108 protein-coding genes and 3 tRNA genes (1 of these 111 running past the window's edge) are annotated in these 114,995 nt (G+C 71.3%); 54 read left to right on the top strand and 57 right to left on the bottom strand.

Going from position 1 to position 114,995, the window contains the following annotated elements; genetic code table 11:
- The 7 genes from AC1DZC_RS09850 to AC1DZC_RS09820 form a co-directional block, all read right to left on the bottom strand.
- On the bottom strand, window positions 1–368 hold the 5' end (the start) of the coding sequence (locus AC1DZC_RS09850) for a DNA/RNA non-specific endonuclease (protein WP_477043119.1). Its footprint begins 1,645 nt before the window's first position; the window shows 368 of its 2,013 coding nt (coding positions 1–368); it begins with the start codon at window positions 366–368; the stop codon falls past the left edge of the window.
- Window positions 365–658, bottom strand: a complete 294-nt coding sequence (locus AC1DZC_RS09845; RefSeq protein ID WP_477037628.1) for a hypothetical protein — start codon at window positions 656–658, stop codon at window positions 365–367. The genes AC1DZC_RS09850 and AC1DZC_RS09845 overlap by 4 nt, the downstream gene beginning before the upstream one ends.
- A 9-nt stretch (window positions 659–667) precedes the next feature.
- Window positions 668–1,165 carry a hypothetical protein gene (locus tag AC1DZC_RS09840; protein WP_477043118.1) on the bottom strand — a complete coding sequence of 166 codons (498 nt, stop codon included), beginning with the start codon at window positions 1,163–1,165 and terminating at the stop codon, window positions 668–670.
- A 15-nt stretch (window positions 1,166–1,180) separates the two neighbouring features.
- The gene (locus AC1DZC_RS09835; protein WP_477037630.1) at window positions 1,181–1,783 is read right to left on the bottom strand and encodes an FMN-binding negative transcriptional regulator; all 603 of its coding nucleotides are present in this window, start codon (window positions 1,781–1,783) and stop codon (window positions 1,181–1,183) included.
- Window positions 1,783–2,256: a GNAT family N-acetyltransferase gene (locus AC1DZC_RS09830; protein ID WP_477043117.1), complete on the bottom strand. Its 474-nt coding sequence runs from the start codon at window positions 2,254–2,256 to the stop codon at window positions 1,783–1,785. The genes AC1DZC_RS09835 and AC1DZC_RS09830 overlap by 1 nt, the downstream gene beginning before the upstream one ends.
- Window positions 2,257–2,293: 37 nt before the next feature.
- Window positions 2,294–2,692, bottom strand: coding sequence for an SRPBCC family protein (locus AC1DZC_RS09825; protein ID WP_477043116.1), 399 nt, complete (start codon window positions 2,690–2,692; stop codon window positions 2,294–2,296).
- A 154-nt stretch (window positions 2,693–2,846) separates the two neighbouring features.
- Window positions 2,847–4,451, bottom strand: coding sequence for a glycoside hydrolase family 6 protein (locus AC1DZC_RS09820; RefSeq protein WP_477043115.1), 1,605 nt, complete (start codon window positions 4,449–4,451; stop codon window positions 2,847–2,849).
- A gap of 153 nt (window positions 4,452–4,604) precedes the next feature.
- On the opposite strand from AC1DZC_RS09820, the gene AC1DZC_RS09815 reads away from it, so the two are divergent.
- Together AC1DZC_RS09815 and AC1DZC_RS09810 are read left to right on the top strand one after the other, a co-directional pair.
- Window positions 4,605–5,687, top strand: a complete 1,083-nt coding sequence (locus AC1DZC_RS09815) for a LacI family DNA-binding transcriptional regulator (protein WP_477043114.1) — start codon at window positions 4,605–4,607, stop codon at window positions 5,685–5,687.
- 40 nt (window positions 5,688–5,727) lie between these two features.
- A complete protein-coding gene (locus tag AC1DZC_RS09810) occupies window positions 5,728–6,123 on the top strand; it encodes a VOC family protein (RefSeq protein WP_477037635.1) in 396 nt (131 codons plus the stop codon).
- 1 nt (window position 6,124) lies between these two features.
- Here AC1DZC_RS09810 and AC1DZC_RS09805 read toward each other — a convergent pair whose 3' ends face one another.
- On the bottom strand, window positions 6,125–6,805 hold the full coding sequence (locus AC1DZC_RS09805; RefSeq protein ID WP_477043113.1) for a pyridoxine/pyridoxamine 5'-phosphate oxidase: 681 nt from the start codon (window positions 6,803–6,805) through the stop codon (window positions 6,125–6,127).
- A 73-nt stretch (window positions 6,806–6,878) separates the two neighbouring features.
- Here AC1DZC_RS09805 and AC1DZC_RS09800 point away from each other — a divergent pair, with 73 nt between their 5' ends.
- Complete coding sequence (locus tag AC1DZC_RS09800) at window positions 6,879–7,535, top strand: TOPRIM nucleotidyl transferase/hydrolase domain-containing protein (protein ID WP_477037637.1); 657 nt, start codon at window positions 6,879–6,881, stop codon at window positions 7,533–7,535.
- Here AC1DZC_RS09800 and AC1DZC_RS09795 read toward each other — a convergent pair.
- The 5 genes from AC1DZC_RS09795 to AC1DZC_RS09775 all read right to left on the bottom strand — a co-directional run bounded on the left by AC1DZC_RS09795 (window position 7,510) and on the right by AC1DZC_RS09775 (window position 11,957).
- Complete coding sequence (locus tag AC1DZC_RS09795; protein ID WP_477043112.1) at window positions 7,510–7,962, bottom strand: GNAT family N-acetyltransferase; 453 nt, start codon at window positions 7,960–7,962, stop codon at window positions 7,510–7,512. The two genes, AC1DZC_RS09800 and AC1DZC_RS09795, sit on opposite strands and share 26 nt — an antisense overlap.
- A 91-nt stretch (window positions 7,963–8,053) precedes the next feature.
- Window positions 8,054–8,725 (bottom strand): DUF998 domain-containing protein, encoded by a 672-nt coding sequence (locus AC1DZC_RS09790; protein WP_477043111.1) that lies wholly within the window; start codon window positions 8,723–8,725, stop codon window positions 8,054–8,056.
- Window positions 8,726–8,786: 61 nt separating this feature from the next.
- A complete protein-coding gene (locus AC1DZC_RS09785) occupies window positions 8,787–9,728 on the bottom strand; it encodes a carbon-nitrogen hydrolase family protein (RefSeq protein ID WP_477043110.1) in 942 nt (313 codons plus the stop codon).
- Between the two features lie 52 nt (window positions 9,729–9,780).
- Window positions 9,781–11,382 (bottom strand): FAD-dependent oxidoreductase, encoded by a 1,602-nt coding sequence (locus AC1DZC_RS09780; protein ID WP_477037640.1) that lies wholly within the window; start codon window positions 11,380–11,382, stop codon window positions 9,781–9,783.
- A gap of 62 nt (window positions 11,383–11,444) precedes the next feature.
- The gene (locus tag AC1DZC_RS09775; RefSeq protein WP_477043109.1) at window positions 11,445–11,957 is read right to left on the bottom strand and encodes an N-acetyltransferase family protein; all 513 of its coding nucleotides are present in this window, start codon (window positions 11,955–11,957) and stop codon (window positions 11,445–11,447) included.
- Window positions 11,958–12,177: 220 nt separating this feature from the next.
- Here AC1DZC_RS09775 and AC1DZC_RS09770 point away from each other — a divergent pair, with 220 nt between their 5' ends.
- Entirely contained in the window at window positions 12,178–12,966 is a 789-nt protein-coding gene (locus AC1DZC_RS09770; protein WP_477043108.1) for an alpha/beta hydrolase, read from the top strand.
- A 25-nt stretch (window positions 12,967–12,991) separates the two neighbouring features.
- Here the strand turns inward: AC1DZC_RS09770 and AC1DZC_RS09765 are convergent, their stop codons facing one another.
- The 6 genes from AC1DZC_RS09765 to AC1DZC_RS09740 form a co-directional block, all read right to left on the bottom strand.
- Window positions 12,992–13,945 (bottom strand): threonine ammonia-lyase, encoded by a 954-nt coding sequence (locus tag AC1DZC_RS09765; protein WP_477043107.1) that lies wholly within the window; start codon window positions 13,943–13,945, stop codon window positions 12,992–12,994.
- A 131-nt stretch (window positions 13,946–14,076) separates the two neighbouring features.
- Window positions 14,077–14,538, bottom strand: a complete 462-nt coding sequence (locus AC1DZC_RS09760) for a Rieske (2Fe-2S) protein (RefSeq protein ID WP_477043106.1) — start codon at window positions 14,536–14,538, stop codon at window positions 14,077–14,079.
- 1 nt (window position 14,539) lies between these two features.
- Complete coding sequence (locus AC1DZC_RS09755; RefSeq protein ID WP_477043105.1) at window positions 14,540–15,106, bottom strand: DUF6529 family protein; 567 nt, start codon at window positions 15,104–15,106, stop codon at window positions 14,540–14,542.
- A gap of 63 nt (window positions 15,107–15,169) precedes the next feature.
- Window positions 15,170–15,829 (bottom strand): Type 1 glutamine amidotransferase-like domain-containing protein, encoded by a 660-nt coding sequence (locus AC1DZC_RS09750; RefSeq protein WP_477037647.1) that lies wholly within the window; start codon window positions 15,827–15,829, stop codon window positions 15,170–15,172.
- A gap of 111 nt (window positions 15,830–15,940) precedes the next feature.
- Window positions 15,941–16,510, bottom strand: coding sequence for a hypothetical protein (locus tag AC1DZC_RS09745; protein ID WP_477043104.1), 570 nt, complete (start codon window positions 16,508–16,510; stop codon window positions 15,941–15,943).
- Window positions 16,511–16,569: 59 nt separating this feature from the next.
- On the bottom strand, window positions 16,570–18,330 hold the full coding sequence (locus AC1DZC_RS09740; protein WP_477043103.1) for an MFS transporter: 1,761 nt from the start codon (window positions 18,328–18,330) through the stop codon (window positions 16,570–16,572).
- 105 nt (window positions 18,331–18,435) lie between these two features.
- Here AC1DZC_RS09740 and AC1DZC_RS09735 point away from each other — a divergent pair, with 105 nt between their 5' ends.
- The 3 genes from AC1DZC_RS09735 (at window position 18,436) to AC1DZC_RS09725 (ending at window position 22,871) form a co-directional block, all read left to right on the top strand.
- Window positions 18,436–18,948 carry an Lrp/AsnC family transcriptional regulator gene (locus AC1DZC_RS09735; RefSeq protein WP_477037650.1) on the top strand — a complete coding sequence of 171 codons (513 nt, stop codon included), beginning with the start codon at window positions 18,436–18,438 and terminating at the stop codon, window positions 18,946–18,948.
- Window positions 18,949–19,173: 225 nt separating this feature from the next.
- Window positions 19,174–21,093, top strand: a complete 1,920-nt coding sequence (locus AC1DZC_RS09730; RefSeq protein WP_477043102.1) for an ATP-binding cassette domain-containing protein — start codon at window positions 19,174–19,176, stop codon at window positions 21,091–21,093.
- Window positions 21,090–22,871 carry an ABC transporter ATP-binding protein gene (locus AC1DZC_RS09725; protein WP_477043101.1) on the top strand — a complete coding sequence of 594 codons (1,782 nt, stop codon included), beginning with the start codon at window positions 21,090–21,092 and terminating at the stop codon, window positions 22,869–22,871. Before AC1DZC_RS09730 ends, AC1DZC_RS09725 begins: the two co-directional genes overlap by 4 nt.
- Before the next feature lie 41 nt (window positions 22,872–22,912).
- Here the strand turns inward: AC1DZC_RS09725 and AC1DZC_RS09720 are convergent, their stop codons facing one another.
- The 8 genes from AC1DZC_RS09720 to AC1DZC_RS09685 all read right to left on the bottom strand — a co-directional run bounded on the left by AC1DZC_RS09720 (window position 22,913) and on the right by AC1DZC_RS09685 (window position 33,600).
- The gene (locus AC1DZC_RS09720; protein WP_477043100.1) at window positions 22,913–25,645 is read right to left on the bottom strand and encodes an FtsX-like permease family protein; all 2,733 of its coding nucleotides are present in this window, start codon (window positions 25,643–25,645) and stop codon (window positions 22,913–22,915) included.
- Entirely contained in the window at window positions 25,642–28,815 is a 3,174-nt protein-coding gene (locus AC1DZC_RS09715; RefSeq protein ID WP_477043099.1) for an FtsX-like permease family protein, read from the bottom strand. Before AC1DZC_RS09715 ends, AC1DZC_RS09720 begins: the two co-directional genes overlap by 4 nt.
- Window positions 28,808–29,470 carry an ABC transporter ATP-binding protein gene (locus AC1DZC_RS09710; protein ID WP_477043098.1) on the bottom strand — a complete coding sequence of 221 codons (663 nt, stop codon included), beginning with the start codon at window positions 29,468–29,470 and terminating at the stop codon, window positions 28,808–28,810. Before AC1DZC_RS09710 ends, AC1DZC_RS09715 begins: the two co-directional genes overlap by 8 nt.
- Before the next feature lie 35 nt (window positions 29,471–29,505).
- A complete protein-coding gene (locus AC1DZC_RS09705; RefSeq protein WP_477043333.1) occupies window positions 29,506–30,393 on the bottom strand; it encodes an ATP-binding cassette domain-containing protein in 888 nt (295 codons plus the stop codon).
- 309 nt (window positions 30,394–30,702) lie between these two features.
- Window positions 30,703–31,407, bottom strand: a complete 705-nt coding sequence (locus tag AC1DZC_RS09700) for an alpha/beta fold hydrolase (RefSeq protein WP_477043097.1) — start codon at window positions 31,405–31,407, stop codon at window positions 30,703–30,705.
- A gap of 33 nt (window positions 31,408–31,440) precedes the next feature.
- Window positions 31,441–31,821 carry a cupin domain-containing protein gene (locus AC1DZC_RS09695; RefSeq protein WP_477043096.1) on the bottom strand — a complete coding sequence of 127 codons (381 nt, stop codon included), beginning with the start codon at window positions 31,819–31,821 and terminating at the stop codon, window positions 31,441–31,443.
- Window positions 31,822–31,845: 24 nt separating this feature from the next.
- Window positions 31,846–32,736 carry an alpha/beta fold hydrolase gene (locus AC1DZC_RS09690; RefSeq protein WP_477043095.1) on the bottom strand — a complete coding sequence of 297 codons (891 nt, stop codon included), beginning with the start codon at window positions 32,734–32,736 and terminating at the stop codon, window positions 31,846–31,848.
- Between the two features lie 24 nt (window positions 32,737–32,760).
- Entirely contained in the window at window positions 32,761–33,600 is an 840-nt protein-coding gene (locus tag AC1DZC_RS09685; protein ID WP_477043094.1) for an alpha/beta fold hydrolase, read from the bottom strand.
- 138 nt (window positions 33,601–33,738) lie between these two features.
- Here AC1DZC_RS09685 and AC1DZC_RS09680 point away from each other — a divergent pair, with 138 nt between their 5' ends.
- The 4 genes from AC1DZC_RS09680 to AC1DZC_RS09665 all read left to right on the top strand — a co-directional run bounded on the left by AC1DZC_RS09680 (window position 33,739) and on the right by AC1DZC_RS09665 (window position 37,041).
- Entirely contained in the window at window positions 33,739–34,098 is a 360-nt protein-coding gene (locus AC1DZC_RS09680) for a response regulator (protein ID WP_477037660.1), read from the top strand.
- Between the two features lie 21 nt (window positions 34,099–34,119).
- A complete protein-coding gene (locus AC1DZC_RS09675; protein WP_477043093.1) occupies window positions 34,120–34,785 on the top strand; it encodes a response regulator transcription factor in 666 nt (221 codons plus the stop codon).
- 80 nt (window positions 34,786–34,865) lie between these two features.
- Window positions 34,866–36,350 (top strand): GAF domain-containing sensor histidine kinase, encoded by a 1,485-nt coding sequence (locus AC1DZC_RS09670; protein ID WP_477043092.1) that lies wholly within the window; start codon window positions 34,866–34,868, stop codon window positions 36,348–36,350.
- A gap of 61 nt (window positions 36,351–36,411) precedes the next feature.
- Entirely contained in the window at window positions 36,412–37,041 is a 630-nt protein-coding gene (locus AC1DZC_RS09665) for a pyridoxamine 5'-phosphate oxidase family protein (protein WP_477043091.1), read from the top strand.
- Between the two features lie 26 nt (window positions 37,042–37,067).
- On the opposite strand, the gene AC1DZC_RS09660 is transcribed toward AC1DZC_RS09665, so the two are convergent.
- Window positions 37,068–38,318 (bottom strand): epoxide hydrolase family protein, encoded by a 1,251-nt coding sequence (locus AC1DZC_RS09660; protein WP_477043090.1) that lies wholly within the window; start codon window positions 38,316–38,318, stop codon window positions 37,068–37,070.
- A gap of 9 nt (window positions 38,319–38,327) precedes the next feature.
- Here AC1DZC_RS09660 and AC1DZC_RS09655 point away from each other — a divergent pair, with 9 nt between their 5' ends.
- From AC1DZC_RS09655 to AC1DZC_RS09645, 3 genes are all read left to right on the top strand, one after another.
- Window positions 38,328–38,930 (top strand): TetR/AcrR family transcriptional regulator, encoded by a 603-nt coding sequence (locus tag AC1DZC_RS09655; protein WP_477043089.1) that lies wholly within the window; start codon window positions 38,328–38,330, stop codon window positions 38,928–38,930.
- Window positions 38,931–39,000: 70 nt separating this feature from the next.
- Window positions 39,001–39,429, top strand: coding sequence for a MarR family winged helix-turn-helix transcriptional regulator (locus AC1DZC_RS09650; RefSeq protein ID WP_477043088.1), 429 nt, complete (start codon window positions 39,001–39,003; stop codon window positions 39,427–39,429).
- A gap of 270 nt (window positions 39,430–39,699) precedes the next feature.
- Entirely contained in the window at window positions 39,700–40,554 is an 855-nt protein-coding gene (locus AC1DZC_RS09645) for an SDR family oxidoreductase (protein WP_477037667.1), read from the top strand.
- Window positions 40,555–40,671: 117 nt separating this feature from the next.
- On the opposite strand, the gene dnaB is transcribed toward AC1DZC_RS09645, so the two are convergent.
- Window positions 40,672–42,048, bottom strand: coding sequence for a replicative DNA helicase (gene dnaB / locus AC1DZC_RS09640; protein ID WP_477037668.1), 1,377 nt, complete (start codon window positions 42,046–42,048; stop codon window positions 40,672–40,674).
- A 294-nt stretch (window positions 42,049–42,342) separates the two neighbouring features.
- Between dnaB and AC1DZC_RS09635 the strand changes: the two genes are divergently transcribed.
- On the top strand, window positions 42,343–43,707 hold the full coding sequence (locus tag AC1DZC_RS09635; protein WP_477043332.1) for an MATE family efflux transporter: 1,365 nt from the start codon (window positions 42,343–42,345) through the stop codon (window positions 43,705–43,707).
- 64 nt (window positions 43,708–43,771) lie between these two features.
- On the opposite strand, the gene rplI is transcribed toward AC1DZC_RS09635, so the two are convergent.
- The 5 genes from rplI to AC1DZC_RS09610 all read right to left on the bottom strand — a co-directional run bounded on the left by rplI (window position 43,772) and on the right by AC1DZC_RS09610 (window position 48,056).
- A complete protein-coding gene (gene rplI, locus AC1DZC_RS09630) occupies window positions 43,772–44,221 on the bottom strand; it encodes a 50S ribosomal protein L9 (RefSeq protein WP_477037669.1) in 450 nt (149 codons plus the stop codon).
- Window positions 44,222–44,235: 14 nt separating this feature from the next.
- The gene (gene rpsR / locus AC1DZC_RS09625; protein ID WP_028051084.1) at window positions 44,236–44,472 is read right to left on the bottom strand and encodes a 30S ribosomal protein S18; all 237 of its coding nucleotides are present in this window, start codon (window positions 44,470–44,472) and stop codon (window positions 44,236–44,238) included.
- 80 nt (window positions 44,473–44,552) lie between these two features.
- Window positions 44,553–45,074, bottom strand: a complete 522-nt coding sequence (locus AC1DZC_RS09620; RefSeq protein ID WP_477037670.1) for a single-stranded DNA-binding protein — start codon at window positions 45,072–45,074, stop codon at window positions 44,553–44,555.
- Window positions 45,075–45,151: 77 nt separating this feature from the next.
- Window positions 45,152–45,445, bottom strand: coding sequence for a 30S ribosomal protein S6 (gene rpsF / locus AC1DZC_RS09615; protein WP_034611334.1), 294 nt, complete (start codon window positions 45,443–45,445; stop codon window positions 45,152–45,154).
- 205 nt (window positions 45,446–45,650) lie between these two features.
- Window positions 45,651–48,056: a transglycosylase domain-containing protein gene (locus AC1DZC_RS09610; protein WP_477043087.1), complete on the bottom strand. Its 2,406-nt coding sequence runs from the start codon at window positions 48,054–48,056 to the stop codon at window positions 45,651–45,653.
- A gap of 307 nt (window positions 48,057–48,363) precedes the next feature.
- On the opposite strand from AC1DZC_RS09610, the gene AC1DZC_RS09605 reads away from it, so the two are divergent.
- From AC1DZC_RS09605 to AC1DZC_RS09595, 3 genes are all read left to right on the top strand, one after another.
- Window positions 48,364–49,014, top strand: a complete 651-nt coding sequence (locus tag AC1DZC_RS09605; RefSeq protein WP_477037672.1) for a PadR family transcriptional regulator — start codon at window positions 48,364–48,366, stop codon at window positions 49,012–49,014.
- Complete coding sequence (locus AC1DZC_RS09600) at window positions 49,011–50,102, top strand: inositol-3-phosphate synthase (protein WP_477037673.1); 1,092 nt, start codon at window positions 49,011–49,013, stop codon at window positions 50,100–50,102. The genes AC1DZC_RS09605 and AC1DZC_RS09600 overlap by 4 nt, the downstream gene beginning before the upstream one ends.
- Before the next feature lie 137 nt (window positions 50,103–50,239).
- Complete coding sequence (locus tag AC1DZC_RS09595) at window positions 50,240–52,714, top strand: DUF7024 domain-containing protein (RefSeq protein WP_477043086.1); 2,475 nt, start codon at window positions 50,240–50,242, stop codon at window positions 52,712–52,714.
- On the opposite strand, the gene AC1DZC_RS09590 is transcribed toward AC1DZC_RS09595, so the two are convergent.
- Window positions 52,629–53,132: a hypothetical protein gene (locus AC1DZC_RS09590; RefSeq protein WP_477043085.1), complete on the bottom strand. Its 504-nt coding sequence runs from the start codon at window positions 53,130–53,132 to the stop codon at window positions 52,629–52,631. The two genes, AC1DZC_RS09595 and AC1DZC_RS09590, sit on opposite strands and share 86 nt — an antisense overlap.
- Window positions 53,133–53,913: 781 nt before the next feature.
- On the opposite strand from AC1DZC_RS09590, the gene AC1DZC_RS09585 reads away from it, so the two are divergent.
- Window positions 53,914–55,224 carry an MFS transporter gene (locus AC1DZC_RS09585; protein WP_477037674.1) on the top strand — a complete coding sequence of 437 codons (1,311 nt, stop codon included), beginning with the start codon at window positions 53,914–53,916 and terminating at the stop codon, window positions 55,222–55,224.
- Window positions 55,221–56,873 (top strand): PP2C family protein-serine/threonine phosphatase, encoded by a 1,653-nt coding sequence (locus tag AC1DZC_RS09580; protein ID WP_477043084.1) that lies wholly within the window; start codon window positions 55,221–55,223, stop codon window positions 56,871–56,873. Before AC1DZC_RS09585 ends, AC1DZC_RS09580 begins: the two co-directional genes overlap by 4 nt.
- On the opposite strand, the gene AC1DZC_RS09575 is transcribed toward AC1DZC_RS09580, so the two are convergent.
- Entirely contained in the window at window positions 56,860–58,365 is a 1,506-nt protein-coding gene (locus AC1DZC_RS09575) for a CCA tRNA nucleotidyltransferase (protein WP_477043083.1), read from the bottom strand. The genes AC1DZC_RS09580 and AC1DZC_RS09575 overlap by 14 nt on opposite strands.
- A gap of 86 nt (window positions 58,366–58,451) precedes the next feature.
- Here AC1DZC_RS09575 and AC1DZC_RS09570 point away from each other — a divergent pair, with 86 nt between their 5' ends.
- From AC1DZC_RS09570 to AC1DZC_RS09535, 8 genes are all read left to right on the top strand, one after another.
- Window positions 58,452–59,006: an NUDIX hydrolase gene (locus AC1DZC_RS09570; protein ID WP_477037677.1), complete on the top strand. Its 555-nt coding sequence runs from the start codon at window positions 58,452–58,454 to the stop codon at window positions 59,004–59,006.
- Window positions 59,003–61,117 carry a DUF6049 family protein gene (locus tag AC1DZC_RS09565; protein WP_477043082.1) on the top strand — a complete coding sequence of 705 codons (2,115 nt, stop codon included), beginning with the start codon at window positions 59,003–59,005 and terminating at the stop codon, window positions 61,115–61,117. Before AC1DZC_RS09570 ends, AC1DZC_RS09565 begins: the two co-directional genes overlap by 4 nt.
- On the top strand, window positions 61,114–62,760 hold the full coding sequence (gene murJ, locus AC1DZC_RS09560) for a murein biosynthesis integral membrane protein MurJ (RefSeq protein ID WP_477043081.1): 1,647 nt from the start codon (window positions 61,114–61,116) through the stop codon (window positions 62,758–62,760). Before AC1DZC_RS09565 ends, murJ begins: the two co-directional genes overlap by 4 nt.
- Window positions 62,761–62,814: 54 nt before the next feature.
- Complete coding sequence (locus tag AC1DZC_RS09555) at window positions 62,815–64,704, top strand: protein kinase family protein (protein WP_477043080.1); 1,890 nt, start codon at window positions 62,815–62,817, stop codon at window positions 64,702–64,704.
- Between the two features lie 117 nt (window positions 64,705–64,821).
- A complete protein-coding gene (gene trxB / locus AC1DZC_RS09550) occupies window positions 64,822–65,829 on the top strand; it encodes a thioredoxin-disulfide reductase (RefSeq protein WP_477043079.1) in 1,008 nt (335 codons plus the stop codon).
- A complete protein-coding gene (gene trxA / locus AC1DZC_RS09545) occupies window positions 65,826–66,155 on the top strand; it encodes a thioredoxin (RefSeq protein WP_477037682.1) in 330 nt (109 codons plus the stop codon). The genes trxB and trxA overlap by 4 nt, the downstream gene beginning before the upstream one ends.
- A 117-nt stretch (window positions 66,156–66,272) precedes the next feature.
- On the top strand, window positions 66,273–67,622 hold the full coding sequence (locus AC1DZC_RS09540) for an aminotransferase-like domain-containing protein (RefSeq protein ID WP_477043078.1): 1,350 nt from the start codon (window positions 66,273–66,275) through the stop codon (window positions 67,620–67,622).
- Window positions 67,623–67,685: 63 nt separating this feature from the next.
- A complete protein-coding gene (locus AC1DZC_RS09535) occupies window positions 67,686–68,636 on the top strand; it encodes a D-alanine--D-alanine ligase family protein (protein WP_477043077.1) in 951 nt (316 codons plus the stop codon).
- 91 nt (window positions 68,637–68,727) lie between these two features.
- Here the strand turns inward: AC1DZC_RS09535 and AC1DZC_RS09530 are convergent, their stop codons facing one another.
- The 8 genes from AC1DZC_RS09530 to rpmH form a co-directional block, all read right to left on the bottom strand.
- On the bottom strand, window positions 68,728–69,981 hold the full coding sequence (locus AC1DZC_RS09530; RefSeq protein ID WP_477043076.1) for a ParB/RepB/Spo0J family partition protein: 1,254 nt from the start codon (window positions 69,979–69,981) through the stop codon (window positions 68,728–68,730).
- Entirely contained in the window at window positions 69,978–71,072 is a 1,095-nt protein-coding gene (locus AC1DZC_RS09525; protein WP_477043075.1) for a ParA family protein, read from the bottom strand. Before AC1DZC_RS09525 ends, AC1DZC_RS09530 begins: the two co-directional genes overlap by 4 nt.
- A gap of 946 nt (window positions 71,073–72,018) precedes the next feature.
- On the bottom strand, window positions 72,019–72,696 hold the full coding sequence (rsmG, locus tag AC1DZC_RS09520) for a 16S rRNA (guanine(527)-N(7))-methyltransferase RsmG (protein ID WP_477043074.1): 678 nt from the start codon (window positions 72,694–72,696) through the stop codon (window positions 72,019–72,021).
- Window positions 72,697–74,770: 2,074 nt separating this feature from the next.
- Window positions 74,771–75,283 (bottom strand): Jag family protein, encoded by a 513-nt coding sequence (locus AC1DZC_RS09515; RefSeq protein ID WP_477037688.1) that lies wholly within the window; start codon window positions 75,281–75,283, stop codon window positions 74,771–74,773.
- Window positions 75,284–75,304: 21 nt separating this feature from the next.
- Entirely contained in the window at window positions 75,305–76,354 is a 1,050-nt protein-coding gene (gene yidC, locus AC1DZC_RS09510; protein WP_477043073.1) for a membrane protein insertase YidC, read from the bottom strand.
- 24 nt (window positions 76,355–76,378) lie between these two features.
- Window positions 76,379–76,666, bottom strand: a complete 288-nt coding sequence (gene yidD / locus AC1DZC_RS09505; RefSeq protein WP_477043072.1) for a membrane protein insertion efficiency factor YidD — start codon at window positions 76,664–76,666, stop codon at window positions 76,379–76,381.
- Window positions 76,667–76,673: 7 nt separating this feature from the next.
- A complete protein-coding gene (gene rnpA / locus AC1DZC_RS09500) occupies window positions 76,674–77,039 on the bottom strand; it encodes a ribonuclease P protein component (protein ID WP_477043071.1) in 366 nt (121 codons plus the stop codon).
- A gap of 11 nt (window positions 77,040–77,050) precedes the next feature.
- Window positions 77,051–77,188 (bottom strand): 50S ribosomal protein L34, encoded by a 138-nt coding sequence (gene rpmH / locus AC1DZC_RS09495; RefSeq protein WP_034620737.1) that lies wholly within the window; start codon window positions 77,186–77,188, stop codon window positions 77,051–77,053.
- Between the two features lie 504 nt (window positions 77,189–77,692).
- Here rpmH and dnaA point away from each other — a divergent pair.
- The 12 genes from dnaA to AC1DZC_RS09435 all read left to right on the top strand — a co-directional run bounded on the left by dnaA (window position 77,693) and on the right by AC1DZC_RS09435 (window position 90,749).
- Complete coding sequence (gene dnaA / locus AC1DZC_RS09490) at window positions 77,693–79,216, top strand: chromosomal replication initiator protein DnaA (protein ID WP_477037692.1); 1,524 nt, start codon at window positions 77,693–77,695, stop codon at window positions 79,214–79,216.
- 799 nt (window positions 79,217–80,015) lie between these two features.
- Entirely contained in the window at window positions 80,016–81,146 is a 1,131-nt protein-coding gene (gene dnaN / locus AC1DZC_RS09485) for a DNA polymerase III subunit beta (RefSeq protein WP_477037693.1), read from the top strand.
- Between the two features lie 141 nt (window positions 81,147–81,287).
- Window positions 81,288–82,178 carry a phosphogluconate dehydrogenase (NAD(+)-dependent, decarboxylating) gene (gene gnd, locus AC1DZC_RS09480; RefSeq protein WP_477037694.1) on the top strand — a complete coding sequence of 297 codons (891 nt, stop codon included), beginning with the start codon at window positions 81,288–81,290 and terminating at the stop codon, window positions 82,176–82,178.
- Window positions 82,179–82,188: 10 nt separating this feature from the next.
- Complete coding sequence (gene recF / locus AC1DZC_RS09475) at window positions 82,189–83,391, top strand: DNA replication/repair protein RecF (protein ID WP_477037695.1); 1,203 nt, start codon at window positions 82,189–82,191, stop codon at window positions 83,389–83,391.
- The gene (locus tag AC1DZC_RS09470; protein ID WP_477043070.1) at window positions 83,381–83,920 is read left to right on the top strand and encodes a DciA family protein; all 540 of its coding nucleotides are present in this window, start codon (window positions 83,381–83,383) and stop codon (window positions 83,918–83,920) included. The genes recF and AC1DZC_RS09470 overlap by 11 nt, the downstream gene beginning before the upstream one ends.
- 185 nt (window positions 83,921–84,105) lie before the next feature.
- The gene (gyrB, locus tag AC1DZC_RS09465; protein ID WP_477043069.1) at window positions 84,106–86,169 is read left to right on the top strand and encodes a DNA topoisomerase (ATP-hydrolyzing) subunit B; all 2,064 of its coding nucleotides are present in this window, start codon (window positions 84,106–84,108) and stop codon (window positions 86,167–86,169) included.
- 49 nt (window positions 86,170–86,218) lie between these two features.
- Window positions 86,219–88,822, top strand: coding sequence for a DNA gyrase subunit A (gene gyrA, locus AC1DZC_RS09460; protein ID WP_477037697.1), 2,604 nt, complete (start codon window positions 86,219–86,221; stop codon window positions 88,820–88,822).
- A gap of 146 nt (window positions 88,823–88,968) precedes the next feature.
- Window positions 88,969–89,811, top strand: coding sequence for a DUF3566 domain-containing protein (locus AC1DZC_RS09455; RefSeq protein ID WP_477037698.1), 843 nt, complete (start codon window positions 88,969–88,971; stop codon window positions 89,809–89,811).
- Between the two features lie 72 nt (window positions 89,812–89,883).
- A tRNA-Ile gene (locus tag AC1DZC_RS09450) sits at window positions 89,884–89,957 on the top strand.
- Between the two features lie 23 nt (window positions 89,958–89,980).
- Window positions 89,981–90,100: a DLW-39 family protein gene (locus tag AC1DZC_RS09445; protein ID WP_231505181.1), complete on the top strand. Its 120-nt coding sequence runs from the start codon at window positions 89,981–89,983 to the stop codon at window positions 90,098–90,100.
- 35 nt (window positions 90,101–90,135) lie between these two features.
- Window positions 90,136–90,211 (top strand) — tRNA-Ala (locus AC1DZC_RS09440).
- A 19-nt stretch (window positions 90,212–90,230) separates the two neighbouring features.
- Window positions 90,231–90,749, top strand: a complete 519-nt coding sequence (locus AC1DZC_RS09435; protein ID WP_477037699.1) for a DUF1990 family protein — start codon at window positions 90,231–90,233, stop codon at window positions 90,747–90,749.
- On the opposite strand, the gene AC1DZC_RS09430 is transcribed toward AC1DZC_RS09435, so the two are convergent.
- Complete coding sequence (locus AC1DZC_RS09430) at window positions 90,728–93,550, bottom strand: helix-turn-helix transcriptional regulator (RefSeq protein WP_477043068.1); 2,823 nt, start codon at window positions 93,548–93,550, stop codon at window positions 90,728–90,730. The two genes, AC1DZC_RS09435 and AC1DZC_RS09430, sit on opposite strands and share 22 nt — an antisense overlap.
- A gap of 113 nt (window positions 93,551–93,663) precedes the next feature.
- Here AC1DZC_RS09430 and AC1DZC_RS09425 point away from each other — a divergent pair, with 113 nt between their 5' ends.
- Window positions 93,664–93,912, top strand: coding sequence for an SCO4226 family nickel-binding protein (locus AC1DZC_RS09425; RefSeq protein ID WP_477037701.1), 249 nt, complete (start codon window positions 93,664–93,666; stop codon window positions 93,910–93,912).
- Here AC1DZC_RS09425 and AC1DZC_RS09420 read toward each other — a convergent pair.
- Window positions 93,909–94,556, bottom strand: coding sequence for a GNAT family N-acetyltransferase (locus AC1DZC_RS09420; protein WP_477043067.1), 648 nt, complete (start codon window positions 94,554–94,556; stop codon window positions 93,909–93,911). The genes AC1DZC_RS09425 and AC1DZC_RS09420 overlap by 4 nt on opposite strands.
- Before the next feature lie 97 nt (window positions 94,557–94,653).
- Here AC1DZC_RS09420 and AC1DZC_RS09415 point away from each other — a divergent pair, with 97 nt between their 5' ends.
- Genes AC1DZC_RS09415 through hisF form a run of 5 tightly spaced genes read left to right on the top strand, consistent with a single transcriptional unit; the run spans window position 94,654 to window position 98,673 of the window.
- Window positions 94,654–95,580 (top strand): ABC transporter ATP-binding protein, encoded by a 927-nt coding sequence (locus AC1DZC_RS09415; RefSeq protein ID WP_477037703.1) that lies wholly within the window; start codon window positions 94,654–94,656, stop codon window positions 95,578–95,580.
- Window positions 95,577–96,404, top strand: coding sequence for an ABC transporter permease (locus AC1DZC_RS09410; RefSeq protein WP_477037704.1), 828 nt, complete (start codon window positions 95,577–95,579; stop codon window positions 96,402–96,404). The genes AC1DZC_RS09415 and AC1DZC_RS09410 overlap by 4 nt, the downstream gene beginning before the upstream one ends.
- The gene (locus AC1DZC_RS09405) at window positions 96,404–97,222 is read left to right on the top strand and encodes an ABC transporter permease (protein ID WP_477037705.1); all 819 of its coding nucleotides are present in this window, start codon (window positions 96,404–96,406) and stop codon (window positions 97,220–97,222) included. The genes AC1DZC_RS09410 and AC1DZC_RS09405 overlap by 1 nt, the downstream gene beginning before the upstream one ends.
- A gap of 46 nt (window positions 97,223–97,268) precedes the next feature.
- On the top strand, window positions 97,269–97,889 hold the full coding sequence (gene hisH, locus AC1DZC_RS09400) for an imidazole glycerol phosphate synthase subunit HisH (RefSeq protein WP_477037706.1): 621 nt from the start codon (window positions 97,269–97,271) through the stop codon (window positions 97,887–97,889).
- Window positions 97,879–98,673: an imidazole glycerol phosphate synthase subunit HisF gene (gene hisF, locus AC1DZC_RS09395; protein ID WP_477037707.1), complete on the top strand. Its 795-nt coding sequence runs from the start codon at window positions 97,879–97,881 to the stop codon at window positions 98,671–98,673. Before hisH ends, hisF begins: the two co-directional genes overlap by 11 nt.
- Window positions 98,674–98,747: 74 nt before the next feature.
- Here hisF and AC1DZC_RS09390 read toward each other — a convergent pair whose 3' ends face one another.
- Entirely contained in the window at window positions 98,748–99,593 is an 846-nt protein-coding gene (locus AC1DZC_RS09390) for a hypothetical protein (protein WP_477037708.1), read from the bottom strand.
- Window positions 99,594–99,724: 131 nt separating this feature from the next.
- On the opposite strand from AC1DZC_RS09390, the gene AC1DZC_RS09385 reads away from it, so the two are divergent.
- Both AC1DZC_RS09385 and AC1DZC_RS09380 read left to right on the top strand, forming a co-directional pair.
- Window positions 99,725–100,264 carry a peptidylprolyl isomerase gene (locus AC1DZC_RS09385; protein WP_477037709.1) on the top strand — a complete coding sequence of 180 codons (540 nt, stop codon included), beginning with the start codon at window positions 99,725–99,727 and terminating at the stop codon, window positions 100,262–100,264.
- A gap of 73 nt (window positions 100,265–100,337) precedes the next feature.
- Entirely contained in the window at window positions 100,338–101,132 is a 795-nt protein-coding gene (locus AC1DZC_RS09380) for a rhomboid family intramembrane serine protease (RefSeq protein WP_477043066.1), read from the top strand.
- A gap of 127 nt (window positions 101,133–101,259) precedes the next feature.
- Here AC1DZC_RS09380 and AC1DZC_RS09375 read toward each other — a convergent pair whose 3' ends face one another.
- Window positions 101,260–101,508, bottom strand: a complete 249-nt coding sequence (locus AC1DZC_RS09375; RefSeq protein WP_477037711.1) for a cell division protein CrgA — start codon at window positions 101,506–101,508, stop codon at window positions 101,260–101,262.
- A 203-nt stretch (window positions 101,509–101,711) separates the two neighbouring features.
- Between AC1DZC_RS09375 and AC1DZC_RS09370 the strand changes: the two genes are divergently transcribed.
- The 4 genes from AC1DZC_RS09370 to AC1DZC_RS09355 are packed head-to-tail and all read left to right on the top strand — an operon-like array spanning window position 101,712 to window position 104,112.
- Window positions 101,712–102,548, top strand: coding sequence for a DUF881 domain-containing protein (locus AC1DZC_RS09370; RefSeq protein ID WP_477037712.1), 837 nt, complete (start codon window positions 101,712–101,714; stop codon window positions 102,546–102,548).
- Window positions 102,545–103,306 (top strand): class E sortase, encoded by a 762-nt coding sequence (locus AC1DZC_RS09365; protein ID WP_477037713.1) that lies wholly within the window; start codon window positions 102,545–102,547, stop codon window positions 103,304–103,306. Before AC1DZC_RS09370 ends, AC1DZC_RS09365 begins: the two co-directional genes overlap by 4 nt.
- 10 nt (window positions 103,307–103,316) lie before the next feature.
- Entirely contained in the window at window positions 103,317–103,478 is a 162-nt protein-coding gene (locus AC1DZC_RS09360; protein ID WP_477037714.1) for a hypothetical protein, read from the top strand.
- Window position 103,479: 1 nt separating this feature from the next.
- On the top strand, window positions 103,480–104,112 hold the full coding sequence (locus AC1DZC_RS09355; RefSeq protein ID WP_477043065.1) for an aminodeoxychorismate/anthranilate synthase component II: 633 nt from the start codon (window positions 103,480–103,482) through the stop codon (window positions 104,110–104,112).
- A 71-nt stretch (window positions 104,113–104,183) separates the two neighbouring features.
- Here the strand turns inward: AC1DZC_RS09355 and pknB are convergent, their stop codons facing one another.
- From pknB to AC1DZC_RS09320, 7 genes are read right to left on the bottom strand one after another with little or no spacing between them, the layout of a single operon-like run.
- Window positions 104,184–106,193: a Stk1 family PASTA domain-containing Ser/Thr kinase gene (gene pknB / locus AC1DZC_RS09350; RefSeq protein WP_477043064.1), complete on the bottom strand. Its 2,010-nt coding sequence runs from the start codon at window positions 106,191–106,193 to the stop codon at window positions 104,184–104,186.
- Window positions 106,193–107,506: a serine/threonine-protein kinase gene (locus tag AC1DZC_RS09345; protein ID WP_477043063.1), complete on the bottom strand. Its 1,314-nt coding sequence runs from the start codon at window positions 107,504–107,506 to the stop codon at window positions 106,193–106,195. Before AC1DZC_RS09345 ends, pknB begins: the two co-directional genes overlap by 1 nt.
- Entirely contained in the window at window positions 107,503–108,954 is a 1,452-nt protein-coding gene (locus tag AC1DZC_RS09340) for a peptidoglycan D,D-transpeptidase FtsI family protein (RefSeq protein WP_477043062.1), read from the bottom strand. The genes AC1DZC_RS09345 and AC1DZC_RS09340 overlap by 4 nt, the downstream gene beginning before the upstream one ends.
- Entirely contained in the window at window positions 108,951–110,396 is a 1,446-nt protein-coding gene (locus AC1DZC_RS09335; RefSeq protein WP_477043061.1) for an FtsW/RodA/SpoVE family cell cycle protein, read from the bottom strand. Before AC1DZC_RS09335 ends, AC1DZC_RS09340 begins: the two co-directional genes overlap by 4 nt.
- Before the next feature lie 22 nt (window positions 110,397–110,418).
- Window positions 110,419–111,642 (bottom strand): Stp1/IreP family PP2C-type Ser/Thr phosphatase, encoded by a 1,224-nt coding sequence (locus tag AC1DZC_RS09330; protein WP_477043060.1) that lies wholly within the window; start codon window positions 111,640–111,642, stop codon window positions 110,419–110,421.
- A gap of 3 nt (window positions 111,643–111,645) precedes the next feature.
- A complete protein-coding gene (locus AC1DZC_RS09325; RefSeq protein ID WP_477037721.1) occupies window positions 111,646–112,140 on the bottom strand; it encodes an FHA domain-containing protein FhaB/FipA in 495 nt (164 codons plus the stop codon).
- 9 nt (window positions 112,141–112,149) lie between these two features.
- Window positions 112,150–112,860 (bottom strand): FhaA domain-containing protein, encoded by a 711-nt coding sequence (locus AC1DZC_RS09320; protein WP_477037722.1) that lies wholly within the window; start codon window positions 112,858–112,860, stop codon window positions 112,150–112,152.
- Window positions 112,861–113,158: 298 nt separating this feature from the next.
- Between AC1DZC_RS09320 and AC1DZC_RS09315 the strand changes: the two genes are divergently transcribed.
- Window positions 113,159–113,241, top strand: a tRNA-Leu gene (locus AC1DZC_RS09315).
- A 105-nt stretch (window positions 113,242–113,346) separates the two neighbouring features.
- Here the strand turns inward: AC1DZC_RS09315 and AC1DZC_RS09310 are convergent.
- Complete coding sequence (locus tag AC1DZC_RS09310) at window positions 113,347–113,652, bottom strand: sunset domain-containing protein (protein ID WP_477043059.1); 306 nt, start codon at window positions 113,650–113,652, stop codon at window positions 113,347–113,349.
- 168 nt (window positions 113,653–113,820) lie between these two features.
- Here AC1DZC_RS09310 and AC1DZC_RS09305 point away from each other — a divergent pair, with 168 nt between their 5' ends.
- On the top strand, window positions 113,821–114,300 hold the full coding sequence (locus tag AC1DZC_RS09305; RefSeq protein ID WP_477043058.1) for a hypothetical protein: 480 nt from the start codon (window positions 113,821–113,823) through the stop codon (window positions 114,298–114,300).
- Here the strand turns inward: AC1DZC_RS09305 and AC1DZC_RS09300 are convergent.
- Window positions 114,297–114,686, bottom strand: coding sequence for an HNH endonuclease (locus AC1DZC_RS09300; protein WP_477037725.1), 390 nt, complete (start codon window positions 114,684–114,686; stop codon window positions 114,297–114,299). The two genes, AC1DZC_RS09305 and AC1DZC_RS09300, sit on opposite strands and share 4 nt — an antisense overlap.
- Between the last annotated feature and the right edge of the window lie 309 nt (window positions 114,687–114,995).

Raw genomic sequence — 114,995 nt, 5'->3', positions numbered from 1 at the left:
ACGAGCTCCTGCGGCAGGTCCCCGTCGTCGTAGTCGTCGATGAGGTCCGCCGCCCGGTCGGCCCGGGCCTCCGCCTCCTGGGGCGTGGCCGTCGGCAGCTTCGCCTCGTCGAGCTGCACGAAGTTCTGGAACCCCGGCACCTGCGACTCGATGAACCGCGCGAGCGCGAGCCGGCGACGCAGCCCGGGCAGCTGCCCGTCGACCCAGGACTGCACCCCGTCGAGCCGGTTCAGCTCCTCGGCGTAGAGCATCACGTTCTCGAGGCCGTACTTCAGCGACGAGCGGTGCGACGACACGTCGGACGACGCGGTCTCCATCGCGCGCACCAGCGCGTCGAGTTGCCGCAGGTCGATCGACGCGATGCTCACCGCAGGTTCCTCCAGCGGGTCTGCCAGGCGCCCAGCTCGACCTGCTCGGGTTCCGACGAGATCGCGTGGTCGAGGGTCGTCATCGCGCCGTCCGCCGCCGTCGTCAGCGCGCGGCGGTGTCCGGTCAGGTCGGTGTAGAAGTCGTCGGCGACCGGGCTGACCCACGCCCCCGCGTCCATCGCGCGGACCACCGCGTCGAGGTCGTCGCGCAGGTCGTCGGAGACCGGCTTGGCCCGGGCGCGCGCGCTGCGCAGCGCAGCCAGGTACGGGTTCGGGATCTCGCCGGTCACGGGGCCGCCTCAGGTCGCCGGGGCCGCCGGGACACGCCCGTGCTCCGCGACCCAGACGTCCAGGTAGGTCTCGAACCGGCCCAGGGACTCCTCGTCGTAGATGCCGTTCGTGCGCTTCGGGGTCTCGTAGCCGAAGTCCAGCTTCACGGAGCCGTCCGGGTCGAGCAGCAGGTCGAGGGTGGTCCAGCGGCGGTCGGGGCCCTCCTGCGCGGAGAGCTCGTTCAGCTCGGCGACGGCGTCGTAGAGCGGCTCGTCGTAGGGGACCTGACCGTAGAGCCACCGGTCGCCGCCGTTGACCACCGCGGTCGTGATCCAGTTCAGCGACACCTCGCCCGGGGCGACCGGGCTCGCCTCCCAGTTGCCGACGAGCCGCGCCCAGCCGGCGGGCGCGATCTCGGCGAACCGGCGCGCCACGACACCCAGCTGCTCCTGCTGCTCGGCGAGTCCCATCCGGCGGCCCCCTTCGTCGTCGATGTCCGGGTCCATGATGCCGGTCGGGACGGACACCCGGCATCCCGAGTCTCAGGCGCCGGCGTGCCGTCGCATCTCGTCGGCGAGCTCGGGGTTGCTCGGCTCGAGGTGCTCGATGACGTTGCGGACCACCTCGGGCTGCTTGTTCTGGCTGAGCTTGGCGCGGGCCTCGAACCGGGTCACCCGCATGCGCAGGCCGACGGTCCCCTTCGCGATCCGACGGGTGCCCTCCTCGTCCTCGGCGAGGCTGCGACCGCCCGGGCGGTGCCCCTCGAAGTGGTCGGTGAGCCGGCCGAGCATCGCGTAGTTCTCGTCGTCGGACAGGACGTCCGGGGTGCCGTACAGGTGGGCCGTGACGTGGTTCCACGTGGGGACGAGGTCTCCCGGCGCGTACCAGCTGGGCGACACGTAGTCGTGCGGGCCCTGCACGATCACGAGGATCTCGTGCTGCCCGAGCTCGTGCTCCACCTCGTCGGGCCGCCCGAAGTGGCTGATGATCGTGAGCTCGTCCGCCTCGTCGTCCACGAGCGCGGGGTAGTGCGACGCGACGAGCCCGCCGGACGCCGGTGAGACGAACGTGGCCCAGGGGTGGTTGCGGATCAGCCGTCGGACCTCGTCGGGGTCGGTCATCAGGTACCGCGGGGTGTGGCGCATCAGCGTCCTTCCGTCCGGGTGAGGTCGATCCGGTAGAACGCGCTGTTCGGGTCGAGCCGGTAGTCGGCGAACGGCGGGCACGCGACGAACCCGGCACGCTCGTACAGCCGGCGCGCGGCGGCGAAGTAGTCCTGCGTCCCCGTCTCCAGGTGCACGGTCCGGTAGCCGCGGTCGGTCGCGTGCGACAGCACGTGCGCGAGCAGGGCGGTGCCGACGCCGCGTCCGCGCGCCTGCTCCGTCGTGCGCATCGACTTGAGCTCGGCGTCCGCCGGGGCCAGCTGCTTGAGCGCGGCGCAGCCGAGCAGGTCGCCGGACTCGTCGCGGGCCGACCAGAACGTGATGCCCGGTGCCGACAGGGCCGTGGGGTCGAGGGCGTGCACCGACTCGGCGGGGGACGTGGCGAACATGTCCGTGAGGTGCTCCCCGAGCAGGGCGAGGACGTCGGGGCGCTGGGGGTCGTCGACGGCGATCATGGGCAGCATGCTCGCCTGCCCGGGCGGCCGTGCCAACTCAGCCGTGCTCGAGCACCTGCTTGAGCTGGGCGAGGTCGCCGGTCACCTGGGCCGCATCCCGTTCGAGCTCGTCGTCGCTCATCCCGGGCGCCCGGCGCAGCGTGAAGACGACCTCGCAGCCGTCGCCGTCGGCGAGCGCGCGCAGCGGGACGTGCACCGTCTGACCGAGCGGCGTGCGGACCTCGTGGTCGAGCACCCCGAACGGGTTCTGGGCGGCGAACTCGACGCGCGCCCGTCCGTCGGGCGTCTCGACGAACCACCCCTCGTCGGTCCGGACGACGTCGCCGCCGAGGCCGCGCGCCCACCGTGGCAGGTTGTCCGGGTCGGAGACGAACGCGTAGACGTCGTCGACAGACCGCTCGATGTACACGCTGAGGTGCCGCGACTCGGTGCTCACCCGGCGATCGTGGCACGTCTGGTCGGCTCCGGCGGCCGGACCGGCACGTTCGCGACGACGACCAGCGGCCACCGGCTCGACGGTCGCGAGCGCCCGCCAGGGACGCAGCGAGGGGCCGGATGCACGCATCCGGCCCCTCGCTGTGTCGTGCCGGCTAGGACGTGCAGGCCTGGCCGTCGAGCCGGAACTGCAGGGGCGCCTGAGCCTCGCCGGTACCGGTCACCAGCAGGGTGGCCTTCTTGCCCGGCGCCAGCGTCGGCAGTGACCGGGGTGCCGTGACGGTGACCGCGTTGCCGGACTGGACGAACGAGCCGCCCACGACCGCCCGCACCCGCTGGTTGCCCTCGAACTCCCAGGACAGGTGCCACGGGCTCAGTCGCTGCGTCCCGCGGTTCTCCACCGTGAGGGCCGCGACGAAGCCGCGGTTCTTCGGGCCGCCGACGCTGGTTCCGACCACCTTGACGTTGCAGGTGAGCGGTGCCAGCTGAGGAGCGGCGAGGGCGATGAGCTCGCGAGCCTGCTGCGTGAACCACTGCCCGGCGGCGGGGTCCGCGATGCCACGCTCAGGGTCGAGCGGTCCGGCCGTGCCACGGAAGCACTGGCCGTCGGACTCGCCCGGCACCTTGATCCACAGGTAGGCGTCGACGAGCGCGGAACCGGTCGAGGTCGTCGGGCGCGCGCCGAGCCCGCGGTCGGGCGGGTTGCACCAGTCCTCGTGCGCCGGGTAGACGTTCGGCGGGTACTGCCACGGCCCCAGCGCGTTCCGGCTCGTGTCGATCACGAACGTGGCGGTCGGTTCGACCCCGCCGAGGATCGAGGCGTAGCGCGAGTCGATCCCCGCCGTGCTCAGCGCGGGATCGGTCGCGTCCGGCGTCCACCGGCCGTACTGCGACATCGCGGTGCCCTGCCAGCCGTTGGCCGGACCGCCGTTCCAGTACTGGTTGCCGCAGCCGGCGTAGTCGCCGGGGACCACCTGGGTGGCGTAGGCGATGCACGACGAGACCCAGGTGCCGTAGGCCGTCCCGTTCTCGGTGAACTGGTAGTTCGAGGCGTTGAGGAAGAAGCCGGTGGCCTTCTGCACGCCGGCCTTGACCAGGCGGTCGCTGATCTCGCCGACGTTCAACCAGGCCGACGACGTGCCGTCGAGGTAGACCTTCACGTCGGGCAGAGCCGAGAGCACGTCCACGGCGTGGTTGAGCTGGGCGAACCGGGCCGCGGTGGCCGTCGCTGCGTCGACCTCGGCCGGCTGGCACCAGTCCATCGAACCGTCGAGGTTCGTGTAGTGGGGGATGATCCCGAGCCCGTCGGGTTCGAGGATCACCGTCGCCGAGCGGTTGCCGATCCCGGCCGCGAACCCGTCGATCCAGGCGGCGTATGCCGCGGTGTCCGCGGCTCCTCCGGCGGAGTACTGCGCGCAGTCGCGGAACGGCAGGTTGTACGCGACGAGGACCGGCAGCTGGTGGACGGCCGACGCGGCGGAGACGAGCCGGTCGACGTCGGCGCCCACGTCCTGAGGCGTACCTCCGGTGAACCAGGTCGCCGACGGGACGCTGCCGAGCAGCTGGGCGTCGGCCCGTGCCTGCCCGCTGAGGGTCTGCGCGGCTTCCAGGGTCGTGCTGTGCGGGTCGGCGTAGAACGTCGTGCCCGTCGGGGGGGCGGGCTCGGCCGCATGGGCGGGGGCGAGCATCGTGAGCGAGACCGCGAGTGTCGCGGTCGCCGCCAGGGCCGTGCGGCGCATCGGGGCGCGAGTGCGGGGCATGTCTCTCCTGAGTCGTCGTTGACCAGATGGAACTGGAAGCGCTCCCATTTATTTCCACGCCATTCTGCGCACATCGGGCACGGAACGTCAACGCCGCGGGCGCCAGCCGGCTCCAGCCTCGGAACCGACGCGTGCGCCGGTAAGGTTCGGGGCATGGCAGACCCCACGACGGCTGGTCCCGGGGACCAGGGTCGCGAGGGGTCGCCCGAACCCGGCCCGGTGCCTGCGTTCCGGGTGGCGACGCTCGACGAGGTCGCCCAGAGGGCCGGGGTCTCGCGTTCTGTGGCGTCGCGGGCGATGAACAACGCCCGCAACGTCAGTGCGCCGAAGCGGGAGGCAGTCGCGCGGGCGGCGAGCGAGCTGGGCTACGTCCCCAACGCGACGGCCCGTGCCCTGGCGACGAGCACCGTCGGGTCGGTGGTCCTCGCGGTCTCCAACGACGACCCTTCGCTGTTCGGGGATCCGTTCTTCTCCCAGGTTCTCGTGGGTGTGGCTGCGGCGCTCGACAGGTCGGAGCTGGACCTCACGCTGATGCTGGCGTCCTCGGAGCGGGGCCAGGCACGGCTCGAGCGGCTGCTGCGGTCCCGCCGGTCGGACGGGGTGATGCTGATGGCCCTGCGCAGGGATGACCCGCTGAACCGGGTGGCTGCCGCGACCGACCTGCCGGTGGTCCTCGGGGGCCGCCCGTTCGATGCGGCCGCCCGGTGGTACGTCGACGTCGACAACCGCGGGGGCGCGCGCCTCGCCGCGGAGCACCTGCTGAGGTCGGGGCGTCGCCGCCTCGCCACGATCGCCGGGCCGGCAGATCTGCAGGCATCGGTGGCCCGGTACCAGGGGTTCGCCGACGCCCTGGCGGTCGAGCACCTCCCCTCGGACTGGGTCGAGCACGCAGACTTCACGTTCGAGGGCGGCTCCGCGGCGATGGCGCGACTGCTGGCAGCGCACCCCGAGATCGACGGTGTGTTCGCCGCGTCCGACAACATGGCGGCCGGTGCCCTGCGCGCACTGCGGTCCGCCGGCCGCCGCGTCCCCGAGGACGTCGCCGTCGTCGGTTTCGACGACCTGGAGATCGCGCGCCACACCGAGCCGGCGCTCACGACCATCAGCCAGCCGATCCGCGGGCTCGGCCACGAGATGGCCACCATGCTGGTGCGGCTGATCGACGGGGACTCACCGACGCCGATCATCCTGCCCACCCGCCTGGTCGTCCGCGGCTCGGCGCCCGGCGCGACCTGACCGTCGCGCCGGTGAGCCGTCGGTGGTGGAGCATGGGGTCGTGGAGATCCAGCTCAGCATGCTCGGCGTGATCGTCAGCGACATGCCGACCGCACTGCGCTTCTACCGGCTGCTCGGGCTCGACATCCCGGCGACCGAGGACGAGAAGCCGTTCGTCCTGCACCGCATGGGCAGCGGCGTGACCCTCTTCTTCGACACCGTCTTCGCCCGCCGCTACGACCCGGCGCACACCCGCCCCGCCCCGGGCGGCTACCAGGCGCTCCTCGAGTTCTACCTCGGCGACGACCGGGCGGTGGACGCGAAGTACGCCGAGCTGACCGACGCCGGGTACCACGGTCGGATGGCGCCCGAGCAGACGTCAGGCCCGTACGCGGCGATGGTCGACGACCCCGACGGCAACGTCGTCCTGCTCACCTCGGACGACGCCCTCGGCTGACTCACGGCTGGCGGCGGACGACGACCCACGCGGACCCGTCGTCCAGACCGCCCGGACCCGTGCGGACGAACACCAGCCGGTCGTGCAGCCGGTCGCGTCGGCCGGCCCAGAGCTCGACCTCGGAGCAGTCGATCCGCCAGCCGCCCCACCCGTCGGGCACGGGCACGTCGTCGGGCGAGCCGGTGTCCGGAAATCGTCGTGCGCAGTCGTCGTAGGCGGCGACGAGCGTCGAGCGGTCCGCGACCGGCCGGGACTGGTCGGACGCCCAGGCGCTGATCCGCGACCCCCACGGCCGCGCCCGGAAGTACTCGGTGACCTCGTCGCGAGGAAGCGGGACCGCCTGCCCGCGGAACCGGACGGCCCGGAACATCGACGGCCAGGTCAGCGCGGCCGCGATGCCGCCGGTGGCCGCGATCTCGGTGCCCTTGGCCGAACCGAGGTCGGTGACGAACCCGGGGCCGGCGTCGTCGAGGAACCGCAGGAGGACCGTGCGGACGTTCGGCATGCCGGCGGCGTCGACGGTGGCGACCGCGAACGCCGTCGGGAACGGGACGTCCCCGAGCCGCGCGTCGCGCTCCTCCGCCTGGGCCAGCCAGTCCCGCACCTGCTGCAGCGGGGTCGGCGCGAGGTCGGTCTCGCTCAACCCCTCGCCCGGGTAGTCCTGGTGCACGACGTGGCTCATGGCCGAAACCCTAAGCCGGACGACGGCGCATAAGGAGTTGTCAGCGCACACCGCTCGGACGACCATGCGAGCCATGGCTGGGCAGGGCACCGCGGGACGCAGCGAGCTCGCGCGCCGGGCGCTCGACGGGTACGAGCACGGTCCCGACGCTCCGCAGCGCGCGACCGCGGAGGCCTGGGCGAGAGCCGACGGCGCCGACGTCGTGGTGGTCGTCGAGGGCATCAGCGACCAGATCGCGGTGGAGACGGCCGCGGCGAGTCGCGGTCGGAGCCTCGCCGCGGACGGGGTGGTCGTCGTCCCGATCGGCGGGGCCCACGCCGTCCACGGGTTCCTGGGCCGGCTCCGCACCCCGGCGCGGCTGGCCTGCCTGTGCGACGAGCGCGAGCAGGGCATCTTCCGGGACGCGCTGACCGCCGTCGAGCACCTCGGGCTGTTCGTCTGCGTCGAGGACCTGGAGGACGAGCTGATCCGGGCCGTCGGGGTCGGCGGCGTCGAGGCGTTGCTGGAGTCGCAGGGCGACCTCGGGTCGTTCCGCTCGCTGCAGCACCAGCCGGCCTGGCGGGACCGGGAGGTCGACGCCCAGCTGCGGCGGTTCCTCGGCAGCGCCGCACGCCGCAAGCTCCGCTACGCGCGGCTGCTGACGCAGGAGGCTGTGCGCCGGGACACCCTGCCGCGCCCTCTCGACGCGCTGCTCTCCGTCGCGCTCAGACCGGCCCCGAGCCCCAGCTGAAGAACGAGGTGGGTGACTCGCTGGCGCCGAGCGAGCGGTAGAACTCCAGGGCGTGGGTGTCCTCCTCGTCGGCCGGGACGAAGACCTCCGTGATCCCCGCCTCGGCCGCCAGCCCACGCAGCGCCACGACGAGCGAGCGACCGACGCCGTGCCGGCGGAAGTCCTCGTGCACGGCCAGGTCGTAGACGAACAGCTCCGCCGACGGCGAGCGGGTCATCGGGATCGTGTGCGCGGTGATCCCGCCGACCACGCGTCCACCCTCGAACGCCGCCACCGCCCAGAACGCGCCCGAGGCCAGCAGCCCGTCCAGGTACTCGTCGCCCAGCGGCTCGGCGCCCTCCTCGAACGCCGCCGCCATCAGGGCGAACATCTCCCGGGCGTGCTCCTCGTCCCCGGGGCCGAGGCGCTTCGTCCAGGAGATCGTCATGACCTCATCGTCCTGCGCTACGGCTCACGCCCGCACGTGCTCCACCGCCGCCATCTCCAGCTCCCTCCCCAGGTGCCGTCAGCCTCGCAGATCAGCCGTGCCCGGGACCATCCGTCCGCGGCGGGTGGGCCGCGAGCAGGCCGAGGCACAGGATCCAGCCGCTGATGCAGGCGATGTGCACCCGCTGGCTCGCGCCCACCGCCCACGCGGGGTCCTCGGTGCTGTGGAACCAGGCGAACACGAGAGTCGACGCGAGACCGCCGATCCACACGAACCACCAGGCCACCCGCTTGAACCACGCCGGCCCGAGCACCCGGACCGACAGCCACGCCGCGGCCGCACCGACGTACAGCGCCGTGTCCGAGACGATGCTGCTGGCCTCGTGCACGCCCTTCACCAGCTCCTCGCCCGACCCGTCGCACGGGATGCCCGACCCGCAGGAGGTCGCCACGACCGCGGCCAGCGCCGCACCGAGCGCGAAGACGAGCGTCCCGCCGACGAACACCTCCCGCCAGACACCCGACGGCAGTCGCCGCCGCACGGCCGGCAGCAGGCTCACGACGAGCACGGCGCAGATCACGTCGGTCACGCGCAGGAGCGTCGCGTTCGGCTGTCCGGGCGCCTCCAGGAGGCTGACCACCTCGCCCATCCCCGTGAAGCCGCGCAGCACCCAGTCGAGCAGGAAGTTGCTGTAGAGGAGCGCCGCGCAGACGCCGACGACGATCGGCGCGGCGCGCAGCGGTCGCTCGTCGGGCAGAGGCACAGGGGCATCCTCCCCGAGCGCGGGCCTGTCGGCTCGCGCGGCCCACCGGCCGACCCGGGTGCTAGTCGCCGCCGGTCGTGAAGGCCGGTCGGGGGCGGGTGTCGACGGTGAGCCTGAAGACGTCGGGTCGGTTGTAGTGCCCCGCCGGGTCGAACAGCCGGCGGGCGGCGCGCACCTGGGCGAGGTCGATGTCCGCCGTGAGGATGGCCTCCTCGTGCCTGACGGGACCGGCGAGCAGCTCGCCGTTCGGGCCGACGATGACGCTGTTCCCGGGTTCGACCCAGCCGCCGTCCCCGTCCTTGACGGTCCAGACCTGGTCGCGGTGCGGGAAGTCGGACGGGATCTGGTCGACGTGCGTGCACGGGTTGACGCCGATGACGTAGCAGCGGCCCTCGCGCGCGATGTGGCGCAGGGTCGCCACCCAGCCGTCACCACCGGCGAGCGTCGGAGCCGTCCAGATGTCGACGCCCTGCGCGTAGAGGTAGAAGCGCGCCAACGGCATGTAGTTCTCCCAGCACGTCAGGCCGCTGAGCCGGCCGAACGGTGTGTCGACGACCGGCAGCGTCGAGCCGTCGCCCATCCCCCAGACGGTGCGCTCCGACCCGGTCGGCACGAGCTTGCGGTGCTTGCCGAGCAGGCTCCCGTCGGGACCGAGGTAGAGGGTCGTGTTGTAGATCGTCGACCCGTGCTGCTCACGCTCCTCGACGTTGATGACGACGTACGCGTCCGCGGCCTTCGCAGCGGCGCCGAGCGCGTCGGTCACCGGGCCGGGAACGACGACCGCCTGGTCGACGAGGAGGGCGAACCAGTCCTCGTCGCCGTCCCAGATGGGTCTCGAGTCCATCCAGATGGGGGTGCCCGGGATGAAGACCTCGGGGAACACCACGATGCGGGCGCCCTCGGACGCTGCCCGCTCGATCAGCAGCACCGCCTTCTCCAGGCAGGCCTGCTGGTTCATCAGCACGGACGCGGCCTGGACCGCCGCCACTCGCGTGAGAGCCATGGTCGGCACCTCCTCGGACCCTGTCCGACCAACGTACTCGCGGGTGCGTCGGCTACGTGAGGGCCAGGTACTGGTGGACGAACGCGATCACCATGCCGCCCTCGCCGACCCCGGCGGCCACCCGCTTCACCGAGCCCGACCGCACGTCGCCGGCCGCGAAGATGCCCGGCACGGTCGTCTCCAGCGCGAACGGGTCCCGTGCCAGCGCCCAGCGGCCGCCGGCACGGGCGTCCGCACCCGTCAGCACGTAGCCGTTCTCGTCGCGCGCGACCTCGTCGGGAAGCCAGGACGTGACGGCGTCCGCGCCGATCATCACGAACAGGACCTCGATCTCCCGCTCGTCCACGGCGCCCGTGCGCCGGTCGGCGACGTCGATCCGCTCCAGCCCGTCGGCACCGCGCAGCGCGACCACCTCCGACCGCGTCTCGACCGTGATGCGCCGGTGGGACGCGATCTGCTCGATCAGGTAGGTCGACATGCTCGCCTCGAGCGACTCGCCCCGCACCACGAGCGTCACGGACCGCGCGTACCGCGAGAAGAACAGCGCCGCCTGCCCCGCGGAGTTGCCCGCCCCGATGATCACGACGTCCTTGCCGTGCGCGAGCCCGGAGTCGCTGCGCGCCGCCCCGTAGTACACGCCCTTGCCGACGAAGCGGTCGATCTCGTCGATCGCGACGTGCCGCCACTCGACGCCCGACGTCAGGACGACGACCTTCGCGCCGACCCGCGTGCCCCCGTCGAGGGTGAGGATGTGCCCATCGGGCTCGATCCCCTCGATCGACCGGGTCACGACGATCTCGGCGCCCAGCCGCTGCGCCTGCCGCAGCGCCTTGCTCGCGAGCTCGTCGCCCGAGACGCCGAACGGGAAGCCGGTGTAGTTCTCGATGCGCGTCGAGGTGCCGGCCTGGCCGCCCGGCGCGAACTTCTCGACGACGAGGGTGCGCAGCCCTTCGGCCGCGCCGTTGACCGCCGCGGTGAGCCCGGTCGGCCCGCCGCCGACGATCACCACGTCGTACTCGTCGGTCGTCGGGACCACCGACAGCCCGCCCGCGAGCGCGATCTCGCGCATCGTCGGGTTCGCCAGGACGCGACCGTCGGGAAGCTCGACGACGGGCCCGGCCTCGGCGCTCTCCACCGTGTCCGACGAGATGCGGTTGCGGTGCAGGAACGTACGGATGTCGTGCACGCGCGGGTCGGACAACCGTCCCCGGACCACCATGTCGGGGGTCGGCTTCTCTGCCGCGATCTCCTTGAGCCCCTCCATGCGGCCCTGGGCCAGCGCACCCACCGTCGCGACGACCTGCGGGGCGCTCGCCGCCAGCGTGAAGAACGTGCCGACGTCCAGCCGCAGGATCCGCGACGGCTCGACGGCCGCACAGCTCGCGGGCATGTTCATGCTGAGCATCACCGGCACCTCGCCGTACAGCTCGCCCGGCCCGCGCGGCCCGATCACGCGCTCGACGCCGTTCACGTTCTTGGTGAGCTCGACCAGTCCCTCGACGACGACGAACAGCGCCCGCTCGTCGCCCTCGTGCACCGCGAACTCGCCCGGCAGCAGCGCGATGTCCTCCACCGACCGGGCCAACAGGTCGAGCTGCTCGGGCGTCAGGTCGGCGAACAGCGGGATCGCGGTGAGCTCGTCGGGGCGGATCACGGGACCTCTTCGTGGTGCGGCGCGGGACGTCGACATCGTCGCAGATCCGGTCTCGCACGCCGCTAGCCCGCGCCCGGCCCGCGCAGGTCCCGCGCGCGCCAGACCACGGCCCGGGCCGGATCGCCCGTCGTGCCGGCGTCGACGCGTTCCACGACGAAGCCCTCGCGCTCGTAGAACGCCGCCGCGCGCTCGTTGGCCGCGAAGTGCTCGACGTACAACCTGTCGATGCCGGCCGGGAGCTGCCTGACCAGGGCGTCCACGAGCTGCGGGCCTACGCCTCGACCTCGCAGGCGCGGCGCGACGTAGAGCTTGTAGACGACGTGGTCGGAGCCGTCGCGCCCGCGCTGCGCGACGCCGACGATCCCCTCCTCCGACACGGCGACGACCACCAGCCCCGCGCCGACCGCGGCCGCGACCTGCTCCTCGCTCCACCACAGCCGGACCTGCGCGTCCGCTGCCTCGGCGCCGATCAGCGGCGCGTAGTGCGGCCGCACGTGCGCCTCGCCGAAGCCGCAGATGCCCGCGACGTCCTCGGGCCGGGCGTCGCGCACGACCACGTGTTCTCCCGCTGTCATCTGGCCCCTTCCTGCCGGTCCGGTCCGCCCGCCGCCGATGTCGGAGGCTCCTAGCCTGCCGGGATGCACGTCACCTCGCGCGGCACCGGAACGGCCCTCGTCCTGCTCCACGGCTTCCAGGTGGACCACTGCCTCCTGCTGCCGCTCGACCCCGCGACTGACCGCGGCCCTCCTGACGGACTGGCTCGCGCGGATGCGCGGGTCCGTCGCAGACTGAGGCGTGCTGGTCGATGTCGCACGCCTCCGGAGCGAGGCCCACGAGCGCGCGGTCGCTCGACCGAGACGCCCGTTCGCGGGCTCGGTGGAGGACCTGTCGCCGGACGGGCTGTCGATGCGCCGCTACACGCCCGACGTCGCGCGCAGCGGGCTGGCAGTCGTGTTCCTGCACGGCGGGTACGGGCTGTTCGGTGACGTGGAGCTGCAGGACGGGTACTGCCGGCTGCTCGCCGGGACGCTCGGCGCGGTCGTCGTCTCGGTCGACTACCGGCTCGCACCGGAGGGCACCCTCGACGACGCCGTGACCGACGCCCTCGCCGGAGTTCGTCTCCTGGAACGCGACGGGGCGACCGACGTGTACCTGTGCGGAGACTCCGCAGGCGGTGCCGTGGCGACTCTCGCCGCCGCGCGGCTCGACCAGGGGCTCGCGGGTCTCCTGCTCACGAACCCCAACCTGGACCTCTCGCTGGCGTCCTTCGACACCGAGCGGCCGGGCGGCCCCGACCGGGAGCTGTCCGCGTGGTCCTTCCGAGCCTGGGCGCGGGTGACCGATCTCGCCGATGCCCCGCGCCTGTCCCGGCTCGCCGCGGCTCTGCCACCCACCGTGGTGGTCGTCGGGACGCGGGACTCGCTCCTGCCCGAGGCACGTGCGCTGGCCGAGGCGTGCGAGCGTGCGGGCGTGGAGTGCCGCCTCCTCGAGCTGGAGGCAGCCGAGCACGGATTCGTCGGGGCCGGCCGTGCCGACGAGGCGCTCGCGGCGTTCCGAGAGCTGACGGCTCGCCCAGGCGCGTGAGGTGCGACGACCGGTCCCGTCCTCCTCATCGGGTCCAGCGATCGAAGTCGGCGGGCGCGACGTTGCTGCCGCAGAGGATCGTCGCCACGGTCCTGCCGTCGAACCGTCCGGCGCCCTCGAGGATCGCCGCGACGCCCAGGGCCGCAGCCGGCTCGACCACCAGGCCCGCGTGGCCGAGGAGGAGGCGCATCGCCTCGACGATGCTCGCCTCGGAGACCAGGACGGCGTCGTCGACGACCTCCTGGAGGTCGGCGAGCACCTCAGGGATGACGTACCGGCCGGCGACACCGTCGGCGATCGTGTCGGGCCGCCCCACCTCGACCGGTGTCCCGGCGCGCAGGGCGAGCGTCATGGCGGGCGCGTTCTCCGGCTGGACGCAGACCACCTCGGTGCCCGTGCTCAGGCACTTCAGTGCGAGGCCGACCCCCGACGCCATCGCGCCTGCTCCCAGCGAGACCAGGACCGCGGCGAGGGGATCCGGGTGCTCCGCGAGCTCGAGCCCGATCGTCCCCGCGCCCTCGCACGTGTCGACGTCCTTGCTGTCCTCCACCACGTAGGCGCCGGTCTCGTCGGCCAGCCCTGCGGCCACCTCCAGGGCGCGCTCGATCTCGCCGTCGACGAGCACCACGGTCGCGCCGAGGGCCTCCATCCGCCGCAGCTTCAGCGGGTTGGCGGCCGACGAGGCGACGACCGTGACGCCGATCCCGCGCGCCCGACCGCCGAACGCGAGCGCCTGACCGAGGTTGCCGGCGCTCGCGCACACGACGGCGTCCGCCGACCCGCGCTCGAGGAGTCGGGCGAGCACCGTCTCCGTCCCGCGGCCCTTGAACGAGCGGACCGGGTTCAGGGTCTCGACCTTGAGGACCAGACGGCAGCCCAGCACCGAGCTCAGCGGCTCGCACTCGTACTGCGGGGTGTCGAGGAACAGCGGGCTGATCTGGCTGCGGGCACGAACGATCCGGTCAAGCTCGAGCCGCACGGGAACCTCCCGCGCGCTCGACCACGACTCCTCGGCAGCTTCTCAACCGCGCAGCCCTGCCAGCAGCGCGCCGGCGGTCGCGGCGGCGGCGGCGATCCACACCAGGGTCGGCAACCGTTGCCAGAACGGCTTCACGCGCGCACCACCTCCCCCTGGTCCGTGACCTCGACGTCGACCGCCTCGAGCGGCTCGGTCGCCGGCCCCTGGACGACCTGGCCCGTGGTGGCGTCGAAGCCGCTGCCGTGGCAGGGGCACCGGATCACGCCGCCGCTCACGCCGCCGACGAGGCATCCCTGGTGGGTGCACACCGCGTCGAAGCAGCGGACGGTCGTGCCGTCGCGGGTCAGCACCAGCTTCTCGTCGGGGAGCACGAGGCCGCCGCCGTCGGGCACGTCGTCGATCGATGCCAGCGGGCCGGAGCCCTTGCCCTTCCCCGAGCTGTCCTCGGTGCCCGGGTAGTCGTCGCTGCCGGAGTCGTCGCTCGTGGGTGCCGGCCCGAGCGCCACGAAGCCGAGGTAGCCCGCCGCTCCGGCCGCGAGCGCGACGCCGGTCCCCTCGAGGACCGAGCGGCGACTGACCTCAGACCCGGTCATGTCAGTAGCTCGCATACCCGGACTGCCCGAAGAACCAGAAGGCGGAGCTGAACCAGACGACCACCAGCACGCCGGCGAGCAGCCCGCCCAGCACCGGCACCGTGGCCGACGGGAGCCCGCGCAGTCGCAGCGCCAGCATCTTCGCCGCGAAGACGCCGTAGAAGACGCAGCCCGCGACGGAGTGCAGCAGCACCCGCGTCGAGCCGTCCTCGAACCCGAGCGACCACACGCAGTGGAAGACCACGGGCATCGTCAACAGGAACGCGGCGACGCCGGTCCAGCGATGCAGGCCCACCACCCAGCCGGGTGCGACGCTGACGCCGGGCAGCTTCCCCCACATCGCCAGGGCGGAGAGCACCTGGACGACGACGAGCGCGGTGGCCGCCGTGGTCAGCCACGCCTTCATCTGCAGCATCCCGCTGAACCCGAACGTGGTCAGCGCGGCTCCGTCGCCCGGGTGCACCTTCGCGTACGCCGCGAGCGCAGCCGCGACCGCCAGGGCGAGCGCGCCGAGCGCGGCCAGCCCCCACTGCGACGGCTGTCCGGCCGCATCCACCTCTGTGCCCACCCGTCGATCGTGCTCTCCGTGCAGGGTCGGGCGATAGCCCCAGCCCGTGCGAGGAGACGGCGCCTACCCGAACCTCGTCCACTGGCCTTCGGAGATCACCTCGACGGTCCCGTCGACGACCTGGATCGCCGTCTGCTCGTCGATGGCGTAGGCCGGGCCGTCGATGTCCGCGGCCCACCGCTCGGCGTGCGCCAGGGTGTTCGTCGGGAACGCCTCGAGGTGCGGGAAGATCGAGAAGTCGACCACCCCCAGCGTCCGGTCGTCGGGCGCAGACGCCCACTCGACGAAGTAGTCCCCGATCCGGGGCGTCATCACCATGCTCCCCGCGCTCACTCCCACCCACACCGTGTCGGGCAGCGTCGGCAGCAGGTCGGCCAGCCCGGACTCCCGCATCCAGTGGCTGAGGTACGTCGCGTCACCGCCGTCGACCAGGAGCACGTCGGCTTCCTTGACCCAGGGCACCCACCGGTCCGCACCGATCGTGGGCAGCGCGGTGAGCTCGAGCACTCCGAGCGACGCCCAGCCCAGGCCGGAGAAGTACCGGAAGTCGGGATCCGCGGCCACCAGGCCCCGCACCGACTCCGGCCCGCACATCGGGTGACCCCACTGGGCGGTCGGGACGACCAGTGCACGGCACGCGTCGATCGGCTTGCCGAGAAGCTGCACGAGCGCCGAGCGGATGCTCGGGTTCGTGACGCCACCGGACGTGAGCAAGAGCTTCACGGTGCCTCCAGGTCCGGGCGTGACAGGGATGCTGGATCCTCCCGCAGGACGAGCCCGGACACGAGCCGGAAACCAGCGGTGCGCTCGATCCGCGGCGGGCACAGGCCGCCGTCACGACCCCGGGAGTCCGCCGAGCCGACCGGCGACGTCCACGGCCAGGGCGATCTGGTGCTCCAGCGCGGGCGCGCTTCCCCACCACGAGACCGAGGTGACGACGAGGCCCTCGCGGGTCACCTGCATCGACCACAGCTCGGCGGGCCGCACGCGTCCGTCGCCGTGGGCGGCGTCCGGCCAGTGCTCGACCCGGTGCCGGAGCTCGGCGTCCAGGATCCCGTGCGGATCCGTGTAGGCGTACCGACCCTCGGCGAGCGTCGACGAGGGGCGTCCTGCGAGGCGGCCGAACCACGCGCCGACCTTGCCCAGGTCGGACTGTGGGCCGACCCGGTGCACGTCCAGGGTCGGCGACGCCGACGAGTGCACCGTCCGCAGCCCCGGGGCGACCCACCTGACGAACGACGCGGGGTCGTTCTCGCCTGTCGGCGTGCCGTCGTCGAGATCGCAGTACCAGCCCGGAGGCTCACCTGCGGGCTGGAGACGGGCCGTGTGGGCGCCCGTCCGGGTGACCAGCAGGCCGCGGGAGTGCGCCACGTCATCGATGAAGCCGTTCGCGGAGGCCGCCACCACGGCATCGTAGGTCGCGCCTCCCGAACGCTCGTCAGAGCACTTCGTTCCGGCGGCGCTCAGTGGCCCCCGGCGTCGAACGCCGGTGCGAACCGCAGCTCGCCCCGCGGCGGAGGGCCGGAGAAGGTGATGTGCTGGACGACGGCCCGGTCCAGCTCGTGGTGCGACAGCTGGCCGTCGCCCGTGAAGCCCATCCGGCCGTAGATGTTCGGGTCACCGATCAGCGCGCAGCCGCGCGCCTCGCGATCCCGCAGCCGGCGCAGACCCTCGGCCACGAGCGCCCGACCGATCCCCCGCCGTTGCCGGTCGAGCCGGACGGAGATCGGCCCGAGCCCGAACCAACCGTCGTGCGCCCCGTCGATCGTCACGGGCGAGAACGCGACGTGACCGATGACGTCGCCGTCATCCTCCGCCACCAGCGAGAGCGTCAGGTCCCCGGTCGCCCGCAGGGCCCGGATGATCGGCGCCTCGGAACCGTCGCTGAACCACTGCGGCTCGAAGGCCTCGATGGTCAGCCGATCGATGGCGTCGACATCGGCGGGACGTTCGGGTCGGATCAGCACCGTCGCCTCCGGCTCGCGGGACGCGCCCAGCTCAGGCGCGCCTCGCAGCGTAGGGCCGGGTGGCGCGGAGCCGAAGCGGATATGCGCCGGCCCACTGAGCAGCAGGAGCGCCGGCACGAGGACGATGGAGCCGGCCGCGAGAGTCACCACGGACCACCCACCGACCACGAGGAGCATGGTCGAGGTCAGGGTGCCCACGGCGGCCGAGATCCACACGACGGCCTCCGCCATACCCTCGACGCCCGCGCGCTGCTCCTCGGGCAGCCCGACGGCCAGCGACGCACTCCCGCCGACGAAGCACAGGTTCCAGCCGTACCCGAGCACGAACAGACCCATCGCCTGGGGGACGAGGTCGCCGGATGCGGCAACGAGGGTCGAGGCGAGCAGCGTGGCGAGGCCGAGCGCCATCACGGGTCCGGGGCCCAGGCGGTCGACCAGGCGCCCCGTGACCGGCGACAGGACGAACATGCCGAGCGTGTGAGCCGCGAGGACGAGCCCGACGACGTCCAGACCGTGATGGTGCAGGTGCAGCTGGACCGGCACCGACGTCATCACGACGGCCATCACGACCTGCCCGGTGACCATCACGGCGAGGCCGTCGCGCCCCGCCCGGGACACCCAGATCGCCCGAAAGGACGCTCCGGACCTGCTCCCGGGTCGTCGGGCCGTGCGCAGCCTGCTCACGGCCAGCGCGGCAAGCAGGCCCGCCGGCACGCTGAGCAGGAACGCACCGGAGAGTGCCGGCTGTCCGAGGGTGTGCGCGAAGCGCGCGGTCGGGAGCAGGAGCAGGGGGCCGCCCACGGCGCCGACGGTGCCGGCCCAGACGATCAGACCGATGGCGAACCCTCGGCGTCGCGTGGGCACGAGCTCGGCGGCCACGTACCGGGACAGCTGCGCGGCAGCGTTCCCCAGGCCGATCAGGAGCATGGCGACGACGAGCAGTCCGACGTGGCCGAGGGGCACGGCCACGGCTCCGGCCGCAGCGCCGAGCGCAGTCGCCAGATACCCGAGCCGCAGGGCCGTCGGAGTTCCGGAGCGGCGGGTGAGCGACGTGACCAGGAGTGCGCCGACCCCGGTTCCGACGACCGCCGCGGTGCCGGGCACCCCGCCCCAGGCCCGCCCCAGGACGTCGACCGCGACCAGTGCGGCGACCGTGCTGGTGGTCGCGATGACCGCGCTGCTCAGGGCGGCGCCGACGAACAGCGCCGACGTCGCCGGGGCGATGCGGGTGTGGAGGCCTGTCGTGCTCTGCACCATGCGATCGACGCTACGAAGGCCCAGCGGCCCGGTGAATGGCCGATTGCAGGTGTTGATGGTCCTTCGCCTGTCGATCACGAGGTGTTCCGGCGCTACGGTTTGTGGATGAGCAAACCGCTCGACGGCACCGACTGGCGCATCCTCTCCGAGCTCCAGGACGACGGCCGCTTGTCGTTCAACCAGCTCGGCCGGAAGGTCAACCTCTCGGCGCCCGCAGTCGCTGACCGGGTGCGTCGGCTGGAGGATGCCGGCGTGATCGCTGGCTACGAGGCCCGGATCGACCCGGCTCGCGCGGGCCTCCCGCTGACCGCGTTCATCAAGCTGCGGTGCTCACCCGGGCGCTGCCTGCTCAAGACGACCGCATCCGACGAGTTCCCCGAGGTCGTCGAGATCCACAAGCTCAGCGGCAGCTCGTGCACCCTCCTGCGGGTCCGCGCCGCATCGATGCCGCACCTGGAGGAGATCTTCGAGCGGATCGGGAGGCACGGCGAGATCGACACCCAGATCGTGCTCTCCACCCAGTACGAGGGCCGACCCGTCACCGAGCCGCCCGCGCACACCCGGTCCGCACAGCCGTCGCCGGGATGGAGCCGTGGGCTGCAGGCGGACGACGCCTGAGTCCGATGTCGGGCTCTGACCTGCGGGCCCGTGCGGCTGGCCCCGGTCAGGCAGCGAAGCCGCTCGGTCAAGGGCGAAGCACGTCGGCGGCGTGTCTCGCCCTCGGAAGGACTAATCGCGGGCGACCGTGGGAACGCTTCCGCTAGCGTGTGGCGCGGCACTCGACGCGGCCCGCGGTCTTCGGGCCGGCAGCCATTGGGGGCAACGGTGACGGACGCGGCCAGCGTGACGGACGTCGAGCAGATCGGTGCGGACGCCGCCCGCCCGACGTTGCGGGGTCTCGGCCGTCGCCTGACGCAGCGTCGGACGGCCGGCAGGCAGCTCCGGCGGCTGACTCGATACGCAGGTACGCCGTTGGTCGTCGGGACCATGGCGGTCCACGTCCTCGCGGGGATGGCGCCGGTCGTGTTCATGATCGGCACCGGCCTCGCACTGCAGCACCTCGATGACGGCGGCGCCATGCCGTGGCTGGCGCTGGCGATCGGGGCGTTCCTCGGTCAGCAGCTGCTCGCGCCCGTGCAGCTGGTGCTCTCCAAGGCGGTCGCCCGGCGGGTCGACGCCGCGTGCCTCACCCGCTTCACCGGCTTCGCGTTGGAACGCGCGGAGCTCGCGACCCTGGAGCGGCCCGAGGTCGCCGACCGGCTGAACCAGGCCGACGAGGCGTTCGAGCAGTGGACTCTGACCCCGGGGACGGCCGTCGAGGGCGCCCTCGCGCTCACCGCCAGATACACACAGCTCGTCGGAGCCGTCGTCCTGCTCGCCGTCGCGGCAGGCCCCTGGGCGGCGCTCGCCGGGGCCGTCGTCGCGCTGGTCGCTCGGGCCGGCCAGACGGAGGCGTTCTTCCGCTGGGGCCAGCTGATCCGCGGCTTCCAGCCGCTGCGCCGCCGCGCTACGTATGTCCGCGAGCTTGCGACGAGCACCCGCGCGGCGAAGGAGATCCGCACGCTCGGCCTGGTCGACTGGCTCGACGAGCGCTACACGGCCGAGAACCAGGCCGTGCTCCGACCGTTGTGGCGCTGGCGGCGACGGGTCTACGGCGTCCCGTTCGTCACGTACACCGTGATCGCGTTGGTCGGGTCCGTCGTCGCGTTCGTCGTCATGGCGCAGTCGACGTCCAGTGGGCGCGTCGGCGCGGCGGCGGTCGCGGTGCAGGCCCTCGTGCTGTGCGCGCGGTTCGGCGTGATGTTCCCCGAGTCCGACGTCAAGCTCGTCTACGGCCGCAGTGCGTGGGAGGCCCTGCTCGAGTTCGAGGCGCTCGCGGAGCAGGACGCCGGACCTGACCTGGCGGCACCCTCCGTAGCCCGCACCACCCCCGCGAACACGATCAGCATCCGGCAGGTCCGGTTCGGCTACCGACCCGACCGCCCCGTGCTCGACGGCCTCGACCTCGAGCTTCCCGTCGGGACGTCGACGGCTCTGGTGGGGGTGAACGGCGCCGGCAAGACGACGCTGGTGAAGCTCCTGACCGGCCTGTACCGGCCAGAGGCCGGGACGGTCAGCGTGGACGGCGTCGACCTGCGCCGCCTCGACGTCCACGCCTGGCAGCGAGCGTTCGCGATCACGTTCCAGGACTTCCTGCGCTACGAGATGCCGCTGCGCGAGAACGTCGCCATGGGTGCGATCGAGCACCGGAACGACGACGCGGGCCTCGAGGCCGAGGTGCGCCGGGTCGGGCTCGGCGACCTGCTGGACGGCCTGCCCCTCGGCCTGGAAACTCCCCTGACGCGCGGGCTGCCCGGCGGTCGGGACCTGTCCGGGGGGCAATGGCAGCGGCTCGCTCTCGCCCGATCGTTGTTCGCTGTCCGCCACGGTGCGTCCGTGCTGGTGCTGGACGAGCCGACCGCGCAGCTCGACGCTCGCGGCGAGGCCGAGTTCTACGACCAGTTCCTCGACCTGACCCGCGGCGTCACGAGTCTCGTCATCTCGCATCGATTCTCCTCGGTGCGGAGGGCCGACCGCATCGTCGTGCTCGACGGCGGGCGGATCACCGAGGCGGGCAACCACGACGAGCTCGTCGGCCTCGGCGGCACGTACGCGGGGATGTTCGAGGTGCAGGCACGGCGCTTCGGAGAGGCACGGAGCCGACGGGTCGACGGCGCCACCGTGAACGTCGAGCAGGACGAGCGGGGGAGGGCGCAGTCATGAGGGACGTGATGTTCTGCCTCGGGCGACTCTTCGCGATCGGCTGGCGGCTCGACCGGCGCCGCCTGCTCGTCGGCGGCGGCCTCCTGCTCCTCGGCGCACTGGCCACGCCCCTCGTGGCCGTCGGCGCGGGCCGATTCGTCGACGCCGTCACGCTCGGCGCGGTCGGGGACGCCACGACCTGGGGAGTCGTCGTCGCCGTCGCGCTGACCGGCGAGCTCATGCTCGGGCACTTCGCGCACCTGTACTACTTCGAGCTCGCGGAGCTCACCGAGGAGCGGTTCAACCGCGAGCTGCTCCGACTGGTCAACGGCCCCGAGGAGCTCAGTCACGCGGACGACCCGGCGTTCGCCGACCGCGTCGACCTGCTCCGCCAGGACGTCATGCAGCTGCGCTCGACCGTGCAGTTCGGGCTCCAGCTCGGTGCGGTGGCCGTGCAGCTGCTGCTCACCGCCCTCGTGCTCGGGGCAGTCTCGCCGTGGCTGCTGGCGTTGCCGGCCGCTGCAGTGGCGCCCGTGGTCCTCGGCCGCCGCGCCGAGGCGGGTCTGCAGGCGGCCCGCGAGCAGCAGGCACCGACGACGCGCGGCATCCGCTACCTGCGCCGGTTGGCCGCCGACCCGGCCTCCCAGAAGGAGGTGCGACTCGCCGGAGGCGCCGACTTCCTGCTCGCGCGGCAGTCGGCGCTGCTCGACGAGTACGGCTCGGCGATGGCGAGGGCGGACCGCCGCCACGCACTGCTGCGCGCGGCAGGGCAGCTGGTGTTCGGTCTGGGCTACGTCGCTGCGGTGCTCTGGGTGTACGAGCTCGCTCGCACCGGCCGGGTCTCCGCCGGCGCCGTGGTCGTCACCGTCACGCTCGCCACGCAGCTCGGATCGCAGGTGTCGTCGGGGATCGAGCTCCTGGGTTCCGTGCACCGCGCCGTGGCCGGCCTACGCCGCTTCGTCGCGTTCGACGAGGAGGTCGCGCGAACCACCGCCCCCGTGCGCTCCGGTCAGATCCCGGCTCACACAGTCGACGGAATCCGGCTCGAGGGGGTGGTGTTCCGGTACCCCGGGTCCGACGAGGACGCGCTGCGCACCCTCGACCTGCACCTGCCTGCGGGGGTCTCGGTGGCACTCGTCGGTGAGAACGGCGCCGGCAAGAGCACGCTGCTCAAGCTGCTCACCGGCCTCTACCGGCCCTCGGCCGGTCGCATCCTCGTCGAGGGCGTCGACCTGCAGGAGGTCGCCCCGGCAGCCTGGCGTGCTCGCACGGCAGCGCTGTTCCAGGACTTCGCCCGGGTCGAGCTGTCGCTGCAGCACAGCGTCGGCATCGGCCGGCTGACGCAGGTGGACTCCCCCGACGCCGTCACCACGGCGGCGAGCCGCGCCGGCGCGGGGGCGACCGTCGAACGCGTCGGCCTCGACGGAGTGCTCGGGCTCGGGTACGCCGACGGCGAGGACCTGTCGGGCGGCCAGTGGCAGTCCGTCGGTTTCGCGCGCACCCTCATGCGCACCGACCCCCTGCTGCTCACTCTCGACGAGCCGGCCGCGGCCCTCGACGCGCTCGCCGAGCAGCGTCTCGTGGACGCCTATCAGTCGACCGCGGCCGAGGTGGCCGCGACCGTCGGCGGGGTGACGATCTTCGTCACGCACCGCATGTCGACCGTGCGGCTCGCCGACCGGATCGTGGTGCTCGACGGCGGCCGTGTCGTCGAGCAGGGCAGCCATTCCGAGCTGTTGGCCGCAGGAGGCCCGTACGCACGGCTCTGGGCGCTGCAGGCCCGGGCCTACGCCGACTGACCGGGAGTGCCGACGGACCCAGGGCGGTCCTGGCCTCGTCGTCAACGCACACGCAGCACCTGGCCCAGCCGCTCGCGGCGGCGGGCGGAGGACTCGACCGCCACCACCACCAGAACGGTCGCCCCCAGGAGCACGACCGGCACCACCGCCCACCACGGCAGCACCACCCCCGGATCGGTCGCCTGCCCGGTCACGAGCCGCAGCGCGAGCGGGGAGACGAGCGCGCCCACGAGGACCAGGCCGAGCAGCACGCCGCCCGCCGCGGCCACCAGGGTCGACGGAAGCAGCTCTCCAGCGGCGACCCGGGCCGTGGCCCGTGGGCGAAGTCCGAGCACGCGAGCTGTCGCGAGTGACGTGGCGCGACCTGGGGCGGATGCGGCGGCGCCCAGCACGACGACGAGGACGGCGTACCCGGCGGAGAGGGCAGCGACCAGCGCGACGAGCATCAGGAGCCCGCCGATCAGCGGGTCGGACCGCCGATCCGCGAGCCACTGCGCGCGGGACAGCACGGTCACGCCCGCCGCAGGGGCAGCCGCACGCGCCACCGCGGAGGCGTTCGGGCCGACAGCCCATACGGTGTCCAGACCCACCACCTCCGCCTCGACCGGCGCAGCGCCCGTCTGCTCGGCTCGTCTTACGGCTGCCTCGAGGACGGCGGACAACGCTGCACGGTCCACCACGACGGTCGGGCCGGCCGGCGTCCCGTCGGGTTCCTGCTCCTGCAGTGCGGGCACCTGAGCCACGGGTTGGAGGTCGACCGTCACGTTCCCCCAGCGCACGGACGGCTGGGTGCCCAGCAGGGCGGCCGGGACCAGCGCCGGCACCGGACCGGGTGTGGCGCGGGTCGTCGCGTCACCGGACGCGTCCGCCAGAGTCGCGAACGCAGGGTCGGCCCCGAACGGCGTGCGAGCGAGCAGCTCCCCGTACGGCACCGGATCGACGGCGAGCACCCGCACCGCGTCGACACCGTGCACGCCGAAGAGCTGGCTGCGGGCCCGCACCCTGCCGACCGCGACCGCGTCGACACCGTCGGCGCCGGCCAACCGGTCCGCGACGTCCTGGAGGGACGCGTCGGGCAACGTCGTGCGCACCACGACGTCGGCGCCCACCCTGTCCCACGAGCCGCCCACCTGACCGGCGCGCGCCGTGCCGGCGAGCGCACCGCACAGCGCGACGAGCGTCGTGACCACGACGAGGGCGACGAACGGCAGCACAGCCCGGGTGGAGCCGGCTCGTGCCACGGCGAGCAGCGGTCCGGCCCTGCGGGACGTGCGCGCGACGCGCAGCGCTCCGCCGAGCAGCAGGGGGACGGCGCGCCACAGCAGCAGGGCGACCGCCGCCGCCACCAGCACAGGGGCGGCCGCGAGCAGCAGGTCTGCGGGACCCGACATCGACACGACGCCGCGACGACGCAGGGAGACCAGGGCTGCGAGGGCGAGCACGATCAGCGCAGCCTCGAGCGACGCCCGCCGCACCGTGCGGACGCGCTGCGCGAGCCGGCGGCGGTGCCGGTCGGTCGGGACGCGGCGGACATCGCTGCGCGCTGCGGTCACCGTCGCGAACGCCGGCGGCGCCAGGACCGCCACGGTCACCATGAGGACCACCCAGGGCCAGGCCACGGAGCCAGGTGCCGCGAGCTGGCCGAGCGCCAGGCCGGCCGTGGCTCCCACGCCGACCACCACGGCCGCCTCGATCCCCGCTCGCCACGCGACGCCCGACAGGGAGGCGCCACGGGCCCGCTGGGTGCGGAGCGCCGCCGACCGACGGCGCGCCAAGAGGTCCGCACCGACCAGGAGCACGAGGACGGCGCCGAGGGCCAGCCCGACGAGCACGACCATCGCCTGCGACCAGGTCGCCGCCACCCGTGCGCGCGCCTGCGTCAGCACGAGGTCGAGACGCGATGTCACCGTTGCCGCGGGCCCGGGAGCCAGCACCAGATCCGGCGACGCCTCCAGAGCGGCGATCTGTGTGGCCAGCGCGCCGGAGCTGCCGTAGTCCAGCGCCCGCGGATCCACGGGGAATCGGAAGGTCCGGGTCACCCCGTCCGGCTCGAGCGCGACGCGGGCCGCGGGGAGCGAGGCGGCGGACAGCAGCCCTCCCACGACGGTCGTCGGCGCGTTGGTCTGCCCGACCACCCGCGGCCGCAGGACCTCCGGCCGCGCCGCCCACACAGGGTCCCGCGGGTCCTCCGCCTCGAACACGCCCGTGACCAGCACCGGCAGAGCCGAGTGGTCGGGCTTCGTGGCCCGGAAGGTGTCGCCCGCTCCGACGCCCAGCACGCGAGCCACGGCGTCGGAGAGGGCGATCTGCACGGCACCGTCGGGCCCCGGGCGGCCGGGTGCGCTCCCCGCGACCCATCGGACGTCGGGCTCCTGTCCCGCCCACAGGTAGGTCATCCACAGGACGCCACCGGTCGGCATCCCGGGGGTGCTGAGTGACAGGTCCGTGCTCGTGGCCGAGGCGACCGGAGGCCCGAGCACAGGCTGGAGCGACGGCGGCAGGACGCTGTCGATCCCGAGCGCCGCACCGTCGACCCCGGCCCTCGTGTCCCGGGCATCCGCGGTCGGGTCCGACGCGCCGGGACCGTACGTGCTGGTGATGACGAAGTCCGCGGGCGGATCTGCATGCGCGACGGCCGCCCGGACCGCCACGTCGGCGCGGTGGCTCAGGAGCCGCGGCACGGCGTCGGTGACGCCGACCGTGAGCGCCACGACGAGTGCGGTGACGACCAGCGGCCACAGGTCGGCGCGGGCCCGTCGCCACGCGGCCCTCACGTGCCCGGCTCCATGCGCAGCCGCGCGACCGTCGATCGACGCACCGCGCGTGCGGAGAGGGGCACGACCAGCGCGGCGCACCCGGCCAGCAGGACGACGAGCGTCGCCACCTGGACCGCCCACGGCCAGAGCACGACGGCGGCCGGTACGGGCGGGAGTCCCTGTGCGGAGAGCGCCAGCAGCGGGCCGACCGCCCAGCAGGCGAGGGCACCCAGCAGCCCGCCGACGAGCACGGGCACCCCGACGAGGACGGCCTGCTCGGCGAGCACGGACCGGAGCACCGAGCGCCGCGGCACGCCCAGGCCGCGCAGGCGGGCCACGTCGACCTCGCGCGCCTCGAGCGCGGTCGTGGTGTGCAAGGCGGTCCCGACGAGCGCGAGGACGAGGGCGGCGACGACCAGGAGCGCGGCCGCCGCTCGCTGTGCGGCGCGCAGGGGACCGGCGACGCTCTCCTGCGCGACGGCCTCGCGATCGGTCACCGGCCCGATGCCCTGGGCCCGCAGCGTGGCCGCGGCATCGGGGGGCATGTCGCCACCGACCCACCACGCATCGGTCAGTGTGTCGAGGTTGCCCTGACTCAGGGCCGCGCGCGACAGCGTGTCCACGTCGGCGAGCAGCGCCGCCGACCGCGGTTGCGAGGGGACGTACGCGGTGATGCCGACGACCTTCGCAGGCACGGGGGTCAGGCCGAGCGCGAGCTGCACCCCGTCGCCGACCGTGAGCCCGAGCTGGTCCGCCAGCCGCTTCGAGACCACCACCGGCACGTCGTCGACGGGGGGGAACGCGAGCGCGCCGAGGGTGCCCTCGGCCCAGTACAGCCCGGGCAGGTAGGCCGTGCCCTGCAGCGTCAGCCGCGCACCGCCGGACACCTCGGTGGCCTCGATGTCGGTCAACGCAGCCACGACGTAGTCGCTGGTCGGCGGGTGCGCTGGTGACCATGTCCCGGGCACGAGGGCTGCGCCCGGCATCTGCACGTCGATGTCGAACGCGGCTGAGCTCTCCTGGTCGGGGTCGGCCACGTCGCCGACGCCCGTGAGCCGGGTGTCGACGGCCACCACCCGGACGCCCGGCGGCACGGCCACGGCGAGGTCGTGCGGGGTGCCGTCCAGCGCCACCGCCCCCGCGGGCACGGCAGCGCGCGCGCCGTCGTCGTCCTGGACGACCAGGGTGAGGTCAGCCGTGATCTGGACGTCGTCGGCCACGTGCCCGGTGACGACCAGGTCGGCGCTCGTTCCGGGCAGCTGCACCCCCCCGACCGGCTCCGCCGGCGCCAGCCCCGACGTGACCTCAGCCCAGCCGCCGGTCGGCACCCGGCCGCGCAGCAGGCCGTCGGCGTCCCTCGTGTCGACGGCAACCAGGCGTACGGCCTGGTCGCCGGCCTGGGCACGCGACCCGAGCGTGACGGCTCGGCTGGTGACGGGGCTCACCCGTCCGCTGGTCGCTGCACGCAGGGCCGCGCCCGCTCCGAGCGCATCCAGCTGTGCGGGCACGGACAGATCGGTGCCGACGCTGGCCGCCGCCTGATCGTGCTGGGACTGCGCCCATGTCGCGGCGAAGCCGACGCCGAAGGTCGCGCACGCCGTCGCGAGCACGAGAAGGAACGCCGCCGCGGCTCCCTGCGGGCGACGTGCCACCCCCCAGGCGGCGAGAGGCAGGGTCAGCGAACGGGCCGAACCGGCGCGTGCGTCGGCGCGGCGGGCGAGAAGCGGCAGCGGGCGCAGGAGGAGGGCCGCGCCGGCGATCATGCACAGCACGGGGGCGACGACGAGCACCGGGTCGGCCGTGACCCCGCTCGCGACCCGGTGGGCGCGCAGCTGGACGTAGGCGACCACCGCGAGGACGAGGAGCAGCAGGTCGGCGCCGGACCGGGCCACCACGCCGGCACGCTCCTCGCGGGTGCCGCGATCCGTCCCGGTGCGCAGCCAGGGCAGCACGAGGAGGCCGCCGAGTGCGACCGTGACCGCGGTGACGGCTCCGACGAGCGGACCGAGGCCACCCTCAGGGACGCCCGTCGGATCGAGGCCGACCGCATCCGCCAGAACGAGGTACAGCGCGAGCGCCAGCGCCGTAGCCGGGACGATCGCCACGACGGCGAGCGCGGCGGCCTCCGCGGCGGCCTGGGCGACGAGGCGACCTCGGCCCACCCCTCGGGCGCCGATCAGCGCCGCCTCGGCCGCACGCCGGCCCGCGACGAGGCGGGCGGCAAGCACCACCGTCGTCACCGCGAGGGCGGCGCCCAGCAGGGCGACCGCGAGCACGCCGGAGCCGGTGATCCTGCCCTGCTCGCGGGCAGCGTGGATCGTGCGCGCGAACGGCAGGTCCACCACGACGTTCTGCGTGCGGTCGCCCAGCGCGCTGTCCAGCTCGGACGTGAGTGCGTCGACACCCGCTCCGGCCGAGACCAGGTCGGTGGCGTCCGCGCCGGAGAGATCGGGGTCGAGGCGCACGGTGACCCGGCGCAACGGGATCTGGCCCGCGGCAAGTCCACCCGGCGCGACGACGAACGGACCGTAGGCCGTGATGTATCCGCGGTAGTTCGGGCTGACCCCCGTGCCGCCCAGCGGGTCTTCGTCCCACGCGGTGGAGGGTCGTGGCACGAACGTGCCGACGACCGTCCACGGGGCGCCGGAACCACCCGGGTCGGCGGCGAGGGTGGTCGAGCTCCCGACGTCGAGGCTGAGCGCCCGTGCCGCCGACGTGGGCAGAGCGACCTCGCCCGGTGCCGCGGGCCACCTCCCCGCCGCGAGCGTCCCGCGCATGGCGGGATCGTCCAGGTCGGCGAGGTAGGCGATGCGCAACGGCTGTCCGTCGGGCGGCAGATACTGCATGACTGTCGACGTCCACGCCGTCTGGGTCGTCGGGAGATCGCCGAACGGACTTCTCAAGAGTGCCGATGCCTTGGCGACGGCCTCCGAGGCGTCGCGTGCGGTCGCGGCGACGCGTTCGTCCACGCCCGCGTCGTCGGGGTCCTCGGGGAAGCCCAGCGCGACGCTCACCTCGACGTCCCGAGCGGGCGCGCCCACCATCGTCAGCTGGAGGGCCCGCTGCGGGGACGCCGTCACGAGCAGCACGCACACCCCGACCAACGCGGACCCGGCAACCATGACGGCCAGCACCGCCGCCAGCACCGCCACCTGGGCGCGCGCTCGCTGCCACACCAGCTCACCCACGCGCGGCTGCTTCGACGAGCCGACCGTCCACCAGGTGCACGGCGCGGTCCGCGAGCGCGATCATCACCGGGTCGTGCGTGGCGACCAGCGCCGTCATCCCGTCCGCCTCGACGACACCGCGGATCAGCGCCATCACGGACAGTCCGGTCTCGCTGTCCAGCTGTCCGGTGGGCTCGTCGGCGACCAGGAGCCGGGGCGAGCCGGCCAGAGCCCTCGCGATGGCGACCCGCTGCTGCTGACCACCGGACAGCTCGTCGGGCCGCTGCAGCGCGTGGGGGGCGAGCCCGACCAGTTCGAGGAGCATCTCGACGCGGCGCTCGCGCTCTGGCACGGGCGTCTCGCGCAGCCGCATCGGCACACCGACGTTCTCGGCCGCCGTCAGCACGGGTATCAGGCCGAAGGTCTGGAAGACGAACGCGACCCGGTCGCGACGGAGCATGGCCTGCTCGTCCTCGCTGAGCGCGCCCACGTCGATGCCGTCGACGAGCACGCTGCCCTCGTCCGGACGGTCGAGGCCTCCGACGATGTTGAGCAACGTCGTCTTGCCCGACCCGGAACGCCCGACGAGCGCCACGAGCTCGCCCGGGGCCACGTCGAGGTCGACGCCTCGCAAGGCGTGCACCGCAGAGCGACCGCCACCGAAGGTGCGGTGCACGTCCCGAACCTGCACCGCCGCGCCCAGCCCCGCGCTCACCGGGAGCTGCCGTCGGGCCAGACAGCCAGGTGGTCGGCCTCCAGCGCAAGGCGCACGCGACGGGTCAGCGCGAGCGCTTCGCGGTACTCGCGCGGCACCTGCAACCGCCCCGCCCGGTCCATCACCGCGTACTCCTCGTGCGTGACCTCGCCGCCGGCGTCATCCCGGCGCACCACCTCGCTGCTCGTCCGTCCGTCCCTGATCGCGACGGTCCGTTCCACCAGCCCGCTGACCGCCGAGTCGTGCGTGACCACGACCACGGTGGTGCCGGACTCGCGGTTCGCGGTGCGCAACGCGTCGAAGACCTCGCGCGCCGTCGCGGTGTCGAGCTCGCCGGTGGGTTCGTCGGCCAGCAGCAGCTGCGGCTCGTTGGCCAGTGCGGTCGCGATCGCGACGCGCTGCTGCTCGCCGCCGGACATCTCCTGCGGCCGCCGGTCGGCAACGTGCCCGACGCCGACGAGCTCGAGCAGCTCGTCGGCCCGCGCCGACCGGTGCCGGCGCGACCCTGTCATCGGCATCGCGACGTTCTGCCGGCCGGTCAGGTACGGCAGCAGGTTGCGCGAGGTCTGCTGCCACACGAACCCGACCATGTGCCGGCGGTAGGCGACCCGGTCCCGTGCGTGCATCGCCATCAGGTCCCAGCGCCCCACCCGCACCCGGCCCGCCGTGGGTGCGTCCATGCCGGACAGCACCGAGAGCAGCGTGGACTTTCCCGACCCGCTGGCTCCGACGACCGCCACCATCTCGCCCTCGTCGACCAGCAGGTCGAGCCCTTGCAGGGCCTGCACCTCGACGGTGCCCGACTGGTAGATCCGCACGAGGTTCTCGCAGACGACGAGTGCGTCGTGGCCGAACTGCGCCGAGGGCGCGACACCTCCGCCCATCGCCTCGAGCGTGCTCTCGGACACCAGCGGCTCCCTCCGTCGGGCGACCTTCCACCCCGCAGGCTAAGCCGTCGTCCAGCACATCACTCTTCTCCGTCCCCTCGCCGCGCGGCGAGGGTCGGTTCGCGCCCGCATTCGACTCTGTGGGTCAGTGAGCGCCCCTCGACCTCGTGCGGTCAAGAGCAGGTCCGAGACCCGCTCGCGCAGCTGACGGGCGACTTCGTCAAGGCTCGGGGACCGAGTCCCGAACGCCGCGCGGTGCGCCAAGTCTTCTCGCTCAACGACTCGTGCGAGGTGTCGAGGTCGCTGTCACGTGGTCGACGCTGCGGCCTCCAGCACGAGGCCCGCGACGTCGTCCGGATGCGAGATCCCGACGACATGGGAAGCCCCAGGGATCTGGATGGTGCGTCTGGCAGCGGCGCGTTCGGCCATCACCTGGTGAGCGTCCGCGGGGATGTTTCGATCGTCGGCGCCGAAGATGAACCAGCTCGGGACGGACTGCCACAGCGCGCGGTCGCCGAGGGGCTCGTTGAGTGCGGCGGCCGTGACGGGACGTTGGGTGACCGCCATGGCAGCCGCCGTGTCCTCGTCCAGATCGGCACAGAACTGGTCGTGGTACCTGGCCTGGTCGATGTAGAGGTCGACGCCGCCGGACCGGAGCGGAACCTCGACGAGCGTGTCGCCCAGGGTCGATCCCGGGGCCAGCGCCGACGCGTCCGCAGCGCTCTCGCCCGGCTGCAGGGCGAACCCGGCGACGTACACCGCGGCAGTGATGTCGCCGGCGCCCGGGTCCACCGCGGTCAGCACAGCGCCGCCATAGGAGTGGCCGACCAGCACGATCGGGCCGTCGAGGGTCCGGAGGAGATCGCTCAGCGGCGCCGCGTCGGTCGCGACTCCGCGCAGCGGGTTGGCGTAGGCGATGACGCGGTGCCCGCCGGCGCGGAGCGGCCCGATCAGCCCGTTCCAGCTGTCGGAGTCGGCGAACGCGCCGTGAACGAGGACGACAGTGACCATGAGTGCTTCTCCTCGAGTCTTCGTGCTGTGTGGTCAGGTCTCGAGCGTGGAGACCGGCTCGCCGGTCTGGACGATGTAGGTGGACAGCATCCGCCCCGTGTCCGGGCCGAGGTCGGTCGCGTTGTGGGGCACCCCGGGCGGGATGAGGAACCCGTCACCGGCGTTGAGCACAGTCGTGTCTGCGTCGCGACGCTCCATCCGCACCGTGCCGGCGACGATGTAGCCGACCTCCTCGCCTGGGTGGTGATGCCATCCGGACGACACGTCGACGGGGATCTCGGTGAGCACCTGCACGATGTCCCGGCCGGGGATCGAGGAGGTCGCGTGCTGGACCTCGGTGCGCTTGAGCGTGCGGGTGAGCTCGTCGCGGTCCAGCGGACCGGTGTCGCCGGTCTGTTCGGGTGTGGTGGTCACGGCGGTGCCTCTCGTGGGTGTCAGTCAGGACGTGTGAAGCAGCGCGAGCAGTTCCTGTGCCACCTCGTCGGGTTGGTCCTCCACGAGGAAGTGGCTGGCGTCCAGGCCGCGACCCCGGAGGTTCTGGGCCCAGGGCCGCCAGACGGCGAGCACGTCGCCGTAGAACCGGGGAAGCGCCCCGGCCGCGCTCCAGAGCACCAGGAGCGGGATGGTGATCCGCCGACCGGCGGCGCGGTCGTCGTCGTCGTGCTGTCGGTCGATGCCGGCGCCGGCGCGATAGTCCTCGCAGATGCCGTGCACGACCGAGGGGTCGTCGAGGATCTGCCTGTACACCCTCATCGGCTCGTCCGGATACCGGTCGGGGTGCCGGCCCAGGCCGAGGGTCCGGACGTGATGGTCGAAGAACGCCGACGGGTTGCTGTTGATGAGGTCCTCGGGCAGCGGTTCGGGCTGAGCGAGGAACGCCCAGTGCCAGTAGGTGAGGGCCATCAGCGCGTCCGCTCGAGCCCACACCTCACCGGTGGGCACCACGTCGAAGGCCGCCGCGGCGGTGACCACGTCGGGGTGGTCCAACGCGACTCGGTAGGCGATGCGCCCACCGCGGTCATGGCCGGCCACCGCGAACCGGTCAAGGCCCAGCGCTGCCATCAGCTCGACCAGGTCGTTGCCGAGCGCGCGTTTGGAGTAGGCGCTGTGGTCGCCCGAGGGACCGGGCCGGAACGACTGTCCGTAACCGGGCAGGTCGACGACGACCACGGTGTGCTTCGCCGTCAGCTGCCCGGCCACCGCATGCCACATCACGTGGGTCTGCGGGTAGCCGTGCAGCAGCAGCACCGGGGGGCCGTCGCCGCCGACGCGGGCGTAGATCGTGCCTCGGTCGACGTCCACCATCCGGGAGAGGAATCCGTCGAACATGTCGTCACCGCGTTCGTGGATGAGTCACGACGGGTCGGCGAGGAACCGCAGCAGCTCGCGGTTCACCTCGGCAGCGTGGGTGACCGGGTGGATGTGCGGGCCGCCCTCGATCTCGACGTACCGCGCGGCCGGGAGCGCGTCGTGCGCCCGGCGCCCCTGGCCATCGATGGACAGGATGCGGTCGGCGGTGCCGTGCATGATCAGGGCGGGCACGTCGACGCGTGCCAGGTCGGCCGTGAAGTCCTCGAGCCATCCCTGCGGGCACGCCCAGGTGGCATACGGGGAGGCATCTGCACCGGCGGACCACATCGCCCGGACGGTGTCCGCGCTGACAAGGGTGCCCTGGTAGTCGTCGAGGTTGAGGAAGTTGTCCATCATCCCGGTCAGCCAGGCGAAGCGGTCGTCGAGGATCGCCTGCTGCACCCCCTTGACCCCGGCCGCGTCGACACCTTTCGGGTTGTCCGGGCCGTGGGCGAACGTCGGCGTGAGGCTCTCGATGAACACCGCGCTGCGCAGCCGTTCGGTACCGAACCGTCCGATGTACCGGGCGAGCTCGCCGGTCCCGAGGGAGAAGCTGACGATGCTGACGTCGCGCAGGTCCAGGGTGCGCAGCACCGTGTCGAGATCGCCGCTGAGCGTGTCGAAGTCGTAGCCCGTGGTCGCAGCGCTGGACCGACCGAACCCTCGTCGGTCGTAGTTGACGACCCGGAACCCGGCGTCCAGCAGCGGGTGCAGCTGCGGCTCCCAGGACCTGCCGTCGAAGGGCCACCCGTGCAGCAGGACCACCGGCCGGCCGCTGCCCTGATCCTCGTAGTACAGCTCGACGGGCGCCGAGTTCTCCTCTCCGACTGCGATGTTTCCCATCGTCGCTCCCTCGCTCGCGGTCCGTCGCTCAGGTCTTCGACGATGCCCCGCAAGCGTCGGCAGCGCGCGGGGGTCTGCCGGAGAAAGTTTCCGGAGAACCCGACGGTCCGACCGACCGGCCGGGCGGACGATGACCGGATGACTGCCTCCGTGATGGTTGTGGATGACGACGACCGGTTCCGCGGCCTGGCGAACAGGATTCTGGTCAAGTGCGGGTTCCGTCCGGAAAGTGAGGCGCGTAGTGTGTCGGATGCGTTGCAGCAGGTCACGCACCGGATTCCCGATCTCGCCCTCGTCGACATCGATCTTCCTGACGGAAACGGCCTGGAATTGAGCAAGCAGCTGACGGCTCCGCCGTGGGGCGTGCGTGTCCTCCTCGTCTCCGTGGACAGCGACGCCGCCACCCAGAAGGACGCCTCCGACGCGGGGGCGGTCGGGTTCCTCCCCAAGAGCGAGCTGTCGTGCACCTCCCTGCACTCCCTTCTCGGCGACGGATGACGTGCGATGAACGGTGCGTCCGTGGCGGAGCCGGTGCGAGTCTGCGTCGGAGAGGACGACGTCCTCCTCCGGCAAGGGGTCGTGCAAGTGCTGCGCGACGCGGGACTGGAGGTCGTCGCAGAGGCCGGAGACGCTCTCGAGCTCCTCGCGCTGACCCTGACCCACCGGCCCGACGTCGCCATCGTCGACATCGGCATGCCACCCCGCCGCGACGACGACGGCCTGCAGGTTGCGCTCGAGATCCGCCGGCGATTGCCTGACACCGGGGTCGTGGTGCTGACGCAGCACGACGACCCGCACTACGCGATGGAGCTGATCGGCGATCGCGTCGACGGCGTGGGTTACCTCCTGAAGGAACGCGTCGGGGATGTCAGGGACTTCAGCGCCGCCGTCGTGCGGGTGGCGCGGGGCGGCACCGCACTCGACCCGACCGTGGTGGCGCACATGGTGCGGCCGCACCGGGTCCCGGACGAGCTTGCTCTCCTCACCGAGCGCGAGCTGGCGGTGCTGGGCGCGATGGCCGAGGGCCAGTCGAACCTCGGCATCGCACGAGCGCTGATGATCAGCGTCGCCGCCGTGGAGAAGCACGTGACCGCCATCTTCCGGAAGCTCGAGGTGAACTCGGACACCGGCGGGCACCGCCGCGTCCAGGCGGTTCTCCGCTTCCTGTCCCCGCAACGGACGTGAGCGTGAGTACCGCGGCAGCGGGAACGCCGAGCCTCCCGACGACCGGTGTGGAGGACCCGACGGACGCAGCCGAACTTCCGATGGATGAGGTGCGCCGACTCGTCCACGAGGAGCTGTCCCTGCGTCGCGTGGCAGAGGTGGTCGCCACGGCCGGACCGGCCGACGACATCCTCACTGCCATCTGTCGAGCGGCGTCGGACCAGCTGGACGGCCAGGCGATCACCCTGCTCCGATTCGTCAGTGCCGACACCATCATCGCGGTCGCCTCACACGGCGGACCGGTTCCGCCCGGGACCCGAGTCGTTCACCAGCCTGGCTCCATGTCGGAGCAGGTGGCGCGGACCAAGCGTGCGACGCGGGTCGACGACTTCGCGCGACTTTCCAGCGCCGGCATCGTCGGAAAGTTCGGCATCCGAGCCGGCGTCGGGGTCCCCATCATCATCGAGGGCCGAGTGTGGGGGATGTTCTCGGCGACGTCTCAGATCGGACCGCTGCCGCTCGACACCGAGACCCGGTTGGAGGGCTTTGCGCAGCTGATGTGGGCGGCCATCGCGACCACGGACGCTCGCGAAACTCTGCAAGGACTCGTCGACGAACAGGCGGCACTGCGTCACGTGGCCGAGCTCGTCGCACGCGAGTCGCCACCGTCCACGGTCATCGCCGCGGTGGTCCGAGAAGCCGCTCACGTCCTGGAGGCCTCCTCGGCCGCCGTCATCCGCGACGAGGGCCACGCGTTCTCGCTCGTCGCTGACGCTCACTTCCACCCCGACGTCGGCGAGCAGCACGCCGACGCCGCGGTCATCGTCGACGGAGAGCGCTGGGGCACGCTCACGGTGACCTCGGCTGCCACGGGCCACCCGGTCGACCGCGACCGGCTCAAACCGTTTGCGGACCTCATCGCCGCCGCGATCGCCAACGCCAAGAACCGGGACGGCCTCACCCGGTCACGCGCGCGCGTCATCGCGGCCGCGGACGACGCACGCCGTCGCCTGCAACGCGACGTCCACGACGGCGCGCAGCAACGGCTGGTCCACACGATCATCACTCTGAAGCTGGCCAGAGACCGCGCCGCCGGCGGAGACGACGTCGCCGATCTGCTGGCCGAGGCGCTGACCAACGCGGAAGACGCCAACCGCCAGCTGCGTGACATCGTCCGCGGGATCCTGCCGGCGTCGCTCACCCGCGCCGGGCTCGCCGCGGGGGTCGAGTCGCTGATCGCCGGTACGCCCATCCTGGTCGACGTGCACCTGGACATCCCCCGGCTGGGGACGGCCGTCGAGACCACCGGCTACTTCACCGTCGCCGAGGCGATCAACAACGCCGTCAAGCACTCGCGGGCCACGCACATCCGAGTCATCGGCACGATCGACGAGGGCAGCGACGAGCTCGTCCTCACCGTCGAGGACGACGGCATCGGCGGCGCGGACCCTGTTCGGGGATCGGGATTGACCGGACTCAGGGACCGCATCGACGCCAGCAACGGGACGATCGTCGTCACCAGCCCGCCCGGTGTTGGGACCCTGATCACGGCCCGCATCCCCCTCCGGGTCGGTGGCCCTCAATGAGCCGCCGAACCGCCGACGCGTCCGAAGCTCCGGGCGCGGCCCCCGACGACAGGGAGCTCACGTGAGCAGGCAGTACGGATGCATCGCCTTCACCGACGACGTGCGCGAGGTCCAACGGCAGTACGGCAGCGCCGAGTTTTACGACCGGGTGCGGTCTCGGGCGTCGGGTGCCAGTGGTCCCGACCCGTTGGGACCGCGAGAGGCGGCGTTCCTGGCCGAGCGAGACGGGTTCTACCTCTCCACCGTCAGCGAGACGGGATGGCCCTACGTCCAGTTCCGTGGCGGCCCCCCGGGCTTCGTCTCGGTGAGAGACGCGCACACCATTGCTTGGGCAGACTTCCGTGGCAATCTCCAGCACGTCTCCACGGGCAACCTGATCGGGGACCAGCGCGTGGCCATCATCGCGGTGGACTACAACCGGCGCGAGAGGCTCAAGGTGTTCGGGATGGCCCGAGTGGTCCGCATCGAGGACGACCCGACCTACGTCTCGTCGTTGACCATCGCCGACGACGACGCGGTGGTGGAGGCAGCCATCACCGTCACCGTCACCGCGTTCGACTGGAACTGCCCGCAGCACATCCCCCGACGACTCACGCTCGACGAGGTCGACCAGCGGGTCGCCCCCCTTCGCGAACGCCTCATCCAGCTGGAGGCCGAGAATGCTGCTCTTCGGGAGGCGGCGAAGATTTGAGGGCGCCCACATGCGTGAAGCGCTGTTCATGAGTCGCGGAGGACCCTCAGGCCCGTTCGTAGTTCGCTGACGAGAATTTCGGGCTGCTCGAGAGCCGCGAAGTGTCCGCCCCTGTCGGCGACACCGACGTGGATCAGGTTGCTGTAGGCGGCCTCGATCCAGCTTCTCGGCATCCGGGGGATGTCTCCCGGGAAGACGGTCACGGCGACCGGCAACGTGAGCTTCGGGCCGGCCATGGTAGCCGTTCGGTTCTCCCAGTAGATCCGGGCGGACGACGCAGCACTGTTGGTGAACCAGGACAGCGATATCGCATCCAGCATGGTGTCGACGCTGAGGGCGTCCTCGGCGAGCCCGGGGTTGTCGGTCTTGGACTGGAACTTCTCGTAGATCCAGGCCGCCTGGCCGGCCGGCGAGTCCGCCAGTGCGAACCCGACAGTCTCCGGCTTCGTGCCCTGCAGGTGATTGGACCCGCCGAGCGGGCCGGCGTAGAGGGCCAGGCCGTCCACCGCGTGGCGCTCCTCGGGAGTCAGCGTCCCAGGAATGTGCTCCGGAAAGGCGTACGGGGTGCTCAGGTGAACACCGAGGAGACCCTCAGGTCGCATCGCGCCGAGGGCCGTGGTGACGGCCGCGCCCCAGTCGCCGCCGTGGGCCGCCCAGGAGCGGTAGCCGAGTCGGCGCATGAGCTCCGCCCAGGCTCGGGCTGTTCGGGCGACGTCCCATCCCGCGTCGGTCGGCTTGCCGGAGAAGCCGAACCCTGGCAGCGACGGAATGACGACGTCGAACGCGTCGGCGGCATCCCCGCCGAACGCGACGGGATCCGCGAGCGGTCCGATCAGGCTCAGGAAGTCGGCGACCGACGACGGCCACCCGTGCGTCAAGATCAACGGCAGCGCGTCGGGATTCGTGGACCTGACATGGACGAAGTGGATGTCGAGCCCGTCGATCGTCGTCAGGAACTGAGGGAAGGAGTTGAGCTCGGACTCGAAGCGGCGCCAGTCGTACTCGCGCTCCCAGTACGAGACGAGCGATCGGGCGTTCTCCACGGGGACGCCCTGCGACCAGTCACGGACGGTCTCCCGATCCGGCCAGCGTGTCCTGGCAAGCCGTTCCTTGAGGTCATCGAGTTCGACGTCCGGGATGGCGACGTGGAACGGTCGGATGCTTTCCGCAGGACTGGACGMCTTCATCGTGTGTTTCCCCTCGACTGTGGTGCACGCGCGACGGGCCGGCGTTGCACACTGGTGTGCAACATAGGCCGATTGCACACTGATGTGCAATCATGGCGGGTGCAGAACGAGCCCTCCGGTCCTCGAGGCGGCGACACCCGGCAGCGCATCCTCGACGTGGCCATCGAGGTTCTCGGGACGACCCCGGACGCGAGCTTGGGCGACGTGGCCTCGGCCGCCGGGGTGGTCAGACGGACCATCTACGGTTACTTCCCGTCCCGGTCTGACCTCTTGGTGGCACTTGCGCAACGCGCCGCGAGCGAGATCGCGGCGGTCCTCGCCGAAGCTGCCCCGGTCGGCAAGGCGGCCGACGTGGCGTGGGCCGACTTCATCGCCCGCCTCTGGCCGTTGACACACCGGTACCGGGTGCTCGTGGTCCTGCGGCGCGGCGAGTTCGGAGAGGGCATCCACGCACTTCTCGGAAAGGTCGAGCAGTCACTGGCCGACCTGGTCGAACGGGGCCAGGAGAGCGGAACCTTCGGGTGTCACCTACCCGCGGGCGTCCTGAGCCAGGCGGCCTGGTCCGTGGTCTTCACCATCGCCGACGACGACCTGTCCCGGATGGAGCTGGACGTCTCCGCGGTGATCCTGACGAGCCTCCTCATGCTGGGGGTTCCGGAGTCACGCGCGAAGGTTCTGGCCGAGCAGGCGGGTCGGGCCTGAGCCGACGACGTGGGTCGACCATATTTAGATCACTGGGAATATAGTTCCAAGGCGTCTAGTTGGCGTGGTCATGGACCTCTTCGACTCCCTCGTGCGCTACGAGACCTACCTGTGGAACGAGCTCGACGACCGGCTCCGCGATGCGGGCTCGATATCGCTGGGAACGCTGTTCGCACTGCGGGTGATCCGCCGACATGAGGGTTCCTGCCGGGTGCAGGAGCTGCGATCCGAGCTCGGCATCACGGTGGGCGCGGCGAGCAAGCTGGTGGACCGCCTGGAGCGCGATGGCCTCGCGGTGCGCGCAGCCCACCCGACCGACCGCCGCTCCTCGCTGGTCGCGTTGACGCGGGCCGGAGACGCCGCTCACGACGACGGTGTCGCGCTGGTTGACGCGGCTCTCACAGAGCACTTCGAGGGCATCGACCTGGGCGAGATGGCGTCCACCCTGAACGTGCTGTTGGGACGGCTCAGGTCCCCGCTCGCGGCGGTGTCTGCGTGAGCGCGCGAGGCACGATCCGCGCCGCCTTCGACCAGATCGCCCGGGCGCACACCGACATGGAGGCCGGGACGATCGCCAGGAAGGGAGTGGTGGTCCTGTGATCCCGCTCGAGATCTTCACCGCCCGCGCCCTGGCTGATCGCGAGACACGGTCCACCCAGAGCAGCCCAGCCGGCGGGCATCTTCTTCGGATCGTGGCCCGGCTCAGGGCACACGACGTCGCCCGCCCAGACCCGCGAACCATCGACACGCCGACCGAAGGAGCCCTCCCGTGAACCAGCCCACCATCGCCGTCACCGGTGCCACGGGCCACATCGGCGGGCTCGTCGCCGCACACCTGGACGCCGCCGGCCGCGCGCAGCGGCTGCTCGTACGCGACCCAGCCAGTCCGCGACTGCCGCAGCTCGGGTCTGTCACCGAGGTCGCACGCATCGACTACGCCAACCACGACCTGTCAGAGGCGGCACTGCAGGGTGTCGAGGTGCTGTTCATGGTCTCCGCGCACGAGAGTCCCACCCGCACCGCCGAACACGCCGCCTTCATCGACGCGGCCGCCGCGGCCGGCGTGCGGCACGTCGTCTACACCTCGTTCGCCGCGGCAGCGCCTGACGCGACGTTCACCCTGGCCCGCGACCACTACGCGACCGAGGAGCTCCTGTCGGCCTCCGGCATGGCGTGGACGTTCCTGCGCGACACCTTCTACATCGACTTCATGGAGCAGCTCGTCGGCACAGACGGCGTTATCCGTGGCCCGGCCGGCAGCGGGAGGTGCGCGATCGTCGCTCGCGCCGACGTCGCCCGCGTCGCAGCCACGGTGCTCCTGGACCCGGACGCCCACGCCGGGAACACCTACGACCTCACCGGCCCACAGGAGCTGTCGCTGGCCGATGTCGCCCGCATCATCAACGACGTCCGCGGCCGCACCGTCACGTTCCACGACGAGACGATCGAGGAGGCCTACGCCTCCCGCGCCCCCTACGGCGCCCCGCCGTGGCAGCTCGACGCGTGGGTCAGCACCTACACCGCCATCGCCAGCAACGTCATGGCCGACCCGACAGACGCCGTCGAGAAGATCACCGGCACCCCGCCGACCAGCCTCGAGGACTTCCTCCGGAACCACGGATGAGCGCACGGGCTTGAAGACGAACTCGGACAAGCCGGGTAGTCGGACTAGCCAGACCGAACAGTCGAAGAACCCTGCATCTCGACAGGTGCGCCGATCGCGCGTCCAGCAGCAGGCCGGTCAGGCCTGCATGTCCACGAAGCGCGAGTAGTGGCCCTGGAACGCGACGACCAACGTGTCGGTCGGACCGTTTCGGTGCTTGGCGACGATGACATCGGCCTCGCCGGCGCGCGGGGACTCCTTCTCGTACGCGTCCTCGCGGTGGAGCAGGATGACGATGTCGGCGTCCTGCTCGATCGAGCCCGACTCGCGCAGGTCGCTCATCTGGGGGCGCTTGTCGGTGCGCTGCTCGGCGCCACGGTTCAGCTGGCTGATCGCGATGACCGGGACCTCGAGCTCCTTGGCCAGCAGCTTGAGGGCACGGGAGAACTCCGAGACCTCCTGCTGGCGGGACTCGACGCGCTTGCCCGACGACATGAGCTGCAGGTAGTCGATGACCACGAGCTTCAGGTCGTGGCGCTGCTTGAGGCGCCGGCACTTGGCGCGGATCTCCATGAGCGACATGTTCGGGGAGTCGTCGATGAACAGCGGGGCCTCGGAGATCTTGCCCATGGTCGCGGCGATCTTGGCCCAGTCGTCCTCGCCCATCTGACCGTTGCGCAGCTTCTGCAGGTGCACGCGCGCCTCGGCCGACAGCAGACGCATGGTGATCTCGTTGCGGCTCATCTCGAGCGAGAAGACGACCGACGTCATGCCGTGCTTGATCGACGCCGACCGGACGATGTCGATGCCCATGGTCGACTTGCCGATGGCGGGGCGCGCGGCCAGGACGATCATCTGGCCGGGGTGCAGGCCGTTGGTGAGGCGGTCGAGGTCCGAGAAGCCCGTGGGCACGCCGATCATGCCCTCGCCGCGGTGGCCGGCCGCCTCGATCTCGTCGACCGTGCCGCCGATGATGTCGCCGAGGATGAGGTAGTCCTCCGACGAGCGCCGCTCCGTGACCGCGTAGACCTCGGCCTGGGCGTTGTTCACGATCTCGTCGACGTCGCCGCCGTCGGTGCCGTAGCCGAGCTGGACGATGCGCGTGCCCGCCTCGACGAGCTTGCGGAGCACCGAGCGCTCGCGCACGATCCGCGCGTAGTAGCCGGCGTTGGCGGCGGTCGGGACCGACGAGATGAGGGTGTGCAGGTACGGCGCACCGCCGATGCGGCCGATCTCACCGCGCTTGGTCAGCTCGTCGGCGACCGTGATCGCGTCAGCCGGCTCCCCGCGGCCGTAGAGGTCGAGGATCGCGTCGTACACGACCTCGTGCGCCGGGCGGTAGAAGTCGGTGCCACGGATCTGCTCGACGACGTCGGCGATCGCGTCCTTGGAGATCATCATGCCGCCGAGCACCGAACGCTCGGCGTCGAGGTCCTGCGGCGGGGTGCGGTCGTAGCCGCCGCCACCACGGTTCGAGCTGGCCGGCGCGCCGTACTCGAGCTCTTCGATCGTCATCGCTTCCCCATCGTCATCGTTCGAACATATGTACTCTGGGGGTGTGACACTCGCCCGCGCGAGGCCCACAGAACGTCCTCGCTCCCGGACGCTATGCGCTATCGGGCGGACGTCAAAACGCGGCTCGCGGAGCCTGTGGGAGCCGTCCGTGGTTCTGTGGACACGCCCTGACGAACTGTCGATGGCCTGTGGATAACCCTGGCGCGTTGCCCACAGTCCGTGGACAGGGGTGTGGACGACGGGGCAGTTTCACCCGTGTTTGGCGCTCGGACCGGCGCAAACGCTGAATGGTTCCTGTGGATCGAGGAAAGGTTGGCCGGGATTTCACCTGTCGGACACACTCGCCCTGGCGTGGACAGGCAGATACTGGCCCTCGCCGTTCCTGCCCTCGGTGCGCTCGTCGCCGAACCGCTGTTCGTGCTCGTGGACTCGGCCGTCGTCGGCCACCTCGGCACCGCCCCGCTCGCTGGCCTCGCGCTCGCGTCGACGATCCTCATCACCGTCATCGGCCTGTGCGTCTTCCTCGCCTACGCCACCACCGCGGCCGTCGCGCGACGCCTCGGCAGCGGCGACCGCACCGGCGCCCTGCAGCTCGGTGTCGACGGCATGTGGCTGGCGCTGGGCCTCGGCGCGGTGCTCGCCGTCGCCACCTGGCTCGCGGCGCCGTGGCTCGTCGGCGCGCTCGGGGCGACCGGCGAGGTCGCGGAGCAGGCCGTCACCTACCTGCGCTGGTCGGCCCCCGGCCTGCCCGGGATGCTCCTCGTCCTGGCGTCGACCGGAGCGCTGCGCGGCCTGCTCGACACCCGCACCCCGCTCGTCGTCGCGACCGCCGGAGCGGTCGGCAATGCGATCCTCAACATCGTGCTCGTCTACGGCGTCGGCATGGGCATCGCCGGCTCCGGGCTCGGCACGGCGATCACGCAGGTCACGATGGGCCTCGCGCTGAGCGTCGTCGTCGTGCGCGGCGCCCGCGGGGTCGGCGCCGCCCTGCGCCCGGCCGTCGGCGGGATCCTGGCCAACGCCCGCGCCGGCGCACCCCTGTTCGTGCGCACCCTGTCGCTGCGCCTGGCCATCCTGCTCACGGTCGTCGTCGCGACGAGCCTCGGCCCCGTGCCCCTCGCCGGGCACCAGGTGGTGAGCGCCGTCTGGGGTCTCGCGGCCTTCGCGCTCGACGCGCTCGCCATCGCCGCCCAGGCCCTCGTCGGCCACGCCCTCGGCTCCTCGGACGTTCCCCTGGTCCGCGCCCTCCTGCGCCGGACGCTGCAGTGGGGGGTCGGCGCGGGTGCGCTGCTCGGGCTCGTGCTCGGCGGGCTCGCCTGGCTGTACGTGCCGCTGTTCACCTCGTCGTCGGAGGTCCAGCACGCCGCCACCGCGGCCCTCGTCGTCGCGGGGCTGACCATGCCCATGGCCGGTTGGACGTTCGTGCTCGACGGCGTGCTGATCGGCGCCGGCGACGGACGGTTCCTCGCCTGGGCGGGCCTCGGGACGCTCGTCGTCTACGTGCCGTTCGCGCTGGCCGTGCAGCACGCGTCCCCGTCCGGACCCGCTCAGGGCCTGGCGTGGCTCTGGGCCGCGTTCGCGGGCGTCTTCATGCTCGCCCGCGCGCTGACCACCGGCCTGCGCGCACGCGGCACCCACTGGATGGTCACCGGCGCCTGAGGCCGCCGGACGCAGGAGCGCCCCGCTCCCTGGAGGGAACGGGGCGCTGCTGGTGGAGCTGAGGTCAGGCTGCGACGACCTTGACGGTCACCGTCGCGGAGACGTCTGCGTGCAGACGGACCGACACCTGGTACTCGCCGAGGGCCTTGATCGGCTGACCGATCTCGACCTTCCGCTTGTCGATCTGCGGGGCGCCCGACTTCTTGACCGCGTCGGCGATCTCGGCGGTCGTGACGGCACCGAACAGACGGCCCGACTCGCCGGCCTTGGCCGACACGACGACGGCCTTCGACTGCAGGGAGTCGCGGATCGCCTTGGCGTCGTCGAGCGTTGCGATCTCGCGGGCCTTGCGGGCCTTGCGGATCGCGGTGACGTCCTTCTCGGCGCCCTTGGTCCAGGGCGTCGCAAGGTTGCGCGGGACGAGGAAGTTACGGGCGTACCCGTCCTTGACCTCGACCACGTCGCCGGGCTCACCGAGACCGGTGACCTCGTGGGTCAGGATGATCTTCGCCATGATGGTCTCCTTTCTCAGCGCGCCGACGACGAGTACGGCAGGAGTGCCATCTCGCGGGCGTTCTTGACGGCACGCGCGATCGCGCGCTGCTCCTGGACGGACACACCGGTCACCCGGCGAGCGCGGATCTTCCCGCGGTCGGAGATGAACTTGCGCAGCAGCGCAGTGTCCTTGTAGTCGACGACGTCGATCTTCGCCGCCTTGAGCGGGTTCTGCTTCTTCTTTGGCTTGCGGACCACGGCCTTGGCCATCGTGGTGCTCCTTGTCTGCTGGAGCCCTGGGCGTTGCCGTGCCCAGGGATGGGGAAGTTCTGTGAGCTAGAGCGCGCCGATCAGAACGGGGGCTCGTCGGAGTAGCCGGCCGAACCACCGGTGGGCGTGGCCCACGGGTCGTCCTGCTGACCGCCACCGCCGGAGCCACCGCTGCTGCCGCCACCGTTGTAGCCGCCACCGCCCCCGCCGCCGAAGCCACCGCCGCCGCCACCCGAACGCTGGGTCCGGGTGACCTTGGCCGTGGCGTAGCGCAGGGACGGGCCGACCTCGTCGACCTGGAGCTCGTACACGGTGCGCTTCTCGCCCTCGCGGGTCTCATACGAGCGCTGCACGAGCCGGCCGGTCACGATGACGCGGGTGCCCTTGGTGAGTGACTCGGCGACCGACTCGGCCGCCTCCCGCCAGATGGAGCAGCGCAGGAACAGCGTGTCGCCGTCCTTCCACTCGTTGCTCTGGCGGTCGAACGTGCGGGGGGTGGACGCGACGGTGAAGTTCGCGACCGCAGCCCCCGAGGGGGTGAAGCGCAGCTCGGGATCCCCGGTCAGGTTCCCGATCACCGTGATGACGGTCTCACCGCTCATGCCCAGCTCCTCGCTCGTTCGGAATCAGTCGGAAGATGTGAAGGCGCACGCTATGTGCAGCCTCCGACATGGAGAGATCAGGCGTCGGCGCGCAGGACCTTGGTCCGCAGGACGACCTCGTTGAGGCCGAGCTGGCGGTCGAGCTCCTTGGCGGTCGCGGGCGTCGCGTGGAAGTCGATGACGGCGTAGATGCCCTCGGACTTCTTCTGGATGTCGTACGCCAGGCGGCGTCGGCCCCAGATGTCGACCTTGTCGACAGTGCCACCGTCGGTCTTGACGACCGTCAGGTACTTGTCGAGCGACGGAGCAACGGTGCGCTCCTCGATCTCGGGGTCAAGGATGATCATGAGTTCGTACTGACGCAGGCTCATACCCACCTCCTCTGGTCTCAGCGGCCACGGTCGATCCGTGGCAGGAGGGTTCTCGTGCGTCGCTGCGCGTCGTCCGTAGAGCGACGACACCCCGCAGCTCCCACCGATGGCGGCGGACACTGCAGGCACAGCAGCCCCCAAGGCTACCCGGCCCGGGGCACCTGCCGAAATCGGCTGTGCACAGGGCCGGGTGGCCGGGAGCGGATCAGGGTGCCGCGGGGTCCGCGGCCGGTGGTGGCGGGGTCGGCGTCGGCGTCGCGACGGCCTTCGGGCCGGTCGAGACGACGAGGGTCACCGTGCCTCCACGGGCGAGGGACGCACCGGCGCCGGGATCGATCCGGATGACCCGGCCCGAGGTCACCGTGTCCGAGGCCTCGGAGACGATGTTCGGCGAGAGTCCGGCGTTGACCACGGTCGCGGTCGCGTCGGCTTCGAGCTTGCCCTCGAGCCCGGCCGGGACGGCGACCTGCTGGGGCGCCTCCTCGGTCGGAGCCGGTGCCTCGGCCGACTCGGTGGCGGTGGGGGCGGGGGCCGTCGGCTTGACGTCGGTGTTGACGTTGGCGCGCGGGGGGAACTCCTCGACGGGCGCGTAGGCCGGCATCGCGAAGACGTTCTTCATGTACGACTGCCACAGGAACGCGGGCCACTTGCCACCCGTCACCTGTCCGGAGTTCTTTCCGGTGCCGAAGGGGGCGATCGAGTCCTCGCCCGTCCCGTCGGCGCTCGTCTGGAACAGCGACACCGCGGTGACGATCTTCGGCGTGAAGCCGATGAACCAGGCCGACTTGTTGTCCGTGGAGGTGCCGGTCTTCCCGGCGATCGGACGGTCGAGGGGCTTGATCCACGTCTTGCCGGAGCCCGACTGCACCACCTGCTGCATCGCGTACGTGGTGTCGGCGATGACGTCGGCGGCAAAGACCTGATCGGTCTGCACCTGGTGCTCGAACGCGACCGTGCCGTGCGAGTCCTTGACCTGGTTGACGATGAAGGGCGTGCGCAGGACTCCGCCCGAGGCGATGGTGGCGTAGGCCCCCGCCATATCCAACGGGTGCACCGAGGCGTAACCCAGGACGTTGGAGTTCTGATCGCCGAGGTCGACGCCGACCCGGTTGGCCACGTCGCGGGTCGCCGCCGCGGTGACCTCCATGTTGAGCTGGGCGTACACCGTGTTCACCGAGTCGGCGGTGGCCTTCACGAGGTCGATCGTGCCCTCGCTGCCGTCGAAGTTCTTCACGCTGTTCTTGGGGTCGTCCTTGCCCGGGACGCTCCAGTCCGGGATCTTCTGCGGCGAGCGACCGTTGAACTTCGTCGTCAGCGGGATGCCCTTCTCGAGGCCCGCGATCAGCGCGAACGGCTTGGCCGTCGAACCCGCCTGGGGGGCGTCGTAGGTCGCGCGGTTCTTGCCGTCGGCGATGTAGTCCGGTCCGCCGTACAGGGCCACGATCGCCCCGGTGGTCGGGTCCACCGACGTGATCGACGCCCGCACGAGCGGGTTCGGCTGCGCGTTCTCACCCTCGAGGGTGCCGGCCGCAAACCCTTCCGCCTGGGCGATCACGGCGTCCTGCATCGGCTGCTTGATGGTCGTGATGATCGAGTAGCCGCCGCGGTTGAGCTTGTCCCGGTCCAGCCCGTAGGGCTCCTTGGCCAGCTCGTCGACGACCATCTGCAGCAGATAGCCGGTCTGCTTGCCCCAGCTGTTCGTCGGGACGTAGGCGACGGTCGGCGGGAACACCATCGCGGCGCGCGCCTCGCCCGTGACCCAGCCCTGCTCGACCATCGCGTCGAGCACGATGTTCCAGCGGGCCTCGGCCTTCTTCGGGTTGTTCGCCGGGTCCCAGTTGTTGGGCGACGGGATCACGGCGGCCAGCAAGGCTGCCTGCTCGACCGTCAGCGCCGAGGCGTCGACACCGAAGTAGGACTGTGCAGCGGCCTGAACGCCGTAGGAGTCGCGGCCGTAGTAGATCGAGTTCAGGTAGCGACCCATGATCTCGTCCTTGGACTGAGACTTGGCGATCTTGACCGCCATGAGCGTCTCCTTGGCCTTGCCGACATAGTCCGTCGTCGTCGTGCCGACGTAGTACCGCTCGACGTACTGCTGGGTGAGGGTGGAGCCGCCCTCGGTCTTGCCGCCCTTGAGGTTGTTGATCAGGGCTCGGCCCATGCCCGTGATCGAGATGCCGCTGCTGCTGGTGTAGAAGTCCCGGTCCTCGCTCGCCGCGGTCGCCTGGCCGACGTATGCCGGGAGCGTGCTGTACTCGACGATCGTCCGCTTCTGGGTCGCGAACGTGCCCATCACGGCTCCGGGCGACCCGTCGTCGTTCGGGGCGTAGTACACGGTCGTGGTCTGCGCCTCGACGTCCTCGGCCGAGGCGCTGGGGACTTCGGTGAGCGCGTACGCCGCAACGACGGAGCCCGCACCGAGGAAGGCCAGGCCCAGCATCGTGCCGACGACGACCCGCCACGACGGCAGCCAACGGTGCAGGCCGTGGAACCCGGTGCGCGGGTAGTCGAAGAACTTCTTCTTCTGCTGCGGGGCCGTGCGGCGCTTCGACCCACGGGGTGCACTGCGCCTGCTCCGTGCGGGCGCGGCCCTCCGGTTCGTGCTTGCCAACGCGCTGCCTTCCGTCTGAACAAAGTGTGGTCGCGGCGACGTGAGGCCGCGTGAATCCGGGCAGGCCTCTGCCGACGACGCCCAGTATGGAGGAACCGGCTGGGCGAAACCTGGGACGTCGGCCCTGGTTGCGGACCCTTCACACGATCGCTACCTGCCCGACCGACGACGAGCGCAGGTGGACGGTCTGTCCGTGGCGTGGCTCACTCGTCGGCCACGTGACTTGCTCCGTTCACCTCATTCGACATAGTCTCCAGATGTATCGAGTTGATACATCGAGAACCCCAACAGCCTGAGGAGGTGCCCCGTGCGCGGTCGTTCCGACGTGCTCGAGCCGGCCATCCTCGGGCTGCTGCACGAGGCGCCCATGCACGGCTACGAGCTGCGCAAGCGACTCAACCTCGTGCTCGGCTCGTTCCGTGCTCTCTCGTACGGCTCCCTGTACCCCTGCCTCAAGTCGCTCGTCGACCGTGGCTGGATCCAGGGCACCGAGTCCGTCGTCGCACCCCACGCCGTGGCGTCCAAGCGCGCCCGCATCGTCTACCAGCTGACCGCCGACGGCAAGGAACACCTCCAGGAGATCCTGGCGTCGTCCGGCCCGGCCACCTGGGAGGACGAGAACTTCGACGTCCGGTTCGCGTTCTTCGCGCAGACCGACGCCGAGACCCGGCTCCGGATCCTCGAGGGTCGGCGTACGCGTCTGACCGAACGTCTCGAGACGGTCCGCCAGTCCTTCGCCCGCACCCGCGAGCGCATGGACGAGTACACCCTTGAGCTCCAGCGGCACGGCCTCGAACAGGTCGAGCGTGAGGTCCGCTGGCTCGACGGGTTGATCGACAACGAGCGCGGCGTACGCCGCACCCGTCCTGCAGGCACCGGTCGTCCGGCCGTTGCTGACACCACCGCTGGTGACGACGAAGTCGGACCACCGCGAACCACCGAGAAGGAGCGAGGATGACCTCCATCCGCGTCGCCATCGTCGGCGTCGGCAACTGCGCCGCGTCGCTTGTCCAGGGCGTGCACTACTACGCCGACGCAGACGCCGGCAGCAACGTGCCCGGCCTGATGCACGTGCAGTTCGGCGACTACCACGTGCGCGACATCGAGTTCGTCGCCGCGTTCGACGTCGACGCGAAGAAGGTCGGCTTCGACCTGTCCGAGGCCATCGGTGCCTCGGAGAACAACACGATCAAGATCGCCGACGTCCCGCCGCTCGGCGTGACCGTGCAGCGTGGCCCGACGCTCGACGGCCTGGGCAAGTACTACTCCCTGACGATCGACGAGTCCGACGCCGAGCCGGTCGACGTCGTCGCAGCGCTGCGCGAGGCCCAGGTCGACGTCCTCATCTGCTACCTGCCCGTCGGGTCGGAGGACGCTGCGAAGTTCTACGCGCAGGCCGCCATCGACGCGAAGGTCGCGTTCGTCAACGCGCTGCCCGTCTTCATCGCGTCCGACCCCGAGTGGGCCGCGAAGTTCGAGGCCGCCGGTGTCCCGATCGTCGGCGACGACATCAAGTCGCAGGTCGGCGCCACCATCACGCACCGTGTCCTCGCGAAGCTCTTCGAGGACCGCGGCGTCGTGCTGGACCGCACGTACCAGCTGAACGTCGGCGGCAACATGGACTTCAAGAACATGCTCGAGCGTGAGCGCCTGGAGTCCAAGAAGCTCTCCAAGACGCAGGCCGTGACCTCCAACCTGACCGGCCCCCTGGGCGGCAAGAAGGAGGACCGCAACGTCCACATCGGCCCGTCGGACTACGTCGCCTGGCTCGACGACCGCAAGTGGGCCTACGTCCGCCTCGAGGGTCGCGCGTTCGGCGAGGTGCCCCTGAACCTCGAGTACAAGCTCGAGGTCTGGGACTCGCCCAACTCGGCCGGCATCATCATCGACGCCCTGCGCGCGGCGAAGATCGCCAAGGACCGCGGCGTCGGTGGCCCGATCCTGTCGGCCTCGACGTACTTCATGAAGTCCCCGCCCGTGCAGATGGAGGACACCCTCGGTCGCATCGAGCTGGAGGCCTTCATCGCCGGTGAGCGCGAGCGCTGACAGCGCTGACCTCTAGCGACACGTACAAGGCGCGCACCCCGKMCGGGGTGCGCGCCTTGTCGTTTCCGGCCGGAGGACGGCTCGTCGCCGGTGCTATTGTTCGGCCCCTTCCCCGACTTCTACTCCCGGCATCGGACATGCTCAGACGAAACACACGCGTCCTCTGGTTGCTCAACCACAAGACGCTCATGCCGTACGAGGTGCCGCTCCTGCGCCGGCTGGGGTACGAGGTCTTCGTCCCGAAGATCATTCCCGCCAAGAACTTCCGGAGCGCGGCCGTCGACTTCTCTCACGACGCGTCCCTGACGATTCCCTCGAAGGCTCTCGAGGCGCTCAACGCCTTCAATCTCTACGAGGACGCCTGGACCCCGGAGATCACGCGCATCGTCAACCGCTATTTCGGCGCCGCCTTCGTCATGCTGCACCGCGACCTCCTTGCCGAGACCACCGACAAATTCGAGGGCCAGATCGTGCTGCGCGCCTTCGGCCTTCCGAACGAGACGTCGTACACCGAGCTCATCCGCGACCTCAACGGTCCGGTTCTCCTGCGCAAGCTGGAGAATCTGGGCGACCGTTTCTGGTTCGGTGAGGGTTACGACAACCTGCACGAGGTGGAGGCGCCGCTGTTGCAGCACCGTGCGCTGCACCTCCCCATCGGCATTCCCGACTCGTTCTTCGCCAATGCCGGCCGCTGGGTCGGGTCTGATCCGAGGATCCTCTTCGTGTGCCCGGACATCCGGACCGACGACTACCACGCCAAGATCTATCGAGAGTTCAAGCAGAACTTCGGTCACCTGCCGCACGTCATCGCGGGGATCCAGCGCGAGCCCGTCGATGATCCGCACGTCGTCGGATTCGTGACTGACGAGGAGCTCACCCGGCTCTACCTCGAGTGCGCCGTCCTCTACTACCACTCCCGCGAAGTTCGTCACGTGCACTATCCCCCGATCGAGGCTGCGATCAACGGGATGCCGGTCGTCTTCTACGAGGGATCTCTGCTTGACCGCATGGGCTCGAGCACGACGCTCGGACGCGTGCCGGACGTCGCCGCCGCTCGCCGGATGATCGAGCAGATCCTCGACGGGGACCGTGCGCTCGTCGACGAGCTGACCACCGCTCAGCGATCGCTGCCCGACCGGTTCACGGAGCCCTACTGCACCCAGACCTGGGCCTCGAACATGGACCAGCAGGGTTTCAATGCCGCGCTCCGTCGCCAGAGCAGCGGAACTTTGATGAACGAGGCCCGTCGGGCGGTCCTGGCGCCGTGGGCCAAGGGCAAGACCGCGATCAATCCTCACCGGGCAGCGCTCCGGACGCCGGGAGCGACCCACACACTCGCCTCGGCAACGACCGAGCTCGGGGGTTCCCTGCTCGACGGGATCCACTTCGCCGACCGTGGGTTTCCGGGTTTCGTGCACTACATCGACGGCATCGGTGCACCCGAGTCTTGGGGTCGTTGGAGCAGCTCCGACGCCATCACGGTCGTTCTCAAGCATCCCCTGGAGGGCGACTTCCGGCTCTTCCTGCGCGGTGCGGCACACGGCGCCAACATCGACGTGCCGGTTCCCGTCACCATCGGGACCGCCACCGAGTACGCGCGCTTCGGTGAGGACACCCAGAACGGGGTGTGGCTGCACTTCGACCTCGACGCACCGTCCAACACGATCGAGATCCGGGTGCCGTCCCCCACCCAGGCGAGCTCCGACCCCCGGGTGATCGGCGTGGGTCTGAGCGAGCTGCGCATGGCGGCCCCGGTCACCCTGACGATGGACGAGGCGGAGTCCGCCCTGGGCACGTCCCTGGCGCGTGGGATCGACTTCTCCGACCCGGACCTGTGCCCTCTCGTCGCCGGGTCCGAAGGGCTGGGCGAAGCCGAGGAGTGGGGACGGTGGAGCGTCCGAGACTCCGTGCGCCTCGAGCTCGCGCACACCCTCGAGGGTGACATCGCCCTGCTGCTGCGGGCCGTGGGGAACCGCGCCAACGTCGGCGTGCCGGTACCGGTCACCATCGGTGACCAGACCCGGCACGTCACGCTGCCCGGCTCCCTGGCGCCCGAGCAGGAGCTCACCGTCTGGTTCGACGCGCTCGCACCCTCGAACGTGGTGTCCGTCGATGTCCCGCACCCCGAGAGGCCGCCGGGCGAGACGCGCACGGTCGGGATCGGGTTCTACGGCCTGCGCGCCCGCGCCGTCCCGGACGACGAGCGCCGGCCCTCCCTCGACGACGGCATCGACTTCACGGCCGCGGCGTTCCCGTCGTTCGTGCACGGCGTCGAGGGCCTCGCCGCCGCCGAGAGCTGGGGTCGTTGGAGCGTCGGCACGACCGTCCGGATCCGGCTCGACCACCCGCTCCAGGGACGGGTCACGCTCTTCGTGCGCGCCGGCGCGTACGGGCCGAACGCCGGCGTCCCGATCCCCGTCAGGATCGGCGGCCAGACGCGGCACGTGATGCTCTCGTCGCAGCTCGACAACCCGTCCGAGATCCCGGTCGAGTTCGACCTGCGCGCGCCGTCGGACGTCATCGAGATCATCGTCCCGACCCCGACGACGCCGCCCACGGACTCGCGGGCCGTCGGCATCGGTCTCGTCTCGCTGCGCACCACCCGCCCGTAGCCGTCAACCCTTCGACGCGGCGAGGGGAACGGGCAGGGCCGTTCGCCGGCCCCGGACGCATGATCGTCAGCGTGAGCACGCTCGCGGCGGCCACGAGCGTGGCGCTGGCCGCGAAGGCGAGCCGATAGCCGCCGGTCAGCGCCTCGACGACCGACGAGCCCCCGGCGGTCAGCGTCTCCGTGCGTGCCGCGGCCAGGCCGGCGAGGACGGCGATCCCGAGCGCACCGCCCACCTGCTGGCTGGTGTTGGCCAGGCGGGAGGCGAGCCCCGCGTCGGCAGGTGAGGCGTCGGACATGATCACGGTGGTCACGCCGGGCAGCGCCAGGCCGGCACCGGTGCCGAGCACGAGCAGCGACGGGAGGATGTCGGTCGCGTAGCCGCCGGAGGCCGGACGCGTCAGCAGCACCAGACCGCGCACGAGCAACGCCGGGCCTCGGTGTGGGTGTGGGCGTCGCCGATGTGCTCGGGTCGGTGCCACGGCGGGCGGCGGCGGGTCGAGGCGCGGAACAGCGAACACGGCGGCCGCCCCGATCAGGACCGCGACGCAGGCCGCGGGCGCCGACAGGAGCGCGGTCCGGGTGGCGCGTCGACGACGGACGGCCGCACACATCCGGTCGACCCGCGCCGAGTCGTTCGCGGCGTCCGCGAGCGCGCGTCCCCTGCTCGACCGCGTCGGCTATGAGCTCGTGCAGGTCACGCGTCACGGGGCACCCGTTCGGGAAGAGCAGGACGGGGCTGGCGTCGTCGACGGACGCGAGCACGTCGAGTCGGTCAGGCCGCGGTCGGTCGGGTCGGCGGTGAGTGCGGGGGGTGCGGCCGCCACCCGCGACAGCGCCTGGGACTCCCCCGTCGTCGGGTGCCGTCCACGAACCGGGACACGATCGCCCGGCGTATGTAGGCCTCGGCATGGTCGACCGACGTGACCCGGGCTCGGCCAGAGAGCGTCGACACCACCGCGTCCTGCACGGGGTGCGCGCCTTCGTCGTCCAGCACCCGCGGCGACCGGCCCGTCCAGGTGCGAAGGGCGCGCACCGCCGTCGGGATGCGCGCCCTTCGAGCTCGCCCGCCGTTCCCCGGACAAGGCCCCCTGCGCCCTGTCCGGCGGCTGCACAAGAGAGAACGGCTGCCGGGGCCATTCGGTTGGGGTCCGGAGGGCATCGGCATCCTGAAGTGTCCTGAGCGGGTGCGAGGATGTCCGCGTGCAGGTGATCGCCGATCTCAAGGCTCTCTGGCCTCTGCGGGACTTCCGCAAGCTGTTCGCCGTCCGGCTCGTGAGCCAGGCGGCCGACGGCATGTTCCAGGTCGGGCTGGCGACGCTGTTCTTCTTCTCCCCGGAGAACGCGAGCACCGCCACGGGCGTCGCCGCCGCGTTCGCGGTGCTGCTGCTGCCGTTCACGATCGTCGGGCCGTGGGCCGGGGTGCTGCTGGACCGCTGGCGGCGCCGGCAGGTTCTGTTCGTCGGCAACCTGGTCCGGGTCGGCCTGACGGCACTGATCGCGGTGATCATGCTGACCGCGGGAGTCACGCCGGCCGTCTACGTGCTCGCCCTGGTGAACCTCTCGGTCAACCGGTTCCTGCTCTCCGCGCTGTCCGCGTCGCTGCCGCGCACGGTCGACGGACCGCTCCTGCTCACCGCCAACTCGCTGACGCCGACGCTCGGGGCCGCGGCCGCGGGTGTCGGCGGTGCGATCGGCCTGGTCCTCGGGTTCGTCCTTCCCGAGGGACGCGGGCGTGACGCGACGGCGCTCATCGTCGCGGCCTGCGTCATGGCGACCGCCGCGTACCTGTCCACACGGCTGGACAAGGACCGCCTGGGTCCCGACGAGCGCGCGAACGCCGCCGAGCTGCGCGCCCAGCTCGGCCTGATCTTCCGCGGCTTCGTCGTCGGCGCGAAGTACCTGATCGCACGGCGGACCCCCGCCCGGGCGCTCGGCATCATGGCCGTGCACCGCTTCCTGTACGGCGTCACGTTCATCGCGAGCATCCTCATCGCGCGCAACCTGCTGAGCGACCCGCAGAACACGAGCGACGGGCTGAAGACGTTCGCGTCCATCCTCGGCGCCTCCGCCCTCGGCTTCTTCCTCGCCGTCCTGGTCACGCCCGTGCTTGCCCGCCGCACCGGTCCGCAGGTGTGGATCGTCCTGTGCCTCCTGCTCGCCGCCGGCAGCCAGCTGCTCCTCGCGACGACGCCGTCGCGCACGGTCGTGCTCAGCGCCGCGGTGCTGCTCGGCCTCGCGGCCCAGGGCGCCAAGATCGCCGTCGACACGATCGTGCAGCGGGACACCGACGACCTCTACCGCGGCCGCGCGTTCGCGCTCTACGACGTCCTCTACAACGCCGCGTTCGTCGGTGCGGCCGCGCTCGGCGCGCTCACGCTGCCGGACACGGGCTACTCGCAGGGCCTCTTCGTCGTCCTCGCCTTCGGGTACGTGGCCGGTGCACTGGTGTACGGGTTCGCGTCACGCGGCGTGGGCTCGACGGCGGTCGCCCAGGAACCCGTCGCCGCATGAGCCACGACGACCTCCCGCTCCGGTCCGTCCTGGACAGTGACCTCGCGCTGACCATCGCGGACGCCCGCGTGAGCGACGCGCCGCTGGTCTGGGTGAACGCCGCGTTCACACGACTGACGGGATATCCCCCCGACGAGGTGCTGGGCCGCAACTGCCGGTTCCTGCAGGGCGCCGACACCGACCCGACGGAGGTCTCCCGCATCCGGACCGCGCTCGACGAGGGCCGGACGATCGCCACGGTGATCCGCAACTACCGCCGCGACGGGACGCCGTTCTGGAACCAGGTGGTGATCAGCCCGGTCGCCGACGAGGCCGGCGACACCACGCACTTCATCGGCGTCCAGGCCCTGCTCAGCACGCAGCTTCCCGCCGAGCACGCACGCGACCTCCTGCCGAGCCTCGACGAGCAGGCCACCGCGCGCCTCGACCTGCTGGCGCGCGTGAGCGACGAGCTGACCCGCAACCTCGACTACGACGCGGCGGTCGACGCGCTCGGGGACATCGCGATCCCCGCCCTGGCCACCTGGGGCTTCGTCGCGATGACCGACGAGCGCGGCCGGTTCTCCCGGGTCCACCTGGTGGTGAGCGACCCCACCGACCACGAGCTCGCCGTCCAGCTCGCGCACGAGGACCTCGGCTGGCTGACGCGGGCGCCCAAGGTGGCCGCCGCCCTCGGCAGCGCTCCGGGGTTCGTCGCGAAGCCGTACCGGATCGACGTCGACGGGCTGCCCGACCGCACGACCCCGGTGCAGCTCGAGCTCCTGCGGCGCCTCGGGCTCGGGTCCGCGATGCTGGTGCCGCTGCGCGCGCGCGACCGCGTGATCGGCGTGCTCTGCCTGGTGCACGCCGACGAGTTCAGCCCTGACGCCGTGGTCACCGCGGCCCACCTGGAGCGCCGGGCCGGGCTGGCGCTGGACAACGTGCGGCTGCTGCTGGCCGAACGGTCCGCCGCGCTGACGCTCCAGGAGAGCCTGCTGCCGACGATCACCGACGTCCCCGGCCTCGACGTCGCGACCGCGTACGTCCCGTCCGCTCGACGCGCACAGGTCGGTGGCGACTGGTTCGACGTGCTGCCGCTGCCCGACGGGACGGTCGGCCTCGCGGTCGGTGATGTGGTCGGCCACGACCTGCGCGCGGCCGCGTCGATGGGGCAGCTGCGCTCGCTGCTGCGGTCGTACGCGTGGGAGGGCTCGTCGCCCGGCGCGGTGCTGGCGCGCGCGGACGAGCTGGTCCGCGGCCTGGACATCGCCGACATCGCGACCTGCGTGTACCTGCGGTGGTCGTCCGAGGGCGTCGGCGCCCACGTGAACTACGCCCGCGCGGGCCATCCGCCGCCGCTGCTGCGTCTGCCCGGCGGCGAGATCATCCAGCTCGACGAGGGCCTGTCCACGCCGATCGGGCTCGCGGGCCGCGACCGGCCCGAGGCCGCGATCGGCATCCCGCCGGGCGGCGTGCTCGTCCTCTATACCGACGGGCTCGTCGAGCGACGCGACCGCGGGCTGCGCGAGGGCATCGCGGCACTGTCGGCCGAGCTCTCCTCCGTGCCGGACGGCTCGACCTCGGCAGAGATCCGCGACCACCTCGTCGCGTCCCTCGTCGGCACGCACCAGGAGGACGACGTCTGCGTGCTGGTGGTCAGGTCCGCGTAGACCACCAGGCGAGCAGCTCGTCGCGCGCCACGTCCGGGCCCAGCGGTCCGCGCTCCATGCGCAGCTCGAGCAGGAACGTGTACGCCTCGCCCACCTCGCGGCCGGGCTTGAGGTCGAGGATCGCCATGATCTGCGTCCCGTCCAGGTCCGGGCGGATCGAGTTCAGCTCCTCCTGCTCCTGCAGCTCGGCGATCCGTCGCTCCAGGTCGTCGTAGGCCGCGGACAGCCGGGCGGCCTTGCGCAGGTTACGGGTGGTGCAGTCCGAGCGGGTCAGGCGGTGCAGCCGCTCCAGCAGCGGGCCGGCGTCCGTGACGTACCGGCGCACCGCCGAGTCGGTCCACGCCCCCTCGCCGTACCCGTGGAACCGCAGGTGCAGCTCGGTCAGCCGCGCCACCGCGGTCACCGTCGCCTTGTCGAACCGCAGCTCCTTGAGCCGCTTGGCGACGAGCTTCGCGCCGACCATCTCGTGGTGGTGGAAGCTCACGCCGCCGCCCGCCTCGAAGCGACGGGTCTTCGGCTTGCCGATGTCGTGCAGCAGCGCGGCCAGGCGGAGCACCAGGTCCGGGCCGGGCACCGCGCCGTCCGGGCCGGTCTCCAGGGCGATCGCCTTGTCGAGCACGGTCAGCGAGTGCTCGTAGACGTCCTTGTGCCGGTGGTGCTCGTCGATCTCGAGGCGCAGCGCGGGCAGCTCGGGCAGCACGTGGTCGGCCAGGCCGGTGTCGACGAGGACCTCGAGGCCGTCGCGGGGGGTCGACGAGACCAGCAGCTTGCTGAGCTCGTCGCGCACCCGCTCGGCGCTGACGATCGCGATGCGGTCGGCCATGTCGACGATCGCGGTCCGCGCGGCCTCGTCGACCGCGAAGCCCAGCTGCGCGGCAAATCGAGCGGCCCGCATCATGCGCAGCGGGTCGTCGTCGAACGACTGCCGCGGGTCGACGGGGGTGCGCAGGACGCCCGCCGCGAGGTCCTTGAGTCCGTCGAACGGGTCCACGAAGGTCAGCTCGGGCAGCCGGACCGCCATCGAGTTGACCGTGAAGTCGCGGCGCGACAGGTCCCCCTCAAGGCTCTGCCCGAACGCGACCTGCGGCTTGCGGCTCGTCGGGTCGTACTCGTCCGTGCGGTACGTGGTGACCTCGACGACGACGTCCTGCGCCGTGCTCGTGCGGCGCCCCGCGAACCGGCGAGCGCCGATCGTGCCGAACTCCTTGCCGACGTCCCAGTGCGCGTCACCCCACCGCGCCAGGAGCGCGAGGGTCTCGTCGGGCGACGCCGACGTCGTGAAGTCGAGGTCCGCGGACGCCCGCCCGAGGAACGCGTCGCGCACAGGCCCCCCGACCAGCGCGAGCTCGTGACCGGCGGACCGGAAGATCTCGCCGAGCTCCAGGGCGTCGGACGGGAGGCTGCTCAGGACGCCCAGGGCGCGTCGGCGCAGGGCGGCGAGGTCAGAGGGGTCGGGCTGTTCGACGGGCACTCGTCCAACCCTGCCAGACATCCGCCGACGTCTGGTCGTCGCACGCGCTCGGGGACGCTCCCGCACGCCAGGACGGTCCTGCTCCGCCGAGTCGTTACAGTGGCGGGATGTCGAGCCCGGCGCGCCCATCGTTCCCCGGGGGCGTGCCAGCGCCGCCGGGTGGCCACGCGCTGCGCATCGACCCCCGCCTCACGCCCACGAAGCCGGCGACGCCGCCGCTGCCCGTGGTCGACGAGACCTCTGCCGGCGGGATCGTCGTGAGCAGGCGTGACGGTGTCGACCACGCCGCCGTGATCGCCCGCCGCAACCGCGCCGGCCGCCTCGAGTGGTGCCTGCCCAAGGGGCACCTGGAGGGCGAGGAGACGCCCGAGGAGGCCGCGGTCCGCGAGATCGCCGAGGAGACCGGCATCGTCGGCGAGGTGCTCAGGCGGCTCGGGGTCATCGACTACTGGTTCAGCGGCGACGACCGTCGCGTCCACAAGGTGGTGCACCACTTCCTGCTCGGCGCCGTCGGCGGCGAGCTGTCCGTCGAGGGCGACCCGGACGGCGAGGCCGAGGAGGCCGCGTGGATCCCCGTCGCCCAGCTGCACGACGTCCTGGCCTACCCCAACGAGCGACGGCTCGCCGAGGCGGCCCTGCTGGTCCTCGTCGACGAGGCATGAGCGCGCGCTCGACGCTGCGCCGGGTGCTCTGCGCGGCCCTGGTCCTCTTCCCTGCGCTCCTCGCGATCGCGACGCCGGCCCGCGCAGCCGACGACGACCCCCAGCTCCCGGTCACCGTGCACGTCGACGAGATCGCGCCCGCGGTCCTGCGGCCCGGCGAGGACCTCACCGTCCGGGCCACCCTCACCAACACGGGCACGGAGGCGATCCAGAGCCCGGTCGTCACCCTGCGTCTGAGCCGGTTCCTCACCAGCACGCGCGACGACCTCGAGGCCTGGACCACCGAGGACACCTGCACGTCGAAGCGCCCGTGCCCGCCGATCGGGACGGTCACGCTGCCCGGACCCCTCGAGGTCGGGCAGTCCGTCTCGGTCGAGCTGCCCGTGGCCGCGAAGAGCATCCAGCTCACCAACCTGCCCGACACCTGGGGACCGCGCGGCCTGTCCGTCGACGTGCTGGACGGTCGGACCAGGGTGGGCCTCGAACGCACCTTCCTGCTCTGGTTCACCGACGACGCCGACGTCTCGCCGACCTCCGTCTCGGTGCTCGTGCCGGTGGTCGGACCCGGTGCGGACCCGCTCGAACCTCCGACAGCGCAGCTCGACCGGCTCGTCGCACCCGGCGGACGCCTCGACGGGCTCGCGGCGACCCTCGCGACGAGTCCCGGGATCGGCGTCGCCGTCGACCCCTCGCTGCTGGCCCTGGCCGCCGAGGGGAGCAGCCGGTCGCAGACCTGGGGTGCCGCACTCGACTCCGACCTGGCACGGCACGACGTCCTGGCGCTGCCCTGGTCGGACCCCGACATCGGTGCGGCCGCGCACGCCGACCAGGCCGGTCTCGTGCAGCTGGCGGTCGACGCGTCCGCGACGGCCGGGATCGACGGGTCCGGCATCCTGTGGACGCCGACCGGCGGCGCCCTCGACCAGACGACCCTCGGCGTGACCGCGCAGGTGCACCAGCCCGCGGTGGTCGTCGCACCAGGGTCGGTCGACGTGGATCAGCCCAAGAACGGGAAGACCCCGCAGGCCCGCACCGCCGTCCGCACGCCCGCCGGCACCGTCGACGCGCTCGTCCCCGACAGCCGGCTCAGCGCGCTGCTCACCGACCCGACCTCGGTCGACCCGCAGGCGACACCCGCGACGACCGCGCAGCGGGCGCTCGCCGAGCTGGCGGTCGTCACGCGGGAGACCACGTCCGACCAGCCCCACCTGCTCCTGACGGCCGGTCGCGACTGGACGCCCGACACCGCGTCGGTCGCCGCGCTGGTGACCGCGCTCGGCAACGTCCCCTGGGTCGACCTCACCGACGCCTCCACGCTGCTCGGCCCCGACGAGATCGCCGGCAAGGGCACCGTGCCCGCGAGCGCGGCCGGCGCCGACGAGCTCGACCCCGACAGCGTCCGTGCGCTCGCCGCCGCGCGGGACGAGGCCACGGCGTTCTCCACGGTCACGAGCGAGCCCGACCAGCTGCTCGACGGCGTCGACGCCGAGGTCGTCGCGCCGCTGGCGGTCGCCTGGCGCGCCGAGCCGCAGCAGCGGGCGGACCTGGTGGCGCGGGTGCTCGCCGACGTGGGCGCGCGCACCAGCGGGTTGTCGATCGGGCAGCTGAGCGACATCAACGTCATCAGCTCGACCGGCGAGATCCGCATGACCGTCTCCAACGACCTGGACGTGCCGGTCTCCGTGCTGCTCACCGTGGAGCCGGGCAAGCCCTGCCTCGAGGTGGAGGACGTGCCGACGGTCTCCGTCGAGGCCAAGAGCCAGACGCTCGTGCCCGTCACGCTGCACGCCCGCGCCAACTGCGACGTCGTCGTCGTCTCGCGGCTGACCGCCGCCGACGGGACCCCGGTGTCCGAGCCCGTCGCGTTCACCGCTCGGGTGACGCCCACCATCGAGAGCGTCGGCACGATCGTCGTCGGCGTCCTGCTGGCCATCGGCCTGGTGCTCGGCATCATCCGGACCATCCGCCGCGGGCAGAGCGCGCGACGCGGCAGCCGGGTGGACATCGAGGGCGCACCGCCGGCACCGGTCGAGCCGGCCGCCGAGACGCCGGTCGCCGAGGCGCCGGTCACCGATCCTGCGGAGCCTGTCTCCCGCGAGTCGAACCCGTGAGCGACCCGACGGCCGGCGGGATGCGCCGCGGGGCCGCCGTCATGGCCTCGGGCACGGCCGCGTCCCGCGCGCTCGGCCTCCTGCGCGCCATGGTCCTCGCGGCCGCGATCGGTGGTACCGGGCAGGCCGCCGACGCGTTCGCGGTGGCCAACAAGCTGCCGAACATCCTCTACATGCTGCTCATCGGCGGCGTCCTGAACGCGATCCTCGTGCCGCAGGTGGTCCGCGCCTACAAGCGCAACGCCGGCCAGGAGTACGTCGACCGGCTGCTGACCTTCGGGTTCGTCGCGCTGGCCGGGCTCACCGTCGTCCTCACCGTCGCCGCCCCGCTGCTCGTGAACCTCTACTCGAACTTCCCGACGGAGCAGACGACCCTCGCCGTGACGTTCGCGTTCTGGTGCATCCCCCAGCTGTTCTTCTACGGCGCGTACGGGCTGCTCGGCCAGGTGTTGAACGCTCGCGGCTCCTTCGGGCCGTACATGTGGGCGCCCGTCGTCAACAACGTGGTCTCCATCGCCGGCTTCGCGCTCTTCATCGCCCTGTTCCAGGGAGTGAAGCGCAACGGCGTGGTGCAGGCCTCCGACCTGACCACCACCGAGACCACGCTGTTCGCGCTGTCCGCCACCCTCGGGGTGGTCGCCCAGGCCGCCGTGCTCCTGCCCGCACTGCGACGGGCCGGGGTGCACTACCGGCCGCGCTGGGGTCTGCGCGGCTCCGGCCTCGGGACGGCCGGCAAGGTCGCGACCTGGACGCTCGCCGGTCTGGGCATCGGGCAGCTCGGCTACCTCGTCGTGTCCCAGGTCGCGTCCGCGGCACCGGACGCCGCCGTCGGCGCAGCAGCGGGATCGGTGGCCGGCAACGCGGCCTACGACAACGCGTTCCTCATCTTCATGCTGCCGCACTCGCTCGTGACGGTGTCGCTGGCCACCGCCATGTTCACGCGGCTGTCCGCGCACGCGCACGACAACGATCTCGTCGCCGTCCGCGGGAACCTCTCGTCGAGCCTGCGCATCGTCGGGGTGTTCACCGTGTTCGCCACCGCGGTGATCGCGGTGCTCGCCCTGCCGCTGTGCCGCGTGCTCCTGTTCACCTCGGCGCAGCAGTCCGCCGAAGCGACCGCCCCCATCGCGCTCGCCATGATCGTCGGGCTGCCCGCGTTCGGCGTGTGGTCGCTGTACCAGCGGGTGTTCTACGCCTACGAGGACGCCCGCGCGATGCTCCCCGTGCAGATCGTCATGGCGGTCGTCGTGGCCGCGGGGTCGTTCGCTTCGTGGCTGTTCCTGCCCGCGAAGAGCTGGGTGGTGGGGATCGGTCTGGCCATGAGCGTGTCGTACGTCGTCGGCATGCTCTACGCCCAGGTGCTCCTGCGCCGGCGGCTCCGGTCGCTCGACGGGTCGCGGGTGCTGCGGATGTACGCGCGCGCCGGGGTCTCGGCGCTCGTGGCGGCCGGGGTCGGTCTGACGGTCCTCTGGCTCCTCGGCCGTTCCCTGTCCAGCGGGTTCGTCGCGTCGATCGTCGAGTGCGCTGTCGTCGGGACCTTGATGGGACTGCTGTACGTCGGCGGGCTGCGCGTGCTGCGGGTACGCGAGCTCGACAGCCTGCTGGGACCCGTTCTGCGAAGGCTTCCTGGACGGCGCGGCTAGCATGCAGGGGGCCTGACCGAGCGGGGTCGGCCCCATCGTCGAGCGGAGGTGCTGGTGAGCGAGGTCGTCGGTCGTGGCACTGTGCTCGCCGGGCGCTACCGCGTGCTCTCCGCGGTCGACTCCGACCTCGAGGGCGTCAGCGCGTGGCAGGCAACCGACCAGATCCTCGACCGGGCCGTCCGGGTCCGGGTGCTCGAGTCCGGGGCCGTCGCCCCTGCGCTCGACGCTGCCCGCCGGGCCGCGCTCGTCACCGACCCCCGGCTCGTGCGCGTGCTCGACGTCGGGTCGCACGACGGCTACGGCTACGTCGTCTCCGAGCAGCTCGTCGGCCTGTCGCTCGCCGAGCTGGCCTCGCGCGCACCGCTGACCGCCGACCAGGCCCGTGCCGTCGTCGGCGAGGCCGCCGCCGCCCTCGAGATCGCACGCCGCCGCGGTGTCCACCACCTCGCCCTGCGCCCGTCGGTCGTGCACGTGAGCCCCGACGGCCGGGTCCTCGTCGGCGGGCTCGCGCTCGACGCCGCCCTGCTCGGTGACGCCGGCGGCGACGCGCGGTCGACCACCCGCGCCGACGCCGTCGGACTGGTCCGGCTCCTGTACGCCGCCCTGACCGGGCACTGGCCCGGCGATCCCGACTCCCTGCTGCCCACCGGCGGCGACACCCTGCCGCTCGCCCCGCTCGTGAACGGCTCGCCGGTGCCGCCCGCCGAGCTCGTGCCGGGCATCCCGAACGACCTCGACACGCTCTGCGCGGTCACGCTCGGCCCCAACGACGACGGTCCGCACAGTCCCGGCGAGCTCGTCCGCGAGCTCGAGCCGTGGGGCGAGATCCGCGCGTCGGGACTCGGCGAGGACTCGGCCGTGGCTGCCACCACCGTCGAGACGCAGTTCCCGCCGACCGGTGACGCCGCTCCTGAGCCGGGGCCCACGCTGGTCGAGGGTCTCGCGGTGGCGCCCGTCGTCGTGCAGCGGCAGTCCGTGCGCACCGCGTTCCAGGTCCCCGAGACGCAGCCTCCCGGCGCCAACCTGCCCGGCACCCCGCCGCCCGCGATCCCCGCCAAGGGCAACACCCTCGGTGGCGGCGCCACACCGGCCACCGGCGCGCCTGCGGTCCCGCCTCCGCCCGTAGTTCCCGTCGCGGCGGCCGCTGCTGCTCCCGCCACGGCGCCGGCGCCTGCTCCTGCTCCTGCTCCTGTCGCTCCGCCGGCGCCCACGGTCTCGCGTCGGCCCGTCGCGCAGGCCAAGGCCGCCGCCGACTTCGACGACGTCATGGGGGTCGACACGCGCGACGTCCCGATCGTCGCGCGCCGTTTCGACCCGACGGCGCTCGTGCTGATCATCGTCGGCATCGGCGTGATCATCGGGGTCATCATCGCTGTCCGCACGCTGTTCTCCTCGTTCGACCCCCCGTCGCCGTCCACCGACGACGGAGCAGCGGCACCGTCGCAGAGCGCCTCGGCGTCGGCGCCGGCGACCGGTGAGACTCCGGTGGCACCCCCTGCCGAGGCCCCCGCCGGTGGTCCGCCGGTCATCGCCTCCGCGACGACGATCGACCCCTCCGACGCGGACGGCGAGCACCAGGAGGACGCGGCCAAGGCGTTCGACGGCGACCCCTCGACGTTCTGGTACACCCAGACCTACAAGCGGGCCGACTTCGCCGGGTTCAAGCCCGCCGTCGGCTACGCGATCACGCTGGCCAACCAGACCACCGTGAACGCCGTGACGCTGCGGTCGAACAGCCTGGGCGGGCACGTGGAGATCCGCGCGACGGACGCCGCGCACCCCACCGACGGGCCGGTCCTCGCATCCGGGTCGTTCGGCCCGGAGGGCGTCTTCCCGCTCGTGCCGCCGCCCGACACGCAGTCGCTCGTCCTGTGGATCACCGAGCTGCCGACCACCGCCGACGGGTCGTTCCGGCTCGAGCTGACCGAGGTCTCGCTGTCCTGAGCCCGCCTCGCGCGCGCTGCTTGTCGGTGCCGGGCGTCATGCTGTTCACGGAACATCTGGCGCCTAGGATCTGTTGATCCCGACAGCCTCCACACCCGACCCGCAAGGACCCACACCGTGACCGACCAGACCACCGCAGCGCCCGACTCCGTGCGCGACCTCGTCATCGTCGGATCGGGTCCCGCCGGCTACACGGCCGCCATCTACGCCGCGCGCGCGGGCCTCGCCCCGCTCGTCATCGCCGGGTCGGTCACCGCCGGCGGCGCGCTGATGAACACGACCGAGGTCGAGAACTTCCCCGGCTTCCCCGACGGCGTCCAGGGCCCCGAGCTCATGGAGCAGCTGCAGAAGCAGGCCGAGAAGTTCGGCGCCGAGGTGCTGTGGGACGACGCCTCCTCGCTCGACCTCACCGGCGAGATCAAGGTCATCGAGACCTTGAACGGCGACACGTTCCGCGCCCGCGCCGTCATCCTGGCCACCGGCTCCGCGTACCGCGAGCTCGGCCTCGACGACGAGAAGCGCATGTCCGGCCGCGGCGTCTCGTGGTGCGCCACCTGCGACGGGTTCTTCTTCCGCGACCAGGAGATCATCGTGGTCGGCGGGGGCGACTCCGCCGTCGAGGAGGCCACGTTCCTCACCCGGTTCGGCAAGCGCGTCACCCTCGTGCACCGCCGCGACCACCTGCGCGCCTCGAAGATCATGGCCGACCGCGCCGCCAACGACCCGAAGATCGAGTTCGCCTGGAACTCCGAGGTGGTCGGCATCCACGGCGACGCCAAGGTCACCGGCGTGACGCTGCGCGACACGATCACCGGCGAGACCCGCGAGCACCCCGCGACCGGCGTCTTCGTCGCCATCGGTCACGTCCCGCGCTCGGAGCTGCTCGTCGGCCAGGTCGACCTCGACGACGAGGGCTACGTGCAGGTCGTCGGCCGGTCCACGGCCACCAACGTCACCGGGGTCTTCGCCTGCGGCGACCTCGTCGACCACACCTACCGTCAGGCGATCACCGCGGCCGGCTCCGGCTGCGCCGCCGCCCTCGACGCGCAGCACTTCCTCGCGTCGTTGGGCGACCTGGTCGCCCCCGTCCCGCCCATCGAGGCCTACGTCCAGGAGATCGTATGAGCACCACCGTCGTCACCGACGCCACGTTCCAGGCCGAGGTCCTCGAGTCCGAGATCCCCGTGATCGTCGACTTCTGGGCCGTCTGGTGCGGTCCGTGCCGCATGGTCGCGCCCGTGCTCGAGGAGCTCTCGAACCAGTACGAGGGCCGCGTCAAGATCGTGAAGGTCGACGCCGACGAGAACCCTCAGCTGGCGGCCGACTACAACATCGTGTCGATCCCGACGCTGAACATCTACTCCGGTGGCGAGCTCGTCGCGTCCCGCGTCGGCGCCCGCCCGAAGTCGATGATCGCCGAGGACATCGAGAGTGTTCTCGCCTCCGTCTGACGCCTGTCCTCGAACGCCCCCGTCACCGCGGTGCCGGGGGCGTTCGCGTGCCCGGGTGCGTTCCTCGTGTCGGGACGCTGCCGGGACCTCGGGGTGCACCGTGCGAAACTCATGGGCATGAGCGAGACACCCATGCCCGCCGGCGAGACGTCGGGCCAGCACCCCACGTCCTCCGCCGCCGGCACGGGCACCCGCCTCGACCGCTGGCTCGGCTCCTACGCCGAGCGCACCCACGGCATGCGCTCCTCCGAGATCCGCGCCCTGTTCGCCGTCGCCAACCGGCCCGAGGTGGTCTCGTTGGCGGGCGGCATGCCGTTCCTCGAGGGACTGCCGCTCGACGTCCTCGGTGAGCTGGCGCAGCGCGTCGTCGCCACGCGCGGCATGCAGGCGCTCCAGTACGGCTCCGGCCAGGGCGACGAGACGCTGCGCGAGCAGATCCTCGACGTCATGGCGCTGGAGGGCATCGACGCCCACCCGGACGACGTCGTCGTCACCACCGGTTCGCAGCAGGCGCTCGACCTGGTCACCCGCATCTTCATCGACCCGGGCGACGTCGTCGTCGCGGAGGCGCCCTCGTACGTCGGGGCGCTCGGCGTGTTCCGTGCCTACCAGGCCGACGTCGTGCACGTGCCGATCGACGCGGATGGGCTGATCCCCGCGGCCCTGGAGTCGCGCCTGGCGTCCCTGGCCGCCGAGGGTCGGCGCGTGAAGTTCCTCTACACCGTGCCCAACTTCCACAACCCGGCCGGTGTCTCGATCTCGCTGGCTCGTCGGCCCCTGATCCTGGAGATCGCCCGGCGCTACGGCGTCCTCGTCCTCGAGGACAACCCTTACGGCCTGCTCGGCTTCTCCGGCGAACCGATGCCCGCCCTGCGCTCGCTCGACGACGAGGGCGTCCTGTACCTCGGGTCGTTCTCCAAGACGTTCGCGCCCGGCTACCGCGTCGGCTGGGTCGTCGCGCCGCACGCCGTGCGCGAGAAGCTGGTGCTCGCCAGCGAGTCCGCGATCCTGTGCCCGTCGAACGCGTCGCAGATCGCGATCTCGACCTACCTCTCGACGTGCGACTGGCGGGGCCAGATCAAGAACTACCGCGAGCAGTACCGCGAGCGGCGCGACGCCATGATCTCCGCGCTCACCGAGCACCTCCCCGAGGCGTCCTGGAACGTGCCAGACGGCGGTTTCTACACGTGGGTCCGCCTGCCCGAGGGGCTGGACGCCAAGGACATGCTGCCGCGGGCCGTCACCGCACGTGTCGCCTACGTCCCCGGGACCGCGTTCTACTTCGACGGCACCGGCGCCGACCACATGCGGCTGTCGTTCTGCTACCCGACGCCCGAGCGCATCCGTGAGGGAGTCCGCCGGCTCGCCGGCGTCGTCGCCGGGGAGCGTGAGCTCGTCGACCTGTTCGGCACCAGCGGTTCGTCGGGTCCCGACGACGTCCAGTCGCCGGCGCCCGACGTCGCCTGACCCTGCCCGCTAGGTCGTGATCAGCCAAATCGCCCTCGACGTCCTGCCCCTGGAGCCCCTCACGTGACCACCACCTCGTCGCCCCGGGTCGTCGTGCTCGCCGGGGGCCTCTCCCACGAGCGGGACGTCTCGCTGCGGTCCGGCCGACGGGTCGCCGACGCCCTGCGTTCCGTCGGCGTGGACGTCAGCGTGCACGACGTCGACTCCGACCTGGTGCCCGCGCTGACGCAGCTGCAGCCCGACCTCGTCTGGCCGCTCCTGCACGGGACGAGCGGTGAGGACGGCTCCGTCCGGGACGTCGTGCAGATGCTCGGGCTTCGCCTGCTCGGGGCTGGACCGCGCGAGAGCCGCGTCGCCTGGAGCAAGCCGATAGCCAAGACCGTCGCCGCGCGAGCCGGGCTGTCCACGCCCGACTTCGTGACGCTGCCACAGTCGCTGTTCCGTGAGCTGGGCGCGCGGCAGGTGCTCGAGGTCATGGTCGCCCGGCTCGGGCTCCCCCTCGTGGTCAAGCCGTCGCGCGGCGGCTCGGCGCTCGGGGTCACGCTCGTCACCAGCCCCGAGGACCTGCCGCAGGCGATGGTCGACTGCTTCGCGTACAGCGACACCGCGCTCGTCGAGTCCGCGGTGATCGGCACCGAGGTCGCCGTCAGCGTCGTCGACCTCGGCAACGGGCCCTTCGCGCTGCCGCCCGTCGAGATCGTCACCGACGGCCCCTACGACTACGACGCCCGCTACAACCCGGGCCGCACCGAGTACTTCGCCCCGGCGCGGCTCTCCGACGACGTCTCGCGCGCGGTGATCGGCACCGCGCTGGCGGCGCACAACGCCCTCGGACTGTCGGGGCTCTCCCGGACGGACCTGATCGTCGACGACGCCGGCACGGTCTGGTTCCTCGAGGTCAACGTGGCGCCCGGGATGACCGAGACCTCGCTGCTTCCGCAGGCCGCCGAGGCCGCCGGGCTCTCGCTCGGCGCGCTCTACCGGTCGATGGTGGACGCCGCACTAGCGCTCTGACCTGCTCATGTGTTCGACTTGTACCGAAGAATCCTGCAAGAAAGTACATGAGCCCGCCACCTCACGGTGACGGGCTCATGTCTGTGGTTCCTCAGCCCTTGAGCAGGCCCGGGTCCTCGGGAGCAAGGCTGGCAAGGATGCGGTTCAGGTCCTGGACCGACGCGAACTCCACGGTCAGGCGACCCCGCGACTTGCCCAGGCTGACCTTCACGCGCGTCTCGAACCGGTCGGACAGACGCGCCGCCAGGTGGTCGAGGGCCTCGTTGCGCTGACCGGCGACCGGCGCCGCACGCCTCGCGGTCGGCTCCGCGTCTCCCCCGAGCGACACGATCTCCTCGACCGCCCGGACGGACAGGCCCTCCGCCACGATCCGCTGAGCCAGTCGCTCCTGGGCAGCCGCGTCCGGGAGGCCGAGCAGGGCACGAGCGTGGCCGGCCGACAGGACACCTGCGGCGACCCTGCGCTGCACCAGCGGCGGCAGCTTGAGCAGGCGCAGCGTGTTCGAGATCTGCGGACGGGAGCGCGAGATGCGCGTCGCCAGCTCTTCGTGCGTGCATCCGAAGTCGTCGAGCAGCTGCTGGTACGCGGCAGCCTCCTCCAGCGGGTTGAGCTGCGAGCGGTGGAGGTTCTCCAGGAGGGCGTCGCGCAGCAGGTCCGCGTCGTCGGTGTCCCGGATGATCGCCGGCACGGTCGCCAGGCCGGCGAGCTGCGTCGCCCGCCAGCGCCGCTCGCCCATGATCAGCTCGTAGCCGTCGCCCACGTCGCGCACGACGATGGGCTGCAGGACGCCGATCTCCCGGATCGAGCCGACGAGCTCCTCGAGCGCGTCCTCGTCGAACACCGTGCGCGGCTGACGCGGGTTGGGCCGGATCGACAGGACCGGAAGCTCAGCGAACCGGGCACCGGGCACCGGAACCAGGCCCGTGCCGTCGTCCTCGGCGGGCTGGCCCGGCTCCTGCGGGAGGTCCCACTCCTGCACGGGCGTGCCGTCGGTGAACGGTCGCTCCTCGGTCAAGGTCGCCGTCGCCACCGAGCCGCCGCCGTCGCTTGCCTCGGCAGCGGTGGCCAGGACGGCCGTCCTCGGCGCGGAGACAGCGATCTCCCCCAGCTCGGCGTCGACCGACGGCGTGCCCTCGAGGTCCGTCGCGGCGCTCTCGTCGGAGGCTGCTTGCGCGGCGGCTTCTGTTGCTGCCTGCTCGGCCGCCTCAGCTGCCGCCGCCTCGCGCTTCGGGTCCGGGAAGAACACGTCGACCGGGCGCTCGGCACCCGTCGGACGCTGGCCGTCCAGGCCGGTCGGGATGAGGGCCCCGAGGCCCCGGCCCAGACCGCGTCGCTTCTCGCTCACTGTTCCTCCTGCTGCACGGCCATCGCCGGCTCATCGATGTTCTGGTCGGCAGGTCCAGCCTGCTCGCGTTGCGGGTCGTTCTCCGGGATGCGCGCGTCTACGGCGCGCGTGGCGCCGTCCCCGGCGGTCCCGTCGGCGCTGCTTCCGGTGGCCGCACCTCGCTCCGCGACCTCGCGGGCGGCCTCGAGGTACGCCAGCGCACCGGTGGAACCCGGGTCGTAGGTCATCACGGTCTGCCCGTAGCTCGGCGCCTCGGAGATCCGGACGGAGCGCGGGACCGTGGTGCGGAGCGTGATCTCCGGGAAGTGCGTCCGCACCTCGTTCGCTACCTGCTGCGCCAGGTTCGTGCGGGCGTCGTACATGGTCAGCAGGATCGTCGACACGTGGAGGTTCGGGTTCAGGTGCGCCTGGATCAGCTCGATCGTCTTGAGCAGCTGGCTGAGGCCCTCCAGCGCGTAGTACTCGCACTGGATCGGGATGAGCACCTCGCGGGCGACGACGAAGGCGTTGACCGTGAGCAGACCCAGGCTCGGCGGGCAGTCGACGAACACGTAGTCGATGGGCTCCAGCCCGTTGTCGATCCGCCACGTCAGGTACGTGTCGAGCGCGTTCCGGAGCCGGGTCTCACGCGCCACCATCGAGACGAGCTCGATCTCGGCGCCCGACAGGTCGATCGTCGCCGGCAGGCAGAACAGGTTGGGGACGTCGGGGCTCTCCTGCACCGCCTCCGACATCGGGGCGCCGTCCACCAGCACCTCATAGATCGACGGCGTTCCCGAGCGGTGCTCGATCCCGATGGCCGTCGATGCGTTGCCCTGGGGGTCGTTGTCCAGGACCAGCACGTTGAGTCCGGACTGCGCGAGAGCGGCCGCCAGGTTCACGGTCGTCGTCGTCTTGCCGACGCCGCCCTTCTGGTTCGCCACCGTGACCACCCGGGTCGCCGGCGGACGTGGGAACCGACGCCCCCGCAGCTCGATGCGGCGGCGCGCGTCCTGCTGCAGCTGGGCCATGAGCGGGGTGTCGTCCGAGGCCTCCGGCAGGCTCTCGACCAGCGCGGCGCGCCGTCGCTCGTCCGGGTCAATCTCGGTCACCGATGCCTCCGCCACGCTGTTGCTGGTCGTCGGGCTCTCCGACCCACTGTCGAACCTCGAGGCGGGAGCATCGAGAACGCGCCCTTCGCTGCTGCTCAGGGGCGTCGCGTCCCCGGACACCGCGCTGTCTTCGCTACCGCGCGCCGCCGCAGCCCCTGCAGCGCTACGACCCGTCGTGATCGCGTCATCCCATGATTCGCTCGTGCCGGCTTCTGCCTCGTTGATCGAGGCAGCGTCCGTGGTCTCCGCCCCACCGTGTTCCGCGTCAGGCCGTCCTGCTGTTGCTGGAGCACCTACCGTGGATGCCGCAACCGGCGCTACGTCCGACGGCTGCGGCTCGATGCCCTGGGATTCGGGCGTCGTTGTTTCACGTGAAACAGGAGCCGGCCGATCGGCGACGGCGGCCGGTTCCGTTGTTTCACGTGAAACAGGAACCGCCCGATCGGCGACGGCGGCCGTATCCCCGTGAGGAGCTGACGCGACCCCGTCCCGCTCGACGGTCAGCGAGCGAACCTGGCTGGCCCACGCGCCGCCCGCCGTAGACGAGGCGCCCGGACTCGATGCAGCAGCGGGATACGTGCTGCTCACTCCGCTGCTCGCGGCGACCGGCATGCTGCTCCCTTCGGCGCTCACGACGTCCCGGCCACCGTTCACTCCCGAGCTCGCGACGGCCGGGGCGCCGTTCGCTCGAGTGGTCGCGACGACCGGCGTGCTTGTAGCGCCGGTAGTCGTGACCGCGGGCGTGTCGTACGCCGCGTCCGCCACACTCACCCGGGTCACGGCGGCGATGGTCACGTCGGATCCGGCATCCCCCGGGGCGTTCGGATACGCGGCACTGGGCGGAACAACTGACGCAGGTCCACCGTCGAACGACGCGGGAGCCTGCTCGTTCGCCTCGACATGCTTGGCCGGAGTCGACTCGGACTCGTCTGACCGGCCCTTCTTCCTACCGAACACCAGGCACAGCCTCCCGTACTACTCGCACAACCCGCGTCACGTCGACTCCCTCGATCGTCGGTGCGTCCAGGACGACGGCCGGGCCTGCGCCGAGCTTTCGCCCGACATGGCGGGCTTCCTCGACCTCGGCCTCGGCCTTGCTGCCTTTCAGGGCGACGAGCGTCCCGCCTGCTCTGAGCAGGGGCAGAGCCCAGCGGTAGAGCTTGTCGAGCGCTGCGACCGCACGGACCGTCACCGCGTCCGCCACGAGGTCCCCGTGCAGGTCCTGCGCCCGACCGCGACGCACGACGACGTTGTCGAGCTTCAGCGTGGTGGCGACCTCCGACAGCCAGTCGGTGCGTCGCTCCATCGGCTCGAGGAGCACGACCTCAGCCCCAGGGATCATCGCCGCAACGACGATGCCAGGCAGACCGGCTCCGCTCCCCAGGTCGACGATCCGACCGGTCTCGGGAAGGAACGGGACGGCAGCGGCCGAGTTCAGCAGGTGCCGCTCCCACATCCGCGGCAGCTCTCGCGGGCCGACCAGACCCCGGAGCTCACCCTCGCTCACGAGCAGGTCGTGGAATCCGAGGACCGCGGGCCACGAGGCGCCGAAGAACGTCGCTACTCGAGGGTCACCCTGCAGAGGGTCGGCTCCGTCGACGACCGTCGACCGAGCTTCCGTCACTGTCAGATCTCCTCGGTTTCACGTGAAACGAACCAGTGGCCACCGTTCGATCCCGAACTATCAGCGGGTGCGCCGGACCTCCCACCAAGGCGGTCGATCGCGACGCCTACGGTACCGTGCGCAGCCCTCCCCACCCGCCATCCACACTCACCGGTTCACGACGTGGGACGCCGACACAACCGGCGTAGCCACGAGGCTCCGGCAGGATTGTGGGCGTCGGCAACCCGGCCCCAGCGATGAAGGCCCCAGGCGACCCGATGCAGGAGGGACTGGGCTGGTGACCGGTGGCACTGCCTGTGCGCGAGAGCAGACATGCGCGTGGTCGGCCCACCGTGGCTGTGGAGCGCCATTACGCGGAACCCGAGCCGGCGACTCACCAGACGCGAGCCCGTCCGACTCCTCTGCGCATCCGCCACACCGCCGAGCGTCCGAATTCCGCCGCGGGTAGACCTTCGTCGGAGTGCCCTTGCTCAGGAGCCGACACTTCCGATCCCGTCCATGCGCGACGTCGGATGACACGCGAGCCCCCGGTCTCTGGCGCCGTTTCACGTGAATCGGCGCGCTTGCGTCCTCCTGGCGGGAGCGCGGCCTGACCAGCCCCGAGCTGTAGTCGCCGTACGGGTCTTTCCTTGTTTCACGTGAAACAAGGAAAGGCGGACCCAGAGACTTCGCGCCGAGCAGCACCTAGATCCCGTACGCAGTCAGCACGTTGATCCCGTCGGCAAACTGCACGTCGCTCCCGTCGGCAGTCAGCACGTTCAAGCGTGACAACGCACTCGCCACGTCGGGTTGCTGCCAGGTCCTCGCTGATGAGAGACCGCGACGACGGCGGCCGTCGTGAAAAGTTCTTAGCGGGATCGGAGCCTTGTCGATGTTCACGTGAAACGGTCCGCTGGTCCGGGAGCGTAACGTGACCAACCCAGAGCTGTAGTCGACGTACGGATGGTTCCTGTTTAACGTGAAACAGGACGGCGACGTCGCACCGAGCACCACGTTGATCCCGTCGGCAGTCAACACGTTCAAGCATGACCGCGCACTGCGTCGCCACGGCATCGGACGCATAGAGACGTCGCGCGAGGCGGCGCTCGGCCCGCTCCCTTCCTGAGCTTGAGGCTCGAGACACGAGCCTCAAACCGGCGGCCCACACCGACCGAGGCGTGCAGGCCCCGGTCCTGTTTCACGTGAAACAGGCAGGCGCAATCAAGCCAGCAAACTGATTCGAACCACGATCACGGCGACGAACCGAGTTCAGCCCCTGCGACAGTCCACGACAGGCACATGGATCAAGCACGGTCACACCCCACCCACCGAGGACGCCCAGGCCGGCTCCGCCCAACGGCGACCTACGGTCGCGCGACCACCCAACTGGGCGGACGTGGAGCCAGAGCTCTCAAGCTCGGCTAGCGCCATCACGTCGAAACGGTTTCGCCCTACGGTCGCCGGGTGCAGGGGCTACAGGCACGACGCGTCCTCGACGTCAGCCGTCCACGCTCTGCGTCGATCTCGGCCAAGCACCCGGTCCCGCACGATGGGCCGGCGAGCCCCGCGCTAGTCGCCGGGACACAACCTCGGGGCCCGCCTTCTGGATAGTTCGCCTGGCACAAGAAGGGGACACGCATGCGCCCGGCCGCGGTGACCGAGATCGACGGAGATCCACACGGCGACGGGTGTTTCACGTGAAACGACGGAGGCGTCATCGAGAGCGTGACGTCGACCACCACGCGGGCCAGCTGGAGCGTGTGCGGCGGCTGGGTCGGTTCCGCGACCCAGGCGACGACCGGTGATGCCCGCGTGAGCGCTCATACATCCGCCCACACACACCACTCCCTGTTCCACGTGAAACAGGGAGCATCCTCGGCAACCGCTTGAGCACGCAACGCCGGCCACACATCGCCCCGTTTCACGTGAAACAACGAGCGTGTCCGTCGTCAACTAGCCGCGCATACACCGCGACACCGATGCCCCCGGGGATCGCGGTCCCTACGGGGTGGAGTTGTTTCACGTGAAACACAAGAAGGGCGAGCCGTCAGGCTCGCCCTTCTTGCAACGCGTCAGAGGGCGCCGCAACTCACGATCACGCGGGACGGATCACCACGTGACGCTCGGGCTCGACACCCTCGGAGTCGCTCGACAGACCGGCCGAGGCAACGGCGTCGTGGACGACCTTGCGCTCGAAAGGGTTCATCGCGCTCAGTGCGACCGATGCACCGGACTCCTTGACGCGCTCGATGGCCTCGGTGGCGACGGTGACGAGCTCGGCCCGGCGAGCGGACCGGTAGCCGGCGACGTCGAGCATCAGACGGCTGCGCTCACCGGTCTTCGCCTGAACGGCCAGGCGCGTCAGCTCCTGCAGGGCGTCGAGCACCTCGCCGTCCGGGCCGGCGAGCCGACGCAGGGAACGGTCTGCCGGGTCCTCGGAGACGATCTCGACAGCGGCTCGACCGTGGTCGACGTCGATGTCGATGTCACCGTCGAGGTCCGCGATGTCGAGGAGCTCCTCGAGGTAGTCGGCAGCGATCTCACCCTCTTCTTCGAGGCGCTTCGTGCTCGCGGTCTCGACGGGGGCTTCAGGCTCGGTTGAAGTCATGAAGGGCACTCCGATCAACGTCTACTTCTTGGGCTTGGTGGGCGGCTTGGAGGGCACTGCGTCGGAAGGGCCGGGATCCTCTTCGATCCCTGCCTTCTTCGGGGCGTCGTCGCCAGGCTTGGTAATGGGCTTGGCACGGTCCTTGCGCTTCGGCTGCTGGCGCTGACCGGTGCGCGGCTTCTCCTCGATCTGCGGCGTCGGCGCGTCCTCGATGACACCCTTCGCAGCGGCCTTCTTCGCCTTGCGCTCCTTCATGGCGAGCTCGGCCTGCGACCCGGGCGCCGGCATCCGGCGGATCGTGTAGAACTGCTGGCCCATCGACCAGAGGTTCGTCGTGGTCCAGTAGATGAGGACACCGATCGGGAAGTTGACGCCGGAGAACGCGAAGATCAGCGGGAGGACGTACAGGAGGATCTTCTGCTGCTGGGCCATCGGACCCTGCAGGGCCGCCGGCGGCATGTTCTTCATGGTCAGCTGGCGCTGCGTGAGGAAGGTCGTCGCAGACATGCAGATGATCAGGACGACCGAGACGATCTGGATGTGGATGTTGCCGTCGGCCTTCATGAAGGTGCCGGACAGCGGCGCCCCGAAGATCGTGGCGCTCTCGGCAGACTCGGCCAGCGACTGCGACATCGGCCCGATGGGATCCATCGTTCCGTCGGCCACCTGCGGCAACGAGTTCAGGACGCGGAACAGCGCGAAGAAGATGGGGGACTGGAGCAGGATCGGCAGGCACGACGCGAACGGGTTCGTTCCGTGCTTGCGGTAGAGCTCCATGGTCTCGCGGCTCATCGCCTCGCGGGACGCGGGGTCGGACTTGCCCTTGTACTTCTTCTGGATCGCCTGCATCTCGGGAGCGAGCAGCTGCATGCCGCGCGAAGCCTTGATCTGGCGGAAGAACAGCGGGATCAGCGCGATCCGGATCACGATCACGAGCCCGACGATCGACAGCGTCCAGGCGGCGCCGCCGTCGGGGTCGAGGCCGATGGCCGAGAACAGCGCATGGAACTGCACCATGATGAAGCTGACGACCACCATGATCGGGTGGAGCAGACCGTCGAACCAATCCATGCGGAAGAACTCCTCAGTCGTGAATCAGTGCGCGGACGATGCCGCGTCGAGATGACGGTGTGAATGGGGCGCAGGAGGAACGTCGTCCACCCCGCCCGGGTTCCAGGGGTTGCACCGCAGCACCCGCCAGACCGCGAGGTACGTGCCGCGGATGGCGCCGTGCCGCTGCGGTGCGATGACCGCGTACTGCGAGCACGAGGGATAGAACCGGCAGGTCGGCGGCGTCATCGGTGAGATGAACAGCTGGTACCCACGGACCGCGAGCAGGAGCAGCCTGGCGGGGATCCGAGCGATCGCGTGCACCACAGTCATGGGATGACTACGCACGAGATCGCCGATCGGCACGTCGGACGGCCGTCGCCAGCGCCGCGTCGAGATCGCACCCGAGCTGCGCGTAGGTGCTGGTCGCGGCCGGGGGGAGTGCCCGGACCACGATGCCCGCCTCCGCCGGCAGCACCGACAGACGTGCACGGACGAGCTCCCGCAGGCGCCGCTTGACGAGGTTGCGTGTCACCGCCGTACCGACGGCCTTGGACACGACAAGACCGACCACGGGCCCCGAGGGGGTGTGATCGGTCATGGTCGTCAGATGCACCACGAGGGTGTCCCGTCCGCCGCGCGCGCCTCGGCGCACCGCCTGCTCGAAGTCGGCAGCCCGGCGCATCCGGTGCGCAGCGGGCAGCACCGACGCTGATGTCAGGCCGAGAGCTCCGCGCGGCCCTTGCGGCGACGGCCCGCGAGGATCGCGCGGCCGGCACGGGTGCGCATGCGCAGACGGAAGCCATGGGTCTTGGCGCGACGCCGGTTGTTCGGCTGGAAGGTGCGCTTGGTCACGAGAGTCTCCAACTACATCGGGTGGGCCTCGCATGTACCGCGCGACCAGGTTCGGGCTGCCGAGACCGACTGCTCCACGAACACGCGAGTTCACGCATGCGGCGTCTGGGCGCGCCAACTGGAGGCCATCGATAAGGCTGCAATACCGTACTTCCCCCCGTCAGCGCGGGTCAAATGCGCGCGAGTCGCAAGAAGAGCCTCCCACGATCGAGGGATCAGGACGAACCGGACGTCACCCGGTCGAGACCTGCCGCGCCCCCGACCCGGCCACTACGCTCGTACCTCGTCGCCAGGGGCAGCGGCCTGTTGACCACGCGCACGATCCGCGGTTGGGGACGGGTGCCAGCAACGACGCGCACGACGTCGGACGATCCCCGTCCTCATCGCCGGAGACGGCGGTCGGAGCCGACGTGATCAGCCGCTCACAGGTGTGGACAACTGTGTGGACAACGCACGGCCGTGCGAGACTCGACCACCCACGCGAACGAACAGCCGAGGTAGCACGTGTCACAGGACGAAGAGCTCGCACGGGTATGGGGCCACGTCGTGTCGACCCTCGAGCAGAGCCCCGACATCACGCCGCGACAGATCGCGTTCGTCCGTCTCGCCCGGCCGCTCGGCCTGCTCGACGGCACGCTCCTGCTCGCCGTCGGCAACGACCTGACCAAGGACTACCTCGAGTCGCGGGTCCGCGGTGAGGTCACCGACGCCCTCAGCACCGCGCTCGACCGGGAGGCCCGGTTCGCCATCACCGTCGATCCCGAGCTGGCCGAGGACGCGCCGCCGGCCCTGCGCGTGGTGAGCAGCGAGCAGCGTTACGACGAGCAGCGCACCGAGCAGCGCAGCGAGTACGAGCCCGACGACCAGCGGCGCGACTCGCGCGCCGACCTGTCGCTGGTGCAGAACGACGCCGACGCGCCGCCTCGTCGTGAGCCCCAGCGCAACGAGCGACAGTTCGACGACCGCCAGCCGAACCGCAAGCAGCCCGCAGAGCCTGCGCGCCTGAACCCGAAGTATCTGTTCGAGACCTTCGTCATCGGCAGCTCCAACCGGTTCGCCCACGCCGCGGCGGTCGCGGTCGCCGAGGCACCGGCCAAGGCCTACAACCCGCTGTTCATCTACGGCGACTCGGGTCTGGGCAAGACGCACCTGCTGCACGCGATCGGCCACTACGCGCAGAACCTCTACCCCAGCGTGCGCGTGCGGTACGTGAACTCCGAGGAGTTCACCAACGACTTCATCAACTCGATCTCCGAGGGCAAGGCCGGCGCGTTCCAGCGCCGCTACCGCGAGGTCGACGTGCTCCTCATCGACGACATCCAGTTCCTGCAGGGCAAGGAACAGACGATGGAGGAGTTCTTCCACACGTTCAACACCCTGCACAACGCGAACAAGCAGGTCGTGATCACGTCCGATCTGCCCCCCAAGCAGCTGAACGGCTTCGAGGACCGCATGCGGTCCCGTTTCGAGTGGGGCCTGATCACCGACGTCCAGCCGCCGGACCTCGAGACCCGCATCGCGATCCTTCGCAAGAAGGCCGGCAGTGAACGACTCCAGGCGCCGCCGGACGTCCTGGAATACATCGCGTCCAAGATCTCGACCAACATCCGCGAGCTCGAGGGTGCCCTCATCCGCGTCACGGCGTTCGCCAACCTCAACCGACAGCAGGTCGACCTGTCGCTCGCGGAGATCGTCCTCAAGGACCTGATCACCGACGACCAGACGACGGAGATCACCGCCACCCAGGTGATCGGGCAGACCGCGGCGTACTTCGGCCTGAGCATCGACGATCTGTGCGGCTCGAGCCGCTCCCGCGTCCTGGTGACCGCCCGGCAGATCGCCATGTACCTGTGCCGCGAGCTGACGGACCTGTCCCTCCCGAAGATCGGCCAGGCGTTCGGCGGCCGCGACCACACCACGGTGATGCACGCGAACCGCAAGATCCGCGAGCTCATGGCGGAGCGTCGCTCGATCTACAACCAGGTCACGGAGCTCACCAACCGGATCAAGCAGCAGAGCCGCGGCTGACCGGAAGACGACGGGCACGGACCATGTTCCGTGCCTGTTTTGGCCCAAATGACCGACTCGTTCAACACAGTTATCCACAGGCGTCCACAGGGACCTGGGGATGCTTGTGACGGGATTCACCTGTTCGGCCCTCCCCAGCGCTTCACGCGGCGAACCAATCGCTGACCTGCGCGAACACCGGAGATCCGGTCAATTCGGGCGCGAAATCACCCCAATACCGGGTGAAGTTCGTGAGGCAGCTCCCACCGACAGAACGATTCGACCCTCGTGCCGCCAACCTTCATCCCGTTCCTGAAAGAACCATGGGACGAATCTCCACACCTGTGTACTCACCTGTGGACAGCGGTGGACGAGGTCTCGAGACGTGTGGACTACAGGACCCTCGGCGGTGGACGCGGAACGGGCCGTCCGCAGCTCCGGACCGTCGTCCACCGGACGTCCGAATCGACGCACAACCGCGGTGCACATGTGATTCCGGCCCTGACCTGGGTCGACGAGCGTCGTCCACACGATGCACAGCCCCGATGACGATGACGACAACTCTCTATGTGATGGATCCACACACCGCCAAGACGTTCCGGGCGACTCACGGACGAGCACCCGCCGTCGAACGAACGACAAGCGCACCACCGACCACCGACGAGCGAACGACATCCGTGTCGTACCCCGTACCGAGCGTCGGACCGAACGCGTAGTGTTCGCCTGATGCCTGAGCCCTGCGCCGGATCACAAGTCTTGTGATCCGGCCGCAGCGCGACCGAGGGCACCGCAGCGCCCCCGCACGACGAGAGGTTGAGGTATGAGGTTCCGGGTCGACCGTGATGTTCTGGCGGACGCCGTCACGTGGACGGCACGCAGCCTGCCCACACGGCCGCCCGTCCCCGTCCTGGCGGGGGTGCGCCTCGAGGCCGACACCACGGGCACCGTGCAGCTCTCGAGCTTCGACTACGAGGTCTCGGCCCGGTCGCAGATCCCGGCGGACGTCAGCGAGCCGGGCTCCGTCCTGGTCAGCGGCCGGCTGCTCGCCGAGATCTCCCGTGCGCTGCCGGACAAGCCCGTCGACGTGGTGCTCGAGGGCACCAAGGTGATCGTGACCTGCGGTGCGAGCCGGTTCACGCTCCTGACCATGCCGGTCGAGGACTACCCGAACCTCCCGGTCATGCCGCCCACCACGGGCACGGTCGACGGCGACGAGCTGACGCACGCGGTCGCCCAGGTGTCGGTCGCGGCCAGCCGCGACGACACGCTGCCTCTGCTCACCGGTGTGCGCGTCGAGATCGAGGGCGAGAAGGTCACGCTCCTGGCCACCGACCGCTACCGGCTCGCGCTGCGCGAGCTCACGTGGAAGCCGTCGTCGCCGGACATCTCGACCGTCGCGCTGGTCCGGGCCCGCACGCTGCTCGACGCGGCGAAGTCGCTGGGCAGCGCGGGATCCGTGACCGTGGCCCTAGCCACGGGCACAGGCGTCGACATGATCGGCTTCGAGGCGGCGGGTCGCCAGACCACGAGCCTGCTGGTCGACGGCGACTACCCCGCGGTCCGCCGGCTCTTCCCGGACGAGACCCCGATCCACGCCGTGGTCAGCACGCACGCCCTGGCCGACGCCGCGAAGCGCGTGAGCCTGGTCGCCGAGCGCAACACCCCGATCCGGCTGTCGTTCAGCGAGGGCCAGGTCGTCCTCGACGCAGGCCAGGGTGACGACGCGCAGGCCTCGGAGGCGATCGAGTCGACCCTCGTCGGCGACGACATCTCGGTGGCCTTCAACCCGCAGTTCCTGCTGGACGGTCTCGGCGCGCTGAGCACGCCGTTCGTGCGCCTGTCGTTCACGCACCCGAACAAGCCCGTGGAGTTCACCGGGCAGCAGACCGTCGACGGCGAGGACAACCAGGAGTACCGCTACCTGCTGGTGCCCATCCGCTTCGCCAGCTGACAGAACCGGCGACACCAGGAGCACCGAGCACACGTAGGCAGAACACCAAGCAAGCCCGCCGGGCTCCCCGTCGTCGTTTGCGGCAAGGTGAGGTCTGAAGGCGCGCCCGCAGCAGACGCGCCGCGAACCGAAAGAGGCACGATGCACATCGGTCTGGTGGGTCTGGGCAAGATGGGCGCGAACATGCGGCAGCGCATCCGCGCCGCGGGGATCGACGTCACGGGATTCGACCGCAACCCCGACGTCACGGACGTCCCGTCGTTGGCCGCCCTCGTCGACGCGCTGCCCGCCGGCGAGCGCGTGGTCTGGGTCATGGTGCCGTCCGGCGAGATCACGGACGCGGTCATCACCGAGCTGGCGGGTCTGCTGACCGCCGGCGACATCCTGATCGACGGTGGCAACTCGTACTACCAGGACGACCTGCCGCACGCCGAGCTGCTGGCGACCACCGGGGTCGGCTTCATCGACGCTGGGGTGTCGGGCGGCGTCTGGGGCCTGGCGAACGGCTACGGGCTCATGGTCGGCGGTGACAAGGACGTCGTCGCGAAGGTCATGCCGGTGTTCGACGCGCTGCGTCCGGAGGGTCCGCGCGAGGAGGGCTTCGTGCACGCCGGGACGGTGGGCGCCGGGCACTTCTCGAAGATGGTGCACAACGGCATCGAGTACGGGCTCATGCAGGCGTACGCCGAGGGGTACGAGCTGCTGGCCGCGAAGGACCTGGTCACCGACGTGCACGGCACCATGAAGGCCTGGCAGCGCGGGACGGTCGTGCGGTCCTGGCTGCTCGACCTGCTGGTCCAGGCACTGGAGCAGGACCCGGGCCTGGCCGCGATCGACGACTGGGTCGAGGACTCCGGCGAGGGTCGGTGGACCGTCGACGAGGCGATCGACCTGGCCGTTCCGGCGCCGGTCATCTCGGCGGCGCTCTTCGCCCGCTTCGCCAGCCGTCAGGGCGAGTCGCCCGCGATGAAGGCCGTCGCGGCACTTCGTCAGCAGTTCGGTGGGCATGCCGTGAAGCCCGCGGGCTCCTGACCGGGATCGCATGTACGTCGCGCACCTCTCTCTGACCGACTTCCGCTCGTACGCGCAGGTCGAGCTCCCGCTCGAGCCCGGGATCACCGCGCTCGTCGGACCCAACGGGCAGGGCAAGACCAACCTGGTCGAGGCGCTCGGCTACATCGCGACGCTGGGAAGCCACCGTGTGCCGACCGACGCGGCGCTGGTCCGCTCGGGGGCGACGAGAGCGGTGGTCCGGGCGCGCGTGATCCGCGAGCTGGACGCGGGGAGCCCGCGGCCGACGCTGGTCGAGGTCGAAGTGACGCCGGGCAAGGCCAACCGGGCGCGGGTCAACGGCGGTTCGCCGACGAGGGCGCGCGACATCCTCGGGATCCTGCGCACCGTCCTGTTCGCACCGGAGGACCTGTCGCTGGTCAAGGGCGACCCGGACGGCCGGCGACGGTTCCTCGACGACCTGCTGGTGCAGCTCACCCCCCGGATCTCGGGCGTCGTGGCGGACTACGACCGGGTCCTGCGGCAGCGTTCCGCGCTGCTGAAGTCGGCCGGGGCCGCGATGCGCGGCAGTCGCACGGGCGCCGACCTGCGGACGCTCGACGTCTGGGACGCCAAGCTCGCGCAGACCGGCGCCCAGATCGTCGTCGCCCGCCGAGCCCTGGTCCGGGCGCTGGCCCCGCACGTCGAGAAGTCGTATGCGCAGGTCAGCAGCGGTCAGGGCGACGCGGTCATCACCTACAAGGCCTCGCTGGATGCGGCACTCGGTGCGGAGGGGGACGACCAGGCCCGCGACGACGGTGCGAGCGTCGACCTCGTCGAGGCGCAGCTGCTCGAGGCCATCGGGCGCCTGCGCACCAAAGAGATCGAGCGCGGCGTGAGCCTGGTCGGCCCGCACCGCGACGACCTGGTCCTGACGCTCGGCGGCCTGCCCGCCAAGGGGTACGCGAGCCACGGCGAGTCCTGGTCGTTCGCGCTCGCGCTGCGGCTGGCGTCCTACGAGCTCCTCACCAACGGGTACGACGACGCGGGCGACTGGGGTCCGGACGGCGAGCCGGTGCTCGTCCTCGACGACGTGTTCGCCGAGCTCGACGCCAAGCGACGCGAGCGGCTGGCCGAGCTGGTCGCGCCGGCGCGGCAGGTGCTGATCACGGCGGCGGTCCCGGGCGACGTCCCCGAGCTCCTCGCGGGTGCGCGGGTCGACGTCATGGGCGGCGAGGTGTCGCGTGTCCTCTGAGGGTCCGTCCGAAAGACCACTGCGGGACCTGGTCGAGCTCACCCCTCCCCGCCAGGTCGCGGCCGGCGCGCTGGCGCGCGCCAAGAAGGCGGCGTCCCAGCGCGGCTACCGGCCCGGCGACCCGGCCCGCCGCCGACCGCTGGTCGACACCACGGGGTCGGCCGGCCCTGGAGCGCGCGACCCGCAGCTCATCGGGTCGACCGTCAGCGGTCTGCTCGACCAGCTGGGCGGGACGTCGGACCAGGTGGCCGGCGTGCTCAAGCACGCGTGGTCGGACCTCGTCGGACCGGAGATCGCGGAGCACTGCGAGTACGTGTCGTTCAGCGGCGGCGCACTCACCGTGCGGGCGAGCTCGACGTCGTGGGCGACGCAGCTGAGGTTCCTGACACCGTCGATGCTCGGCCGCTTCGCCACCGACCTCGGCGACGGCGTCGTCATCGAGATCACCGTGCTCAACCCGGGCGGTCCGCGGTTCAAGACCGGTCCGAAGCGGGTACCCGGCCGGGGCGAGCGCGACACGTTCCGCTGACGGGGGAATCCCGAGCTCCCGGACGGGTGTGTAAAAGAGGGTCCGAGCCCGTCCACCAGGTAGACTGTGAAGGTCATTCCTGGCGCATGTGTGCCCGGAACTCCAGCGTCATGGACTGATCCGCCCCGAAGAACTGCGGCGGGCGCGCTCCGTCGCGTGTGAGAGCTTGAGGAGTACTACCGCCCGTGGCCGATCAGAGCACGCCCCCGTCCGGCACCACGGATGGCAGCAAGAGCGGCACCAAGTCAGGCAACGGCGGGTACGACGCCTCCGCGATCACGGTTCTCGAGGGGCTCGAGGCCGTCCGCAAGCGCCCCGGCATGTACATCGGCTCCACCGGCGAGCGCGGTCTGCACCACCTGGTCTACGAGGTCGTCGACAACTCCGTCGACGAGGCCCTCGCGGGGTACTGCGACCACATCGAGGTGACGCTGCTGGCCGACGGCGGTGTACGCGTCGTCGACAACGGCCGTGGCATCCCGGTCGCCATCCACCCGACCGAGGGCCGGCCCACGGTCGAGGTCGTCATGACGATCCTGCACGCGGGCGGCAAGTTCGGCGGCGCGGGCTACGCGGTGTCGGGTGGTCTGCATGGCGTCGGCATCTCGGTGGTCAACGCGCTGTCGACGCGCGTGGAGACCGTGGTCAAGCGCGACGGCTTCACGTGGCAGCAGGACTTCTCCGACGGCGGCAAGCCGCTCGGTGAGCTGCAGAAGGGCGAGCCGACCGACGAGAACGGGACGTCGCAGACGTTCTGGGCGGACGGGTCGATCTTCGAGACGACCGACTACGACTTCGAGACGCTGCGCTCGCGTCTGCAGCAGTACGCGTTCCTGAACAAGGGGCTGCAGATCTCGCTGACCGACGAGCGCCCCGCGCACCTCGGCACGGCCGACGAGGTCGCGGGCTCCGCCGACGAGCTCGCCGAGGGCGAGGCGGCTCCGTTCCGCAGCGTCGTCTACAAGTACGACGAAGGGCTCGCGGACTACGTCCGGCACCTGAACGGCGCCAAGAAGGTCGAGGTCGTGCACCCCGACATCATCGACTTCGAGTCCGAGGACACCGAGCGCCGGCTCTCCCTCGAGATCGCGATGCAGTGGACCAACGCCTACTCGGAGTCGGTCCACACGTACGCGAACACGATCTCGACCACCGAGGGCGGCACGCACGAGGAGGGTTTCCGTGCGGCGATGACCTCGCTGATCAACCGCTACGCGCGCGACAAGGGGATCCTCAAGGAGAAGGACGAGAACCTCACGGGCGACGACATCCGCGAGGGCCTCACGGCCGTCATCTCCATCAAGCTCGGCGAGCCACAGTTCGAGGGTCAGACCAAGACGAAGCTCGGCAACACCGAGGCCAAGACGTTCGTGCAGAAGGTCGTCAACGACCAGCTCGGCGACTGGCTCGACTCGCACCCCACGGAGGCGCGCGACGTCATCCGCAAGTCGATCCAGGCGTCGGCGGCCCGGATGGCCGCGCGCAAGGCACGCGAGGCCACTCGCCGCAAGGGTCTGCTCGAGTCGGGTGGCATGCCGGGCAAGCTGCGCGACTGCCAGTCGAACCACCCCGACGAGTGCGAGGTCTTCATCGTCGAGGGCGACTCCGCCGGCGGCTCGGCGGTCCGCGGTCGCAACCCGCGCACCCAGGCGATCCTGCCGATCCGCGGAAAGATCCTCAACGTCGAGCGCGCGCGGCTCGACCGGGCGCTGGGCAACCAGGAGGTCCAGGCGCTGATCACGGCGTTCGGTACCGGCATCGGCGAGGACTTCGACATCTCCAAGCTGAGGTACCACAAGATCATCCTGATGGCCGACGCCGACGTCGACGGCCAGCACATCCGGACCCTCCTGCTCACCCTCCTGTTCCGCTACATGCCTGAGCTCATCACGCACGGGCACGTCTACATGGCGCAGCCTCCGCTCTACCGGGTCAAGTGGACCAACGCGGACCACGACTACGTGTACTCGGACCGCGAGCGCGACGCCGTCGTCAGGGACGGTCTGGCCGGGACCAAGCGGCTGCCCAAGGAGAACGCGATCCAGCGCTACAAGGGTCTCGGCGAGATGGACTACCAGGAGCTGTGGGAGACCACGATGTCTCCCGAGCACCGCACGCTGCTCCAGGTCACGCTCGACGAGGCCGCCGCCGCGGACGAGATCTTCTCGATCCTCATGGGCGAGGACGTCGAGTCCCGCCGCTCGTTCATCCAGCGCAACGCGAAGGACGTCCGGTTCCTCGACATCTAGACGTCGAGACAGCTCTCGTCCCCGCCCGCACCGAACGTAAGGAACACCGTTGAGCGAGACCACCGGCAGAGAGATCGAGCACGGCCGCATCGAGCAGGTCGACCTGCAGCTCGAGATGCAGCGCTCGTACCTCGACTACGCCATGGCCGTCATCGTCGGGCGCGCGCTGCCCGACGTCCGTGACGGACTGAAGCCGGTGCACCGCCGCGTGCTGTACGCGATGTACGACGGCGGCTACCGGCCGGACCGCCAGTTCTCCAAGTGCAGCCGCGTCGTCGGTGACGTCATGGGCAAGTTCCACCCGCACGGTGACTCACCCATCTACGACGCCCTGGTCCGCCTGGTCCAGGACTGGTCGATGCGCTACCCGCTCATCTCCGGGCAGGGCAACTTCGGCTCCCCGGGCGACGACCCGGCGGCCGCCCCTCGCTACACCGAGTGCAAGATGGCGCCGCTGTCCATGGAGATGGTCCGGGACATCGACAAGGACACCGTCGACTTCCAGGACAACTACGACGGCCGCACCCAGGAGCCCACGGTCCTGCCGTCGCGGTTCCCGAACCTGCTGGTCAACGGCTCGGCCGGCATCGCCGTCGGCATGGCCACCAACATCCCGCCGCACAACCTGCGCGAGGTTGCCGACGGCGTCCAGTGGTACCTCAGCCACCCCGAGGCGTCGACCGAGGAGCTGCTCGACGCGCTCCTCGCTCGGATCAAGGGCCCCGACTTCCCTACCGGCGCGACGATCCTGGGCCACCGCGGCATCGAGGACGCGTACCGCACGGGTCGCGGCTCGATCACCATGCGCGCGATCGTGCAGGTCGAGGAGATCCAGAACCGGATCTGCCTCGTCGTCACCGAGCTGCCGTACCAGGTGAACCCCGACACGCTGGCCAAGAAGATCGCCGACCTCGTCCGCGAGAACAAGGTCACCGGGATCGCGGACATCCGCGACGAGACCAGCGGCCGCGCCGGCCAGCGCCTCGTGATCGTGCTCAAGCGGGACGCCGTCGCGAAGGTCGTGCTGAACAACCTCTACAAGCACACCCAGCTGCAGGACACGTTCGGCGCCAACATGCTCGCGCTCGTCGACGACGTCCCGCGCACGCTGAGCATCGACGCGTTCGTCCGGCACTGGGTCGCGCACCAGCTCGACGTCGTGGTCCGTCGCACCAAGTTCAAGCTGCGCGAGGCCGAGGCGGAGATCCACATCTACCGCGGCTACCTCAAGGCGCTCGACGCGCTCGACGAGGTCATCGCCCTCATCCGTCGCTCGCCCGACGCGGACGAGGCTCGCGTCGGCCTGATGGAGATGCTCGAGATCGACGAGCTCCAGGCGAACGCGATCCTCAACATGCAGCTGCGCCGGCTGGCCGCGCTGCAGCGCCAGCAGATCCTCGACAACTACGCCAAGCTCGAGGCCGAGATCCTCGAGTACCAGGCGATCCTCGACAGCGAGCAGCGCCAGCGCGACATCGTCTCCGAGGAGCTCGCGGAGATCGTCGCCAAGTTCGGTGACGAGCGTCGCACGACGATCATGCCGTTCGACGGCGAGGTCAGCATCGAGGACCTGATCGCCGAGGAGGAGATGGTCGTCACGATCACCCGCGGTGGCTACGCCAAGCGGACGCGGTCGGACAACTACCGGGCGCAGCGCCGCGGTGGCAAGGGTGTCCGCGGCGCGCAGCTGCGTGAGGACGACCTCGTCGACCACTTCTTCGTCACGACGACGCACCACTGGCTGCTGTTCTTCACCAACCTCGGTCGCGTCTACCGGGCCAAGGCGTACGAGCTGCCCGAGGGCGGGCGCGACGCGAAGGGCCAGCACGTGGCCAACCTCCTCGCTTTCCAGCCGGGCGAGAAGATCGCACAGGTGCTCGACATCCGTGACTACACGACGGTCGAGTACCTGGTCCTGGCCACGCAGCGCGGCCTGGTGAAGAAGACGCGGCTGACCGAGTACGACTCCAACCGCTCGGGCGGCGTCATCGCGATCAACCTGCGCGAGGACGAGGAGGGTCGGCCCGACGAGCTCGTCTCCGCGCGCCTCGTCGACTCCGACCAGGACCTGATCCTGGTGAGCCGCAAGGGCCAGTCGGTCCGCTTCACGGCGTCCGACGAGTCCCTGCGTCCCATGGGCCGCGCCACCTCGGGCGTCACGGGCATGAAGTTCCGCGACGACGACGAGCTGCTCGCGATGGACGTCGTGCGCGAGGACGCGTTCCTCTTCACGGTCACCGAGGGCGGCATCGCCAAGCGCACCGCCCTCACGGTGGAGAACTACCGGCAGCAGGGTCGCGGCGGCCTGGGCATCAAGGTGGCCAACCTCCCCGAGGCCAACGGCGACCTCGTCGGGGCACTCGTGGCGGACGCCGAGGACGAGGTCCTGGTCATCATGGAGCGCGGAAAGATCGTGAGATCCGCCACATCCGAGGTGAACGCGACAGGGCGCACCACGCAGGGAGTGATCTTCGCGAAGCCGGACAACGGGGACAGAATCATCGCCGTCGCGAGGAACACTGAGCGACACCTGGCCGACGATGCAGGTACCGTGGGCGGCGAGAATGCCCAGGTTTCGGACGAACCCGGCGATGTCGAGCCCTCGACAGAGCCCGACGAGACCGCGACCGATCCGTCACCGGAGGACGCATGACCGATTCCACGCCGCCCTCGATCCCGCCGCGCACCCGACCGACCTCCCCGGCCTCCACAGGCCGGCAGACCACGTCGTCACCCGTGCGGACAGGGACGAACGCTGCGTGGAACGGGTCCGACGACGCGTCGGTCCAGGTGCCCACCATGAGCACGTCGAACGGCTCCAACGGTTCGTCGGCCGCCGTGCTGCCTCCGACCGTCGCGCCGCCGCCGCCGCGCACGTCGACGTCGGCCGGCCGCAGCTCCGGCAGCTCGGCCGGCGGCACGGGCCGGACCGCCACCTCGACGGGCACCACCAAGACGTCGATCCGGCTCGGCGACGGGGTCACCGTCCCGCCGGAGAAGGAACCCGTTCAGGCGACATCACCCGCTGAAGAGTCCGAGGAGGACGTTCCGTCCCCGATGATGGTGGCAGTGGACGCCACCACGGCGTGGTTCAAGAAGGCCGGGGTGGCAACCACCGCGGCGTTCGCGTCCCTGACCCGCCCCCGTTCCGAGGATCCGACGATGACTGCGACTCCCGCCACCGCCCCCGCGGCGAAGCCCGCTGCCCCGCGGCCGACCGCCCCGAGCGAGAACCCGCGCCCGTCGAGCGGGCGGATCCCGACGGTCTCCGCCCACGGCGGTCCTCGCCGCGTGCGCCTGGCGATCTCCCGCATCGACCCGTGGTCGGTGATGAAGCTGTCGCTGCTCCTCTCGGTCGCCATCGGCATCATGCTCGTCGTCGCGGTCGTTGTCGTCTGGCTGACGCTCGACAAGATGCACGTCTTCGCGGAGATCGACGACCTGGTCACCCAGATCACCGGTCAGGAGAGCACGATCGACGTGAAGCAGTACGTCGAGTTCCGTCGCGTCGTCTCGGGCTCCATGCTCATCGCCGTCGTCGACGTGTTCCTGCTCACGGCTCTCGCTACGATCGGCGCGTTCCTGTACAACATCGTCGCCGCGCTGGTGGGCGGCGTGCACGTGACCATGACCGACGACTGAGCGTCGTACCCCTGCTGGATCGCCGGTTTGGGACTGACCCCGGCCCTGGGGTAGTCTCATCCGGCATTGCACGGGCCTATAGCTCAGACGGTTAGAGCGCTTCCCTGATAAGGAAGAGGTCACAGGTTCAAGTCCTGTTAGGCCCACTCCCGACCCGTGGGGGAACCCGATGAAGAAGCTCCTGCTCCTCGTGGCGGTTGCCGCCGCAGCGTTCGTCGTCTGGCAGAAGTACACCCAGGATCGCGACGAGCGCGACCTGTGGGCCGAGGTCACCGACACCTTCGAGTGACGGGATCGGCTCGTCCCCACGGTTGGTCGGGGAACGGGGCCATGGCGCAATTGGTAGCGCACCTGCTTTGCAAGCAGGGGGTTAGGGGTTCGAGTCCCCTTGGCTCCACCACTCCTTTCGCGGCGTCGTCGTGAGGCCGCTCGCTGATCGGGCGCTCACGTACGACGCCGTCGGCGCGACACGGCCGGGCCAGTGGATCTGGGCCGACCAGCCCGCGGGATTTCGCGCGTACCAGCGGACGGTTCAGGTCGGGCTCGGTGACGCCGACTGGGCCGACCGGTCGGCCGCCGTGCTCGAGTGGGCCGTCAAGACCCGCAGCGGCTTCACCGTCGAACCCGCGGGCCGGGTGACCGGTGCGGACCGGTGCTGGCTGACGGCGCACCTCGGACCCGTGACGGTCCGCGAGCCGGTCAAGGTCATCGCTGTCGTCGATCGACCGGACCGGTGCGGCTTCGCCTACGGCACGCTCGACGGGCACCCGGTCTCGGGCGAGGAGGCCTTCATCGTGCACCGGGACGCCGACGGTGCCGTCTGGCTCATCTTTCGGTCCCTGACCCGGCCGGGGCCTGGCCGGTGGCGGGCCGCCTACCCGGCGGTGCTGCTCGCGCAGAGGCTCTTCCGGCGTCGCTACGGCCGCGCACTGCGCTGACCTGCGGCGTTGCTCGTCGACGCGTACCAGGCGGCGATCTCGGCGCGACGGGCGGCGCCGAGCTTCGTGAGGATGTGCTCGACGTGGGCGCCGACCGTCTTCGGCGAGATGGTGAGGGTCGCCGCGATCTGCACGTTCGTCGCTCCGGCCGCGACGAGCGCCGCGATCTCCGTCTCCCGGGCCGTGAGCGGGCCCGCAGAACCGTCGGGCACGGCGCGGGCGAGGATGTCGTCGGCAAGCGTGACCAGCGCGGTCGCCCCGGGGGGTGCTGCCGCGTCGTGGGCCCGCCCGGCCAGCTCGGCGGCCTCAGCCGACCGCCGCGCGCGCAACGCGCACTGCGCCCGGTCGAGCAGCGCGTACGTGCCCTCCCAGAACCGCCCGCGCTCGTGCCAGGCGAGCGACGCGGTCTCCAGCGCCTCCCGTGCCGCGCCCGTTCGTCCGTCGGCGAGCTCCACCAGACCGCGCGCATGGTCGAGCGCGGGCAGGGTGCCGGGGACCGCGCGCCGGCGCAGCAGCGCGGACGTCGCCTCCACCCAGGCGCGTGCACCGGGACGATCGCCCGCGAGCAGGTGCGCCCGCGTCCCCGTGACCACGAACGGGAACAGGTAGGCGGCGTCGTCGACCTCGCGGGACGCGGCGTACCCGCGTCGGCACCAGTCGACGGCCGCCGTCGTGTCGCCGGCGAGCAGGGCGGTCTCGGCCAGACCCCAGAGGGCGGGCGAGATTCGTTGCAGCTCGCGCATCTGCTCGCCCAGCGCACGCGCCTCGTCGAGCCGGTCCCGCGCCGCCGGCAGGTCGGCCCGCCCCATCGCCAGGTAGCCGAGCACGTGCAACGTCGTGATCCGCGTGGTCAGGCCGTGGTCCCCGTCCCGCAGGGCCGACCGGACGAGCGCGTCCGCACCGGTCCAGTCGCCGGTGGCCCAGTGCACATGGCCCAGGTGCGCGGTCATGTAGTGGCGGTCGTTCCACCGCTCGACGCGCTCGGAGTAGGCGATGCCCTCGGTCAGCCACTGCCGCGCGCGGTCGTACTCGACGAGCACCGAGGCGCTCGAGCCGATCATCCGATACCCCCGGGCGGCGGCCGCCTCCGCCCCCTGCGCCTCCGCGGCCCGGACCGCCTGCTCGAGCAGCGGCCACCCCTCGTCGCCCCGGCCGGCGAACACGAGCACTGACCCGAGGGTCGCGTCGATGTCGAGCGTCGTGGCGGTCTGCTGGAGGCCGGCGGCGAGCGCGCGCGCCCTGGTCGAGTGCTCGATGGACTCGTCGAGACGTCGGTCCAGCATGTACGCGGCCGCGAGCGCTGACTCGAGGTGTGCGAGGACGGCCGGATCTCGGACGCCGACGGCCGCGTCGTCGAGCAGCCGGGTCCGCTCGTCGAGGTCGGCCCCGAGCAGGTGCCGGCCGGCGGCGACGGCGGGTGCCACGGCCGCCGCGGCGGTCACGTCACCGAGCGAGACCCACAGCGCCTGCGCCTGCTCGTAGTGCTCGACCGCGCGACCGTTCTCGTCGATCGCGACGAGCTCGCCGGCGAGCTCGGCCAGCAGGGCGGCGCGGTCACGCGGCGGGAGGTCGGACGGGGCCGTGCGCAAGGCGCGCTCGTACAGGCCCTCGGCCTCCCGGTGGGCCGAGACGGCGGCAGCCTGCCGGGCCGCGGCGAGGGCGTGCGGGTGCGCGAGGTCGCCGAGCCGCGCACGTTCGTACTGGTCGCTGAGGAAGGCGTCCCCCAGACCCGCCGCCCCCGCGGCGACGGCCGCGTGCAGCTCTCGACGGTGCAGCGGCGGGATGCTCTCCACCAGGGCGTCGCGGATGAGCGCGTGCCGGAAGATGAACGTGCCGGCGTCGTCGCGCGGCAGGACCAGGAACTGGTCGACGAGCTCGGTCAGCTCGCGGTCGACGTCGGTGGGGGGTTCCCCGGTGATCGCGACGAGGAGGTCGACGTCGAACGAGCGCCCGATCACCGCCGCGGTGCAGGCGAGCGACCAGGCGTCCGGCGTCAGGCTCGCCGCCCGACCGAGGACGGCGTCGGCCAGGGTGTCCGGAACCAGCGCTCCGGCGCCGATGAGCTCCTCGACGTGCAACGGGATCCCGTCGCTGCGCTCGTAGAGAGCGTCGAGCACGGTGACGTCCCAGGTCGCGCCGGTGATGGCGGCCACCATCGCGCCGGTGTCCTCGCGGTCGAGCCGGCGCAGGCGCAGCTCCTCGGCGAGGCGTTGGGTGAGCATCCGGGACCGCCACCGCCGGGTCGGCACGCTCGGGTAGAGCTCGTCGGTCCGGAACGTGCAGACGACGAACATGGGCCGGCCCGCGAGCCGGCGGGCGAGACGTTCGAGCGCGTCGAGCGTGATCTCGTCGGCCCAGTGCAGGTCCTCCAGGGCGAGCAGCACCGGACGCGGCCCGTCCCCCAGGGCGGCCAGAGCGAGCGACAGGTCGCCGACGAGGGTGCGCCGTCGGGCGTCGGCGGCTCCGGGCGACGCCCCGTCCGCGACGGCCCGCGCGAAGCGGTCGCCCCGCGACGGATCGGTGCGCGCGACCTCGTCGCCGAGGTCGAGGAGCAGGCCGGCCACCACCTCGACGTCGCGCGGGAAGGCCGCCGCACGGACCACGTCCCAGCCGTCGTCCCTGGCGGTCGAGCAGAGGTGGTCGAGGAGCCGGGTCTTGCCGACGCCCGCCTCCCCGGCGAGCAGGAGCAGCTGTCCCTCGCCGTCCGCGGCCGCGGACCGCCTGCGCGCAGCGACGGCGACGAGGTCGTCGCGCCCGAGCATGACGGGCGAGACGCGCACGCCGCCCGGACCGGAGGCCATGGCAACGAATCTATGCGGAGGCTCGGGACCGCGATAGGGCGTTCGACCGATGCGGTGGAGGTGTCGTCGTCGGGACCCTGGACGCGTCAGGACAACCGGACAGGAGAGGGACGATGGCGACGTTCATGGATGTGCACGAGGGATTCTTCGGCGTGACGCCCGAGCAGCTGGCCGCTGCGCACCAGGCGGACCTGGACGTCCAGGCCGACGAGGGGATGTCGTTCGAGCGGGCGTGGCTGGACCCGGAGTCGGGCAAGGTGTTCTGCCTGTCCAACGGCCCGAGCAAGGAGGCCCTCATGCGGGTGCACGACCGCGCCGGCCACCCGTGCGACGCCGTGTACGAGGTGTCGGTCGAGGTCTAGAGGCCGAGGAGCTCCCGGACCGGGGCGACGCCGTCCAGGGTGACGTCCGGGCGCTCCTGCCTCGCCCAGTCGGCGCGGGTGAGCAGGAAGTTCCGGCTCTCGACGAGGGCGCCCTCCCGGGAGGCGCGCTCGACACCGTTGGGCGTGTAGCCGAGCCGCCGGGTGACGGCCTGGGACGCGGGGTTGTCCGCGTACGCGGCGGTGGTGGCGACCTCCGCGCCGAAGCCCTCGAACAGCAGGTGCAGCATCATCAGCCGCATGGTGGTGCCGATGCCCTGACCCTGGTGTCGACGACCGAGCCACGAGCCGGTCTCGGCCGAGCGGGCGACGGGGAACGCCTTGGCGAAGGCGCTCTGGACGCCGAGGACCTCACCGTCGCGGACGAGCGCCAGCTCGAGCTGCCAGTTCTCCGGGTCGACCTTGGCGCGCGCCGACCACTGGTAGGTCAGGATGCTGCGCGCGACCTCGATCGGCGTGCCCTTGGACCACGGGTTGTTGAACGGCAGGGTGGCCGGGTCGTGGATGCCCTCGCCGCCGAGCGCGGCGAGCGCCACGACCCGGTCGTCGTCGAGGAACTGCAGCGACAGCTCGCCGCACGTGACGCGCAGGCCGGCGACGGGCCAGAGGTCCACCAGGGAGGTCATCGCAGAAGGCTGTCGGGCTCGCGCTCGAGCACGCAAGGGGAATCGGACCGGATATCCGCTCTGCGGCTGTCGGCGGTCACGTCTACGTTGGTGGGCTGTGAGCGCTCCCGTCATCTCCGCGACCGGCCTGACCAAGCGGTTCGGGGACTTCACGGCGGTCGACGGGATCGACTTCGAGGTGCCCGCGGGCGAGTCGTTCGGGCTGCTCGGTCCCAACGGCGCGGGCAAGTCGACCACCATGCGGATGATCGGCGCGGTCTCGGCGCGGACCGCGGGCGACCTGCGGGTGCTGGGCCGGGACCCGGACACGCACGGGCCCGAGATCCGGTCGCTGCTGGGCGTGGTGCCGCAGGAGGACAACCTCGACACCGAGCTGCGGGTGCGCGACAACCTCATCGTCTACGGGCGCTACTTCGGCATCCCACGGGCGGTGGTCCGCAAGCGCGCCGACGAGCTGCTGGCGTTCGCGCAGCTGGAGGACAAGCGCACGGCCAAGGTCGACGACCTGTCCGGCGGCATGAAGCGACGGCTGACGATCGCGCGGGCGCTGATCAACGAGCCACGCATCCTGATGCTCGACGAGCCGACGACCGGCCTCGACCCGCAGGCGCGGCACGTGCTGTGGGACCGGCTGTTCCGGCTGAAGGAGCGCGGCACGACGCTCGTGCTCACCACGCACTACATGGACGAGGCGGAGCAGCTCTGCGACCGCCTGGTCGTCGTCGACAAGGGCCGGATCATGGCCGAGGGCAGCCCTGCCAACCTCATCCGCGAGTACTCGACGCGCGAGGTCGTCGAGCTGCGGTTCGGGTCCGACCACAACGCGGCCGCAGCGGAGCGGATGGCCGGGCTGACGCAGCGGCTGGAGCTGCTCCCCGACCGGGTGCTGCTGTACGCCGATGACGGCGAGGCGGTGCTCGAGCGCGTGACGCACCTCGGGCTGCGCCCGACCACCAGCCTGGTGCGCCGGTCCAGCCTCGAGGACGTGTTCCTGCGGCTGACGGGGCGGAGCCTGATCGAATGACCCTCGACCAGGACCAGGAGCAAGAGCTGACGACCAGGACACGCCGCTTCGGCACCTGGTACGTGGCCGAGCACCAGCTGCGCGGCATGCGCGCCTACGGCTGGACGATCGTGATGACGGGCATCGGGAGCCCGGCGGTGTACCTGCTGGGCATCGGGCTCGGCCTGGCGACGTTCCTCGACCAGCCGATAGCCGACGGTGCGAACGGGCCCGTCAGCTACCTGCTCTTCGTCGCGCCGGCGCTGCTGGCCACGTCCGGGGTCACGGTCGCCACGGACGAGTTCACGTTCGTCGTGATGGCGGGGTTCAAGTGGCGCCGGATCTTCTGGGGCATGAACGCCTCGCCGATCGAGCCCGGGCAGATCGCGAACGGGCTGATCCTGTCCGTGTTCTTCCGGATGCTCTTCACGACGACCGCGTACTACCTGCTCATGGTCGCCTTCGGCGCTGTCGGGGATCCGTGGGGTGCCGCGTGGATGCCGCTGGTGGGCGTGCTCGGCGGCATGGCGTTCGGGCTCCCGCTCATGGCCTACTCGGCGTCGATCACGGAGGACAAGGGCCAGTTCGCGCTCGTCAACCGCTTCATCTTCACGCCCCTGTTCCTGTTCTCGGGCACGTTCTTCCCGCTGACGGTCCTGCCGCTGTGGCTGCAGTCCATCGGCTGGATCTCGCCGCTGTGGCACGCCAGCGAGATCGGGCGCTCGATGTCGTACGGCCTGCCGCCGGGGAGCTGGCCGGTCGCATGGCACTACGCGGTGCTCGTCGCGTACGCGGCGGTCGGCTGGGTGCTGGCCCACCGCGTGTTCCGACGGAGGCTGCGCTGATGGCCGTCGAGACCGAGGTCACGCGTCGCGCGGGCAGCGTCGGTGCGCTCTACGCGCGCAACGCCCGGTCGGTCGTGGCGCGCGGGCTGCAGGCGACGCGCAGCACCAACTGGCCGATCATGCTCTCGGGGTTCTTCGAGCCGGTGTTCTACCTCTTCGCCATGGGCGTCGGCCTCGGCACCTACATCGGGGACGTCGAGCTGCCCTCGGGCGGGTCGGTGTCGTACGCCGCGTACATCGCCCCGGCGCTCCTCGCGGTCAGCGCGATGAACGGCGCGGTCTACGACTCGACGTGGAACGTCTTCTTCAAGATGCACTTCGGCAAGCTCTACGACGCGATGCTCACCACGTCGCTCGGGCCGCTGGACGTCGCGCTCGGCGAGATCCTCACGGCCCTGCTGCGCGGCGGCGCCTACGCGGTCGGGTTCCTGACGGTCATGCAGGTCATGGGCCTGAACCTCGCCTGGTCGGCGGTGCTCGCCCTGCCCGCGGTGCTGCTCGTGGCGTTCGGGTTCGCGAGCCTCGGGATGGCGGTGACCAGCTACCTGAAGACCTTCCAGCAGATGGACTGGATCAACTTCGTCATGCTCCCGATGTTCCTGTTCTCCGCCACGTTCTACCCCGTGACCGTCTACCCGGGCTGGCTGCAGGGCATCGTCAAGGCGCTCCCGCTCTACCAGGCCGTCGAGCTCGTGCGCGGCCTGACCCTCGGGGTGCTGGACCCCGACATGCTCCAGCACGTCGCGTACTTCGTCGTGATGATCGCGCTCGGGCTGACCTTCACGACGAGACGGCTGCGCACCATGTTCCTCGGCTGATGGACGCCGCTCCTGGGCGAATCGCCCACGACGTTAGGATCGAGCAGTGATCGGGATCATCGACTACCGCACCGGGAACTCCCAGAGCGTGGCCTACGCGCTCGGCCACCTCGGTGTCCCGCACAAGCTCGTCGCCAAGCCGTCCGAGTGCGACGACGTCGACAAGTACGTCCTTCCGGGGGTCGGATCCGCGGGCGTGACCATGGAGTCGCTGGCCGACGAGGGCTGGGTCGGGCACCTGACCGAGAAGGTCCTGGGTGAGAAGCAGGGCTTCCTTGGCGTGTGCGTCGGCCTGCAGGTTCTGTTCGAGCACAGCGCCGAGGACGACCAGGAGTGCCTGGGCTGGATCAAGGGCACGGTGCGCGAGTTCGACAACACCGAGGTCCGGGTCCCGCACATGGGCTGGAACACGGTCGAGGTCCGCGGCGAGCACCCGTTCGCCCGGTCGTTCACGCCCGGCGGCTACTACTACTTCGTCAACTCGTTCTACGCGGTCCCGAGCGACCCAGATGCGCTCGTCGGCGTGACCACCTACGGGCAGCCGTTCGCGGCCGCTGTCGCGCAGGACAACATCATGGCGACGCAGTTCCACACCGAGAAGAGCGCGCGGGCCGGCCTGCAGGTGCTCAAGGCCTTCTGCGACCTGGAGGTGTCCGTTGCTCGCTAACCGGCTGATCGCCTGCTTCGACGTTAAGGACGGGCGGGTCACCAAGGCGCAGCAGTTCCAGGACAACATCGACGTCGGTGACCCGGCCGAGCTGGCCGACCGCCTCTACCGGGACGACGTCGACGAGATCGTCACCTACGACATCATGGCCAGCGCGCAGAAGCGTCAGATCGACCTGGACATGGTCCGCCGGATCGCGCACCGCACGTTCGTTCCGCTGACCGTGGGCGGCGGGATCCGTTCGCTCGAGGACATGCACCTGGTGCTGCGGGCCGGCGCCGAGAAGATCAGCATCGACTCGATGGCGGTGCGCAAGCCCGAGATCATCACGCAGGGCTCCAAGGAGTTCGGCCGCCAGTGCATCGTGCTGAGCATGCAGGTCAAGCGCGTGGAGAAGACGGCGAGCATCCCCAGCGGGTACGAGATCGCGATCGACGGCGCCCGGACGTTCACGGGCATGGACGCGGTCGAGTGGGCCCGCCGGGGTCAGGACCTCGGTGCCGGTGAGATCGTCGTGAACAGCATCGACCGGGACGGCACCGGCGAGGGCTACGACCTGGAGATCACCGGCCTGATCACCGAGGCGGTCTCGCTGCCCGTCATCGCCTCGGGCGGCGCCGGGCTGGTCAGCCACGTGAGCGACGCGTTCGCGATCGGTGCCACCGGCGCCATCGTGAGCTCGATGCTCTACTCGCCGCGGGTCGAGCACAACCTGACGGTCGAGGAGATGAAGGAGCAGCTGGGCGAGCTGGGCGAGCGCGTCCGGCCCGTGCACAGCGCCTGAGCCCAGACGGCCAGAAGACAGAGAACGACCCCCGGTCCGACGGATCCCGGGGGTCGTTCTGCGTTCCTGCGCGATCAGGCGCCGGGGGTGGTCTCCTCGGGAGCCTCGTCCGTGGCGGCGGGCTTGGTCGTGCGACGCGTGACCTTCTTGGTCGCGTCGGCAACCTTCTCCGTCAGGTCCTCGGTGGCGTCCGAGGCCTTCTCGGCGAGCGACCCGGCGGCCTCGCTGACCTTGCTGGCTGCCTTGCGGGCTCCCGCGACGGCACTGCCCGCGGCCTCCCCGACCGCGTCCGCGGCGTCGGCCACGCGGCCGTGCACGTCCCCGCTCTCGACGGGCTCCCACGGCTCGGCCCACGGGTCGACGGTCGAGCGTGACCGGCTCCAGGCGACGACGCCAGCGCCGACGGCGAGCAGGGCCGCCACCAGCCAGAACACCTTGGCGCCCGTGTGCTTCTTCTTCGTCTTTTCCGCGGCCGCGGCGGCGACGGCCGCGCTCGCTACGGCGGCCTTGTCCGCAGCCATGTCGGCCGCCTTCTCGGCGAGCTCCCCGGCCTTGAACGCCGCCTGGTGCAGCGCCTCGACCACCTTGGGCAGCACCTCCTCGACGAGCTTGTCGTGCGCGGTGTCGATGGCGGGACCCGCCGCGTCGGCAGCGGCCTCGACCTTGGGCGCGGCGGCCTTCACGGACTCCTTGTACAGGTGCTCGACGCGGGGCAGGAGCCAGTCGACGAACGCCTCCACGCGGGGCGCCGTCCAGTCCTTGGCCTGCACGGCCGCCTCGCCCGCCTTGCCGGCGGCGACACCCGCGGTGTCCTTGGCACTCTTCGCCGCGTCGGCGATCGCGGCACCCAGGTCGGCTGCCTGGTCCTTGATCTTCTCCGTATCGACGTCGATGTTCGGGCGGCTCTTGGTGAACGGCATGTCGGGCTCCCGGCTCGTCGGCTGCACTGACCTCCCACTCTGCCACCGTGCGGGCCGCTGCGCAGGAGCGCTGGCCTGCACATTTGCGGTTCACAGGCGATCGGGTGGGTGCCGCGTGCCAGACTGGGCGCATGTTTGCGACCCTGCACACGACCGCCGGCGACATCCGGATCGAGCTCTACCCGAACCACGCACCGAAGACGGTGGCGAACTTCGTGGGACTGTCCACGGGGAGCCAGGCGTGGACGGACCCGACCACCGGTGCGCAGCGCACCGACCCGCTGTACGCGGGCGTCGTGTTCCACCGCGTGATCGACGGATTCATGATCCAGGGCGGTGACCCTCTGGGCACCGGCCGTGGTGGCCCGGGCTACAACTTCGACGACGAGATCCACCCCGAGCTCACCTTCAGCGAGCCCTACCTGCTCGCCATGGCCAACGCCGGGAAGCGGCTGGACCCGGTCACCGGCAAGGTCGGCGGCACCAACGGTTCGCAGTTCTTCATCTCGGTCGGCGCCACGGAGTGGCTCAACGGCAAGCACACGATCTTCGGCAAGGTGGCCGACGACGCCAGCCGCGCCGTCGTCGACAAGATCGCGACCGCCCGCGTGCGTCCCGGCGACCGTCCGGTCGAGGACATCGTCATCGAGTCCGTCGACATCGAGGACTGAGAACACCATCAGCGAGTCCGACCCCTACGGCGCGCAGGCCGCGCCGCCGGTCTGCCCGCGCCACCCCGACCGGGTGTCGTACGTGCGGTGCCAGCGGTGCGGCCGCCCGACGTGTCCCGACTGCCAGCGGCAGGCGCCCGTCGGGATCCAGTGCGTCGACTGCGTCGCGGAGGCCGCCCGCGCGCTGCCCGCGCAGCGCACGGCGCTCGGCGGGGTCATCCGTCCCGGCCGGCCGATCGTCACGCTGACCCTCATCGGGCTCTGCGTGGTCAGCTTCGTCCTGCAGCTCGTGGTGCCGAGCTGGACCGCGCGCTGGATCTTCTCCCCGGCCGTCGGCTATTACGAGCCGTGGCGGTTCCTGTCGGTCGCGTTCCTGCACTCCACGACGAACTACCTGCACATCCTGTTCAACATGGTGGCGCTGTGGTTCGTCGGACCCATGCTCGAGCAGACGCTCGGACGCAGCCGGTACCTGACCCTGTACCTGCTGAGCGCGGTGGGCGGCTCCGTCGGTTCGGTGCTCCTCGCCATGGACCTTCCGGCGATGGCGCAGTTCAGCGTGGGTGCGTCGGGCGCGGTGTTCGGGTTGTTCGGCGCGGCCCTCGTGGTCACCCACAAGCTCGGCGGCGACTACCGCGGGATCATCGGCCTGATCGTCGTCAACTTCGCGATCGGGTTCGTCGCCACGGGCATCGCGTGGCAGGCCCACCTCGGCGGACTGGTCATCGGTGGCGTGCTCGCCGCCGCCTACGCGTACGCGCCCAAGGAGCGCCGCGCCCTCGTGGCCTTCCTCGCGCCGGCTCTCGTCGCCGTCGCGCTGTTCGTCGCGGCGGTGCTGAAGTACCGGTCGTTCGACGTCTTCTTCTGATCGGACCCTGACCGGTCGGCCCAAGTTACACAGGTGTAGTTATCCACAGACTTGTGCACCTCTGGGGACGACGAAGGCGCCGTCCCCAGGTGGGATCGGCGCCTTCGTCGGACGTGTCGGGGAGCGCTCAGTGCCAGCGGGTCGTCATGCCGAAGCCGCCGATGATGAACGCGAAGCCGATCAGCAGGTTCCACTGGTGGATGCCCGGGATCGGGTAGTCGGACTGCGTCAGGTATGTGACGACGATCCAGGCGAGCCCGACGAGCATCAGGGTGAGCATCACCGGAAGGAACCACGGCGGGTTCACCTTCGGGCCGGACGACTTCTCGGGCGGCGGGATGTACGCAGCCTTCTTGCGTGAGCTCGACTCAGGCACGTCGGGTACTCCTGTCCAACGGGTGCGTGGCGTTCAGACCACGAGGAGACCGCGCGATGACGTCGCGGTCGGCGGGCGGGCGATCATTGGTGCGTCGAGCCCCGCATCGTCACGGAGTCGGCACATCGTGACCTAGCGTAGTGGGCGCCGGCACATCCTCCATCCGCTCGGCAGCGGTCGATTCCCGTCAAGGAGCCGAAAGCATGACAGACCACCCGCACCGGGCCCGGCGCTTCATCGCGCGCGGGACCCTGTCGGTGGCGCTCGTGCTCGCCCTGTCGGGGGCCCTGTTCGCGGCGAACGCCAAGTTCGCGCACGGGTCGGGCGACCGGCACCCGCAGGACCTGGCCGAGCTGGCGATGGCGGAGGAGAAGCGCGTCGAGCGGTTGTCCACCGAGGTCGACGGCCTGTCCTCGGACGTGCTCGGGCTGACGACGGCCGAGAACACCCAGACCGGAACCGAGGTGGGCGAGCCGAGCCTGGGCTACCTGGTCGAGAGCGGCCTGATTGCCGTGCAGGGTCCGGGCCTCACCGTCCGGCTGAACGACGCACCGGCCGACTCGCCTCGTCGCGACGACGTCAGCCCCGATGTCCTCGTCGTGCACCAGCAGGACATCCAGGCCGTGATGAACGCGCTCTGGGCGGGCGGCGCCGAGGCCATGGAGATCATGGACCAGCGCGTGATCTCGACGAGCGCGATCCACTGCGCCGGGAACGTGCTGCGTCTGCACGGCCGGATCTACTCCCCGCCGTACGACATCCGTGCGATCGGCGACCCCGACCGCCTCCGCCGGGCCCTGTCGTCGTCGCCCGCCGTGCAGTCCTACGTCCGGGACGCGAACGACGTGGGCCTGGGCTGGTCGCTGTCCGACTCGAGCACGTCGTCGCCGCTGGAGCTCTCGGCCTACTCCGGTCCCACCGACCTGCAGGCCGCGGAGGTCCCCGAGGGCACCGAGATCCTGCCGGGTCTCGACGACGCCGAGGCGCGCGAGCGCAACCGGTCCAGCCGCGCCCGCGCCCGGGTCTCGGAGGCCCCGTGAGCCGCGCGAAGAACGCGGTCTTCGGCACCATCGGCGTGATCGGCGAGATCCTCATCACCATCGGGGTCCTGCTGTTCGCCTTCCTGGTCTGGCAGCTCTGGTGGACGGACGTCGTCGGCAACCGGGCCCAGGCCCAGATCGTCGCCGAGCTGCCGTTCGAGCCGGTGCCGACGGCCACGCCCACCGCCGGCAGCACCGCCGCTCCCGAACCTGTGATCGCGCCGCCGCGCCACGACGACCCGCCGGTGATGGCCGAGCCGCCGCACGCGACGACCTTCGCGACGATGCAGGTGCCGCGCTGGGACGGGGAGCCCGAGCGCCCGATCAGCCAGGGCACCGACCGCGCCACGGTGCTCGACGTCCTGGGCATCGGGCACTACGAGGGCACGGCGATGCCGGGCGGGGTCGGCAACTTCGCCGTCGCCGGTCACCGCACCACGTACGCGAAGCCCTTCAACCGCGTCGCGGAGCTGCAGGTCGGGGACCCGATCGTCATCCGGACCACGGACAACATCTGGTACGTCTACCGCGTCACGTCGACGGAGATCGTGAAGCCGTCGGACGTCCAGGTCATCGCTCCGGTCCCCGGCGATCCCGGCGCGACCCCGACCGAGCGCATGATCACGCTGACCACGTGCCACCCGATGTTCTCCGCGCGGGAGCGGTTCATCGTGCACGGGGTGCTCGACTACTGGGCACCGACTGCGGACGGGATCCCCGCGGAGCTCGTTTCGGAAAACGACGGCGGCGCATCATGATGGGGGGCCGATGATGTACGGATGGCTCTGGCGACACCTGCCGGGACCCACGGTCGTGCGTGTGCTGATCCTCGCGGTCCTCGCGCTCGCCGTCCTGGCGGTCTGCTTCGCGTGGGTGTTCCCCGCGCTGGCACCGCACATGCCGTTCAACGAGACGACAGTTGGGGAGTGACATGACCAGGCCCACGACGATTCTGGTGATCGACAACTACGACTCGTTCGTCTACACGATCGTCGGCTACCTCAACCAGCTGGGCGCCGAGACCGTGGTCGTGCGCAACGACGCGGTCCCGCCGCTGGCCGAGCGCTCGGGTTTCGACGGCGTCCTCGTCTCGCCCGGACCCGGCACCCCGGCCGAGGCCGGCGAGAGCATCCAGGTCATCCGCGACTGCGAGGCGACCGGCACCCCGATGCTCGGCGTGTGCCTGGGCCACCAGGCGCTCGGCGAGGTGTTCGGCGGGGTCGTCACGCACGCGCCCGAGCTCATGCACGGCAAGACGAGCCAGATCGAGCACAAGGGAGAGGGCGTGCTGGCCGGCCTGCCCGACCCGTTCACCGCGACGCGGTACCACTCGCTCGCGGTGGTGAACGACACGGTGTCGGACGAGCTGGAGGTCACCGCTACCGCCCACGGCATCATCATGGGCCTGCAGCACCGCACGCTCCCGCTCTACGGGGTGCAGTTCCACCCCGAGTCCGTGCTCACCGAGGGCGGTCACCGGCTGCTGGCCAACTGGCTCGAGATCTGCGGCGACGACCAGGCCGTCGCGCGGTCCGCGGGCCTGCACCCGCTCGTCCGGCTCTAGCCTCGAACGGTCTTCGGACCTGCTCGCGACGAAGGGGCCGTCCCACCCGGGACGGCCCCTTCGTCATGTCGCTACGGGTTGGTGTTGCCGCCTCCGCCGCCTCCGCCTCCGCCTCCGGCGTTGCCTGACGGAGTCGTCGGGCCCTTCGAGACGTGGATGTTGATCTGCTGGTCGAAGGGCACCTCGGTGCCCGCGGTCGGGTCGGTGCGGAGCACCTGGTCCTTCGGCGCCTCGGACGTGTCCTCGACCTTGGCGACGTTGGTCAGGCCCACCCCGGCCAGCGCGGCGACAGCCTGGTCGTAGGTCATGCCGACAAGCCCGGTCGGGACGGTCGTCGTCGTCGGGGCGATGGCGATCTGCAGGTTGATCGTCCGACCCTGCTTGACCAGCGTGCCGGGCGCCTGGTCCTGCGCGATGACCGTGCCGGGTGCCTCGTTCGACGGCACCTCCTGGGTGTTCCCGGTGAGCTTCTGCGCGTTCAGGGTGTCGAGCGCCTGCTGCTTGGGCATCTTGGTGACGTCCGGGACCTCGACGTTGCCGGTGGAGACGAAGAGCGTCACCGCGGCTCCCGACTCGACGGTCGCGTCCGCCGCGGGATCGGTCTTGGTCACCTGGCCCTGCGGGAAGTCCGGGACGTTCTCGGGTTGCCGGGTCGGGTTCACCGTGAGCCCGGCGGCCGTCAGCGCCGTCACCGCATCCTGCTCGGTCTTGCCCGCGACGTTGGGCACGGTGATCGTGCCGGGGCCGCTGGAGATCGTCGCGGTGACCGTGGAGCCCTCGTCGGCCATCGCCTTTGCAGCGGGATCCGTCGTGATGACGGCGCCCTTGGCGACGTCGTCGCTCGCTGCCTGGACGGGGGTCCCCCAGACAAAGCCCTCTGCCTCGATCACCGACTTGGCGGCTGCCTCCTGCTGGTTCGTCACGTCCGGCACCGCCACCTGCTCCGGCGTCCCGTCGCCCTTGAGGAGCAGGTACAGGATGCCGCCGACCGCGAGCAGCGCGATCGCGATGAGCACCCAGAGCCACACCTTGCTGCTCCGCGACTCCTCGAGATCGTCGTCGGGCATGGTGGCCAGCGTGCCGGTGGACTGCCACGGCGTGGCCGCCGGGATGGTCTGCGTGGGTGCGACCGGCGGGGCCATGAGCTGGGTGGACTCGGCGGCCGAGGCGGCGACGACGGCGGCGGCGGCCGCCGCGCCGACGGCGGGCGCGGTGACGACGCCTCCGCGGACGGCGGCCTCGAGGTCGGCGCGGAACTCGGCGGCCGACGAGTAGCGCGCGTCGCGCTCCTTGGCCAGGGCCTTGAGCGTGATCCGGTCGAGCGTGTCGGGCACGTCGGACGCGAACGAGCTGGGCACCGGCGCGGCCTCGCGAACGTGCTGGTAGGCCACGGCCACCGGGGAGTCGCCGGTGAACGGCGGGCGGCCGGTGAGCAGCTCGAAGAGCAGGCAGCCGGTGGAGTACAGGTCGGAGCGGGCGTCGACGGTCTCGCCGCGCGCCTGCTCGGGCGACAGGTACTGCGCGGTGCCGATCACGGCCTGCGTCTGCGTCATCGTCGCGGCGGAGTCGGCCACGGCCCGGGCGATGCCGAAGTCCATGACCTTGACCGCGCCCGTCGGCGTGAGCATGACGTTGGCGGGCTTGATGTCCCGGTGCACGATGCCGGCGTGGTGGGAGTACTCGAGGGCGGACAGCACGCCGGCCGTGATGTCGACGGCCTCCTCGATGGGCACCGCGTGGCCGTCGCGGAGGATGTCCCGGACCGTGTGGCCCTCGACGTACTCCATGACGATGAACGGCACGTGCGCGACGACGCCGGTCGGCTCGGTGAACACGTCCTCGCCGGTGTCGTAGACGGACACGATCGCCGGGTGGTTCAGCGCGGCAGCCGACTGGGCCTCGCGGCGGAACCGGTTCTGGAAGCTCGGGTCACGGGCCAGGTCGGAACGCAGGATCTTGATGGCGACCGTGCGACCGAGGCGGGTGTCGTGGCCGATGTGCACCTCGGCCATGCCACCACGACCGATGAGCTCGCCGACCTCGTACCGTCCGGCGAGGATCCGTGATCCGTCGTCCACCACTAGGCGTCCTCTGCTTCCGTTGATGCCGTGCCGGGAAAGGGTTCCGCGGCCTTCCCGTAGGAGGCATGCCCGTTCTGGGCACGGCCGTACTGGCCGATCATCGCATCCCCACCCCCGTCAGAAGCGTATCGGGCGGTGTTCGCGCGCGGGTCGCTCGGTCCCGGCGGTGCGGCTGCGACCAGCACAGTCGTGCCGGTCGGGGCCCCGTCGGCGTTCAGCATCGACTTCGCTGCGAACGCACCGAGCAGCGCGACGAGCACGAGGATCAGGACCAGGACCGGCCACGACCAGCGGTGCTCCGCCTTCGTCGGAAGAGGGGCCGGGTGGGAGCGCCGAGGGGGCGCCGGCTCCTCGAGCCGCCGCGTGCGCCGCGGGGGGTACGACGGGGGCGGTGCCGCCGGCGCGGCGGCCGGAGCGATCGGCGTCGCGGCCGTGGCGTAGGTGTCGGGGGTGCGGGTGGGCTGCTCCACGAGCATCGGGACGCCGCTGGGCGGGGTGCGCGGCACGAGCGTGTCCAGCAGCGCCGCGAGCTCCTCGCCCGACTGCGGCCGCTGGCTCGGCTCCTTCGACAGCAGGCGCACGACGAGGTCCGCGAGCGGCTTGTCCACGCTGGCGGGCAGCGGCGGGACGGGGTTGTTCACGTGCGCGACCGCGATGTCGACGGCGGTCGGTCCCGTGAAGGGCCGGTGACCGACGAGGGCCTCGTACGCGATGATCCCGAGCGAGTACAGGTCCGACAGCGGGGTGGCCGGGTGGCCGACCGCCTGCTCCGGTGACAGGTACTGGGCGGTGCCCATCACCATGCCGGTCGCCGTCATGGTCACCTGGTTGCGGGCCAGCGAGACGCCGAAGTCGGTGATCTTCACGCGTCCGCCGCGGCCCAGCAGGATGTTGCCCGGCTTGACGTCGCGGTGCACGACACCGGCGATGTGGGCCGCGTGCAGGCCGCGGGCCGTCTGCGCGAGGATCGGCAGCAGCCGCCTGGTCGGCAGCACGGGCTCCCGTTCGAGCAGGTCGGACAACGGCTCGCCGACGACGAGCTCCATGACGAGGAACCCGGAGCCGTCCTGCTCGCCGTAGTCGAACAGCTGCGCGATGTTGGGGTGCGACAGGGATGCCGAGTTGCGGGCCTCGGTGCGGAACCGCTCGAGGAACCCGCGGTCGCCGGCGAACTCCGAGCGCAGCACCTTGACCGCGACGGGCCGGGCGAGGGCGTCGTCGTGCGCCTCCCAGACCTCGCCCATGCCGCCGACCGCGATCTGCCGGACCAGCTGGTACCGCTGGCCGAGGGCCACACCCGGTGCCGTCTTCATGAGTTGAGCACCGCCTCCATGACCGCCTTGGCGATCGGTGCGGCGACGCGTCCGCCGGTGGCCTCGTTGCCGATGCTGCCGCCGTGCTCGACCAGGACCGCGACCGCGACCCGCGGGTTGTCGGCCGGCGCGAACGCGGTGAACCACGCGTGCGGCGGCTGGTCGGCGGTCGTCTGGGCGGTGCCGGTCTTGCCCGCCACCTGCACGCCCGGGATCTGCGCCGAGGTGCCCGAGCCGGACTGCACGACGCCGACCATCATCTGGGTCAGCGCGGCGGCGGTCGCGGGCGACACCGCCGTCGAGTACAGGGTCGGCTTCGTCGTCGTGACCGTCGTCAGGTCGGCGGACCGCACGGCGTCGACGACGTACGGCGTCATCAGGCGGCCGCCGTTGGCGATCGCCGCGGAGACCATCGCCATCTGCATCGGCGTCGCCTGCACGTCGCGCTGCCCGATCGCCGACTGCGCGGTCTCGGGGGCGTTCAGGTCGTCGGGGAACACGCTCTCGACGACGAGCATCGGGATGGTCTGGCCCGGGTCGTTGAAGCCGAACTTCTCGGCCTGTGCCTGGAGCGCGTCGGCGCCGACGTTGAGGCCGAGCTGCGCGAACGCCGTGTTGCACGAGATGCGCAGCGCGTCCGCCAGCGTGATCGGGTCGGCCCCGCACCCGCCGCCGCCGAAGTTGCCGATGGTCGAGGTCGTCTGCGGCAGGTCCAGCTCGCGCGGCGCGGGGAGCGTCGACTCGGGCGTGTACTGCCCGCTCTCCAGGGCGGCAGCGGCGGTGACCAGCTTGAACGTCGACCCGGGGGCGTACCGCTCCTTGATCGCGTTGCTGCGCATCGGGTTGCCCGGCGCGGCGTCGAGCGCCTGGTACGCCGCGCTCGCGGCCACCGTGTCGTGCGTCGCCAGGGTGTTCGGGTCGAAGCCGGGCGTGCTGACGAGCGCGAGGATCTTGCCGGTCGAGGGCTCGATCGCCACGACCGCACCCTGCTGGTCGCCGAGCCCGGCGACGGCGGCGGCCTGCGCGGCGGCGTTGATCGTCGTCTCGACCGCGGCGCCCTCCGGCTTGCGGCCGGTGATCAGGTCCCGGATCCGCGTGAAGAAGAGCTGGTCGCCCCGGCCGGTGAGCTCGGCGTTGGCCGCGTTCTCCAGCTCGGACTTGCCGTTGACGATCGAGTAGAAGCCCGTCACGGCCGAGTACGTGCTGCCGTCGGTGTACTGGCGCTGGTAGCCGTACGGGTCGTCGACGGGCGTCGAGAAGGCGATCGCGTTCCCGCCGACGACGATCGGGCCGCGCGCGTTGCCGTACTCGCGGTACAGGCCGCGCACGTTGCGGGAGTCGTTGTTGAGCCTGTCGGCCTGGAAGTACTGGACCCACGTCGCGCTGCCGATGAGCACGAGGAACATGGCCATGACCACGGTGGCGAGGCGGCGCAGGGGGGTGTTCACGACTGCCTGCCGATGACCTCGGTGGGCTGGTCGCCGCCCGCCTTGCCGGTGCTGGTGCCAGCGACCACGGGCACGCCCGCGATCGGCGTCGGGACCCGGAGGTTGGGGGCCGGCCGACGGGCCTCGTCGGAGATCCGCAGGAGCAGCGCGACGATGACCCAGTTGGCGACCAGCGACGAGCCGCCGTACGCGATGAACGGCGTGACCAGCCCGGTCACCGGGATCACGCGGGTCACGCCACCGACCACGACGAACGTCTGCAGCGCGACGATGAACGCGAGACCGCCCGCGAGCAGCTTGCCGAACCCGTCGCGGACCCCGATCGCCGTGCGGAAGCCGCGCTGGGCCAGGATCAGGTAGCACATGAGGATCGCGATCAGGCCGGTCAGGCCCAGCTCCTCGCCGAGCGACGCGACGATGAAGTCGGACTCGGCGAACGGCACCAGGTCGGGCCGGCCGTCGCCCCAGCCCGTGCCGAACAGGCCGCCGCTGGCCATGCCGAACAGGCCACGGACCAGCTGGCCGGACCCGCCGTACGCCTTGTCGAACACGGCGGGGTCGAACGCGTGCAGCCACGCGTCGAACCGGGCGCCGACGTGCGAGAACGCCGTGGCCGCGAGGGCGGCGCCGACGATGAACAGGCCGAGGCCGATGATCACCCAGGACAGCCGCTCGGTGGCCAGGTAGAGCATCGCGACGAACAGCCCGAAGAAGAGCAGCGAGGTGCCGAGGTCGCGCTCGAGCACGAGGACGGCGACCGAGGCGGCCCACACGATGAGGATCGGTCCGAGGTCACGCGCGCGGGGCAGGTGCAGGCCCAGCACCTTGGGGCCCGCCAGCGCGAGCGCGTCGCGGTGCGTGACCAGGTACCCCGCGAAGAAGATGGCGAACGCGATCTTGGCGAACTCGGCGGGCTGGAACCCGACGCCCCCGACGCGCACCCAGATGCGGGCGCCGTTGATGAGCACGCCGACGCCCGGCACCAGCGGCAGCAGGATCAGGGCGAGGCCGACGACCCCGGCCGTGTAGGTGTACCGCCGGAGAGTGCGGTGGTCGCGCAGGAAGATCAGCACGGCGGCGGCCAGGAGCACCGAGATCGCGGTCCACACGAGCTGCCGGTCGGCGAACCCGGCCGTCTTCCCGCGCGCCTCGTAGGCGAAGTCGATCCGGTAGATCATCGCCAGGCCGATGCCGTTGAGCGCGACCGTGATCGGCAGGATCACCGGGTCCGCGAACGGCGCGCGCCAGCGCAGGACCAGGTGGATGCCCACGGCGAGCACCGCCATGCCGATGCCGTACTCGATGACGTCGGGCGGCACCTTGTCGGTGGTGCCGATGCCGACGAGCGCGTACGAGGCAACGCCGATGACCAGCGCGAGCACCAGGAGACCCAGCTCGACGCCGCGACCCGCGCGCACGCGGTGCGGCTGGACGGTGGCCATCAGGACCCGCTCACTCGCGCACTCACGACTCGGTGTCGTCCTGCAGCATGACGACCTGGGCGCGGGCGTCGTCGAGGGAGTCGGCGTGGATGGTCTGCTCGACGCGTTCGCGCAGGTAGGCCGAGCGCAGGTCCTCCACGTCGGTCCCGGAGTGCTCGATCGGCGTCGACAGCTCGATCGGGCCGAGGTTCTGCGGCAGGCCGCGGAAGATGGTGACCTGGCCCTCGTCGACACCCACGTAGTACTGCGTGTTGATCCAGGCGACCGTCAGTGCGATGCCGCCCGCGACCACGAGGAACCCGACCAGCCACGCGATCAGGACCCCCCAGCGGCGGCGCGGCTCGGGCTCCTCGTCGTCCTCGAGGTCGTCGACCGCCTCGACGGGCTCCTCGGGCTTGGTCAGGCTCGCCGCGCGGGCCGCCGGGCTCTCGTCGGCGGCCGTGGGGTCGTTGCGGGTCAGGGCAGCGGCCCCGACGACCGACGCCTGCGTCGTCGGACCCTCGCCGTCCGCGACGTCGTCCAGCTCGATGACGTCCGCGAGCACCACGGTGATGTTGTCGCCGCCGCCGGCGCGCAGGGCGAGCTGGACCAGCCGGTCGGCGCACGTGTCGACGTCGTCGATCGTCGCCATGGTCTCTTCGATGGTCTCCGCGCTGACGAACCCCGACAGGCCGTCCGAGCAGAGCAGCCAGCGGTCGCCGGGCCGCGCCTCGCGCACCGAGAGGTCCGGGGCGACGTCCGGGTCGAAGTCGCCGAGCACCCGCATGACGACCGACCGCTGCGGGTGGACCTCGGCCTCCTCGGGCGTGATCCTGCCGATGTCGACCAGGTGCTGGACGAACGTGTGGTCGGTGGTGACCTGCGTGAGCACCTTGTCGCGCATGAGGTACCCGCGCGAGTCGCCCAGGTGCACCATGGCGAGCTTGTTGCCCGCGCGCAGGATCGCGAGCACCGTCGTGCCCATCCCCGCGAGCTCGGGGTCGGTCTCGCTGCGCTGGATGATCTCCTCGCGCGCGTCGGCGAGCGCGGCCTCGAGCTGGTCCAGGGCGTCGTCGGAACCGTGCGACTCCCCGTCCAGCGGCGCGAACGCCGCGACCGCGACCGACGACGCGACGTCGCCGCCGGCGTGCCCGCCCATGCCGTCCGCGACCATGAGCAGGTGCGGCCCGGCATAGGCCGAGTCCTGGTTGTTGGAGCGCACGAGCCCGACGTCGGACCGTGCCGCATATCTGAGTGCGACGGTCACCGGTTACCTCTGCAGCTCGAGCACGCTCTGTCCCACGCGGACCGGTGTACCGGTCGGCAGCGGGGTCGGGGCCTCGACGCGCTGGTCCGCCACGAATGTCCCGTTCGTCGATCCGAGGTCCTCGACGAACCACTGGCCACCCTGCGGATAGATCCGTGCGTGCCGCGACGACGAGTAGTCGTCGTCGAGGACGAGCGTGCAGCTGGGGGCGCGACCGAGCAGGACCGCCGACGACCCGAGCGGGATGATCGTGCCACGCAGCGGACCCTCGGTGACCACGAGCCGGCTCGGCCCGGTGTTCCGTGCCGGCTTCGACGGGGCTGGGGTCGGCTGGGCCGTCGGCGCCCCGGCGGGCTGCAGGACCTTGCTCCTGCGACGACGGTCGGTGATGCGCGTGCCGTAGAGGTCGCGCCGCAGGACGCCGATCGAGGTGAGCACGAGCACCCACAGCAAGGCCAGGTAACCCAGCCGCAGCAGGGTGATCGTCAGCTCACTCATGCGCCGGCGTCACTCGTCCGGGTCCGGCTCGCCGCCTGTCCAGAACAGGATCCGCGTGCGTCCGATGGTCAGCGTGTTGCCGTCCAGCAGCGTCGCAGCGGGAACCTGGTGGCCCTCGACGAAGAGCCCGTTGGTGGATCCCATGTCGCTCGCGATCACGCCGTCGGGCGTCACCTTGATCTCGAGGTGCCGCCGCGAGACGCCCGGGTCGTCGACGATGATGTCGGCCTCCGACCCACGCCCGATGACCGTGACCGGCCCGGTGAGGATGTAGCGCTGCCCGTCGATGTCGACCAGCGGGTGCCGCGCGCTCGGCGTCGCGGTCGCCGCGGCCGGTGCCACCGCTCCGCGCACCGTCGCGCTGACCACCCGGAAGCGGGCCGCCTCGAGCTCGGTGTCCTCGCTGAACCGCACGGTGACCGGTCCGACGAACGCGAACCGCTGGCTGGCGGCGTAGTCCGTGACGTTCGCCGCGAACTCGTCGGCAAGTGCCTCCGCGCCCCACGACTCGACCTGGTCGTAGTCGGCGGTGGCCAGCTCGATCGTGAACTCGTTGGGCACGACGGTGCGGTCGCGCCCGACGACGGCCGCCCGGTCGTCCACCTCGCGGCGCAGGGCGCCGGAGAGGTCGAGCGGCTTGAGCTCGCTCTTGAAGGCCTTGGCGAACGCGTTGTTGACCACCCGCTCCACGCCGTTCTCGAACCTGTCGAGGATGCCCACGCCCACCTCCTTCGTCCGTCGGCTCGTCCCGCGCGTGCTGACCTGCACACGTGTCTCGACTCGATGGTATCCGGGCCGCAAGCGTCCGGACCCGGATGTCGGCGCGTTCGCGCGCGGCGGAGGCCCGGTACCCCCGATCGGGTGGCCCGGCGGCCCGGTGGTCGCTCCTGCACCGACGGACCGTCGCGGCGCTCGCCGGAGCCTCGTCACGCACCCTCCGGCGGCGTTCCGACGGTCCGTCGGTGGGTGGCAGCCGTGTTCGGGAGGGCTGCTCCATCGTGCTAATGTTCTCCGGCGCGCGCGAGTGGCGGAACGGCAGACGCGCTGGCTTCAGGTGCCAGTGTCCGAAAGGGCGTGGGGGTTCAAATCCCCCCTCGCGCACACAGGGGTTGTGGGAAACCACGGCTCAGCAGTCCGGAGATGCCCGGCAGGATCTGATCCTGCCGGGCCTTTCTGTGCCCGGCTCCGGACGGTCTCGATGCGGAGCTACACCGTGCTCTTGCGCCAGCCGGCGGCCTGCGCCTCGGCCTCGGAGCAGAACCACCGCTCGCCGGCCGCTTCGTCGACGACGGTCTCGTCGTAGTGCTCCTGGCCCGGCACGTGGTAGATCCACTCGCCCGTGTTGCGGGAGATGTTGCCCTTGATCAGGCACTCGGCCGGCGCGACCTCCGGCTCCACAGGGCCCTCGACGCCCGCCACCGGGGGCGGTGCAGCGTCCCCCGCGGGCTCCGCGCTCCAGCCCACGTAGGCCACCAGCAGGACAGCCGTCAGCAGGAACACTCCTCTGGTCAACCGCCGGGTCGTGTTCACCCTGAGGATCTCGGCCGTCGGGCGTGGCGGCTTGAGAGCTGACGACGACCGTCCGCGGGCTCGTTCGTCGCGGCTCGCCCATCAAGACGCGCAGAGTGCGGGCCGATAGACGATCCAGTACCCATCAGACGACACAGACGGAGGGTCCACGTGACCACGACGGTTGCCCGCCTCTCGGCGGTCTGCGCGCTGGCGTTCGTGCTCGCCGCGTGCGCGCCCACGAGCGAGGACGAGACGGCAGCACCGCCGCCCACGATGGAGATGACCCCGCAGGTGGTGGCTCCGGCGCAGGACGGGGAGTCGTCGCAGGCGCTGGACGACTTCGTCGCGGCCGCGCAGCCTCAGATCCCCGCGATCATGGACACGTCCCCGGGCACGTACTCCGAGATCACGATCACGGCCGTCCACCCCGACACGCTCGAGTTCACCTATCGGTTCGCGCAGCCGGTCGATCCGGCCGAGGCCGTCCCGTACTTCGAGAGCATGCTGCCGACGTTCCAGTCGACGGCCGAAACGGACGTCTTCCCGAGCATGTCGAACGCCGGCGTGGGGCCCACCCAGAAGGTGGCGTACACGTACCTGAACGCCGACGGCTCGACGGTCTGGACGCACACGTTCGAGCCGTCCTAGCCGCTGGTCGGAGCCTCGTCGGCTCCGACGACGGGCTCACGGAACCGCCCGGCCAGCACCGCCTGGATCTCGACGTGTCGTCGCAGGAACGCGCGCTCGTCGAGCCGCTTGCGCCGCAGCCAGCCGGTGACCTCGTCGTTGCACTTGCTCGCGTTGCACGAGCCGCAGGCCGGAGCGATGTTGTCGAGCGTGTACCGGCCGCCGCGGGAGATCGGCAGCACGCAGTCGCGCTGCAGGGGCACGCCGGTGGCGCCGCAGTAGGCGCAGCCGCCCCAGGCCTCGGTGAGGCCGGCCCACTGCTCGGGGCTGAGGTCGTGCTCGACGGCCGCCATCCGGCGCTTGCGCCGCTGGGCGTAGCGCGCCTGGCGGGTGCGGGGGGCGGGCATGTCGCCAGGGTAGGTACCGCCGGGGCCTGCGGCGTGGAGCGAACCGCGGGCGAACGCGCAGGTGCTGACCCCTTTTCAGGGCGATCCGCGACCGCTACGTTCGGGCCACGCCGTTCCGGGCTCCCGGCCTCGGCACCTGCGGCGTCGGTGGTCGCCGCGCAAGCCGCCGAGAGGGGCGTCGCGTGAGCGCACCGCAGAAGGTCGTCCGCCGGGTGCCGTACGTGGTCGGCATCGTGCTCGCCCTCTTCCTGCTCGCGGCGTGCAACGGCGGGGACAACCTGCCCACCCCGACCCGGACGCTGCCGACGC

Source organism: Cellulomonas sp. P2_B4, assembly GCF_056404795.1.
The sequence above is the reverse complement of the archived record's forward strand: the minus strand, read 5'-3'. Positions and strand labels throughout refer to the sequence as shown.

Coding starts and splice junctions, on each gene's coding strand:
- AC1DZC_RS09835 (WP_477037630.1), bottom strand. CDS start 1,783: ATGCGCCACACCCCGCGGTACCTGATGACCGACCCCGACGAGGTCCGA.
- AC1DZC_RS09830 (WP_477043117.1), bottom strand. CDS start 2,256: ATGATCGCCGTCGACGACCCCCAGCGCCCCGACGTCCTCGCCCTGCTC.
- AC1DZC_RS09820 (WP_477043115.1), bottom strand. CDS start 4,451: ATGCCCCGCACTCGCGCCCCGATGCGCCGCACGGCCCTGGCGGCGACC.
- AC1DZC_RS09815 (WP_477043114.1), top strand. CDS start 4,605: ATGGCAGACCCCACGACGGCTGGTCCCGGGGACCAGGGTCGCGAGGGG.
- AC1DZC_RS09805 (WP_477043113.1), bottom strand. CDS start 6,805: ATGAGCCACGTCGTGCACCAGGACTACCCGGGCGAGGGGTTGAGCGAG.
- AC1DZC_RS09800 (WP_477037637.1), top strand. CDS start 6,879: ATGGCTGGGCAGGGCACCGCGGGACGCAGCGAGCTCGCGCGCCGGGCG.
- AC1DZC_RS09795 (WP_477043112.1), bottom strand. CDS start 7,962: ATGACGATCTCCTGGACGAAGCGCCTCGGCCCCGGGGACGAGGAGCAC.
- AC1DZC_RS09785 (WP_477043110.1), bottom strand. CDS start 9,728: ATGGCTCTCACGCGAGTGGCGGCGGTCCAGGCCGCGTCCGTGCTGATG.
- AC1DZC_RS09775 (WP_477043109.1), bottom strand. CDS start 11,957: ATGACAGCGGGAGAACACGTGGTCGTGCGCGACGCCCGGCCCGAGGAC.
- AC1DZC_RS09760 (WP_477043106.1), bottom strand. CDS start 14,538: ATGACCGGGTCTGAGGTCAGTCGCCGCTCGGTCCTCGAGGGGACCGGC.
- AC1DZC_RS09740 (WP_477043103.1), bottom strand. CDS start 18,330: ATGGTGCAGAGCACGACAGGCCTCCACACCCGCATCGCCCCGGCGACG.
- AC1DZC_RS09735 (WP_477037650.1), top strand. CDS start 18,436: ATGAGCAAACCGCTCGACGGCACCGACTGGCGCATCCTCTCCGAGCTC.
- AC1DZC_RS09725 (WP_477043101.1), top strand. CDS start 21,090: ATGAGGGACGTGATGTTCTGCCTCGGGCGACTCTTCGCGATCGGCTGG.
- AC1DZC_RS09705 (WP_477043333.1), bottom strand. CDS start 30,393: ATGGGCGGAGGTGTCGCGCCCTCGGCGCAGTTCGGCCACGACGCACTC.
- AC1DZC_RS09700 (WP_477043097.1), bottom strand. CDS start 31,407: ATGGTCACTGTCGTCCTCGTTCACGGCGCGTTCGCCGACTCCGACAGC.
- AC1DZC_RS09690 (WP_477043095.1), bottom strand. CDS start 32,736: ATGTTCGACGGATTCCTCTCCCGGATGGTGGACGTCGACCGAGGCACG.
- AC1DZC_RS09685 (WP_477043094.1), bottom strand. CDS start 33,600: ATGGGAAACATCGCAGTCGGAGAGGAGAACTCGGCGCCCGTCGAGCTG.
- AC1DZC_RS09680 (WP_477037660.1), top strand. CDS start 33,739: ATGACTGCCTCCGTGATGGTTGTGGATGACGACGACCGGTTCCGCGGC.
- AC1DZC_RS09670 (WP_477043092.1), top strand. CDS start 34,866: ATGGATGAGGTGCGCCGACTCGTCCACGAGGAGCTGTCCCTGCGTCGC.
- AC1DZC_RS09650 (WP_477043088.1), top strand. CDS start 39,001: ATGGACCTCTTCGACTCCCTCGTGCGCTACGAGACCTACCTGTGGAAC.
- dnaB (WP_477037668.1), bottom strand. CDS start 42,048: ATGACGATCGAAGAGCTCGAGTACGGCGCGCCGGCCAGCTCGAACCGT.
- rplI (WP_477037669.1), bottom strand. CDS start 44,221: ATGGCGAAGATCATCCTGACCCACGAGGTCACCGGTCTCGGTGAGCCC.
- rpsR (WP_028051084.1), bottom strand. CDS start 44,472: ATGGCCAAGGCCGTGGTCCGCAAGCCAAAGAAGAAGCAGAACCCGCTC.
- AC1DZC_RS09620 (WP_477037670.1), bottom strand. CDS start 45,074: ATGAGCGGTGAGACCGTCATCACGGTGATCGGGAACCTGACCGGGGAT.
- rpsF (WP_034611334.1), bottom strand. CDS start 45,445: ATGAGCCTGCGTCAGTACGAACTCATGATCATCCTTGACCCCGAGATC.
- AC1DZC_RS09600 (WP_477037673.1), top strand. CDS start 49,011: ATGACCTCCATCCGCGTCGCCATCGTCGGCGTCGGCAACTGCGCCGCG.
- AC1DZC_RS09595 (WP_477043086.1), top strand. CDS start 50,240: ATGCTCAGACGAAACACACGCGTCCTCTGGTTGCTCAACCACAAGACG.
- AC1DZC_RS09580 (WP_477043084.1), top strand. CDS start 55,221: ATGAGCCACGACGACCTCCCGCTCCGGTCCGTCCTGGACAGTGACCTC.
- AC1DZC_RS09575 (WP_477043083.1), bottom strand. CDS start 58,365: ATGTCTGGCAGGGTTGGACGAGTGCCCGTCGAACAGCCCGACCCCTCT.
- AC1DZC_RS09570 (WP_477037677.1), top strand. CDS start 58,452: ATGTCGAGCCCGGCGCGCCCATCGTTCCCCGGGGGCGTGCCAGCGCCG.
- AC1DZC_RS09565 (WP_477043082.1), top strand. CDS start 59,003: ATGAGCGCGCGCTCGACGCTGCGCCGGGTGCTCTGCGCGGCCCTGGTC.
- trxA (WP_477037682.1), top strand. CDS start 65,826: ATGAGCACCACCGTCGTCACCGACGCCACGTTCCAGGCCGAGGTCCTC.
- AC1DZC_RS09540 (WP_477043078.1), top strand. CDS start 66,273: ATGAGCGAGACACCCATGCCCGCCGGCGAGACGTCGGGCCAGCACCCC.
- AC1DZC_RS09515 (WP_477037688.1), bottom strand. CDS start 75,283: ATGACTTCAACCGAGCCTGAAGCCCCCGTCGAGACCGCGAGCACGAAG.
- yidC (WP_477043073.1), bottom strand. CDS start 76,354: ATGGATTGGTTCGACGGTCTGCTCCACCCGATCATGGTGGTCGTCAGC.
- yidD (WP_477043072.1), bottom strand. CDS start 76,666: ATGACTGTGGTGCACGCGATCGCTCGGATCCCCGCCAGGCTGCTCCTG.
- dnaN (WP_477037693.1), top strand. CDS start 80,016: ATGAGGTTCCGGGTCGACCGTGATGTTCTGGCGGACGCCGTCACGTGG.
- gnd (WP_477037694.1), top strand. CDS start 81,288: ATGCACATCGGTCTGGTGGGTCTGGGCAAGATGGGCGCGAACATGCGG.
- recF (WP_477037695.1), top strand. CDS start 82,189: ATGTACGTCGCGCACCTCTCTCTGACCGACTTCCGCTCGTACGCGCAG.
- AC1DZC_RS09455 (WP_477037698.1), top strand. CDS start 88,969: ATGAGCACGTCGAACGGCTCCAACGGTTCGTCGGCCGCCGTGCTGCCT.
- AC1DZC_RS09445 (WP_231505181.1), top strand. CDS start 89,981: ATGAAGAAGCTCCTGCTCCTCGTGGCGGTTGCCGCCGCAGCGTTCGTC.
- AC1DZC_RS09430 (WP_477043068.1), bottom strand. CDS start 93,550: ATGGCCTCCGGTCCGGGCGGCGTGCGCGTCTCGCCCGTCATGCTCGGG.
- AC1DZC_RS09425 (WP_477037701.1), top strand. CDS start 93,664: ATGGCGACGTTCATGGATGTGCACGAGGGATTCTTCGGCGTGACGCCC.
- AC1DZC_RS09420 (WP_477043067.1), bottom strand. CDS start 94,556: ATGACCTCCCTGGTGGACCTCTGGCCCGTCGCCGGCCTGCGCGTCACG.
- AC1DZC_RS09410 (WP_477037704.1), top strand. CDS start 95,577: ATGACCCTCGACCAGGACCAGGAGCAAGAGCTGACGACCAGGACACGC.
- AC1DZC_RS09405 (WP_477037705.1), top strand. CDS start 96,404: ATGGCCGTCGAGACCGAGGTCACGCGTCGCGCGGGCAGCGTCGGTGCG.
- AC1DZC_RS09390 (WP_477037708.1), bottom strand. CDS start 99,593: ATGCCGTTCACCAAGAGCCGCCCGAACATCGACGTCGATACGGAGAAG.
- AC1DZC_RS09385 (WP_477037709.1), top strand. CDS start 99,725: ATGTTTGCGACCCTGCACACGACCGCCGGCGACATCCGGATCGAGCTC.
- AC1DZC_RS09370 (WP_477037712.1), top strand. CDS start 101,712: ATGACAGACCACCCGCACCGGGCCCGGCGCTTCATCGCGCGCGGGACC.
- AC1DZC_RS09360 (WP_477037714.1), top strand. CDS start 103,317: ATGATGTACGGATGGCTCTGGCGACACCTGCCGGGACCCACGGTCGTG.
- AC1DZC_RS09355 (WP_477043065.1), top strand. CDS start 103,480: ATGACCAGGCCCACGACGATTCTGGTGATCGACAACTACGACTCGTTC.
- AC1DZC_RS09345 (WP_477043063.1), bottom strand. CDS start 107,506: ATGAAGACGGCACCGGGTGTGGCCCTCGGCCAGCGGTACCAGCTGGTC.
- AC1DZC_RS09335 (WP_477043061.1), bottom strand. CDS start 110,396: ATGGCCACCGTCCAGCCGCACCGCGTGCGCGCGGGTCGCGGCGTCGAG.
- AC1DZC_RS09325 (WP_477037721.1), bottom strand. CDS start 112,140: ATGAGTGAGCTGACGATCACCCTGCTGCGGCTGGGTTACCTGGCCTTG.
- AC1DZC_RS09300 (WP_477037725.1), bottom strand. CDS start 114,686: ATGCCCGCCCCCCGCACCCGCCAGGCGCGCTACGCCCAGCGGCGCAAG.